We start from the raw sequence: 101,751 nt of genomic DNA, 5'->3' as shown, positions 1-101,751 counted from the left end.
CCCCCCCCCCCCCCCCCCCCCCGATCCGCTCTGGCGCCTTCCCGATTAGCCTCGGCGTGTTATGAGCCTTGTTTTCGGGCATTCTGACGGATACGTTTAGCGAAAAGGAACCCCGTTTGCTGTTTGATGCATGTGGCCGCACGGGTCTTTTTCTCGCCATGACATAAAACGACCCCGATCGTGGTCACGAATTCGACTTTTGTGCACGACGTTGCCTCGCTGGGGGCATATTTGGTTGCTAAGCTGGAAGCAGCTTGCAGTTCATCTGGTAAAACACGGGCTTCTGCCGAGCGGAAGCTCGCGCGGAATGCCTGCGCGCACTCTGAAACGCTCGATTTGTGCACAAAAGTCGAATTCGTGACCAGAAATCGGTCGTTCTTGTGCAGTCTGAGACGAATGAGGGTGGCTGGAGATGCTCGATCATCAGTTTCGCGGCCGTGCATCTCCCTGAGTCTGCCTAAATCGACAGGTTTCTGACCCGTCTGTGGAGATCCTCTTTGCGCATGAGGTATTCGGGCATGCGGCAGCGCCATCGTCTGCCGAGCAGGCGATAGAGCACGGCGCATATACGATCTAGCTCGCTGGTTCTTTTGAACTGGCTGTTGGTAACAACGACCAGGTCGTATCCCGCCGCTTGAAGGAGCGTCCGTCGCTCGGCATCGCGCGCTATCTTCTCGGCACCAACGTGGAACTCATCGCTATCGTACTCGACAGCTACGCATTCGCGTGGCCAGCTGATATCGGCGCGTCGGATGTCTCTGCGCCAAGGGAACTTCGTGGTGGCTGGCACATCGATCGGCGCGTTGAGCTCAAAATCGGCGAGACCGTATCCACCGAGTCGCGTGGGAAGGCCGAGGATCATCGCCAGCTGCGTTTCGCGTGGCGATGCCGAATTCTCCTTAATGTGTCCGAGATTTCGCAGGGCGCGGGAGCGGTGGCGCATCCCGTGCGCCCGATGAAGAAACCGACTGATCTTGTCTGCCGACGTTGCGGGTGCGATGTCGTAGGCCATGGCGTCGGCGCCGATACGTGTGTAAGTTCCGCAAAGCTCGAAGCCGAGGGCGATGCACTCGAAATCGCTTGCGTGGTCGTGCATTTGCAGGAATGCAAGCTCCGGCGAGGAAAGATAGAGCTGACCCTCCAAGTGAATGAACGATCCTCGTGGAAAAGCCGCGCTATGGGTGGCAAATCGGATGCCATCGGCGTTCCGACGTCGTTGAGGTGGGTGGACGGTGAGGCAAAGATCGTCAGAACAAGGTGCGAGGTACGAGCGCGCCAGGGTAAGCTCAGCGTCGCTGGGGCTCTTTGACCCGAGGAGCATGGGTCGCGGGTTCGTGGTCCATAGCGCACAGACGCGCCGCCTGTTTCGGATAGCTTGAATGGCGCTTGGACCTGCGAGGGCGGTAGCCATAGGCGTCTCCTTTCGAACGTTTGCGTGAGGGCGAAGGACGAGGGGGCGCGATTCTAGCAGAGGGGTGTCGCACGGGAGTCTCGCTACTGTCGCAACTTCGTCGTATTTGGTTGACAAAGGCAAGGTGAGGGGCTTGGGGCCGATATCGAGAAAGACGAAAAAACACAAGAATCCTTGCGTTTCAGCTGCATTTCGTTTGAAAAACGAGAGCATTTTCTGCGGCTGTTGGAATTGCGCGGGTTGTTACCATGAATCGGATGTAAGAAGCGCGCCTCATCGCGCGTGCGCTGCCTGATGCGAAAGGAAGCGATGGCCATGGAGAAGCTGCCGCCCATCGAGAAAGTGTACGAAGCCTACAGCGCGCTTGCTGACGAGCGGTTCGATCTGGCTCCCGATCATCTGACGGTGCGGTCGTCGGACGGCTTGAAAGAGTACACCGTCACCTGGGACGATGCCGGGCATTACCGCTCCAACGACAGCGCTACTTACTGGCAGGGCTATGCTGGCTATCCAGTGATCGCTGCGCTGCTCATGCAAGGGCGTCTGCCCCTGGATGAGGAAGTAGTCGGTTGGTTTGCCGGCATCCCATGGAAGCGCCTCAATGGGTCTTGCAAGCGCGATTATGCCGCAGCTGCCTTGGAGGCCTTCGAACTGGCCGGGCTGGATATGAGCCAGCAACTGCGTGCCGAGGAGGCCGCTGACGAGGACATGGCGGCCTTGGCCGCGCTGCCCATTACTGTAGGCCGGCTGCCCCAGCCCGTGCGGAAGCTGGGGTAGGGGATCGGCGGCCGGACGCCGGTCGCTGCGTCCGGATGACGGCCGCTGCGCCGAAGCGTGCTGCCCCCGATGGCTACGGGGCTCGCCGCACCTCGGCGGCCGCGCTTTTGTGGGGTGGGTGGAAGGTGACGCGGGCGGCAGGAGCGCGGGCGAGGCCGTGATATACTGGGCGGTGACCTATCAGCCCCGTACACGACCGAGTTTTTAAGGATTTTCATGACCGACACCACTAAGCCCGTGCGCGTCCGCTTCGCGCCTTCTCCCACCGGCAAGCTGCACATCGGCGGCGCCCGCACTGCCATCTACAACTGGGCCTTCGCCCGCTCGTGCGGCGGTACCTTCGTCCTGCGTATCGAGGATACCGACCCGGAGCGCTCCACCGAGGAGAACACCCAGATCATCTTGCGCGCCCTGCGCTGGATGGGCCTTGATTGGGACGAGGGCCCCGAGGTGGGCGGTCCGTGCGGCCCCTACTTTCAGACCCAACGCACCGGCACCTACGAGGCGGCGCTTCAGAAACTCATCGAAGCGGGGGCGGCCTACCCGTGCTTCTGCTCGAAGGAGACGCTGGATGCCAAGCGCGCCGAGGCCGAGAAGACCCAGGGCGGCTACGCGGGCTACGACCGCACCTGCCGCTCCATCCCGCGCGAGGAGGCCGCCTCGCGCATCGCGGCCGGCGAGCCCCACGTGTGGCGCCTCGCGGTGCCCGAGGGCCACGGCCCCGTGGAGTTCGAGGACGCGGTATACGGGCAGATGAGCTTCCCCATCGACGTGATGGACGACATGATTCTGCGCCGCACCGACGGCACCTTCACCTACAACTTTGCCGTGGTCTGCGACGACGTGAACATGGGCATCACCCATGTCATTCGCGGTGACGACCACCTGTCCAACACGCCGCGCCAGGTGCTCATCTACGAGGCGCTGGGCGCCGAGGTGCCGCTGTTCGCGCACCTGTCCATGATTCTGGGTGCCGACGGCAAGAAGCTCTCCAAACGCCACGGGGCCACCAACGTGGAGGAGTACCGCGACCGCGGCTATCTGCCCGACGCGCTCGTGAACTTCCTCGCGCTGCTGGGCTGGTCGCTCGACGGCGAGACCACCATCATCCCGCCGGCGGAGCTGTGCCGGCGCTTCTCGCTCGACCGCATCACCAAGAAGCACTCCATCTTCGACGAGAAGAAGCTCGACTGGATGGACGGCGTCTACATCCGTGAGATGGGCGCCGCCGCGTGGGTGCAGGCCGCGAAGCCCTGGCTCGCCCAAACCAACATCGACGGCAGCAACGTGGCCGACGGCATCATCGTGGCGCCCACGCCCACTAAGGAAGAGGCCGAGGCCGCCGCGGCGATCACGCGGGTGCCCGGCGAGGGCGTGGATGCCGAGACCTGGGAGGCCTGCCTGGCCGACGTGGACGATGACGCCGAGTTCTACCAGGCCATGTACCCGCTCGTGGCCGAGCGGCTCTCGCGCATGGACGAGATCCCCGCGAAGCTGGCATTCTTGTTCTGGGGCGACTCGGTGGTGCTCGACGAGAAGAGCGTGCAGAAGGTGCTGCTGAAGGAGGGCTCGCGGGCCGATGAGGCGCTTGCCATTTGTCGTGCCATCCTGGCCGACGACGACAATCCCTGGGATGCCGAGGCGCTGCAGGAGCTGTGCCGCGCGGCGGGCGAGGAGGCCGGGCTCAAGCCGAAGCTTTTGTTCCAGCCCCTGCGCGTGGCCATCGCCGGCAACATGGTGTCGCCGCCGCTGTTCGAGGCCATGATGCTGATGGATCCGGCCGATGTGGTGGCGCGCATCGACGGCGTGGTCGCGAAGGTGTTCAACAACTAGAAAGGTCGAGGACCATGGACGAGAATAAGAACGTGAACGGCGAGGGACAGGCTCCCGAGCCTCCTGCGCAGCCCGAGCCCGAGGCGACCGCCCCGGCTGCTCCGGCGTCGGAAGTGCCGGCGCCTGCAGGGGGCGAGGCGCCCGAGGTTGCGGCCGTTGCCCCAGCGGCTCCGACGACTCCGGCCGCCCCGGTGTCGGAGAATCCCTTCGCTGCGCTGAGCGCGACGGCGGCTCCCGCTCCGGCGACTGCGGGCCCCGCCATCCCGGCGCCCGAGGTGACCGCGCCCGCCGCGCCTGCGGCAACGGCCGGTTTCTCCCCGGCGCCTGTGCCCCAGCAGCCGGCTTCGGCGACCCAGCCCTATGCGGTTTACGAGCCGGCCCCGCAGCCCGCGGCGGCCGCTGGGCAGCCGACGTACCAGCAGGCTTCCTATGGCGCCTACGACCAGGTCTACACCTACGGTGCCGCCCAGCCCCAGCAGCCCGTGCCTCCCGTGCCCCCGGTGCCCCCGGCGCCGGTTTACGGCTACGAGCCTCCGGCCTCGGGCGGTCAGAAGCGCCGCTGGCCCTGGTTCCTGCTGGGTTTGGCCGTGGGTCTCGTTATCGGTCTGGGCGGTTGCGTCAGCTGCGTGGGCGTCATGGCCGCGTCCAGCTACGACGATAGCTACGATTACGATCGCAACCGCGACTATGGTTACGACGATTACGACTACGACGACGATTACGACTACAGCTATCCTCCCGAGGACGACTACGATCTGCTGGATGAGGACTCGTCTTTCGAAACCTACACCTACGAAGAGATCGCCGACGCGCTCGAGGGCGCCGGCCTGCCTGCCGGCACGCCCGGCGCCGATGGCACGTGCGCCATGGGGTACTACACCGTGGGACCCGATGCCGATATTCCGGCGGGACTTTACTATCTGGAAGGCTCCAACGACGCTCTGAGCCACTACTACATCTTCGAGTATGACGACAATGGCTCGGACAACTACGAGCTGGACGATGCCGTGCAGTACTTCGGCAACTACTTCGCCGAGTTGGATGACGGCGACCTGATCGCGTACGTGCCCGGCGCTGAGGTGACCATGCGTCCGGCGCCCACCACTTCTATCGAGCCTGCGGTGCCCTACACCAACGGGTGCTACCGCGTGGGCATCGATATTCCCGCCGGCAGCTACACGGTGACGGCGCTGCCCGTCAGCGAGCGCGAGACCACCGAGGAGAGCGCGGCCTTCGTTATGAAGGATCTCGACTTCAACGACGACTCCATCGTGGACACCCAGTACGTCATCGCCGGTGGCAAGCAGGTGGTTACCGTGTCCGATGGTCAGTACCTGGAGCTGTTCGCCGCCCAGGCTACCCCCGTGACCCAGGGCTAGAACGACCTCCGCTTCGCCCGTCCGTAGGGGGCCTTTAGCCCACGCGCAGCTGCGGCCCTCTCCTCATCCGCGGGCATGGCCCTCGCCCTCATCCGTAGGGGCGGGCTTTAGCCCGCCCACTGAAGCGGGAAATCTCATTTGCAACCAGGGGCGACTTCCGTCGCCCCTTGCGTTAGGCTCCCATGACGAAAGGCGCACCATGGCTAAGCAGTTAAGTGATCATCCCACCCTCGACGAGCTGAACGACTTCTTCGGCCACGACCGCTTCGCCGAGCACGTGGGCTGCCGCATTGTGGAAGGTGCGGTGGGTCATGGCGTGGTGGAGCTGGATATCCAGGACCACCACCGCAACGCGCTGGGCAACGTGATGGGCGGCGCGGTGTTCACCCTGGCCGACTTCGCCCTGGCGCTCGCCAGCAACATCGGCCAGCCGCCGAGCGTGTCGGTCAACAGCGCTATCGACTTCATGTCAGCCTCGCGCGGCACGAAGCTCATCGCCACGTGCGATGCCGAGAAGTCAGGACGCCATCTGGGCTTCTACACCACCGAGGTGACCGATGACACCGGTCGCCGCATCGCGCGCGTGACCGCCACGGTCTACCGCGAAGGGGAGTAGCCCCCGTTCTACTCAGCACACGGGAAAGGGCCCCAACCGGGGCCCTTTGTTGTAACGTTTCCTCGGTCGGAATCGCCGGGTATTCTGATTCGCTCAAACAGTCCTCGCTTTGGAGAACAGTCCACAGGACTGTTCTCGTCGCTGCGGAACTCGCTCGGTCAGAACACCCGCCGCTTCCTTTGCGCGCTACCGCCGCCGAATAGTCCCTATTCGAGCCCGCAGGCGGCACGCAGGGCGTCCACCTTGTCGGTGGCCTCCCAGGTGAACTCGGGCAGCTCGCGACCGAAGTGGCCGTAGGCGGCCGTCTTCTGATAGATGGGACGGCGCAGATCCAGCGCGTCGATGATGGCGCCGGGGCGCAGATCGAACACCTCGGCCACGGCGCGCTCGATGTCGGATTCGGGCACGTGCGCGGTGCCGAAGGTCTCCACCATCACGCTCACGGGCTGGGCCACGCCGATGGCGTAGGCGATCTGCACCTCGCAGCGGTCGGCCAGGCCGGCGGCCACCACGTTTTTGGCCACCCAGCGTGCCGCATAGGCGGCCGAGCGGTCCACCTTGGTGCAGTCCTTGCCCGAGAAGGCGCCGCCGCCGTGGCGGCCCATGCCGCCGTAGGTGTCCACGATGATCTTGCGGCCCGTGAGGCCCGCGTCGCCCATGGGGCCGCCGATGACGAAGCGGCCGGTGGGGTTCACGTAGATCTCGCAGTCCGCGGCCAGTTCCACGCCCTCGGCCGCGAACACCGGGCGGATGACCGTCTCCACGATGGCCTCGCGCAGGGCGTCCTGCTCGATGTCCTCCGAATGCTGGGTGGACACGACCACCTTCTCCACCGCGGTGGGCACGCCGTCCACGTAGCGCACCGACACCTGGGTCTTGCCGTCGGGGCGCAGGAAATCCAGCGTGCCGTTCTTGCGCACCTCGGTCAGGCGCTCGGAGAGGCGGTGCGCCAGGTAAATGGGCATGGGCATGAGGGTGCTCGTCTCGTTGCAGGCGTAGCCGAACATCATGCCCTGGTCGCCCGCGCCCACCGTCTCGTAGGGGTCGGCGGCCGCGGCGGCGTCGCGCTGGGCCTCGAAGGATTCGTCCACGCCCTGGGCGATGTCGGCCGACTGCTCGTGGATGGAGCTCATCACGGCGCAGGTGTTGCCGTCGAAGCCGTACTTGGCGCGGTCGTAGCCGATGCCGCACACCACGTCGCGCACGATGGACTGCACGTCCACGTAGGCCTGGGTGCGAATCTCTCCGGTGACGAACACGGTGCCCGTGGTCACCAGCGTCTCACAGGCGCAGCGGAACTTCGTGGGATCGGCCGGCTGCCCGTCGGGGGCGATATAGCCCTCCTCGGCTAGCGCGATCTCCTTGGCCAGAATGGCGTCCAAGATGGCGTCGGAAATCTGGTCGCAGATCTTGTCGGGGTGGCCTTCCGTAACAGATTCGGAGGTGAACAGATAGCTCGAATGGCTCTCGGTCATGAGATTCCTTCCTTATCGCTGTTGGCCGGACCACCTTGGCGGCCGCCCGCGGGCGAGGCGCGTCAGGTTGGTGTCGGGATCGGCGAGCCAACTCTCTACCCCGACTCTGGATAATATGGTGCGCGCCGGTGCCGGTCGGACGGTTTCCGAAGGACTTTGCAGCGTGGTGCGGCGCAATGGCCCATGGTAGCGGGGAAGGGGTGCTGGCGCAACAATATGCACGGTGAAGGATACAGAAACCATACGGAAGGTGCTGTGTCCGCGGGCGGCGCATAACGTCTCGTCGGCGATGCGGTCCACTCTTCTGCGACTCGGCGGGTGTGGCATATGGCCGGGCCGACCAACGGCTCCGCTACGCCTGCGGTGCGTCCTCGCTGCAACGTGCTACACTTATGCGGATATACCAGAGTCGAGGAAAAGAGCTCCCATGCCCACTAACGCCGACTACACGCGCGACTACTTCCAGATCATCGACGAACTGGACGGCGCCATCGAGGGGCGCCGCGCCGCCTTCGCCTACATGATGGACTCCACGGCCATCGTGCACCACGAGGTGGTGGCGTCCAGCTTCGTGCCGCGCCTGTTCAACCAGCGCACCTACGATGTGATGAAGCACACGGCCGAAACCTGCCACGGCATCCTGTGCAAGGTGATCGAGCGGTATCGGGAAGATGCCGCATATCGGAAGAACTTCGACTTCGACGAGCGTTTGGTGGAGCTCATCTGCCTGCCGCGCGACTACGATGCGGTGCTGCCCTTCGCCCGCGTGGACACCTTCCTGAACGAGGACGATTACCGCATCCACTTCTGCGAGTTCAACGGCGACGGCAGCGCGGGCATGAACGAGAACCGCGAGATCACGAACTCCATCAAGGATTCCGAGGCCTTCCGCGCCTTTGCCGAGAATCACCGTCTGCTGGGCTGCGACCTGTTCGATCCCTGGGTGCGCGCCTTCATGGACATCTACGCCACCTATCGCTTCAAGGTGGAGAACCCGCGCGTGGCCATCTGCGACTACCTGGAGAACGGCGTGGTGGATGAGTTCCACATCTTCGCCGAGCGGTTCCGCGCGGCCGGGGTGGACTGTGCCGTGGTCGATGTGCGCGACCTCGTCTTCGACGGCGAGGTGCTGCGCGACGGCGACGGCAAGCCCGTGAACGCCATCTGGCGCCGCTGCGTGACCAACGACGTGCTTCAGTTCTGGGACGAATCGCAGGCGCTCATCGATGCGGTGCGGGCGCGGAAAGTGGCGCTCATCGGGTCGTTCGCCGGTCATATCGTGCACGACAAGCAGCTGTTCGAGGTGCTGTTCAAGCCCGAGACCCAGGCCTTCCTCACCGAGGAGGAGATCGCCTTCGTGGAGGCCGCCGTGCCCATGACGGCGTTTTTGAACGAGGACGAGGTGAATCTGGCCCAGATTCGCGCGAACAAGGACGAGTGGATCATCAAGCCCACCGACCACTACGGCGCCGACAACGTGTACGCCGGATGCGAGCAGTCGCAGGAGGTGTGGGAGCAGCTGATCGACCGCTACGCCAACGAGGGCGCCGGCTATCCTTTCATCGTGCAGCGCTATATTCGTCCCTTCAAGACCGACACGCTGCCGCCCGATGCGGGCATTCTGGATATGCCCGACGGCGCGGTGCGAAGCGAGCCGGTGCCCTACAACAACTTGAACGGCCTGTACCTGTACAACGGCCATTTCCAGGGCGTCTTCAGCCGTCTGGGGCCCTATCCCACCATCTGCAAGCAGAACGGCGGCATGACCGCTGCCACCATCTGGGTTGACTGCGACAACCCCGACGGCGCCCCCGTCGCCTAGCGGCGCGACCGTCTTCCGACCGAAGGAGTCTTTGTGGGATCGAACAGCATTCTCGCCGGCATCGGCGCTACGGTGCTCGCCATCACGCTGCTGGTGTGCGGGTTCGCGGCCTGCTGCCTGCCTGGCACTACCGCCGCCCTGGCCGGGGCTGTGAGCAGCGGGGAGGATTCCCCCTACACCCACGAGCAGCTGGTGGAACTGGCCGACGTTACCCGTGCCTTCACGGTGGACTCGCACCGCGACGCCGAGGCGGCGGCGAAGGAACTGGCCGCCTCGGTGGTGGACGCGGCCCGCGCGGCGAGCGCCGAGGGCGCTCCGAAGGCGGGGGAGTGGTCCGATGCGGCTCGCCGGGCGCTTGACGAGGGCGCCGCCCCGCTTGATGCCATGGAGGCCCTGGCTAAGGTGTCCGACCGCTACGCTCTGGACGGCGCGGCTGTGAGCCATCTGGAGGATTGCAACGCCCTTATCGTGGGCAGCAGCTCGTGGCTGGGCATGATCGGCGTGGCGGCTTTGATCATCGCCGTGCTGCTGGGCGTGCAGCGGCAGTGGGCGGCCCTCGCCTTCATGCTGCGTATGGGGCCGGCGCTTCTGGTGGCGCTGCTCGTGGTGCTGGGCCTGTGGGGACTCGTGGACTTCAACGGCCTGTTCGCCGCCTTCCACTCGCTGTTCTTCGTCGATGGCAGCTGGACGTTCAACTACGACTCGCTGCTCATTTCCATGTACCCCCTCGATTTCTGGATGGGCATGGGCGTGGTGTGGCTGGGTGTTGCCGTGGGCCTGGGGCTGCTGTGCTTCGCCGGCGGCTGCGTGGCCGCGTGGCGCGCCCAAGTGCAGGCCCGCCAGCTGGCCGAGCAAGCCGCCGCAGCCACCGGCAAGAAGGGCAAGAAGGGCAAGAAGAGCGCCCGCAAGTAGCCCCGCCCGGCTTCGCCCCGCCCCACTCCCGTAGGGGCGGCCTTCAGGCCGTCCGCCGTGCGCAGTCCCCGCCCTGCGCGTCCTCGCCCCGTAGGGGCGGCCTGAAGGCCGCCCGCCCCAACTGGCAATCCCGTCGCCGAAAGGAACCCATGGCCCGCGCTCCCAAAGACCACAAGACCAACGCCCTGCGCGAGCTGGACGCCGCCGGCATCGTCCACGAGGCCCTGTTCTTCGACGCCGACCCCGCGATGACCGGCGTGCAGATCGCCCAATCGCAGGGCGAAGACGTGGATGCTGTGTTCAAGACCCTCGTCACCGAGGGCAAATCCGGTGAGCATTACGTATTCCTGGTACCTGTGGCCTGCGAGCTGGACCTGAAGAAGGCCTCCGCGGCGGCGGGGGAGAAGTCGGTGGCCATGGTGCGCGCCCGCGACCTGCTGCCGCTGACCGGCTATGTGCACGGCGGGTGCTCGCCCATCGGCATGAAGAAGCGCTTCGCCACCTTCGTGGACGAGACGGCCCAGCTGTTCGACGAGATTTACTTCTCGGGCGGGAAGGTGGGCTGTCAGGTGCGCATGGCCCCCGACGACCTGGCTCTGCTCGTGCCCTTTGCCTACGCCGACCTCACGGCGTAGGCTTGCGGTATACTGGCGGTCATGTATATCGCCTCTGTCATACTCGATATTCCCACCCAGGCCCTCGACACCCCTTATTCCTATGCCGTGCCCGACGACATGGCGGCGGAAGTGGGCTGCGCGGTGCTGGTGACCCTCGGCGGCCGGAAGGCCGTGGGCTACATCGTGGACATGGAAGAGGCTACGCCGTCGCCCGACGAGGGCACCGATCTGTGGGGCAACCCGCTGACAGCTGCCGAGTTGCGCCAGGTGGAGGCCGTGCTGTCGGCTTCTTTCTTCGACGAGGAGGGCGCGGCCTGCGCCCAGTACATCGCCGACCGCTATGTGGCACCGCTCGCCAGCTGCGTGCGCCTGTTCACGCCGCCCGGCGCCGTGCCGCGCGTGGTGCGCGGCCGCGACGGGCGGTGGCGTTTGGAGGAGCCCAAGATCGGCCAGGTGGACGACCGGTGGGTCACCCGCGGGCCGGCCTTCGACGCCTTCGTTCCGCGGAAGAACGCCGTGAAGCAGCAGCAAGTACTGGAGGCCGTGGCTGTGGGTGACGTGCGCGTGGCCGAGCTGGCGGCCGAGTTCGGGGCTGTGGGCGGCACGCTGAAGGCGCTCGCCGCCAAGGACGCCGTGGTGGTGGAACGCCGCCGCCGTCTGCGCGGCATGGGCGGTCCGCTGCCTGCGAGCCCCGCGCCCGAGGGCGCCGGCTCGGCTTCCGTAGTTGCCACAGCGCCCGCGCCCCGGCTGACGGCCGGGCAGGAGGCGGCCCTGGCGGCCATCGAGGCGGCACGGGCCGCTGCGTGCGGGCGCGTGGTGCTGGTGGACGGGGTGACCGGTTCGGGCAAGACCGAGGTGTACCTGCAGGCCATCGCGCGCACCCTGGCCGAGGGGCGCAACGCCGTGGTGCTGGTGCCCGAGATATCGCTCACGCCCCAAACCGTGGCCCGTTTCCGCGGCCGCTTCGGCGACGCCGTGGCCGTCATGCACTCGCGCATGAGCGCCGGCGAGCGCTACGACCAATGGGACTTCATCGGAAGCGGCGCGGCGCGCGTGGTGGTGGGTGCCCGCAGCGCCCTGTTCACGCCGCTGGCGAACGTGGGGCTCATCGTCATCGACGAGGAGCACGAGGGCTCCTATAAGCAGGACTCGGCCCCGCGCTACCAGGCCCGCGACGTGGCCCGGTGGATGATGGAGCGCACCGGGGGAGCGGTGGTGCTCGGAAGCGCCACCCCCTCCATCGAGGCGCTGTACGCGGCGGCGAAGGACCCGCTGTGGACGCAGGTGGCGCTGCCCGAGCGCGCCAACGGCCGCCCGCGGCCGCCGGTGGAGGTGGTGAACATGGCCGCTGAATTCGCCTCGGGCGCTCGCAGCATGTTCTCGGGGAAGCTGACGCGCGCCCTGGCTGCCGAGCTGTCCGCGGGCCACAAGGCGGTGCTGCTGCTGAACCAGCGCGGCTTTGCCAAGTTCCTGCTGTGTCGCGACTGCGGGTTCGTGCCGGAATGCCCCCACTGCGCCACCAGCCTCACCTACCACGAGCAGGGAGCGAAGCTCGTCTGCCACCACTGCGGCCACACGGTGCCCGCCCCGCCGACCTGCCCGGAATGCGGCAGCCCCTACCTGAAGAAGTTCGGCGCCGGCACCCAGCGCGTGGAGGCCGACCTGCGCGCGCTGATGAACACCATGCCGGGGGTGGGCTCGCGCGTGCCCATCATCCGTATGGACGCCGACACCACCAAGGCGAAGGGCGCCCACCAGGCCCTGCTGGAGCAGTTCGGTGCGGCGGATGCGGCGGTGCTGCTGGGCACCCAGATGATCGCCAAGGGGCTCGATTTCGACGACGTGACGCTGGTGGGGGTCATCAACGCCGACACCCAGCTGCACCTGCCCGACTACCGTGCCGGCGAGCGCACCTTCCAGCTGATCGAGCAGGTGGCGGGGCGCGCGGGGCGCGCCAGCCTGCCTGGCCGCGTGATGGTGCAGACCTACGAGGCCGACAGTCCCGCCATCCGGGCGGCCGCCTCCTACGACCGCGCCGCGTTTCTGCGCACCGAGCTGCCGAAGCGCCAGATGCTGGGCTTCCCGCCCTACGTGCGCATGGCCAACGTGCTGGTCTGGGGCTCCGACGAGCATGAGGTGGCCACCGAGGCCGAGCTTCTGCACGCCCAGCTGACCGAGTTGGTGCGCAACGAGGTGGGCGATGCGCGCTGGACGGTGCTGCCGGCGGTGCCCTGCGTGTTGGGGAAGCTGCGCAACACCTACCGCTACCACATCGTGGTGAAGGCGCCGGCCGACGCTGACATCTCCGCCCCGCTCACGCGCCTGTTCCGCGCCCGCAAGGCGAACGGCCGGGTGAGCGCCGCCGTAGACGTGGATCCGATGGATCTGCTGTGACGATTCGCCTTCCCGCAATCTGCTCGACCAGGTTCCGGAAAACAATCCAGTGGATCGATACCGTTTTTCTCTTGAAGGGGTCGCATATTTGTAGTATTCTTCTCTGCTGTATCTCTGCGCCAGAATTGCATTTTCATGCCCAAAATCAGGCGCGGACGCCAGAGAAAGGACCATCGCGTGGCAGATGCTGCAAAGAAGAATCCTGAGCAAGAGACTGAAGAGATCGTCGAGGAAGAGGTTGTCGAGGACATCGACGACATGGACGACGATGATATGGATAACGCCGAGCCCCCGGTGAACGCCGGCGGCGATACGGCCTCTGACAATCTTACCGAGGACAAAATCGAGGCGGGCATCGACCCTGAAGAGGATCTGCTGGACGGCATTCCCGAGGAGGAGCTGAAGGCCACCGTAGAGGTGGCGGCCCTGCCGAAGGTGACGCCGCGCACCCGCGCCCGCAGCCGCACCAAGCGCGCGGCCGATGGCGGCGTGACCATGCTCACCGGCGACCCGGTGCGCATGTACCTGAAGGAGATCGGCAAGGTGCCGCTGCTCACTGCCGCCGAGGAGATCGACCTGGCCATGAAGATCGAGGCCGGCGTGGCCGCCACCGAGGAACTGGAAAAGGCGGAAGAGGACGGCGTCGAGCTGGACCGCCGCGAGAAGCGCCGCCTGGGCCGCATCGAGCAGGTGGGCCTGGATGCCAAGCAGCAGCTCATCGAGGCCAACCTGCGCCTCGTGGTGTCCATCGCCAAGCGCTACGTGGGTCGCGGCATGCTGTTCCTTGACCTCATCCAAGAGGGCAATCTGGGCCTCATCCGCGCCGTGGAGAAGTTCGACTACACCAAGGGCTTCAAGTTCTCCACCTACGCCACCTGGTGGATCCGCCAGGCCATCACCCGCGCCATCGCCGACCAGGCCCGCACCATCCGCATTCCCGTGCACATGGTGGAGACCATCAACAAGCTCGTGCGCATCCAACGCCAGCTGCTGCAGGAACTCGGCCGCGAGCCAACCCCCGAGGAGATCGGCGAGGAGATGGGCCTCACCGCCGAGCGCGTGCGCGAGATCCAGAAGATCTCCCAGGAACCGGTAAGCCTGGAGACGCCCATCGGCGAGGAGGAGGACTCCCAGCTGGGCGACTTCATCGAGGACGATGCCGCCGTGGTGCCTCCCGACGCCGCCAGCTTCAGCATGCTGCAGGAGCAGCTCGCCAAGGTGCTCGAGGGCCTGGCCGAGCGTGAGCGCAAGGTCATCAGCCTGCGCTTCGGCTTGGAGGACGGTCATCCGCGCACGCTGGAGGAGGTGGGTCGCGAGTTCGGCGTTACCCGCGAGCGCATCCGCCAGATCGAGAGCAAGACGTTGGCCAAGTTGAGGCATCCCAGTCGGTCCAGCAAGCTGAAGGACTATCTGGAAGATTAACGACGCAGTCGCCCGCAGCTTCGGTTGCGGGCGATTTTACGTCTGATTGCAAAAGAAGTACAAGAAATTGGTCACAAATCCGACTTTTGTGCAGCTTTGCAGGTAATTTCGGTCCCAAAGCATTCTTTTCAGGGCTTATTTGCGGCAAAACGGTGCGATTTTGGTCGCGTATTGCCGATTTGCTGCACAAAAGTCGGATTTGTGACCAAAAATGGAACCGAGGAATGAAATCACGGTGATTCTGCCTGTCCGCAAATGCGGGTATGCGGCGGGATCTAGGCGGACAGGGCGCGAGATGGTCGGCGCTCCCGAGTGAAACGTAAGGTGGATGAGCGGCCCATGCAAGTGAAAGACAGCCGGCAACGAGAAGAGTGCGAGTTCTTCGCGACGTGCCCGCCGGGCGTGGAGGGGCTGCTGGCCGACGAGCTGCGCGGCCTGGGCGTGCGGAAGGTGCGCCCGCTGGCCGGGGGCGCGGCATTTTACGGCAAGCCCGCCGCGGGGCTGCGCGTGTGCCTGTGGTCGCGCTTGGCGGGACGGGTGAACGTCGTGGTGGGTCGCGTGGGCGCCCGCGACGCCGAGGCGCTGTACGAGGGGGCGCGGGCGCTGCCCTGGGATGCGGCCATCGACCCGGCAGCGAGCATTGCCGTGCGGGCCAAGGGCATGAACGACAATCTGCGCAACACCCAGTTCACGGCCTTGAAGGTGAAAGATGCCCTGTGCGACGCCCTGGTGGCGGCGCGCGGCGCGCGACCGGATGTAGACGCCCACGAGCCCGACGCGCTGGTAGAGGTGCGCCTGAAGGGCGAGCGGGCCACGGTGTCGCTCGATCTGTCGGGGCGGTCGCTCGCGCGCCGCAGCTATCTGGACGGCGAGGACGGCGCCGACGCGCCGGTGGCCGTGGCCCAGGCGGCGGCCCTGCTGGCGGCCCTGGGTGCCGGCGAGCTGCTGCGGGAGGGGTGGGGTCTGCTCGATCCGGCATGCGACGACGGCATCCTGGTGTGCGAGGCCGCGGGGCTTCTGGTCGATCAGGCGCCGGGGCTCGTGCGCGACCGCTGGGGCTTTGCCGGCTGGGGCCTTGCCGACGAGGCAGCCTGGGACGATATGCTGGCCGAGGCCGACGATCGCCTTGAGGCGGGGCTGGAGCGCATCTTGGGGGCGCAGAAGGCCGCCCGGGCGGGGGCCGATGCGCCCGATCAGCGCTCGGTGCGCATCGTGGGTCTGTCGGAGTCGTCGCCGGCTGTGGCTCGGGCGCGTCGCCATTTGCGTGCGGCCGGCCTGCGGGCCGTTGCCAGCGTGGAGGCGGTCGGCTCCGGGGATGCGGCGGCCGTGGAGGAGCGTCTGGCGGCCGCGGTGGCGCGCGCCGCGGGTGTGATGGCCCCGGCCGGGAATGAGGCGGCTGCCGGCGATGTCGGACGGCCCGCACCGTCGGTGGTGGTGGCCTCGGCCGCGCCTCCCTCGCGCGACGATGACGCCCGGGCCGTGGCCGAGCAGGCGGCTTGCGTGGCGGCCGCCCGTCGGGCACCGGCCGGAGCACGCTCCGGATTCCTCGGTACCGGCGCGCTGGCCGCGCGCTTCGGCGTTGCCCCGGCTCGGCGGCTGACCATGGGGGCGGGGCGCACCGAGGCCGTCCTCGAGGTGTTCGATGCGCCGCCGCGCGAGCCGGCCGTCATCGCCGTGTCCAATCCGGCTGGGGGCACCGAGCTTTCCGTGGAGGTGAACGACGCCGCGGCCGCGCAGTTCGCGAGCCGTCTGCGCAAAGTGGCCCGCGAGCGCCGCAAGTGGGCCGCCCGCGAGGGCGTGCGCTGCTACCGCGTGTACGACGCCGATCTGCCCGAATATGCCTGCGCTATCGACTTGTACGAGGGGGCGGCGGAATCCGACGGTATCCTGTATGCCCATGTGGCGGAGTACGCAGCGCCCAAGTCGGTGGACGATGCCGTGGCCCGCGCCCGATTCGAGGATGTGCTTGCCGTGGTGCCCGCCGTGCTGGGTATCCGACCCGACCACGTGTTCTCGAAGGCCCGTGTGCGCGCCCGCGGCGGCGGCCAGTACCGCGACGCCGGCGGCCGCAGCTACGTGACCCACACCACCGAGGACGGCCTGCTGTGCGAGATCGATCTGGGCGGCTACCTGGACACGGGTATCTTCCTCGATCACCGCATCACGCGCCAGATGCTGGGGAAGATGGCCGCTGGCAAGCGCTTTCTGAACCTGTTCGCCTACACGGGCGTGGCCACGCTGCACGCGGCCGCCGGGGGAGCGGCGTCCACCACCACAGTGGACATGTCGCCGACCTATCTGGAATGGGCCGCCCGCAACTTGGAGGCCAACGGCTTTCCCGTCGTCGCCGACGGTGCGCTCCGGTCGGGGAAGGGCGCTGCCGGCCGGCGTGCCGCCCACGAGCTGGTGCGGGCCGATGCGACCCGCTGGATTCAGCAGGCCCGACGCGACCGTCGCCAGTGGGACCTCATCTTCGTGGACCCGCCCACGTTCTCGAACTCCAAGGCCATGGGGCGGCGCACGTGGGATGTGCAGCGCGACCATGTGGAGCTGCTCATCGGCGTGTCGCGTCTGCTCGCCCGCGACGGTGTGGCGGTGTTCTCGTGCAACCTGCGCACGTTCAAGCCCGATACCGAGGCTTTGGCGCGCGCCGGTGTGGTCATCGAGGACATTACCGCCGACACCATTCCCCACGATTTCGAGCGCAATCCTCGCATCCACCGGTGCTATCGGGTGCGCCGCGATCCGTCGTGGGCGCCGCCGCGATCGGCCGTTCCAGCGCGTTCGCGCCGCGTCGGAGACTAATTTGGCGTTGGGCCAAAAAAGTTCTTGCAAACGCAACGCGCTTCGGTATAATTCTATCTTGCGCTGAGGGCGAGAACGTCGCCCCGCCGATATTCCTCGGTAGCTCAACGGCAGAGCATTCGGCTGTTAACCGAAGGGTTGTAGGTTCGAATCCTACCCGGGGAGCCAGAATTTCAGCAGGTCAGACAGTTTTTTTGTCTGGCCTGTTTTGTTTTATGACGCTGCAAAGTAGCTCCAAATCTGCGAATCATCTGCAAATCACACCGAAAACGTGGTGAATCAGGCTATTTGCGCCTCAATGGGAACAGGCTCGCTATGAGCCGAGTACAACGAGGCAATGACGTTTGCGGCGGCCTCGTCTCGCGCGGGCAATGCGTGGGAATAGGTGTTCAGCGTTAGCGATGCGTTTGCGTGACCCAAACGCGCTTGTACGGTTTTCACGTCGATGCCGGCTCCTAAAAGTTGTGTAGCCATTGTGTGCCGCAGCTCGTGGAGCTTCAACGTTTCAAATCCATTCTTCGTGCGCCATACGCGCCACCATTTTTGAAATCCCGACTTATCAAGGAAGTCTCCCACCGATGAGCAGAAACAGGGCGTCGAATCGTCTTGCGCAACTCCGATAGTTGCCAGTAGTTCCGCTTGGAGTTGCTTCCATGCCGCAAGGTGCATCATAGTGCTTCGATCGACATAGATTGAGCGTATGCCGCTCTGGGTCTTCGGTTGCTTGATCTCGCCGCCATTGCTCATTGCCTGTGCGATGGTGAAGCGCGAGCTTGCGAAATCAAGTTCGCGCCAAGTGGCGGCCATCAGTTCGCCTTGGCGCGCGCCTGTAGCGAGGGCAAGGCGGACGAGCAGGATATAGCTTACGTCGCGTATGCCGCGTAGGAAATCACGGTCTTGTATGTCTGACGGCCTTTGCCGCGATTCCTTATCTGCGAGAGCTTCCAGCGCAGCTTGCTCCGATACGTCGATGCAATGCAGTAAGCGCCCGGCCTCGTCGGCGTCTAATGCGCGCCGCGCCACGGTATCGCGGCGGGGGGCCTCGATCTTATCCAGTGGGTTCCTCATCAGCAAATCGAGGTTCACGGCGGCTTTGAGGCAAGTTTTCAGCAAGGCGTGATAGTGCTGCAGTGTTGAATTAGAGCAGCGATACCCTTGCGCTTCTCGGCGCTTCCGTATCTCGGGAAACAGATTTTTAGTCATTCGGGCATCAAGTTTGCATAGCGGAACATCGCCCAGAATCGAGCAAATTAGATCGAGCATATTCTGATCGTTCGCTAGAGTGGATGCGCCTACACGGCCGGACTCGCGTCGCGAGGTCATGAACTCTTTAGCCCACTGACCGAATGTGATCGTTTGGGAGTCGATGCTCAAACCGCCTCCCAGCTCTGTTCTCAGTTTGTCCAGCGCTCGCGCTGCATCGCGCTTGGTACCATGAATCGTCCGGCTGATGCGACGATAACGGCCAGTTGCAGGGTCTTTCCCGCAAGATAGCTGAATCTCGTAAACGCCACGGCGCTTTTCAATGATCGTGCCGTTGCCTTTAACCTTTGCCATTATCGGCCCCCTTCGTTCCTCGGAAGAGTGCGATTAAGTCGCGTTTCTCATCTTCTGTAAGGTATTCGGTGATGGAGGGTTTGTTCTGGGCCTCTTCCTCTTCGGGGGTGAGGGTCTGCATTGCTTTCCAGAGCTGAAACTCCGTGAAGTTGATTATCTGTGCTTCGATCTCCTTTAGCTCTTCGGTGGAAAGATGTTTGCTACCCCTCTCGCCCCGTTTGGAGAGAATGAACGAGGTGGTACCGTCCTTATAGTCGAGGTCTTCATCAACGTCCCCCATCTTTGTTGTGGCGACTGCAAACAGATAGCCCGAGCGCAGGGCGAGCCTCATAAGAATGCTGTGGACGTCCATGGAGTCTGTATCTGCGGCCTCGTCCCTCTTCCTCTCTTGGGCGAGTTCGTAGTCCGCTGTGGTGGGGTAGTTGTCGTGGCCCAGCAGCCAATCAGCGCGGTAAGGGGGAAACCTCTGTGCTAAGGCCTCGGCTTGATAGGGTTGCAGGTCAGCACGACCCTGAAGGATGAGCGAAATACGCTGTTGCGGTAGCGATGATGATAGGTCTTCTAAGTCCTTTTGCGTCAGTCCAAGCTCTTCCTTCATTTGCGCGAGGTTTCTTGCCTGACGTGGGTTCTTGCTTCGAGTGCGCAATAGTCTCACCTCAAGTACATTCAAATAAATGTTAATAGCGTTTGAAATTACATCACATTGCTTCTAATCTGTAAATACCAGCTTGCAAGCATTCACACCAAAATCCATCGAAAGGAAATTCATGGCATCGAATGGCAATACGCCCTACACCGTCGCAGAAGCAGCACAGGTTCTGGGGCTGTCGGCCCAGACAATCCGCGCTGAAATCCGCGCGGGGAGGCTGGCCGCCGCCCGTGTCGGTCGAAAGTATCTGATTCCTCGCAACACTATCCAGAGGCTTGTCAGTGGCGAAGAGTTCGAAGGGGTGAGTAGCGATGTGGCGTGATGACTCGCCACAGGCGTCCGTTATCCAATGTGGCCGCCGCCGCGCCGAGCTTGATTGCTGCGCCCGCTACTTCGCCGACCTCGAACGCCGAGAGCGGGAAGCTCGCGAGGAGGAGCGACGGGAATGGATTGAGGCGCTGACGCGTGGCTGGCGACGCCCGCTCTGACGGATGGGGGCGGTTGCACCAGCGCGAGTTCGATGCAGTCGCCCCGTCAGTGCCGGCCTCTGCCTGCGTCGCTTACTGCGCCCTCGTGTCGTGCCGTAGCGCCACGACCATGAGGACGCCGCCCCTCGGCACCGCGCTGCTCATGCGGAAGACCGGGCAGACGCGGAGGACTCTTTTCCGAAACCTGGCGGCCCTTGAGGCGGCGGGGTTCATCACCCGGGAGGGCGTCGGCAAGAGGCTGGTGTTCGGGTTCCCACTGATGAACGGTGCCACTGATGGCACCGATTGAGTGCCACCTATGGCACCTAGAACAGAAACTAGAACAGAGTAGGGCCGAGGCCCTGAAGCCTCGGCCCGTGCAGCAAGGAGATTGTACCATGACGAACAACACGGTACCGCCGCCCGCCTTGGAGGGCGGGCGGCTCAGGTGGAACTCGGAGAGGCGGGATGAGCTTCTGTCTTCCCTAGGCGGGCTGCGCCCCTACGCCTCCACGGGGTTCTCATCCCTGGACAGGCTCCTCGGGGGCGGTCTATGCCCGGGGCTGCATGTGCTATCCGCTCTCCCGGGATGCGGGAAGACCACGCTCGCGCTGATGATCGGCGATCACATCGCGAGGTTCGGGGCGGGCAGCACCATGGTCGCCACCCTTGAGATGAGCGCGGCCAGTCTCGTCTGCAAGTCCATCGTAAGGCTCTCTGCTGAGCAGGGGGGGACGCCGCTCACGTTCTCGGAGGTGGCGCGCCTCGCACGCCGACCCGAGGCCGTGGGCACGCCCCGCTTCGAAGAGCTGATGGCGGCGGCGGACGCGTACTTCAGTGAGATCGCGCCCCGCGTCGCCATGGTGGACGCCGCCGTGACCGTTGACACGCTGGCCCACATCTACGACGCGCTTCCCGCCACCGAGAGGAAGCCGTGCCTGATCGTGGACTACGTGCAACTTCTCCGCCGCCCCGACGGGGATGCGGCTGCGACCGACTACGCGGCCCTGACCGCGACGGTAACCGATCTCTGCGCCATCGCGCAGCGCCACTCCGTGCCGATCCTGTGCATCTCTTCGCAGAATCGCGGAGCCAAGCGAGGGGGTGCCTCGCTCGATCTCCTCTCCGGCAGCAGTGCCCTTGAATACGGATCAGTGTCGGCGTCATTCCTCACGGTGGACGGCGAAGACGACTCGGAGAGGCAGAGGAACGCGGAGATGGAGCCGCGCCCGGTATGCCTCCACGTGCTGAAGAACCGATTCGGCCCGTGCGGCCGCATCCCGATGTGGTTCAGCGCCTCCCAGGGCCGGTTCATCGAGCGCGAGGGCTGAGCCGTGGGGCCGCGCCAGAATGCCCCGCCAGCGCTCGCCGTGAACGACAGTTAACCGCCCTGCGGCATCAAAGCCGCAGGGCTTCGAGAAAAGGAGTTATCGTGACCAGAGAAACCGAAGCCATCACAACCGTTCCCGCCATCGCTGTCGAGGCTTTGGCCGAGCGCTACGCGCGCCTCGTCCGCTGCCTCGTCCTCGGCTGGGTCACCTCCCTTCTTGGCCTGGTTGCAGTCGCGGCATGGATGCTGTGACGGCATCTGAGGCCCTTGGCACCGCCCTGGCGGCCCGTGTGGGCCGCCTGTGCGCCGTCGCGAGGGATGCGCGCCAGCCGCCGCTCTATCGGCGGCTGGCGGCCTCGCAGCTCGGCGAGATAGTCGGACGCGTGCTGGCCGATCAGGCACGCCGGGGAGATCGAGCAACACTTGAATTGCTAGGAGAAGGCCAGAAATGACAATCGAATTTGGAAACTGCGCGGAGGTCATGCGCTATCACCTCAACCACAGTTGGGCCGGCATCGATCGCCCCCTGGTCGAGCTATTCAGCATCCAGCGCCGGGAGCAGGCGGCGGCGAACCAGTAATGGCGAACGTGGACATGGGCGAGGCATTGAAGCTGCAAAACGAATACCTGGCCGCCGGGGTGCTACCTGAAATCGCGTTGCTGCTGGCGAAAGCGCGTCTGGGCGATGCGGAGGCTCTGGCCGAGCTGGAAGACCTCGCGGCCTACATCAAGCAATTCGATCATTGAGAGGAGGTGACTGTGAAGCAGAACGAAACAAATTGCGACACTTTAGAAGGCCTGTCTTCCACCGAGTTGATGGCCGTCGCCGTCGCCGTGTCCCCATCGATCACGGCAGCGGCCGAGATGGCCCATTGCTCGCGGGCGACGATTTACAGAGCTTTTTCTTCCGACCCGTTTTTTCCTGCAATGGTACGAGATGCTCGTGAGGCCACGAAAGCCGCTCGCATCGCTCGTGCTGCCGAGATTGTCGATGAGGCGGTTGGCGTGCTGCTCGATGTTCTCCGCAATGGGGAGGCTACGACTGACCAAAGAATACGAGCGGCAGCATCGTTGCTGAGCAAGTTCGGATAGCCGCACGGTGCAACTGCGCATCCCAAATTGCTCCATGAGGCCGTTCGTTGGCGGCTGCTGTGCTAGAATTCCTTCTGCCACAACCGTGAGCAAACGATGCTCGCAACAACCGAATAGCCGAATTGGAGCGCACCTGTCTCTAGGGCTATTCATTGTTGTGAATACTCACGGTTGTGGCGACCGATGATGGGTGCCCTCCATTTTCCCGACATTCGTTTCCGGGTGGCTGCAAAAGTGGATGGCCGTTGAAAGGAAACGACATGAAATTGCTCGGCATGGATGCCCCGATTGTCCTCATTTGGCTGATCGTCGGGATAGTCTTTGGCATTGCTTCGGGTAAGGTGGCTCAGAAAAAGGGCTATTCTTACAGTGCTTTCTGCGCACTTGGATTTTTCCTTGGTGTCATCGGTCTTATTGTCGCCCTGGTAATGCCCGACAAAGCAGTTAAATCCGTCGATATCGCCGACGGCCTTCTGAAATACAAGCGGCTGCTTGACGAGGGCGTTATTTCTCAGAGCGAATTTGATGCCAAGAAGAAAGAGCTGATGGGCGAGGATAGTTAGAATTGCGAGGGGCAGCGAGTTGCTAGGCCCGGGCCTCAAAGCCCGGGCCTTTTCGCGTTTGCGAAATCTGCAAATCGTCTGCAAATGCACATCATTTTAAATTGTTATAGGCATCACTACTTATCGCATAAATTAATGTTGATCTGCATAGATATATCTAGTTATTTCGTAAAACCTTAGCCTGTTAACCGAAGGGTTGTAGGTTCGAATCCTACCCGGGGAGCCAGGAACTTGCAGAACCCGCCTCGGCGGGTTCTTTTTTTCTGTGGCTTGGCCGCTGGTGCTCCGCTCGGGCGGCGAAGGGAACCGCCCCGTTTTCGTTCGGGGCCCATTTGGCCGTTGACCCCTTGTCAGGGGCTCATCTTTGCTATCATTACCTTTCGTGGCGGCATGGGTTTCGCCACAAGTCCGAATAATGCGGGCGTGGTGGAATTGGCAGACGCGCCAGATTTAGGTTCTGGTGGGCAACCCCCGTGAAGGTTCAAGTCCTTTCGCCCGCACCATTCGCTCATCGGGCCGGCTGCGGTCGGCCGCGAGCGGGCCTGCGCTTCCAAGGGCGCGGGCATCGAAAGGAGTGTATCTTGGCAGTCCCCGGTATCCTGAAGAAGTACAACGAGGTCAGCTTGATCAAGCGCATCCTCGTCGGTCTGGTCATCGGCGTCGTTCTCGCCCTTGTCATCCCGGGCAACGACGTCATCACCCTGCTGGGCACCTTGTTCGTGGGCGCTCTGAAGGCCGTTGCCCCCATCCTCGTGTTCTTCCTGGTCATCAGCGCCCTGTGCAACGCCCAGGGAGCCGGCACCATGAAGACCGTCGTCATCCTGTACGTGATCAGTACGCTGGTCGCCGCCATCGTGGCGCTGATCGGCAGCGAGCTGTTCCCCTCCACTCTCACGCTGGACACCTCGTCGATGGTGGAGCAGGCAGCCCCCGAGGGCATCGGAGAGGTGCTCACCACGCTGGTCATGAACGTCGTGGCCAACCCGGTTGACGCCCTCATGAACGCCAATTACGTGGGCATTCTCGCTTGGGCCGTGGTGCTGGGCATCGCCCTGCGCGCCTCCGGCGAGCGCACCAAGGAAGTGTTCAGCAACATCTCCGACGCCGTGTCCGTGGCCGTGCGCTGGGTGATCAACCTGGCCCCCTTCGGCATTCTCGGCCTGGTGTACACCTCGGTGAGCACCTCGGGCATGGACATCTTCGTGGAGTACGGCCACCTCATCTTGGTGCTGGTGGGCTGCATGCTGGTGATCGCCCTGGGCACCAATCCTCTCATCGTGTGGGCGTGCACGCGCAAGAACCCCTATCCGCTGGTGCTGCGCTGCCTGAAGGACTCGGGTCTGACCGCGTTCTTCACCCGCAGCTCGGCGGCTAACATCCCGGTGAACATGGAGCTGTGCCGCAAGCTGGGCCTGAACAAGGACAACTACTCGGTGTCCATTCCGCTGGGCGCCACCATCAACATGGCCGGCGCGGCCGTCACCATCACCGTGATGACCATGGCCGCCTGCCAGACCATCGACCTGGCCGTCGATCCCTTCACCGCCGTCATCCTGTGCGTGCTGGCCGCCGTGTCGGCGTGCGGTGCCTCGGGTGTGGCCGGCGGGTCGCTTTTGCTCATCCCCATGTGCTGCGCGCTGTTCGGCATCAACAACGACATCGCCATGCAGGTGGTGGGCATCGGGTTCATCATCGGTGTGATCCAGGACTCCTGCGAGACGGGCCTGAACTCCTCGTCCGACGTGGTGTTCACGGCCACCGCCGAGTACCGCCAGCTCATCAAGGATGGCAAGGAAGTGCGCCTCGGCCAGGACGCCTTCTCGGCCGACGAGCTGAGCTAAGCCGCGCATTCGCGCTCCGTCTTGTTCTGCCAGGGAGTCCCGCTGAGGGGCTCCCTTTTTTGCGTACCCGGCGGCAGTTGGGGCGGCCGAGTGTCGGAAGGGAGGCGGTGAGGCGTTGGAAGGGGACGGGCAAGGGCTGAAAGGCGGAACGAGACAGCGAGGCAGCGAGGGAGGTGCGCTCTCAATGCGTTTTCGGGAAGAAAAGAGCGCCGCGTTCCGACGTGCTTTTGGAAGGGAAAGGCGAGAGGCGGTTCCGCGGCTAGGCCTTGGTGCCGCCTGGGGCGCTCTTCCGCTCGGTTTTCGGGGTGGCGGTTTCCACCAGGTTGCGAGTGGCCACCAGGCTGATCAGCACCACGCAGGCCAGGGCGCCGAAGGTGAGGCGCATGGCGTTGGCCTGGGCGGCCGATTTCGCCTCCACCAGCTTAACCGCTTGGTCGGCGTCGGCGCCCCACTGGCCGGTCAGCGCCTCGAAGGCGTCGTCGGCCATGAGGGCGGAGGCCTGGTCGGTGGCGGCCGCCACCAGGTCTTGGTGCACCCCGTTCTCGGTGGCCAAGGTGGTGAACCCGCCGGCCATCACCAGCAGCAGACAGGTGCCGGCAAGCGCCGTGCCCAGGGCCAGGCCGATGCTGCGCGCCGCGCCCTGGATGCCGCCGGACTGCTCGGCCTCCTCGCGGCTGACGGAGCAGGCCACGGCGTTGTTGGCCTGGGAATTCACCGCGCCCACGCCGAAACCGCCCAGGGCCATGCCGCAGAACAGGGGCAGGGCCACGCCGTGCTGCTGCACTCCCAGGGCCATAAGCGCGCTGGCCCCCGCCAGGGCGACGAAGCCCGCGCGGATGATGAGGCGCGAGGAGAGGTGCGGGGCCAGCTTCGGCAGGAAGGTGGCCAGAAGGAACATCGGGATACCCGACAAAAGCGATAAGAGGCCGGTCTGCAGGGCCGTGAACCCGGTCACCAGCTGCAGGTAGGGCGTGGCCAGGATGCCCACGGCGCCCATATAGAAGAACGGCACGAACACGGCGGCCAGGCCCGCGCGCACGCCGGGCGAGGTGACGAAGGCCGTGGGAATGAGCGGGTTGCCCCGGCGCTCGGCGCGCCGCTCGGTGGGCACCAGCAGCCCCAGCAGCACCAGCCCCGCCGCGATGGCCGGCAGCGTGGGCGCGATGCCGAACAGAGTGAAGGGGCACAGCTTCTGCGGGGCGATAATGCCCCAGTCGGACAGGTGCGACACCCCCAGCAGCACCAGTCCCAGGCCCAGGGCGGCCACGGCGGTGCCGGCCACGTCGAAGCGGGTGTGCGCGTCGGGCGTGGGCGTGCGCGGCACGAGCCGTGTGCAGCACAGCACCAGCGCGAAGTAGGCGGTCATGATGGCGAAGGTGAGGCGGAAGCCGGCCTGGTCCATCACGGCCCCCAGGGCCAGCGGTGACAGCGTGGAAAGCGCCGCGGCTCCGGCGATGGTGCCGAAGGCGATGGCCCGCTGCCTTCCCTGGTACAGTGCGGCCACCAGGCCCAGCACCGCCGGGGTGACAAGGCAGGCACCCAGGGCCATGACCACGCGCCCGCCCCAGGTGAACACCGCGATGGTGGGGGAGAGCGCGGCGATCAGCTCGCCGGCCAGCGCCATACCCAGGCCGATGCCGAGGGCCCGGCGCAGGCCGATGGTCACGCCGATGAGGCCGCCGGCGATCATGAAGGCGCCGGCGATGAGGGAGAACAGGGCCGTGGCCACCTGGATGTCATCCAGGGTGGCACCGAGGCCGCCCACCAGGCTCGCCGTGGCCAGGTTCATGGCCGCGCCGTCGCTGGAAGTGCCGATTTGCGCCAAGGCCAGCACCGCCAGGGGCACGTAGCTCGCCTTCTCGATTGCGGGGGACTGCCCGATGCCGGGCGCGGCAGCAAGAACCGTAGTCGCCATATCGAACCTCTCAACGCATCCCGGCGGCCGCAGCCGCGTCGATGCTGTCTCGCGAACTTTGCAACTCAACGATTTTCCTCCAACGGCTGCGGCCGCGAGCCCGGTCTTGGGGAATCTCTTCCAACTGTTGCCATCTTGCCACGGTGTTGTCGCCCGGGTGCGGGCGGCCGGGACTACACTGGTTCGGTGAGCAATTCGATGATGGTAGGCGCCGGGAAGGAGAGACCATGAACAGCAGGCAGGGGGCGCTGCTGCGGGCGCTGCTGAACGCCGGCGACTACAAGACCGCCGGCGAGTACGGCCGCGAGCTGGGCTGCTCGGACCGCACGGTGCGCTCCGACGTGAAGGCCCTGAACGCCGCGCTGGCCCGCGAGGGCTTCCATTCCCATGTGGACCGCCAGCGGGGCGCGGGCCTGCGCATCGTGGTGGTGCCCGACGAGGAGAACCGCCTGGTGCGGCTGCTCGGCGAGGCCGAGGCCGAGATGCACCCGCGCTACGAGCGGCTCTGCCAGGAGATGCTGGCCCTCACCTGCCATCCCGGACCCCACACCGCCGATCTGCTGGCACGCCGCATGTTCCGCAACAAGCAGCAGATCCAGGCCGATCTGCACTGGTGGCAGGGGGTGCTGGAGCTCAGCGGGCTCTCGCTGTCCTTGGGACGGTACCTGAAGGTGGAGGGTCCCGAGTGGACCATCCGCGGCTTCGTGATGTCCATGCTGTTCTCGTTCCCGGCCCCTGCCGTGCGCCGCCGCATCCTGCCGTCGCTTGTGGGGTCGCTCGATCCCTACGACCGCCAGTTCCTGGAGCGCTGCATCGCCGAGATGCAGCGCGATCTGGGTTTCGAGTTCTCCAGCAACGCCCAGTGGCAGTTCGGGGTGTACCTGTGCATCATGGTGACGCGCATCCGCCTCGGCCACAGCCTGGCCGCCTGGCGCGATGCCCGCGAGCCGGGCCCGTTTTTCGCCTACCTGCAGAAGCGGCTGGAGCGGCATTTCTCCATGACGGTGAGCGATGCGGAAATGGGGCTTCTGCGCGATATGGCGAACTGCTGCACCTGGCAGTGGAGCCTCGCGGCCATGGAGGCCTACGAGCCCACCGAGCGCGCCCGCGCCCTGGCCGACGCCATCGCATCGGCCCTGGCCGACGCCTTCGGCGCGCCGGTGCCCGACGACATGCGCAAGCCCCTGGCCATCCTCCTGGAAAGCGGCCTGGCCCGTCGGGGCTGCGGGCTGGTGGCGCCCAACCCCAACGAGGAGGCGGTGAAGTACGAGGCCATGGACGGCGCGTGCCTTTTGTCCTCGGTGCTCGCCGAGGTGCCCGCGCTGGTGGAGGCCGACCTGTTCAGCCCCGATTACGCCCGGCTCCTGCTGGTGCTTTTCGACTACCTGGAGCAGGTGGGGGCGCTGCGGTGCTACCGCGTGGGGCTGGTGGTGAACTGCGGCATCGATCTGGCCCTGTGGGGCGCCCACCGCATCGAGAAGCTGTCGAGCCGCCTTCAGGTGACCGACGTGCTGACCGAGAACGAGGTGGCCGCGGCCGCCGCGCGCCCGGGCTCCGCCCTGGCCGAGCGGTTCGACTTCCTCGTGTCCTTCGAGCCGCTGGACGTGAAGTTCCCCAGCGTGACCATCTCGCCGGCTGTGAGCCGGGCCGATATCGACCACATCATCGCCTCGGTGCCGCTGTGGCGGCGCGGCCGCGAGGTGCGCACGGCCTGGGAGCAGGAGGTGCTTCCCGTGGGACCCTCGCCCGAGGGGCTCTTCGCGGCCCTGCACGGGCGCCTGGTCGACGAGGGGCTGGTCGATATGCCCCGCGAGCGTTTCGAGTGGCTTTTGTGGACGCTCTCCATCGTGAAGGACCGCACGCTCGTGCTCGCGTGGTGCGGCCCGGGGGTGCGCCGCACGGGTATCCGCATCTTCCGCCTGGAAGAGGGCGACGGCGCCGAGTGCGGGCGATGCACCATGGCGGCGGTGCTGGTGGTGGCGCCCGCCGACCGCGGCGACCTCACGCCGCTCACCCAGGGCTTCAAGCGCCTGGTGGAAGACTACGCCGACACCTCCGGCGCCGTCAACGACGACGGCTTTTTCGTCTGCTTCCCCGATCCGGAATAGAAAAGGGGAGGCCGCCTTCGCAGCCTCCCCTCGCATGTTCCCGTATCGGGCGCCTCCTACTTCGCGGGGCGCTCGTAGAGAACGTCGCCCTCCTTCACCGTGGCGAGCACCTTGATGTCGCGGATCTCGCGCGGGTCCACGGCTAGCGGGTTGCGGTCGAGCACAGCCAGGTCGGCCAGCTTGCCCACCTCCAGCGTGCCCTTGTCGGCCTCCTCGCCGTACTGGTAGGCGCCGTTGTAGGTGATGGCGCGCAGGGCCTCGTAGGGGGTTATCTTCTGGTCCTCGTCCAGCTGGGCGCCGTCCTTGGTGATGCGGTTCACGGCGCACCAGGCGGCCTCCAGCAGGTTCGGTCGCAGCACCGGGGTGTCGGTGTGCAGCGTGAAGGGCAGGCCCGCCCGCTCGGCGTCGCCGCAGGCGCTCACGCGGCCGCCGCGCACGGGGCCCAGGTTGCGCAGGTGCGCGTCGCCCCAGTACCACACGTGCGACGAGAAGATGGAGGGGATCATGCCGATCTCGGCCATCTTGGCGTACTGGTCGGTGCGGGCGGTCTGGGCATGGATCATCACCGGGCGCAGGGCCGCCTTCTCGGGGTTGTCCGAGGCGTCGCGGGCGGCCTCGTACACGCGCAGCAGCTGGTCGGCCGCGGCGTCGCCGTTGCAGTGGCACAGAAGCTGGTGGTTGGAGTCGATGGCCAGCTTCGCGAAGGCGATGGCGTCCTCGTCGGTCATGGTGCTGTAGGCCACCCAGTCCTTCTCGCCGGCGGGCCCTTCCACGTACGGCTCGGTCATCCAGGCGGTGAGGCCCTGGGGCGAGCCGTCCAGGAACATCTTCAGGCCGCCGAAACGGAAGTGGTTGTGGTAGTCCTGGCTGTCGAACGCGGCGTTGTCGGCCAGGGTGGCCATCACGTCGGTGCCCCACATGGGATAGCTCACGATGTCCATCTTCAGAAGGCCCGCCTTCGCGAGCGACACCAGCACGCCGGCCATGTCGGGAGCGGTGGCGCCGTCCTGGCAGGTGGTCACGCCGTGCTCCAGGTAGATGCGCTGCATGTCGGGCACCATGGCGGCGAAGTCCAGGCCCAGACGCGGCGTGGTCACCGCGTAGAAGGGGTTCATGGCCGCGGGCTCCTCGGCGTAGCCGTCCAAGTCGCCGGTGCCGTTCATGCGCCCGTAGCGGCCGCCCTCGGGGTCGGGGGTGGTCGGCGTGATGCCGGCCAGCTTCAGCAGGCAGTCATTGGCCACGCCCATGTGGTTCGACACGTGGGTGATGAGCACGGGGACGTCCTCGGACACGGCGTTCAGGACGGACTTGTCGGGGTGGCGCTGCTCGATCAGGTTGTTCTGGTCGTAGCCGTTGCCCATGATGACGCCGTCCGGGCCGATGTTGCGCTCGGCGGCGAACGCTTTCAGGGTCTCGGTGATCTCGGCGAAGGAGGTGCACTCGGACAGGTCGGCGTACAGCAGGTACTGCAGGGCACCGGTGAAATGGCTGTGGGGGTCGATGAGGCCGGGCACCACAGCGGCACCTCCCAGATCCACCTCCTCCGCGCCGTCGGCCATCGCGCGGGCCTCCTCGACAGAGCCGATGTAGGCGATGCGGCCGTCGTCGCCGACGAGCAGGGCGTCGGCGGTGTCGATGTCGTCGACCATGGTGACGAAGGTGGCGTTGGTGTAAAGCCGTTTCATGGTCTTCCTTTCAAAAGGGGTTTGATACCGTTTGGAATGGATGCGCGGGCGCGGGCCCGGCATAAGGAAAGGGGGCGGATGCGAATCCCACCCCCTTTCAGAGCGCGACCTTCAGCGGAATCGTCGCAGCGGGGCTGCGGGATGAAGGTGCTGCGGATGCGGAGTTACATCTCGCGGTCGACCACGGGCTCGTAGGGCAGCTCGCCGGCGGTCTCCTCGACGATGCTTTCCTCCTTGCCGTCCTCCTCCTTCTTGAAGATGGTGATCCAGCGGGTGGACAGAAGGCCCAGCAGGATGAGCACGGCGGCCACCACGTAGGAGGTGATCGTCGACTGGATGCGGGCGTCGGAGTTCAGCTGCACCAGCTCGGCGCGCTGCGCGTCGTCCATGGGGATGTCGGCGATGGTCTGCTCGAACTGCGCGTCGCCCATGAGCGAGATGTTGCGCTCGGCCACGGCCTGCTGCACCTCGGGGGTGATGACGGGGCTCTCGGCCATGGCGTTGTCGATGTTGGCGGTGATGCCGAACAGCAGCACGGCGCCGATGGCCGCCACGCCGATGGCCTGGCCGACGTTGCGCATCGTGGTCTGGATGCCGCCGGACTGGGAGGCGTCGCGCTCGTTCACGGCCAGGGCCACGATGTTGTTGGCCTGGGCGGACACGATGCCGGCGCCGGCGCCGGCGATGGCCAGGCCCACCCACATGAGGCCGTTGACCTCAGAGCCGTGCAGCGAGAAGGCCATGGGGATGAAGGCGGCGGCCATCACGATGTAGCCGAGCTGGATGACGTGGCGCGGGTTGGCGTTCGGCATGAACTTCGGGATGCCGAGCGAGAAGATGAAGGTGGGGATGCCCACGGCCAGCGCCATGACGCCCATCAGCACCGGCGACCAGCCGGCCACCAGCTGCAGGTAGGGGGACAGCAGGATGGCCTGCACGCCCATGAAGAAGAAGGTGATGGCGCTCGCCACCAGGCCGGCGCGCACCTGCGGGGTCTTCAGGAACGACTGGGGCAGAAGCGCGATGCCGTTCTTCTGCTCGACGCGCTTCTCCACCGGCACCAGGATGACCAGCAAAATCAGGCCGAGCACGGCCATGGGCAGCGCGGGCGAGATGCCGAAGATGGTGAAGGGGCACTCGGCGAAGGGCTCGATGAGGCCCCAGGCGGAGATGCGGGAGAGGCCCACGAGGAACAGGAACAGGCCCACGGCGGCAATGCCGGTGCCGAGCCCGTCGAACTTCAGCTTCTCAGCGGGCTTCTCGATGGCCGGCAGCTTGAACGACAACAGCAGCACCAGCGCGAAGTACACGGCCAGGGCGCCGAAGGTGATGCGGAAGCCGCCGAACTGCATGACGATGCCCAGGATCAGCGGCAGGAAGGCCGAAAGTCCTGACGCGGCGCCGATGCAGCCGAAGGCCAGCACGCGGTTCTTCCCGTGGTAGATGAAGGGGATAAGGCCCAGCACCGACGGGATCATGAAGCTGGCGCCGAAGCCGACGAGAATGCGGCCGCCCCAGATGAAGATGGTCATATTCGGCGACAGCGCCATGACCAGCTCGCCTGCGGCGCACAGGGCCGCGCCCAGGCGGAAGTTGGTGCGCCACCCGATGATGGTGCCCACCAGGCCGCCGGCCACCATGAAGGCGCCCGCCATCAGCGAGTACACCATGTTGGCCAGCTGGATGTCGGGCGTCGTGGCTCCCAGCACGTCCACCAGCTGCTGATTGGCGAGGCCGAGCGCGCCGTTGTCGCCCGATGTTCCCATCTGCGCCAGAATCAACACGATAATGGGCAGAACCAGGAACTTCTCCACACCCCCCTCGGGATGCGTCGCTTTGCTCTTCGCCATTGTTCCTCCTTAAAGCATTGAGTGAATAGTTCCGCCGAAGAGGGTAGTCTCGCGGGGCTGGCCCGTTGCTCGGCGGCGCTCATTGTAGTGAGATTGAATCCTTTCCGAATGGGAAACGTTTTCCGCAGCAACGGAAACGGTTCATGCGGGAAACAAGAACAGGGGTTCCTATAATGCGATGCGACGAAACCCCGGCGCGATGACGCCGGCTTGAGCGAGTGAGCAAGAAAGAAAGGAACGCTCCCTATGGCAAAGAACAAGGCCCCCAAGTCCTTCAAATCCTATGCGCTGAACAAGTGCCTCATCGGCTACGGCGTGGTGAACGGCATCATCAACGCCTCCATCTTCGCCGGCATGCACGCCGCCACCCCCGATGCCGTGTTCGACATGGCCGCTATCGCCCACGACATCGCCTTCACCGGCCTGCTTCTGGGCATGCTGCTGTTCGCCTGCGTGGTGCCGCTGACCCGCATGGATCTGAAGCACGGCAAGTTCGCCCTGCCGGCCGCGGGCCACGGCACCTTCGCGCTGATGCCGCGCTCCTATGCGGGATCCCTTTTCGTGACCGGATTGGTGGCCATGGTCGCCATGACCGGCCTGGGCGCGCTGGCGGGGCTGTTCGTGCCCGCGGCGGGTCTGTCGGTGGGCGCCATGATGCTGCTGAAGGGCGTGCTGTGCGCCTGCGGCGGCGCGGTGGCTGGCTGGTGCACCCTCAGCTTCGTGGTGCGCTGCCAGCAGCAGGCCGACGAGGTGGCCGACGCCATGGCCGCCCGCAAGGCCTCGGCCGCGGTGTAGACACTCCCTCGCATATCCTCTTTTCAAAGCCGTTCGGGTTTCCGGGCGGCTTCTTTTTTGCTTGGACTGCATTCCGGGCTTTTGGCGAAACCGTTTGGCAACGGAGTTCCTGCCGGTTGGTGGCGAACCGGCTCGAAAGTACCCTGGCTCCCACTCTTCCGTAACGGAATCGCCTTGGTGTCGATAGGGCCGCGGGCGCCTTCCATAATGCCCGTTGAAGCCGCTGTTCGGTTCGCGGACGGCGACAACGGGTAAGGAAAGAAAGGAATTCTTATGGCCAAGACCATGGCGAACCCCGGCGCGGCCGCTCCGGTGCCGGCGCGCCCTGCCAAACCGTTCAACTCCTATCTGCTGAACAAGTGCATCATCGGCTACGGCGTCATCAATGGCATCATCAACGCCGTCATCTTCTACCTTATACATATGGGAGATCCCGCGGCCCGTTTCGGCGAGGCCGACATCTTCCACGACTTCGCCCTGACCGGCGTGCTGCTGGGTATCCTGCTGTTCGTGATCGTCGTGCCGTTGACTCGCATGGATCTGCGCAAGGGCGTGTTCTCGGGACCCCAGGTGGCGAACTTGGGCGGCGCGGCCTCGCTGGTGCCCTCCAGCTACGCGCCCGCCCTGCTGGTGACCACGGTCGTGGCTACGGTGGTGCTCATGGGAACCGGCGCCTTCGCCGCCACCTTGTTGCCGCTGCCGCTGAGCATGACTGGCATGATGCTGCTGAAGGGCGTGGTGTGCGCTGTGGGCGGCGGCGTGGCCGGCTACTTCACCATCTGCTACGTGGTGCGCTCGGGCAAGACCGGGGCGTAAGGGGCGGGGCCTGCGTCATCTCCTGCTTCTCCGGCCGCGCCTGCGGGGAGGAGGTGCCGTGCTCAGACAGTTCTCGCTTGGTGGAACGGCCCCACTGGGCTGTTTCAGTCGCTGCGGAACTCCGCGCGGACCCCCTCCCCACAGGCGCGGCCTGCTTTATCTGGCTCAAGGGAAAGTCGCGCGTTCCGCGATAACCGATTCCCCCTCAGAGGCGCGGGAGTTATCCCGCGTCCCTTTTTTGTGTCCGGGCGCGGGGAGTTGTAGCCAGCCTGTGGAGGTTGTGGCATAATAGCGAACCGTGCGCTTCCGCGGGAGAACCGCCTGGCGGATCGCCGAGGAAGTGTCTGCGCGGGCGCAGGTTCCGCGCCGTGTTAGGAAACGATGGAGGAATTATTCGTGGAAACAAAAGTTGAGGCCCTTGAGGGCAATAAGGCCAAGGTAACGGTCACCATCGATGCCGCCGATATCGATGGCCGCATCAACAAGACCTACAAGGACTTCGCTCGCAAGTACAACTTCCCGGGCTTCCGCAAGGGCAAGGCCCCGCGCCCGGTCATCGATAACGCGCTTGGCGCCGAGGCCGTGTTGGCCACGGTGACCGACGAGGTCATCAACAGCGCCTACCCGGCCGCCATCGAGGCCGAGAAGCTGGCCCCCATGGGCGCTCCGGCCATGGAGGAGAACGAGCTGGTGTGCGCCGGCAAGCCCTACACGGTCACCTTCACTGTGGAGCTGCGCCCCGCCGCCGAGCTTTCCAACTACGACGCCGTGGCCATCGAGATCCCCTTCGCCGACGCCACCGAGGCTGAGATCGAAGACCAGATGAACGCCATGGCCGAGCACTACACCACCTACGAGGACGCCTCGGCGGCCACGAAGATGAAGCCCGAGAACTTCGCCGACCTCACCATCAAGGCCACCGACGCCGACGGCAACGACATTGCCGCCATCACCAGCGAGTCGCGCCTGTACGGCCCGGGCACCGGCATGCTGTCCGAGGCCTTCGACGCCGAGATCATGGGCATGAAGAAGGGCCAGACCAAGGAGTTCACCCTGGAGGTGCCCGCCGACGAGACCGCCGTGCTGCTGGCCGATCAGGCCGGCAAGCCGGTTGCCTTCGAGGTTACCTGCAACGTGGTGAAGAAGAAGGCCGCTCCCGAGATCACCGACGAGTGGGCCAAGGAGACCATGGGCTTCGAATCAGTGGACGACATGCGCGAGCAGATCAAGCAGTCGCTGTCGATGCAGAAGGCCTCTATGATGCCCCGCATCAAGGAGAACGCCATCATGGCCCAGCTGCTGGAGCGCTTCGAGGGCGATGCTCCCGAGGCTCTGGTGAACGAGGCCGAGACCTCGCTGCTGCAGGACTTCTTCACCCAGATGCAGCGCGCCGGCATGACCTTCGACGCCTATCTGGCCAGCCAGGACATCACGGCCGACCAGTTCAAGGCCGACCTGAAGGCCCAGTCCGCCGATCACGTGAAGGAAGAGCTCGCCCTTGAGGCTTGGGCCCGTCACGCTGGCATGGAGGTCACCGACGAGGACATCTCCGCCGAGTTCGCCAAGACCGGTGTGGAGGATCCCGCGGCCCTGGAGCAGGAGTGGCGCGACGCGGGCCGTCTGCACCTCATCCGCACGGGTCTGCTGCGCCAGAAGGCCATCGAGGACCTGATGGAGAACGCGAGCGTGACTGAGGTGGATTTCGCCGCCCAGGCTGCTGCTGAGAAAAAGGCTGCCAAGAAGCCGGCGAAGAAGAAGGCTGCCAAAAAGGCCGACGCCGAGCCCGCGGCCGAGGAAGCCGCCGAGTAGCATCGGGCGCTGAACGAAGTCGTAAAGGGCGGGGGAGACCCCGCCCTTTCTGTTGCGGCTCTCGTGGGGGAAGGTGCGGGATACCTTGATTCGCTCAAACAGTCCTGCTCGCACGAACATGACGTTAAGTCATGTTCGGCTCGTGCGGAACTCGCTCGGTCAAGGCATCCCGCACTCCCGATCCTGGAGGGTCGCTGCTGTGTTCATTTGCGCGTTTCGCTTGCATTGCGAACGGATGTATAGCAATATGGTTCTGAACTATGGACAGGCCGCCTGAGCGCGGCCCTATTTGCGAAAGAGAGGCACCTATGGGCATCGAACGCGTCAGCAACGCCCTCATTCCCTACGTTATCGAGCAGTCGCCCCGCGGCGAGCGCAGCTACGACATCTACAGCCGCCTGTTGAACGACCGCATCATCTTTTTGGGCGAGCAGATCGACGACCACGTGGCCAACTCGGTGGTGGCCCAGCTGCTGCATCTGGAGGCCACCGATCCCGACAAGGACATCTCGCTGTACATCAATTCCCCGGGCGGCTCCGTCACGGCCGGTCTGGGCATTCTGGATACCATGAACTTCATCAAGTGCGACGTGTCCACCATCTGCATCGGCGAGTGCGCCTCCATGGCCGCCGTGCTGCTGTCGTCGGGCACCAAGGGCAAGCGTTTCGTGCTGCCGAACTCCATGGTGCTCATCCACCAGCCTCTGGGCGGCGCCCAGGGCCAGCAGACCGAAATCGCCATCGTGGCCGATTTCATGCTGAAGACCCGCAAGCGCCTGAACAAGATTCTGTCCGAGAACACCGGCCAGTCCATCGAGCGCATCCAGCTGGATACCGAGCGCGACAACTACATGACCGCCGAGGAGGCCAAGGAGTACGGCCTGGTGGACGAGATCATCTACCACCACGGCGCCATGCCCGGCCAGAAGAAGAGCGAATAGGAAACCATGAACCACCGCCATACCGACTACAACCCGCCCGAGGACAACTACTTCTGCGCGTTCTGCGGCAAGACGCCCGACCAGGTGAACGCCATGATCTCCGGTCCGAACGGCATCTACATCTGCGACGAGTGCATCTCGGTGTGCGCCGATGCCATGATGCGCGATCTGGGTTTCTCCATGGCCCAGGAGTTCGAGATGATGGACGACGACGCCCAGCGCGCCGGTCGTTGGGGCAACCCTCCCGAGGCCCAGCTGCAGCGCGATGCGAGCCCCATCGACGATAACGCGCCCAGCCCGGCCGAGGTGCTGGGCGACCTGCCCACGCCCCACGAGCTGTACGCGCGGCTTTCCGAGCACGTGGTGGGGCAGGAGGAGGCCAAGCGCGCCCTGTCCGTGGCCGTGTACAACCATTACAAGCGCATCTCCATGGGGGCCGCGGCCGCCGAGGGCGACGTGGAGCTGGCCAAGAGCAACATCATGCTCATCGGCCCCACGGGCTCGGGCAAGACGCTCCTGGCCCAAACGCTGGCTCGCACGCTGCAGGTGCCCTTCGCCATCGCCGACGCCACCACGCTCACCGAGGCGGGATATGTGGGCGAGGACGTGGAGAACATCCTGCTGAAGCTCATCACCGCCGCCGACTTCGAGGTGCCTCGCGCCGAGATCGGCATCATCTACATCGACGAGATCGACAAGATCGCCCGCAAGGCCGAGAACCTGTCCATCACCCGCGATGTGTCGGGCGAGGGCGTGCAGCAGGCCCTGCTGAAGATCGTGGAGGGCTGCGAGGCCTCTGTGCCGCCCCAGGGCGGCCGCAAGCACCCCCAGCAGGAGCTCATTCCCATCGACACCACGAACATCCTTTTCATTCTGGGCGGCGCCTTCGTGGGTCTGGCCGACATCGTGGCCCAGCGCGTAGGCACCACGTCTCTGGGCTTCGCCAGCGAGCTGGCCGCCTCCAAGAAGGAATCGGAGGCCGAGCTTTTGCACCAGGTGCTGCCCGAAGATCTGAACAAGTACGGCATGATTCCCGAGTTCGTGGGCCGCATCCCGGTCATCACCTCGCTGAACGAGCTGTCCGAGGAAGACCTGGTGCGCATTCTGGTGGAGCCGAAGAACGCGCTGGTGAAGCAGTACACGCGCATGTTCGAGTTCGAGGACGCGCGCCTGGTGTTCGAGGACGCGGCGCTCACGGCCATCGCGCACGAGGCCGTGGAACACGGTACCGGCGCCCGCGGCCTGCGCTCCATTTGCGAGCGCGTGCTGATGGACGTGATGTACGACCTGCCCGAGTTCAACGGTCCCTCGCAGGTGACCGTGCGGGCGAGCGACATCGCCGGCGACACGCGGCCGGCCATCGTTCCGCGCGAGGGCGCCCATGCCCGCGAGGCCCGTTCTGCCTAGATGCGGGCCCGTACTGTGAGATAATCCCCGATAAGGTAACCGAGACGGGCGGCGATTCCGTGCCGCCCGTCTTCATTCGTTCGTTCCAGGGAAAGCGAGGTTGCAGAACCGATGGCAGAGGACAAGAAGAAGGGCACCGATTACGCCGCCATGGAGCGCCCCATCTTCCAGGCGTGGAAGGATGCCGGCTACTTCCAGCGCACGCCGGGCTTCGGCGAGCATGCCGATGAGAGCTACACCATCGTCATCCCGCCGCCGAACATCACCGGCGTGCTGCATATGGGCCATGCCCTGAACGACACCATCCAGGACGCCTGCATCCGCCGCGCCCGTATGCGCGGTTTCCAGACGCGCTGGATCATCGGCACCGACCACGCCGGCATCTCCACCCAGACGAAGGTGGACAAGCGTCTGGCCGAGCAGGGCATTTCCCGACTGGAGATCGGGCGCGAGGCTTTCGTCGAGGAATGCTACAAGTGGCGCGAGGAGTACGGCACCACCATCGTGAACCAGATCAAGGGCATGGGCTGCTCCTGCGACTACGACGACGAGCACTTCACCCTGGAGCCCGCCTACGTGCGCGCCGTGCGGAAGCTGTTCACCGACTGGTACCACGAGGGCATCATCTACCGCGGCAAGCGCATCGTGAACTGGTGTCCCAGCTGCACCACGGCCATCGCCGACGACGAGGCCGAGTATGTGGACGAGCCGGGGCATCTGTGGTACCTGCGCTACCCGCTGACCGAGCCGGTGGACGGTCTGGAGTACCTGGTGGTGGCCACCACGCGCCCCGAGACCATGCTGGGAGATACCGGCGTTGCCGTGAACCCCAAGGACGAGCGCTTCGGGCATCTCGTCGGCAAGACGGTGAAGCTGCCGCTCGTGGACCGCGAGATTCCCATCTTCGCCGACTGGCACGTGGACACCGAGTTCGGCACGGGATGCGTGAAGGTGACCCCCTCCCACGACCCCAACGACTGGGCCATGGGCGAACGCGCCGGCCTTCCCCGCATCAACATCTTCGACGAGACGGCGCATGTGGTGGAAGGTTACGGGAAGTTCTCGGGCATGGACCGCGACGAGGCCCGCGAGGCCGTTGTGGCCGCCTTCGAAGAGCTGGGCCTGCTCGACCACGTGGAGGACCACGACCACTCCGTCATGACCTGCTACCGCTGCCACACCAAGCTGGAGCCCTGGGAGTCCGAGCAGTGGTTCGTGGCCGTGGACGCCCTGAAGGAGGCCGCGGCCCGCGTGGTGGAGGACGGCTCCATCCAGTTCCATCCGGCCCGTTGGCGTCAGGTGTACCTGGACTGGCTCGCCAACCTGAAAGACTGGTGCATCTCCCGCCAGCTGTGGTGGGGCCACCGCATCCCCATGTTCTACTGCGATGCCTGCGGCTGGGAGGACGCCTCGGTGGACGAGCTGGAGGTGTGCCCGCAGTGCGGCGCGCCGGTGCGTCAGGACGACGACGTGCTGGACACCTGGTTTTCCAGCCAGCTGTGGCCCTTTGCCACCATGGGCTGGACGGAAGAGGGTATGGATGCGCCCGAGATGCGCGCCGCCTACCCGACGCAAGTGCTCTCCACGGCCCGCGACATCATGGGCCTGTGGGTCGCTCGCATGGTGATGGCCTCCATGTACTGCTGCGACGACACCATCCCCTTCGAGGATGTCATCATCCATCCCACGGTGATGGCCGCCGATGGCAAGCCCATGTCGAAGAGCCGCGGCAACGGCGTGGACCCGCTGCGCCTCATGGAGGACTACGGCGCCGATGGCATGAGATACGGCCTGCTCATGCAGGTGACCGGTGCTCAGGACATGAAGTTCAACGAGGCCAAGCTGGAAAGCTCCCGCAACTTCGCCAACAAGGTGAAGAATGCGAGCCGCTTTGTGCTGATGAATCTGGACGGTTACGAGCCCGGCGCGCCCGAGCCCGTTACCCCGGCCGACCGTTGGATTTTCTCGCGCTTGGCGAAGATCGTGGCGGCGGTGGATGCTGCCTACGACAACTTCGAGTTCGGCGAGATCACCCGCGAGCTGTACAGCTTCGTGTGGAACGAGTTCTGCGACTGGTACATCGAGTTCTCGAAGGCGCGCTTGGGCGAGGGTGCCGACCCGGCCGATCGGGTTGCCTGCCAACGGAACCTGGTGTTCGTGCTGGGACAGATCCTGCGCCTGCTGCATCCCATCATGCCGTTCATCACCGAGGAGGTGTACGGCGAGCTGCCGCGCGACGCCGATGATGCGCCCATGCTCATTGTGGCCGCGTGGCCCGATGCCGCCCAGCTCGCCCGCTTCGTGGACGAGGATTCCGAGCGCGCCATCGCCATGGTGTGCGAGGTGGTGGGCGCGGTGCGCAGCACGCGTTCGCGTTACGGCATCTCGCCGAAGGTGGCGCTGCCGGTGGCCGTGAAGGTGGCCGACGAGGGCGATGCGGCCCTGCTGCTGGCCCAGGCGCACCTGGTGGCTCAGCTGGCCAACGTGGAGGAGCTCGACGTGGCCGTGGAGGCTTCCAAGCCCGCCGAGAGCGCCGTGGTACTGGGCAGCGGTCTTGAAGTGTACGTGGTGCTGGCGGGCCATGTAGACTTCGACGCCGAGCGCGCCCGTCTCGCCAAGGAGCGCGACGCTCTGGCCAAGGACGCCGCCAAGTTCGAGAAGAAGCTGTCGAACCCGGGCTTTTTGGCGAAGGCCGCGCCCGAGATCGTAGAGAAGGACAAGGCCAAGCTGGCCGATCTCACCGACAAGCTGGCCCGCATCGAGACCCAGCTGTCCGAGTTGGGATAGGGAACCAGTTCTTTTTGAGTTAATGCATGGAAAGGGCCCATAAGGGCCCTTTCTCGCGTTTACGGAAGGGAAGGGCGAGGGATTCCTCCCCCAAAAAAACTCCAGCATCGCCCCGTAGGGGCGGGCTTCAGCCCGCCCGCCCAGCCTGGCGCTCGCAGCGCCCCGTGGGGAAGGGGCTCTGCCTCTTCCGGCGGGGCGGCTGAAGCCGCCCCCTACGAAGACCGGGCTAGATGCGCCCACGACAACCCGCAGCGCCCACGCCCCCGTAGGGGCGGGCTTCAGCCCGCCCGCCCAGCCTGGCGCTCGCAGCGCCCCGTGGGGAAGGGGCTCTGCCTCTTCCGGCGGGGCGGCTGAAGCCGCCCCCTACGAAGACCGGGCTAGATGCGCCCACGACAACCCGCAGCGCCCACGCCCCCGTAGGGGCGGGCTTCAGCCCGCCCGCAACCCGAACCTGCCCCGTCGGCCTTACCGCGTCCGGCGCCGGCGGCGGGCGGCCAGGGCCAGGGCCGCGGCGGCCAGGGCGGCGGCCAGCGCGATGCCGGCGAGGGCGGCCAGGGCGTCGCCGGTCTGGGCGAGCTTGTGGGCGATGGTGGTGCGCCGCTTGTCGCCCTCGTCGCCGGGCAGCACCCCGCCCAGCTTGTCGGTCCCCGGCGGGTAGGCCGGGTCGGAGACGACCTTGCCGCGCCCCTCCTCCCAGCTGTCCCAGCCGCCCGGCGGGTCGAAGGGCGCGCCGGGTTCGGGCGACTCCCCGTCGGGGTCCCACGCGGAGGGCGGCGTGCCGTAGCCGACGGCCACGTTGCCGATGTCGGCGCCCACGGCGGCCTCCGTTACCAGCGCGTCGAAGGCGAGGATCGCCTCCTGCCCGCCGTGGAGGTGGCCGACGGCCACCGCCAGCACGCGGGTCGCCGGGTCGTAGGCCGCGTCGCCCACGGCGGCCTCGGCGCCTCCGGGCAGCGTCAGGCGGATGGTGCCGCTCACGGGCTCGAGCCCCTCCGGCACGTCGTCGCGGATCACGGCGTCCATCCAGCCGGTGCCCGGCGCATTAACGCGCAGCACCACCTCGTAGCGCACGGTGTCGCCCACATGGGTGGTCCCGTCGCCCCGGCTCGTGTTCTCCGCGGTCTTCCCGATGGACACGTCGCCCTCCTCAGGGTCGTTGGGGATGACGGGCGCGGGCTCGGCGGGCGGCGTGCTGGCCACAGGGTTCGTCTCGGGCGGGTCGGCCGGCTTCCCCGGATCGGGGTTCGCGGGCGTTGCCGACGGGTCCTTCGAGGGCACCTTCCCGTGCAGCTGCGCCACGTTGCCCGCGTCCTGGCCGAGCGCCGCCGCTGTCACGGTGGCGTCGAAGGTGAGCACGGCCCGCCCTCCGCCCCACAGGTCGCCGCAGGTGACGGCGATGGTGCGGCTGGCCGCGTCGTAGGCGGAGTCGGGAACCGCGACGGGCTTGCCGTCGTTCACCGACAGGCGCAAGGTGCCCGCCACTGGCTCGATCCCCACGGGCAGGGGATCGCTCACCACGGCGTCTACCAGGCAGCTATTGGCGGCGCCGGCGTTCCAGAGGGTCACGGTGTAGCGCAGCACGTCGCCGAGGCGCGTCACCTTCGCGTCGGGCGCCGTGACGTTCTCCACGGCCTTCTCGATGCGCGGGTCGGGGTCGGCGGGCAGCACCTTGCCGCCGCCGGGCGGCGTTGCCGGCGGGGTGTTGTCGGGATTCACGGGCAGGGGGCGTCCGGGATCGCCGGGGTCGGGCATGGGAACGTCCGGATCGGCCGGGTCGGGGCGCGTCCCCGTCGCCGAGGCCACGTTCGCCAGGTCGGCCGCCCCGGCCCCGGCACCAGCCGCGTCAGCGCGCACCGTGCACTCGAAGGTCGCCACGGCCGCCGATCCTCCCGCCACGTTCCCCGCGGGCACCGTCAGCACGCACCGCCCGTCGGCTCCGGGGGCCGACACCGAGAACTTCCCCACGTCGCCCGCGCCGGCCAGGGGCGCCTTGGTCAGGGCCAGGTCCGCGATGCCCGCCGTCGGGTTGCCCAGCCGCACGCTGCCCTCGTCCAGCTGCAGGCACGCGGGCAGCGGGTCGGTCAGAACCACGTCGGTCCACAGCGACCCCTTGGCCCCGTTCGACGCCGTGACGGTGTAGCGGATGCGGTCGCCGGGCTGGGTGGGCCCGTCAGGGTGCGTCAGGTTCTCGGCCCTCTTGGCCAGCGTCGGCGCGGGCGCCACGCTGGCGTCGGGGTTCACGATCACGTCGTACACCCAGGTGGTGCCCGTGTAAACCCCGTTGGGCTCCTGCCTGAAGGTGAGCTCGCCGCGGCCCACGGCCGTGGGGTCCAGCACCAGCGTGTAGGAGCCGTCGGCGTCGCGCACGGGGTTGCCGTCGGCGTCCCGGACGAAATCGGCGGTGAACACGTTGCCGCTGGCATCGGTCACGCTGATGGGGGCCGTCGACTCGGTCTTCACCGTCAGCACCACGCGGCCCGGGTGCGGGTTGTCGTCACTGGCCGCGCCCCAGGTGGTTGTGATGGTGCCGCGGTAGGTTTTGCCGCCCTCGGGATTGTCCGGGTCGGTAGCCTCGCCCGGTTTCGTCTGCACCTCGGGGGCGGGGAAGTCCGGGTCGGTGCAGTCGGGATCGGGCTCGCCCGTCACGTTCACCGCGGGATCCACGGGCTTCACGCTTACCTCCACCTTGGGAGCGGCATCGGGATCGTCGGCCGGGCTCGCGCTGGCCAGGTAGTTCGCGGGCGCGCCCGCCTTCTGCTGGGCCTCGTCGGGCGGCAGGTAGCGCATCGACACCACGTGGGTGTTCCCGTCGCCCACGGCGGGGAACATGAAGTCGGCATCGGCGGGCGTCAGCTCGAACTCGATGTGGGCGAGGGACCCGCGGCTGTCGGCTGGGTTGGGCACTGCCGTGGCGTTGGCAGCCACGGGCTTGCCGTCGGCGTCCACGCCGGCCGTGTAGCGGATGGGCGTGACGGGCCCCACGGGCTGGCCGTCCACGTACAGCTGGAACGATCCCTGGGGCGCCTTGCACGTGTCGGCTGTGGGGGTGCCGTCGGCGAAGGTGCCCCCGCGCACCTCGGCCACCACCTTCAGCTTGCTGGTGGCGGGGTGCTCCACGGCGCCGGGCTTCTTGTCAGCGTCGGCTTCCTCCACCCATTCAGCTGACAGCAGCGACACCTTCGAGGGGATGGGCGTGATCTCGCACCAGCCGGTGGCGCGGTGGCCCCAGTAGCCGTTGGCGAAATCGGCCAGGGCTGGGTCGGACGAGCCGGAGTATTCCCGCGACACCATGGTGAACTTCATCACACCCACGTCGGTGGGCATGTTCTTGCCGCTGTCCACCTCGTCGCCGAGGGGGCTGCCGCCCCGCTTGTCGTACAGGCGGTAGCGATAGGTCACGTCGTCGGTGTTGGTCAGCCAGCGGTACTCGGCGGGGTTGCCCTGCTCGTCGTAGGACAGCACCTCGGGGGTGCGCAGCGGGTGCTCGGGCGTGATCTCGTAGGTTTTGAAGGGGAGCCCGTCGTAGGGCTTCACCAGGCTGTCCAGGTATTCCTGGGGCAGCTCGAAGTCCTCGTAGCGTTTCAGCTGGTCTACCTGGCCCGGGTTGCGGAACAGGGTGTCGAAGGGGTGGGCCTGGCCGTCCTTGCCGCGGTAGGACAGGTCCACCGACACGGTCTGCTGGGTGGCCGACTTGGGCAGCCACAGGTACAGCTTCCCGTCGATGAGCTGGGTGGGCGCGCCATAGGGGTAGTCCTCGCCGCCCACCTTCAGGTTCCAGTCCTCGATGAGGTTATTGCCCGCCTCGCCGGCCGCCGCCATGTCGGCGGCCAGGTCGATGGTCACCATGAACACCTTGTTGGGATCCTCGGGGTCTGAAGGATCGTAGCCGTCGGCCAAGGCCGCGTTGTTGCCCCAGGCCGTGTCGCCGATGCCCGCGAACGACCCGTTGGTATACACCGATCCGCCCGTGATGATCACGTGGCCGCCGGTGTTGTTGAAGTCGGCGAAGTTTCCAGTGGTCGACGGGTACAGCGTCCCTCCGGTGATGCGGATGATGCCGCCGGTGTTGCTCTGGTTGGAGCAGCTGTTGCCGAAACCAGAGGAGTGCTGGTACCCCGCAGAGCGGATATAGCCTCCGTTGATGGTGATGCTGCCGACGCGGGTGGCCCCGAAGTAGACGAACCATTTGTCGGAATGGACCCCTCCCTGCTGCCGAGAATCGCAGGGAATGTGATCGGGAGGTATTGCGTAATCCCAGGCGGCACCGTGCTTCGCGCCGCATCCCGATCCAATGCCGTTGGTGTGGTAGTTGCCCTGCGCATTGATGGTTCCCGAGTTGAAGGTGAGAACCCCGTCGGTTCCGTTGCCCAGGGTGCCGCCGCCGATGGCCGCGCCCGTTTGCCAGTCTACGTCGCTCGTGGCGCGCTCAGCGTGGGCGGTGATAATGCCGCCGTTGAAGGTCATGGTGCCGCCGGTTTCCTCGTTGCATCCGCCGATGGCGGCCGCCTGAAGGCCGGCCTGAACCTCCAGGGTGCCGGGGTTCGCGCTGTCGAGGGCGGTGTGGGGGTCACCTTGCGTGAGCACCTTGCCGCTTCGCAGGGTGACATCCTGGTTGATGACAGCCCCAATGGGCACAACCTCTTTGCCGCTCTTGTCGACATTGCGTTCCCCGTCGTCGATGGTCAGGCTGCTGCCCTCGCCGCAGCGAATACCCGGCATATGGTGCTCGTTGACATACAGGTAGTTCTTAGTGCCGTCGGCCAAGGTGAGGTGCAGGCTCGTGCGGTTGCGCACGTGCGATCCCTTGAGAGCCCACGATTCCGAGCCCGTATCGGAGATGTTCGTCATGACGTTTACCGGGATGCTGCCGTTCGTCGTGGTGTTGATGTTGACGCCGGCGAGGGTAAGGTCGGCGTGGTTTCCCGGTGCGATCCAAAGACCGGTTTGCGCGGCATTCTTGGAGCCGAACGTGTCCAGATTAGTTCCATCGGCATTTTTGATAGTGAGCGGCTTGCTGGTGAGAACGAATACGATGTCAGCCTTGTGCTTGTCCGAATAGCCCACGAACCCGTAGTTGATGACCGTGCCGTCTTCCCGGGGATATTGGAACACGTCGGGGTAGTACAGGAAGTCGGTGCCATAGGTGCCGCCCTTCACACGCAGGGTGCCGCAGGTGACCCAGCCGTCGCCATCGGGCGCGTGGGCGCTCGCGGGGCTGGCGTTAGGCGCGTTCAGGGATACCAGGCCGGCGGCGGTGGGCTGCGACGCGTCAGCGCGCGCGTCGGAAGCTGCTTGAGGGGCTGCAGTGCGGGTGAGGGGCAATCGGGCTGCGGCTACTGCCGTGGCCACGGCGTCGGCAAGTGCCTCGTCTGAGGCGTCGTCCGCGATAGGAGAGTTGCCTGTGGGGGATGCGCCCGCGGAATCGACGGGCGCGGCACCATTTGAATCGGCAGCGGAAGTGCCGTCGGAGGCGGGGGAGTTTTCAGGAGCGTGAGCGTCGGATGAGCCGATGTCACGAGATTCGGAGTCAGGCTCGGCCGAGGGCGGGTCGTCCGTATCGGGAAACGCGCCGATGCCGTTCGGGCTAGCGGTTGCTAAAACCTCGCTGGGGGGGGGTCTCTCTGCTCTGATCGGCGCCGCCGGCTGCCGCGAATGCTGCTGCGGGCACCATCCCGCAGGCGAGCACGGCCGCAAGGGCGCAGCGCAGAAGCGATCCCCGTCGCTTCGCTCTCATGGAATTCTCCTTCTCTCAGGTGGAGCCGAGGCTCCTAAACGCTCTGAATATACCCGTTCCGGCCCAAACACGCAACCATGAGCGGGCGGCTGAGGGGAAGAACGCACCGGGAAAGGGCAGCTGGTCAAAAAGGGATAGGTTTATATGGAAATTGCGGCGGATTGGATGAATCTTGGTCAAATAAAGGAAGATTTATACTGTTGATTGAGGTTCATGGGTATAAACCATGGGAAATTTGACCAGAAAATGCCAGAGAAGGTCGGTTGGATCCTTTCCGGCGCTGTTTGGGTATAGAAATCCCAAGGTTTTTGACCAGAATGGTGTTGCTGGGGTTCACGGTGATATTAAATCGCAGAGTTTGTGACCATTTGCCGGGCACGTTGCCTGGATAAGCTGGCGGACGTGGTCTGACTTGGCCAGACGGCCGCAGCATCTGTCGCCCCTGCCCTTCGCTGTAACGTCTGCCCCAATTCTCACTCAGCTCCCGCCGCAGCTCCACGGACAAAGCGGCTGCGGCGGGAGCGAAGGCGTTCGCTTCTAGGCGGTGGCGGGAGGTTCGTCCTGGGGGAAGAACACCGCCATATCGGCGTTCTTGCGCTGCTTGCCGATGAGGCTGCCCAGCAGCATGAGCACGCCGGCCACGGCAATACCGATCACAATCTGGTGCAAGTCGGCCACTTTGAATCCAACGGCCATGCAGGCGCAGTAGGCGATAGTGCCGCCGGCCATGGAAAGCAGGGCGCCCAGGGCATTGGCGCGCTTCCAGAACAGGCCGCACACCAGCACGAAGAAGAAGGCCGTCTCCAGGCCGCCGAAGGCGAACATGTTGATCTTCCAGATGACGTCGGGCGGCACGATGGACAGCACGAACACGATGACGCCGATGACCAGCGTGGTGGCTTGGCTCCACACGGCCACCTTGCGGTCTTTGGGCTGCACGCCGTGGGTGGCGCAGGCATGCAGGCACACGTCCTTGATGATGGCCGACGCCGACGAGATGAGCAGCGACGACACCGTGGAAATGGAGGCCGCCACGGGTCCCACGATGGCCACGCCGGCCAGCACGGGCGGCAGCGACTCCACGATGACGCTGGGGATGATGTTGTCGACGCTGCTGCCGTAGGCGGCGATGTCCTCGGTCAGCACGCCGGCCGACAGCACGCCCAGGCTGGTGACGCCGATCATCATGGCACCGATGATCACCGTGCCCCAGATCATGGCCGAATGCAGCGACTTCGTGTTCTTGTAGCCCATGGTGCGCACCACCGACTGCGGCAGCACGAAGGTGAACACGCCCACCAGCAGCCACTGGGTAAGGTACAGCGAGGGAGGCATGGCGCCATCGGAGAAGGGCTCCAACATGGCGGGGTTGGTGGCCGCGATGGATTCCATGATGTTCTCGTAGCCGCCGCCGGCCTCCAGGATGCCCCCGGCCAGCACCACGATGCCCACCAGCATGGCCACGCCGCACAGCGCGTCGGTCACCGCCACGCCGCGGAAGCCGCCGATGGTGGTGAACAGGATGACGGCGATGCCGAACAGCGCCAGGCCGATGGTGTAGGAGTAGCCCGTTACCGCCTCGAACAACTTGGCGCCGCCCACGAACTGCGCCACCATGGTGGCGGCGAAGAACAGCACGATAACCAGGGCCGACAGATTGGCCAGCGCGTTCGACCCGTAGCGGGCGCGCACCACGTCCACCACGGTGATGGCGTTCAGCTTGCGGGCCACCAGTGCCATCTTCTTGCCGAAGATGCCGTACAGAAGCACCAGCGCGGTCACCTGCACCACGGCCATGTACACCCAGCCGAAGCCGATGGACCAGGCCTGGCCCGGGCCGCCCACGAACGAGCTGACCGAGCCGTAGGTGGCGATGGTGGTCATGGCCAGAACGAAGCCGCCCAGGGCGCGGCTGCCGATGAAGTAGCGGTTCGCGAAGGTGCCCCCGGCGGCGCGGCTGCGGGCGCGCACCACGACGGACACGATGAGCGCTACCAGCAGGAACAGCACGAGCGGCGCCAGGGGAGCCAGCGACTCCAGCGCCTCGGGGGAGGTGAGGGTGTCCAGGAAGTCGTTATTCACGGCCGGCCTCCTCTTTGTCGTCGAGGCTGAAGTTCGCGAACACACCGCGGGCCAGCACCACGGCGGCGATCACGGCCACCAGCCACGTGCCCACGGTGCCCCCGATGATCCAGATGGGCGTCGAGAACACCTCGATGCCGGTGTCGGCCAGCCCGATGCCGCCGGCAAACCAGGCGGCCACGATAACGGCCAGGGCCACCACGGTGGCGATGGCCTCCCGGTTGGTCTGCCGCATCTTGGCGGCGTAGGTGGTAAGCTTCCGCTTTGCCATGGCTTCTCCTCACTCTGTTCTGCCTGTGGCCCCGCAGGGCCAAACGTTGCCTGGTGGGCAACAAAAAAGCACCGAGGGCAGTGTACCCTCGGTGCCCGCTGTTCGGGCCTGCGAAGCCCATAGAATCTGGCAATAGGCTAGATAGCGGCGTCCCTGATCACGTCGATGAACTTCTGGCGGTCCCACTGGCCCAGATCGCCCTCGGCGCGGTCGCGCACGCTCACGACGCGCTCTTCCACTTCCTTGTCGCCCAAAACCACCATGTAGGGGATCTTCTGGCTCTGGGCCTTGGCGATCTTCACCTTCATGGGCTCGTTGGCGTCCATCACCTCGACGCGCCCGCCTGCGGCCTTAAGCTCGCCGGCGAACTCGGCGGCCGCCTCCTTGTGGCGGTCGGCGATGGGGATGACGGCCACCTGCACCGGTGCCAGCCACAGCGGCAGCGCGCCGGCGTAGTGCTCGATGAGGATGCCCAGGAAGCGCTCGATGGAGCCGAAGATGGCGCGGTGCAGCATCCAGGGGGTCTCCTCGGTGTTGCCCTCGGTGCGGTAGGTCAGCCCGAAGCGCATGGGCATGTTGAAGTCGATCTGCACCGTGGAGCACTGCCAGGTGCGGCCGATGGCGTCCTTCACCTTGATGTCGATCTTCGGGCCGTAGAAGGCGCCGTCGCCCTCGTTGATGTCGTAGGCCAGGTCGCGGCGTGCGCACGCCTCCTTCAACGACTCGGTGGCGTGCTCCCACATGTCGTCGGTGCCGATGGACTTGTCGGGACGCGTGGAGATCTCGGCCTCGTAGGTGAAGCCGAAAGTGCCCATGATGTAGTCCACTAGCTCCAGGATGGCCACGACCTCGTCGACCACCTGGTCCTTGGTGCAGAAGATGTGCGCGTCGTCCTGGGTGAAGCCGCGGGCGCGCAGAAGCCCGTGCACCACGCCGCTCATCTCGTGGCGGTACACCGTGCCGAACTCGAAGTAGCGCAGCGGCAGGTCGCGGTAGGAGTGCAGCTCGTTCTTGTAGATGATCACGTGCCCCGGGCAGTTCATGGGCTTCACGCCGTACTCGGAGTAGCGCGGATCATCGTCGGTGCCCTCGTTGATCTGGAAGAAGTACATGTTCTCGTGGTAGAAGCCGTAATGTCCCGAGGTCTTCCACACATCGGCGTTGTAGATGTGCGGCGTGATGACCTCCTCGTAGCCGCGCTCGTACAAATCGCGGCGCAGCCACTCCTGCAGGGTGCGGATAACGCGCGCGCCCTTGGGAAGGTACAGCGGCAGGCCCACGCCGGCCATGGGCTCCATCATGTAGATGCCGAGCTCCCGCCCCAGCTTGCGGTGGTCGCGCTTCTCGGCCTCGGCCAGGTTGTGCAGGTGCTCCTCCAGGTCTTTCTTGCTGAAGAAGGCGGTGCCGTAGATGCGGGTGAGCATCTCGTTGTCGGAATCGCCCTTCCAGTAGGCGCCGGCCACCTTGGTCAGCTTGAAGGCGCCGATCTTGGCCGTGTCGGGCACGTGGGGGCCGCGGCACAGGTCGGTGAAGTCGCCCAGCTGGTAGATGGAGATGACCTCGCCCTCGGGCAGCTCGTCGATGAGCTCGAGCTTGAGCGGTTGCGCGGCGAAAATCTCGCGAGCCTCGTCGCGGGTGACCTCGCGGCGGACGATGGGCGCGTCGGATTTGGCGATCTCGGCCATGCGGGCCTCGATGGCGGCGAAGTCGTCCGGGGAGATGGAGACGCCCTCGGGCAGCTCGACATCGTAGTAGAAGCCGTTCTCGACAGCCGGCCCCACGCCGAACTTCACGCCGGGGTACAGCTCGGTGAGAGCGGCGGCCAGAAGGTGGGCGGCCGAGTGGCGCATGAGTTCCAGACCCTCGGGAGATTTGGCCGTGACGATGGCGACGGAGTCTCCGTCGGTCACCGGAGCGTCCAGATCGACGGGCACGTTGTTGACGATGCCGGCCAAGGCCGCGCGTGCCAGCCCCGCGCCGATGGCAGCGGCCGCGTCGGCGACGGTGGCGCCGTTCTCAAGGGCCTTCTTCGATCCGTCGGGCAGTGTGATTTCCATGCTTGTTCCTTTCCGGTGCCGGGTGCAGACAGAGCACCTGCGCCTTTCCGCCCGGGCGTTGACTACCGGGGCGATTGACGTTGCGGTCGGCGACATTGCCGACCCTGCTTATTAAAACAGAGCCGCCGGGGCAGCTCTGTTTCAATCGGGAAACAAAGGGGTGGCGGGGTCGGGCGAAGGAGCCGAGCCCGCAGGAGCGCCCCTATTTCTGAGTGGTGCCGCGCGAGGACGAGCTGCGCCGACGGCTGCCCGACGAGGACGCCGGGGCACCTACGGGGGTGGCGCAGTAGGGGCACACCGTCCAGGAGGGCTCGAGCGCGTGGTTGCATCGCATGCACAGGTTCTTCAACTGGGTGTGGCAGTTCGGGCACAGCACGAAGTCGGCCTCCACGGGGTAACCGCAGGCGGCGCACTCGCCGTACTTCATCAACTGGCGCTGCTTCAGGGCGATTTCCAGCTCCTGCTCGTCGCGGTCCAGCTGCAGCAGCGGGGGACGCAACAGGCAGTAGGCGATCACACCCAGCACGGGCACCAGCGCCACGATGGCCCAGATGTACCAGGCGGTGCCGCGCAGGTAGGCGTCGCGCACCACCCACACGATGGACAGCACGTACAGGATAACCAGAAGAACCAGCACGACGGTGAAGGCAGCTTGCAGCTCGGGCGTCCAAAGCTGGGACAAAAGCTCGCTCATGAATAACCTCTTCTTCGAATCCTCCGGCCGCCTGGGGAAGGCCGCTTTGAAGTGAAACGGCTCACGACAGGGGCCACCACATTAGATGACACGGTTGCATAGTATAGCAAAAAAGAAGGGGCTGCTTCGGCGCCTGCACGAATGCACCGCATCTCCCGCCATCGGCCCGCGAACGCGGCGCTGCGCGGGCCTGCAGCGCCTAGCGGCCGTCGTCGTCAGCGTCGGGCGGCACGGGGCACACGCCGCCGGGGCAGCGCTCGGTAAGATCGAACACGTCCACGTGCCCGGCGCCCGCGGCCCGCAGGCGCTCCTTCAGCTGGCGGTGCAGCGCGCGCTCGTGGCGATGGTGCTCGGCCAGGATGTGGGCGATGGCCCGGGGCTCGTCGCGAATCTCGCGCAGGGCGCGACCCAGATCGGCGTTCACCGAGCGCGCGGTGATCGAGGCCAGAAGCGGCATGATGAACACGGTGATGCCGCCAGCGGCCACCAGCACGCTGGCCGTAGCCTGGTCCATGGCGCCCGCGCTCACGGCCACGGTGGTCACCGCCACGATGATGGGCAGGGCCGTGGTGCAGTAGAAGGCCACGGTCAGCCGCTCGGGCACGGTCATGTCGCGGGAGGTCTTCCCCAGCGACAGCGATACGAAGATGGGCAGCGCGCGCACGAACAGCAGCAGGGCGATGAACATCAGCAGCAGGCCCGGGTTCGCGCCCACCGCCGTCATGTCGATCTTCGCGCCCGACATGACGAAGAACAGCGGGATGAAGAAGCCGTAGGCCATGGCCGAGTGCTTCATCTCCAGGGTGGGGTTGCCCTCGGGGATGAGGTAGCGCATGATGAAGCCGGCGGCGAAGGCCCCCAGCACGATATCCAGATCGAACAGGGCCGATATGGCCGTGAGTCCGATGAGCAGCAGGTTCACCGTGCGCACGAGCATCTGGGCGTTGGTGTTGGCGTTCTCGATGACGAAGCGGTACAGCCAGCTGCCCACGCGCCGGGCGTGCTTCGGCAGCGCAGCGGCCGCGAGGGCGATGACGATGAAGGCCAGAAGGATGAGCATGGTCTCCCACTTCGCCCGCGTGGACAAAAGCAGCGTCATGGCCAGCACCGGCAGAAGCTCGCCCCAGGTGCCGTAGGCCAGGATCTCGCTGCCGATGCGCGTGTCCATAAGGCCGCGCTCCTGCAGGATGGGCAGCAGCGTGCCGAGGGCGGTGGTGGTCAGCGCGATGGCCACGGCCATGCCGTCCACCGAGAACACCGAGAACGAGGGCCACGCCACCACTACCAGAAACGCGATGGCGAAGGTGATAAACCAGGTGGCCGCTCCCCGGCGCCCTTCCGACCCGGTGAGGTTCTTCGGGCTGATCTCGTAGCCGGCCAGAAGGAACAGGAACGCCAGGCCCAAGTCGGACAGAAGCGAGGTGGCGTCGGTCACCTGCACGATGTTCAGCACGTGGGGGCCGACGAGCGCGCCGGCGGCCAGCAGCAGCACCGTTTCCGGCACCGCCTTGTTCGGGATGAGCTTGCAGATGATGGGGCACAGAAACGCGATGAGCGCGATAAATGCGAGGGATACGAGATCGGTGACCATGGTTGTTCTCCTGACGGGTATGCGCCGCTGCGCTGCGCGGGCCGCAGGCGCGTTCCGCCGGGGGGGTGCGAAACGGCCTGGATGCGTGTCTCCTGCCTGGTAGCTATGATACTCCTGCAAGACGTGCCTGCGGCCCCGCACCAGCTATCGATGACGGCACAATTTTGTGTCAAGCGGTCAACAATCGGTGCAAGCGGCGCGTCGCCGACGCGATCGGGGTACAATTTCAGGGAAATGCAGGAGGGGTACCCGTGTGCCCCGCGTACCTTCTAGGAGGTTTTCCATGGCAGAGGTAATCAAGAGCGTCGACGAGTTCCAGACCAAGGTGCTTCAGGCCGAAGGCCCCGTGCTGGTGGACTTCTTCGCCACGTGGTGCGGCCCATGCCGCATGGTGGCCCCGGTGATCGACGAGATCGCCGCCGAGAAGGCCGGCCAGGTGGGCGTCTACAAGGTGGACATCGACCAGAGCCCCGACTTGGCCTTCAAGTACCAGGTGTCCAGCGTGCCCACCCTCATCGTGTTCGAGAACGGCCAGGTGAAAAACGAGCGCCTCGGTGCCCAGCCCAAGCAGAACATCCTGGCGATGCTGTAAGCTTCTCCCAGCTCGGGAGAGTTCCCGTTCGCAGCCGACTTCGCGCTGATCCCGCTGCGAACGCGGCTGCAGAAGCAGAGAAGATGACGCACATCGGTCGGTATCATCCCCGCATCGCTGCTGCTGAAATGGAATCTGCTTCTTAAGGGCCGCGTTCTTTGCGGGGCGCTCAGACGTCTGCGGACGGAAACTCTCCCGGGCTTCGGGTGTTTTTTCCGGAGGGAATCTGGAGGCGCCAATGGAGGCGGAGATGCAAGGATGAAAGCAGAGGGACGGTTGCGAGGCTGTCCGTAGGGGCGGGATTTATCCCGCCCTTTTTCTGGAAGGAGGCGCTATGGCGCAGCAAGCAGAGACGGCTGGCCGCGAGGTTTTGGATGTGGCCATCATCGGGGCGGGGCCGGCGGGGCTCACAGCGGCGCTGTACGCCGCGCGGGCGGGGCTTTCCTGCGCCATGTTCGAGATGCTCTCGCCCGGCGGCCAGTGCGCCCAGACCGAGCACTTGGAGAACTATCCCGGCTACACGCGGTCTACCAGCGGATTCGAGCTTTCCATGGACATGTACGACCAGGCTTCGTCCTTCGGCGCGGGCACCATTTCCGAGGAGGTGACGGCGGTGGACTTCACCGCCGAGCCGAACCGGCTGACCACGCCCTTCGGTACCTACTTCGCGAAGACCGTCATCGTGGCCACCGGCGCGAAGGCCGCCCAGCTGGGGCTGCCCCGGGAAGAGGAGCTGCGCGGCCGCGGCGTGTCCTACTGCGCCACCTGCGACGGCAACTTCTTCCGCGATAAGGACGTCGTCGTGGTCGGCGGTGGCAATACTGCCGTAGCCGATGTTATCTATCTGGCGCGCATCTGCCGCAAGGTGTACCTGGTGCACCGCCGCGACAAGCTGCGGGCCACGGCCATCTACCACCAGCGTCTGGCCGAGCTGTCCAACGTGGAGATGTGCTGGGACAGCGTGGCCGAGGAGTTCCTCATCGAAGACGAGGCGCGTCCGCGTGTGCGCGGCCTGCGCATCCGCAACACGAAGACCGACGAGGTGCGCGATCTGCCCGTATCGGCGGTGTTCATTGCCGTGGGCATGCGCCCCAACACCGAGTTTCTGGGCGGGGCGTTGGAATTGGATGCGGGCGGCTACATCGTCGCGGACGGCACGGGCCGCACCGCTACCGCCGACGTGTTCGCGGCGGGGGACGTGCGCACCAAGGAGCTGCGCCAGGTGGTAACCGCCGTGGCCGACGGCGCCAACTGCGCCGAATCGGCCGCCGACTTCCTGGACGCCTAAGAGCCTCGCTCTGTTTCAGGCCTCGACGGCAGCCGCCGGGGCCCTTCTTGTGCCGCGCCCGTGGGTGTTGGCGCTACCGACGCCGACGCCTGCGCACCTTTCTGCTAGAATACGGAAGTTGCGCGCAGGCGCTTTTGAACCGAACCGTTTCACGCAGAAGGACGCACCCATGCAGGAAACTGATATGAAGGACAAGCTTGTCAAGATCATCGAGGCCTACGACGAGCTGCAGGCGAAGATGGGCGACCCGGCGGTGCTGGCCGACCAGAAGGAGTACAACCGCCTGGCCAAGGAGTACGCCTCCCAGGGCCCGCTCGCGAAGAAGGCCGCCGAGTACGTGGCGGCCATGGACGACTTGGAGGCGGCCAAGGAGATGCTCTCCGATGCCGACATGAAGGAGTTCGCCCAGGAGGAGATTGCCGGCATCGAGGCGAAGCTTCCCCAGCTGGAAGAGGACATCAAGTTCATGCTCATCCCGGCCGACCCGGCCGACGAGAAGGACATCATCGTGGAGATCCGCGCGGCGGCCGGCGGCGACGAGGCCGCCATCTTCGCCGGCGATCTGTACAAGATGTACGAGCGCTTCGCCGCGGCCCAGGGCTGGAAGACCGAGACCATGGACGCCTCGCCCTCCGAGGCCGGCGGCTTCAAGGAAGTGCAGTTCAAGGTGAAGGGCGATCATGTGTACTCGGTCATGAAGTTCGAGTCCGGCGTGCACCGCGTCCAGCGCGTTCCCAAGACGGAGAGCCAGGGCCGCATCCACACCTCCACGGCCACGGTGGCCGTGCTGCCCGAGGCCGACGAGGTGGAAGTGGAGATCAACGAGAACGACCTGCGCATCGACGTGTACCGCGCCGGGGGACCTGGCGGCCAGTGCGTGAACACCACCGACTCGGCCGTGCGCATCACGCATCTGCCGTCCGGCTTGGTGGTGCAGTCGCAGGACCAGAAGTCGCAGCTGCAGAACAAGATCGCGGCCATGGCCGTGCTGCGCGCCCGCCTGTACGAGAAGATGCTCGCCGAGCAGCAGGCCGCAGAGGGCGCCGAGCGTCTGGCCCAGATCGGCTCGGGCGACCGCTCCGAGAAGATCCGCACCTACAACGGCCCGCAGGACCGCGTGACCGATCACCGCATCGGGTTCAACTCCACCTACAACGGTGTGCTTCTGGGCGACAACCTGGGCGATGTGATCACGGCCCTCCAGGCGGCCGACCGCGCCCAGAAGCTGGAAGCGGCTGTTTAGTCGTTCATTCGGCCTTGTGGGGCGAACGAACGAGTCGGCTGCGGCCCTTACGAACTTGACGGCTCGGCTGGTCGGTAGAGGCGCCGTGCTCAGACAGTCCTCGCTCGGCGGAACAGTCCACTGGACTGTTCCGTTCGCTGCGGAACTCCGCGCGGACCTCCACCGACCATCCGAGCCTGACTCTCCCATGGTTGGGGAAGGTGTGGAACGGTGACGAACGAAACGTGGACCATTAAATCTGCTCTTGAGTGGACTGAGGGGTATCTGGCTGAGAAGGGGGATGAGAACCCGCGGCTGTCGGCTCAGTGGTTGTTGTCCGAGGCGACGGGGCTCTCGCGCATGCACCTGTTCGTCAACTACGATCGACCGCTCTCGGAGGAGGAGCGCGCCTTGCTGCGCGATTACGTGCGACGGCGCGGGGCGGGGGAGCCTTTGCAGTACATCACCGGGGAAGTGACCTTCCGGCACATTAATGTGAAGGTGCGCCCCGGTGTGCTCATTCCGCGGCCCGAGACCGAGGTGCTCGTGAGCGAGGTGCTGGCGGCGCTGCCGGCGCCGACGGGTCGGGAGGTGGCGTGGAACGCCGAGGCCGCCGCCCAGGAGCGCGAGGCCGTGGCCGCCGTGAAGAAGGCCCTGGAGGAGGCGGGGGAGGCGCTGGCGGAAAACCAAAGGAGCGCCGATGAGGTTCACTCGTCGGACGATCCCGTAGGGGGCGACTTCAGTCGCCCCTCCTCAAGTGAGTCGCCCTCGCCAGACGAGGGCGGACTGAAGTCCGCCCCTACGGAAGAAACTGCACCGCGGGAAGGTGCGACACCGCGGGAAGGTGCCGAACTGCAAGGCAAAAGCCTGCTTGTGGCCGACCTGTGCACGGGTACGGGCTGCATCGCCTGTTCGCTGGCCTACGAGCACGGCGACGTGCGCGTGATCGCCACCGACATCGCGCCTGAGGCCGTGACCCTGGCCAAGGAGAACATCGAGGCCCTGGGGCTTTCCGACCGCGTGGCGGTGTTGGAGTGCAGCTTGGGCGTGGGCATCGGGGCCAAGCGCATGGGCACCTTCGACGCGGTGGTTTCCAATCCACCCTACGTGCCCACCGCCGTGCTGGCGGACATTCCCCGCGAGGTGGCCGACTTCGAGCCTACGCTCGCCTTAGATGGCGGCGCCGACGGGCTTGATCTGTTCCGTCCCCTGGCCGCATGGGCGGCCCGTGCCTTGAAGCCGGGGGGCGTGCTCGCCTGCGAGCTGCACGAGGGGCACATGGAAGCTGCCCGCGCTGTGGCCGAGCAGGCCGGCTTCGCCGACGTGCGCATCGTGGACGACCTGGCGGGCCGACCTCGTGTGCTGGTGGCGTATTTGCGCTAGCGGCCGCCCGTTGCCTTTCGGGGCCATTCCTGAAAAAAGGCGACGTCCCCCCCTGGAAGGTGGGCGTACGGTGCGCGGAGGAGATTGCCGCGCTACAATGACGGCAGAGCTGAGGTAGCGGCCGTTGCCGAGAAAGGAGAGCGGCTCATGGCGCTGGAGAATCTGAAGGAGACGCTGGATGCGGCGCAGCGCGTTATGGAGGAGCGCCTCGCGGGTTTCGCGCCCGAGGTGGGACTCATTCTGGGTTCGGGGCTCGGTCCGCTTGCCGAGCGTATCGCCGACCCGGTCTTCACCCCCTTCGGCGAGGTGCCCGGCATGGGCGTGTCCACCGCGAACGGCCACGTGGGGCGCTTCGTGGCCGGCATGCTCGGCGGTAAGCGGGTGCTCGCCATGCAAGGGCGTCTGCACGGCTACGAGGGATACACGGCCCAAGAGGTGGCCTTCCCCGTGTGGCTCATGGAGCGCCTTGGCGCGCGCACGCTCATCACCACCAACGCTGCCGGCGCCATCAACGAGTCGTACCGGGTGGGCGAGTTCTGCATCATGGCCGACCAGCTGAACTTCACCGGGCGCAATCCCGTTACGGGCACCGAGCCCGATGCCATGGCGCCGCGGTTCTTCAGCATGATGGACGCCTACGACCCTGCTTTGCGCGTTCTGGCGCACCGAGTGGCCGATAAGCTGTCCGTGCCGGTACAGGAAGGCGTGTACCTGGGGCTTTTGGGCCCTTCCTTCGAGACGCCGGCCGAGATTCGGATGTTTCGCGCCTGGGGCGCCGATTCCGTGGCCATGTCGGTGTGCGAGGAGGTCATCGCCGCACGGCACGTGGGCATGCGCGTGCTTGGCATCTCGCTTCTGAGCAACATGGCTTGCGGCGTTGAGGGCGCAAGCCCCTCCGATGAGGAGGTACACGAGGTGGCCGCGACGCGCGAGGACGATTTCTGCCGCCTCATCGAGGGCATCCTGAGCGCCATGGAGGAACGCTGACGGCGTTCGAGGAGGTGCGTCGGGGGAGGGCTCGGACAAGCAGGGCGGGCTGAAGCCCGCCCCTACGGGTGTTGGCCGTCCCGCGGGGAGAGGCGGGGTCCCACAGGGGCGGGGTCCCTCCGTAGGGGGCGGCTTCAGCCGTCCCGCGGGGAGAGGCGGGGTCCCACCGGGGCGGGGTCCCTCCGTCGGGGGCGGCTTCAGCCGTCCCGCGGGGAGAGGCGGGGGCCCACAGGGGCGGGGTCCCTCCGTAGGGGGCGGCGTCAGCCGTCCCGCGGGGAGAGGCGGGGTCCCACAGGGGCGGGGTCCCTCCGTAGGGGGCGGCTTCAGCCGTCCCGCGGGGAGAGGCTGGGAGAAGATTGCGGCGTCGAAGCTGGTCGGTTAGCGAGAAAGGAGCGGGGCGTGAACATCGATTCCCTTACCCTGTTCGTGGAGATGTACCGCAAAGGATCGATCGCCAAGGCGGCTGAGGCTTGCTTCATGACGCCCCAGGGCGCCAATCGGGCTCTGCGGGGATTCGAGACCGAGCTGGGCTGCGATCTGTTCGTGCGTACGTCGACGGGGCTGAAGCCGACGGAGAACGGCGACCGCTTCTACGCCTTCGCGGCGAGCACCTCCCGGTCGTGGGCCGAGCTGAAGGAGGTGGTGCGGCTCTCCGGACTGTCGGATGCGAAGTGGCTGCACCTCGGATTCGAGCCCGACCTGCTCGGCGTGATGCTGCCTGTGCTGGAGGCCTTCCGCAGAAGCTATCCCGCGATCGAGCTGCACTGCTCGGACGTGTCCGAGCAGGGGCTGATCGACGGCCTGCGCACCGGCGCCCTCGATTTCGGCTTCGCCGTTCTGCCCGTTGCCGAGGAGGATATGGAGACGGTGTTTCTCGGCTCCGAGCAGCTCTATGTGCTGATGAGCGAGGAGCATCCCGCCGCGGGTTTATCGTCGCTGCCCTTCACGCACTTCGACGGTGAGCCGTTGGTGTTGGTCGATCGCGGGTTCAAGACGCGCCGTGCCTTCGACGCGTTTTGCGAGCAGGCTTCCGTCTCCCCGCTGATGTCCGTGTCGTCGAACGACAAGTCGTTCACGTACGACCTCGTGCGCCGCGGCCAGGCCTCGACGATCGTCGCCGAGCACGAGCGCATGCGGCTCGAGGTGCCGGGCATCGCGGCGGTGCCTTTGGAGGAAGGCCGGTGGGACTACGGCATCTGCTTCTCGCGCGACCGGGGGATTTCAGCGGTTCCGGGCGAGGCGCCGACGACGAATCTGGAGCGGTTCCTGGCGTTTGTGCAGGCGGAGAGGCGATAGGACCCATGAAAGAAGCCCCCAGCCAAGCGGGGAGGATCCTTGGCTGGGGGCTGGCGGGCGCGGCCCGATGATGTTGCGGCGGCCTACAGCGAGGCGAGGTGCTTGCCCAGGCGGTAGCCGAAGGTGAGGCTGCGGCCCATGTTCACGCCGGGCATGACGGTGACGTACGAGTTCGCGAACATGCCGCCGGCCATGGTGCCGTTGCAGTAGAGGCCCTCGACGATCTCGTCGTTCTCGTTGAGCACGTGCATGTCGCTATCGGTGCGGATGCCGCCCATGGTCACGAGCAGCATGGAGGTATGCTCGTCGCAGTAGAACGGCGGTGTCTTCACGGGGTGCAGCTGGTCGGCGGGCTTGTAGAAGTCCTCGTCGTAACCGGCCTCGCACAGGGCGTTGTAGCGTTCCACGGTGGCCTTCAGCGTATCGGCCGGCATGCCGAAGTCGGCCGCCAACTCGTCGAGGGTGTCGTAGCCCTTGCCCTCGGGGCACATCACCATGGCCAGCTCCTCGCCTGTGGACACGTGACCGCCGACGCGCCCGGCGATCTCGGGCATGTGGTAGGGCCACTCGGAGTCGTAGATGTTGAAGCTGTGGCCGCCGTAGCGCACCTGCTGGATGCCGCGCTGGCCGAAACCGCCCTGCTCGCAACCGTAGCGCTCGCCCTTATCGGTCACGCCGAGGCACCACTTCGACCCGTTCAGCGAGAAGATGGCCTCCTTGGCACAGTCGAAGATCTCCAGCTTCGCCGGGTCGTTCGCGTAGGCGTCGCGCACCTCGTCGGGGCCCACCTTCGCGGAGGGGCCGCCCATGGCGTTCGAGAAAACCATGGGCGCCAGCGGTGCGGTGTGCTCCAGGGCGCCGCCGGCCTGCAGAATGAGCGCGTGGCCGTCTCCCGTGTTGCCGGGGCTGACGTTCAGGATGGCCTCGTCAGCTCCCATGGGGCACCAGGCTTCCAGCATCTCGGGATTGCCCGCGAAGTCGCCCGTTGCCATGACCACGCCCTTGGCGCCGGTGAAGCGGTGGTAGGCTCCGTCTTCGTCCTGGGCCACCACGCCGGTGACGCGATCGCCTTGCTTGTCGAGGCTCACGGCGCACATCTTGTAGCGCACGTCGAGGCCCTTGGGGGCGTAGGCGGCCTCCATGATGGGGAGGAAGTCGATGATGGGATGGGTGTCGGTGCGGGGGCCGTTCTCCCCGCCGAGGAACATGTGCTCGCCGTCGTACTCGTCGCGCGGGTCGCCGGCAGCGATGACGGGGGTCAGTCCGCCGTCGCGGGCGATGTCGCAGGCCCAGTCGAGGGCCACGCCCGACTCCTTCACGTAGATGCTCCACAAGTTCTCGTCCAGACTGTAGCCGCTGACGGCGTACAGATCGCGCAGCACCTCGCCGGGGTCGGGGTTGACGCCCAGCTCGCGGCACAGCTTGCTGTTGAAGCCGAACATGGAGCCGCCTTGGCCCGCGGGGCGCTCGCCCTTGGCGATCATGATCACCTTCAGCCCCTCGTCGATGGCGCTGCAGGCCACTGAGAAGCCGGAGATGCCGGCGCCCACCACGATGACATCGGCCTCGGAGGTGTCGGCGATGGCGCTCTCGTCGATGGGCTCGGGGGTCGTCTCCCACGAGTGTCCGCTGGTAGCGGCGAGTTTTCCGTCGCCACCGGGGGCACCGGTCTCGGGCGACGACGGTTGCGGCGCACATCCCGCGATGCCGATGGTCGCCGCGCCAAGGACGCCCAGGGCGCCCCCGGCGATGAACGAGCGCCTGCTGATGTCGTTTTGCATGAACCCTCCCTTTCCGCCGCCTGCGCGGCTTTCTTTTTGGCGGCCGATTCGGGAGTTGCCGCCGATTTCCTGACGGCAATAGATTAGGAAGGGCGGAAGGGGGAGGGAAGCAACGGGGTGTTTCGCGATGAAACAGTTCGTTTCGTCCTGTGGCCGGGCCGTTAGTCCTGCTTCAGGGCGATGGTGCGGATGTCGCAGGGCACGTCGGCGCCGGCGTACAGGATGTTCTCGGCCACCAGATCGGCTCCGATGGCGGCGTAGCCCTCGGCGGCCGTGCGGTTGCCGGCGATCTCCTCGTCGGTCAGCGCGCGGCGCACCTTCGCGGGCACGCCCACCACCAGCGACCCTTCCGGCACCTGCATGCCCTCGGTCACCAAGGCGCCTGCGGCCACCAGCGAGTTCGCGCCGATGTTCGCCCCGTTCATCACCACCGCTCCCATGCCTACCAGCACGTTGTCGCCCAAGGTGCAGCCGTGCACCACGGCCCCGTGCCCGATGGTCACGCCGCGGCCCACGATGCAGTCCTGGTCGTAATCCAGGTGCAGGCAGCTGTTCTCCTGCACGTTGGAGCCCTCGCCGATATAGATGCGGCTGCCGTAGTCGCCGCGCAGGGTGGCGTTGAACAGGATGGTGGCGTTCTCGGCCACCTCCACGTCGCCCACGAGGGTGGCGTTCGGCGCGATGCGGGATGCGGGGTGCAGTTTTACGTTGCGGTAGGTCATGACGTCTCCTTGCGATGGGTTTCAGTTGCTTTCCCACACATTACCGCTCTTGGAAAACGAAGAAAACACCCAAACCCCTGGAACCGTTGCGAGGGAATTCGTGAATTGCTTTGGAAACGACGGGTAGCGTAGTTTCGGACTACGCTACCCGTCGTTTTGAAAGCATATTTCTGGATAATGGCGACAGAAGACTACGCTAACCGTCGTTTTGAAAGCAATTCGCCTCGTATGCACGACTTTTGCATCGCGGAGGTCGTGCATACGATTTCCTATGCGGCGTGCACCTCGAATACCTGGGCGGCCGCGGTGGTGATGTCGGCGAACTCCCAGCCCTTTCCCGTGCGCGTGGCGCTCATGGGGTCGTGCAACACGATGCGGCTGTCGCGGTCGATGTCGTCCAGCACCACCACGCTGGAAGTGGGCGAGAAGGTGCCGGGCTGGGTGACCACCAGCACGGGCACGTTGGACACGATGGCGTGCCGCAGGGCGTGCTCGTCGGCGGCGATGGCCACCAGGTTCAGGCCGAAGTCGGGCGCGGCCCGGGTGAGGAAGGCGGTCACGGTGTCGGTGCCGGAGGCGGTCAGGTCGTGGTCGGTGGCCCACTGGGCGAAGTCCACGGGCGTGCGCGCCGTGTCGCCGGTGACGGCCACGTAAGCCATGGCCAGGGCCGTGGGCGCCGCGCCGGCTCCGCCCAGGGTGTCCTGGCCGTAGGGGGTGGCGGCCCAGGCGGCGTCGCTTTGATAGAGGGAGGGAATCTCGCCGGCCCTCCACTTCTCGGCCGGTGTGCTCTCAAGTTCGCCCACCTCCACCGCGGCGTAGGGGGAATCGGCGTTGGCCGTGGGCGGCGTGAGGCAGAAGTAGGCCAGCAGCACCGCCAGGGAGATGGCCACCATCGCGATGACGGCCGCCAGCGCCAGCTGCAGCCCGCGGCGCTCGCGTACCAGCGAGGCCAGGCCGCGGGCGCGCAGGTCGCGCAGGTCGGCCCGGTCGGTCACGTAACGGCAGAACGACCCCAGCGAGGGCGGCGCCACCGGGTAGGCTCCGCGCCGGGCGCGGCTCGCGAGCACCGGGTCGGCCTGGAAGGCGCCGGCGCAGGCGAGCGGGGGCCGGCTGGTGGCCGGCTGCACGCGGCGCACGAGGGCCTGGGCGTTGTCGCGGGCGACGGTGGGGGCCGCGGCCGATACGGGCGTGCCCGCCGCGGTCGTGCACGGGGTGAGGGTCGCCGGGGAGGGCTGGCCAGCGCCCGGCGCGGGATCGCCGCCCGCCCGGCGCGCGGGCTTGCGGGCCGCGGGGAGGTTTGCCGCTGCGGCGGCAGTTGCGCCCGCGGGCGCGGCGGCGGTGTCGGTGCCGCCCGCGGCCTCGGCTGGCGAGGCCGTCCCGCCGATCTTGCCCCGCGCCGTTTGGATGAGGGCGCGGGCCTTGGCGGCCACGTGGGCGGACGGGCCGGTGGAAGGCAGCTTGCGGCGGTGTACTTTCACGGTGGTCGCGCCCATGGTCACATCCTCTCTCGCGCGCCAGGGTATACCCGATCCATAATAGAAAAGGGGCGCTGTCCTGCCGTGACAGGTCGTCAACCGTCACGGAGGAGTAGCGCATTTGTCACGGGCCGTGCCGTTTCGTTGGCGTTCCGTATACAAAAAAGATGACCGTTTTACCTTGCAATGGCGTTGAAGAGGCGTATACTGCGCAGCCAAGTTCATAGCGCAAATGCGTTGACGAGGACCAGTAGGGGCCAAGCCGCCTTGCAGCAAGCCTGCGGAATCTGCGAGCAGGCAGGCGGCCGTTCCGAACAAGCCCTCCGAGCAGTTTGGTGAGAACGACGTCCGCGCTGCCGGCTTACCGCCGGGTGCGGGCGCGCTAGTAGCACCGGACCGGCGACACCGTCATATGTCGAGGCTTTCCCGCGCCAGGCGTGCCCTGGCGTACTTCCAGCCATTCCCGGACCCGGTGCGAGAGCAGCGGGTTTTTTGTTTGCCGGGGTATTCCCGGCCGAGGGAAAGGAGAGCTGGTGGATCTGCGAAGCGACCAGATCAAGCGCGGCACGGCGCGGGCGCCCCACCGCAGTCTGCTGAAGGCCGACGGCATCACCGACGAGGAGATGGATCGTCCCTTCATCGCGGTATTCAACGCCCGCAACGACATCATCCCGGGGCACACGAACCTCGACAAGATCGCCGAGGCCGTGAAGGCCGGCATCTACCTGGCCGGCGGCGTGCCCTTCGAGATATCCACGATCGGCGTGTGCGACGGCATCGCCATGAACCACGAGGGCATGCACTACTCGCTTGTGTCCCGCGAGGTGATCGCCGACTCGCTGGAGTGCGCCGTGGCCGGCCACGCCTTCGATGGGCTTGTGTGCATTCCCAACTGCGACAAGATCGTGCCCGGCATGATTCTGGGGGCGCTGCGGCTGAATCTTCCCACAGTGTTCGTGTCGGGCGGCCCCATGCTCCCCGGCGCCCAGCCCGGCGGCACCGGTCCCTCCACCGATCTGAACACGCTCTTCGACGGGGCGGGGAAGGTGGCTGCCGGAACTATGACTGAGGAGGAGCTGGCCTTCTACGAGAACACGGCGTGCCCCACCTGCGGCAGCTGCTCGGGCATGTTCACGGCGAACTCCATGAACTGCCTGTGCGAGGCGCTCGGCATCGCGCTGCCCGGCAACGGCACGGTGCCGGCTGTGTACTCCGAGCGGATACGCCTCGCCAAGCGCGCGGGCATGAAGGTGATGGAACTTTTGCGCGACGGCGTGTGCCTGGGCGACATCCTGAACGCGGCGGCGGTGCACAACGCCATGGAGTGCGACATGGCCTTCGGCGGTTCCACCAACACCGTGCTGCACCTGACGGCCATCGCGCAGGCCGCCGGCTGCCCCATTACCATGGACACGTGGGATGCGGCCAGCGCCCGCACGCCGCATCTGGTGAAGCTCGCACCCGCCGGCCCCCGCCCGCTCATCGATCTGTACCACGCCGGCGGGGTGCCGGCGGTGATGGGCGAGCTCGGGCGGCTGGGGCTGCTGGACGAGACCGCCCTCACCTGCATGGGACCTTTGCCCGACTATCTGGCCAGCTGCCCGCCCGCCGACGGCGAGGTGTGCCGCACGGGCGACGACCCGTTCTCGTCCGCCGGGGCGCTGCGCGTGCTGCACGGCAACATCGCACCCGACGGGGCCATCGTGAAGAAGGCGGCCGTGAGCCCCGCCATGATGCGGCACACGGGGCCGGCCCGCGTGTTCGACTCCGAGGAGGCGGCCTGCGCGGCCATCAACGGGGGTGCCATAGCAGCGGGCGACGTGGTGGTCATCCGCTACGAGGGGCCGCGGGGCGGCCCCGGTATGCGCGAGATGCTCACGCCCACCTCGGCCATCTGCGGCAGGGGGCTTTCCGACAGCGTGGCTCTCATCACCGACGGCCGCTTCTCCGGCGCCACCAAGGGCCCGGCGGTGGGGCATGTGAGTCCCGAGGCCGCGGCTGGCGGCCCCATCGCGCTCATCTGCGAGGGCGATACCATTACCGTCGACATCGAGGGCGGCGTGCTGACGCTGCACGTGCCCGACGACGAGCTGGAGCGCCGCCGTGCGCGCTGGGCCGCGCCGGCGCCCAAGCACCATCACGGCGTGCTGGCCAAGTACGCGAAGCTAGTCTCATCGGCCGACAAGGGGGCGATCATCCTGTGAGCGAGCAGAGGGAAACCATCGAGTACGGCACCGTGGCGGCGCCGCGTCGCACGGCCGCGGCGCAGGGCGCGCCGCGGGGCGCGGGGTCGGCCACGGCCAAGCAGGGGCGCACCATGCTGGGCGCCGAGGCCGTCATTGCCAGCTTGGAGGCCGAGGGGGTCGACACCGTGTTCGGCTACCCGGGCGGTCAGGCCATCAAGCTATACGACGCGCTGTACGATTCCGACCAGATCACCCACATCCTGGCCCGCCACGAGCAGGGGGCGGTGCACATGGCCGACGGCTATGCGCGGGCCACGGGGCGCCCCGGCGTGGTGATGGTCACCTCGGGGCCCGGCGCCACTAACACCGTGACCGGTATCGCCACGGCCTACATGGACTCGGTGCCTCTGGTGATCATCACCGGCCAGGTGGGCCGCGGTGTTATCGGCACCGACTCGTTCCAGGAGTCCGACATCGTGGGCATCACCATGCCCGTGGTGAAGCACTCCTATCTGCTGCAGTCCACCGACGAGCTGACGGCCACCATGCGCGAGGCCTTCCACATCGCCGTCACCGGGCGTCCCGGCCCCGTGCTCATCGACGTTCCCAGCGATTTGGCGGGGGAGTCCATGGTGTTCGCGTACCCCGACGAGGTGCACCTGCCCTCCTACAAGCCCACCTACCGCGGCAACGCCAAGCAGATACGGGCGGCCTGCCGTCTGCTGGAGGAGGCCGAGCAGCCGCTGCTGTACGTGGGCGGCGGCGTTATCAGCTCCGAGGCCACCGACGAGCTGGTGGCGCTCATGGACCGTATGCAGGTGCCGGCGGTGGTCACCCTTATGGGCAAGGGCGGCGTGCCCGCCAGCCATCCGCTGAACCTGGGGCCGGTGGGCATGCACGGAGCGAAGTACTCGAACATGGCCATGACCGAGGCCGATCTCATCATCGCGGCGGGCGCCCGCTTTTCCGATCGCGTAACCGGGCGCTTGTCGGAGTTCGCCCCCAACGCGAAGATCGTGCATATCGATATCGACCCGGCCGAGATCGGCAAGATCCGCGATGCCAACGTGCCCATTGTGGGCGATTTGAAGGGCGTGCTCGCGGGCATGCTGGCCACGCTGGACAAGGACGGGGCCGCACCTCGCGACGACCAATGGGTGGCCGACATCGCCGCCTGGCGCGCGCGTTACCCGTTCTACCATCCCAACATGGCCGTGAGCGAGACCGTCGACGAGATCGTGCCCGAGCTGGTCATCGCCGAGCTGGGCCGTCAGCTGGATCCGGCGTCGTCGGTGGTGACCACCGAGGTGGGCCAGCACCAGATGTGGGCTCACCAGTTCCTGCCCCGCGAAGCGCCCCGCACGTTCCTGTCGTCGGGCGGCCTCGGCACCATGGGCTTCGGCTTCCCCGCTGCCATCGGTGCGGCGGTGGCCCGGCCCGATGCCACGGTGGTGTGCATCGCCGGCGATGGCTCGTTCCAGATGAACTCCCAGGAAATGGCCACGGCCGCCATCAACCACATTCCGGTGAAGGTGATGATCATGGACAACCGCTGCCTCGGCATGGTGCACCAGTGGCAGAAGCTGTTCTACGACAAGCGCTACTCCGAGACGCTGCTGGACGCGGTGCCCGATTTCGTGAAGCTGGCCGACGCCTACGGTTGGGAGGGGGAACGCGTGGACGATCCCGCCGAGGTGGCTGCCGCCATCGGGCGCATGCTGGCCGCGAAGGGCCCCTATCTGCTGGATGTGGCCATCTCGCGCGAGCAGAGCGTGTACCCCATGGTGGCGCCGGGCGCGGCCCTCAACAACATCATGGGCGCCATCGACGTGGCCGTGGGCGCCGTGCGCACCGATGTGCCCGCCGCTCCCGGCAGCCCGCGGACGCTCGCAGGTGCCGCATCGGCCGCCACGTCGCCCTGCGCCAAGATCGATGCGCAGTTCGGCGGCCGTTGGGAAGTGGACCCGCAGGACACCGGCGCGCGCCTGGGCCAGGACGGCTCCACGGTGGACGTGGCGCCCGAGGATTGGAAGACCCTCTTCCGCGCCGACGGTGGGGGAAAGGAGGCGCGGCGATGAAGCACGTTCTGTCCGTTCTGGTGGAGAACCGCCCCGGCGTGCTGTCCCGGGTGACAGGTCTCATCTCCCGACGCGGGTTCAATATCGAGTCGCTGTCGGTGGGTCCCACCGAAGATCCCACCATGTCGCGGGTGACTGCCATCGTGCTCGCCGATGACGTGGCCTTCGAGCAGATTACCAAGCAGCTGCACAAGCTCATCTCCGTCCACAAGATCACCGACCTCACCGACGAAGGCGCCATCCAGCGCGAGCTGGTGCTGTTCAAGGTGAACGCGGCTGCCGAGCGGAGAAGCGAGATCATCGAGATCGCGAATATCTTCCGCGCGAAGATCGTGGATGTGGGCAAGAGCTCGCTCACCATCGAGGCCACCGGCGACGACGCGAAGCTCAAGGGTTTGGAGGACCTACTGCGGGCCTACGGCATCAAGGAGACCGTTCGCACCGGCAAGGTGGCCCTCTCCCGCAGCTCACGAGATTAGCCCGTGTCATCCTGAGCGGAGCGTGCAGCGCGAAGTCGAAGGATCTTTATTGGAAGGGTAACAAAGCGATGGGGACACGGGGCGTGCCAACCGAGCGAGTTCCGCAGCGACTGGAGCAGTCCGGTGGACTGTTCCACAAAGCGAGGACTGTCTGAGCGAATTGGCATGCCGCGTGGCCCGACTGCTCGCTTGTTAGATAACGTATCGGCTTGTTAACTCAGAAAAGAAAGGAAACCCATGGCCGTCACCATCTACTACGAAGAGGACTGCAACCCCGAGATCATCAAGGACAAGAAGATCGCCGTTATCGGCTACGGCAGTCAGGGCCATGCCCATGCGCTGAACCTGAAGGATTCCGGCTGCGACGTGCGCGTGGGCCTGCGCGAGGGCTCCTCGTCGTGGCAGGCCGCCGAAGAGGCGGGCCTTAAGGTGTGCGATATGGCCACCGCCGCCGAGGAGGCCGACCTCATTATGATCCTCGTGCCCGATGAGTTGCAGCCCGCGGTGTACGAGGAGCACATCGCGCCGCACCTGAAGCCGGGCGACACCCTGGCCTTCGCCCATGGCTTCAACGTGCACTACGGGTATATTACCCCGCCTGCGGACGTGGACGTCATCATGTGCGCCCCCAAGGGCCCCGGCCACATCGTGCGCCGCCAGTACACCGAGGGCTCCGGCGTGCCCGATCTCATCTGCGTGGCCCAGGACGCCACGGGCGGCGCGTGGGACACGGCGCTTTCCTACGCCTGGGGCGTGGGCGGCGCGCGCTCGGGCGTCATCAAGTGCACCTTCGCCCAGGAGACCGAGGAGGATCTGTTCGGCGAGCAGGCCGTGCTGTGCGGCGGTTTGGTGGAACTGGTGAAGGCCGGCTTCGAGACCTTGGTGGAGGCGGGCTATCCGCCCGAGCTCGCCTACTTCGAGTGCTACCACGAGATGAAGATGATCGTGGACCTCATGTACGAGAGCGGCATCCACTTCATGAACTACTCCATCTCCAACACGGCCGAGTACGGCGAGTACTACGCGGGCCCGAAGGTCATCAACGAGCAGAGCCGCGAGGCCATGCGCGAGATTCTGGCCCGCATCCAGGACGGCACCTTCGCCCGCGAGTTCGTCGAGGACTGCGAGAACGGCCATGCATGGCTGCTGGAGCAGCGCGAAGCCATCAACAGCCACGAGATCGAAAAGACCGGCGAGCGCATCCGCTCCATGTTCTCCTGGGCTTCGTAATTCCGTTCGCTCCGATGGAGGCTGGCTGGCTTCTTTCAGACACCCTCTGTTTTTCGATCCAGATCCCGTAGGGGCGGCCTTCAGGCCGCCTCTCCTGTCCCATAAGTTCCTGACCAGCCGAAACGCTCCCTGTCACGCAAACACGTGACAGGGAATTTTCTCGTTTGCGTGACAAAATCACGGGTCTGCGTGATAGGCAGAGAGCTTAGAAGGGGGCATAGTGGGCACCATCGAAACGCAAGCAACCGTGAAGCGCGGCGCGAAGCAACCGACCGCCTTCGGAAGCAAGAAGGAGAACCTGCTATGAAGATCCTCGGACTGGGCGTTCCCGAGCTCGTTATCATCCTCATCGTCGTGCTGCTCATCTTCGGGCCGAAGAACCTGCCCAAGTTGGGCGCCTCCCTCGGCAAGACCGTGAAAAGCCTGCGCGAGGGCATGGCCTTCGACAAGAAGGACGACGAGGAAGAGGTCGTGGAAGTGGTCGAGGAGGAGCCCGAGCCGGCTCCGGCCAAGACCACCGCGGTGAAGAAGGTCGTCAAGAAGAAGGCCGAATAACATTCGTGAACCGTCCCCGTCGCCTTTCGGGCGCGGGGTTCGTTCAAACCCTCCCTCCCAAACGAAGCGGCACAGGCCCCAAGGTCCGTGCCGCTTCGTTTCTCTTTTGGGGTACAATACTCCGTCGGACATAACTGACGACAAGAGGGGAGGGCCCATGGCTCATTCGGCACCGCCGCGCGTGTACCAGGCACGGTGCGCCATTATCGGCTTCGGCTGCAACCAGGCCTTCCTCTTCACCATGCTGTACCTGGGATCGTACAACGAAGGACCCGAGCGCGGCTTTCTCGTCGATCGCGCCGATCTGCTGTGCGTGCTGATGTCCATGGCCGTTACGTTCGCCCTCATGATGCGACCTGGTCCCCGAGCCCGTCTCATGGTGGCGGCCGAGCGGCTTGCGGTGTGCTTCGCCGCCCCGCTGACGTTGGCCCTGTTCGCTCTGGTGGCGGTGCAGGCGCTGCATCCGAATGTGCCCTGGCTCGCCCTCGCCGTGGCCGAGGGGGTGGTGGCCGGTGTGCCGCTCGCGCTTCTGCTGTGCCTGTGGGGCCGCGTGCTGGGGCAGGCTCCCATCGACCAGTCGGTGCCCGAGGTGTTCATCGGCAGCGCCCTGGGCGCCGCCGTGTGCTTCTTCGTCGTGGCGGTGCCCATCCAGGGCGTGTACGTGGTGCTGTACGCGCTGCCCCTGGTAAGCGGTTGGGCGCTGCGCAGCCTGGGCGCTGTCACCCCGCAGAGCGCCGACGACCCCGCCGCTCCTTCGCCTTCGCCGGCAACGGAGGCGGCGCCGTCGGACGAGGCCGTCAAGCTGTCGGGGCGCATCGTGGCGGGCACGGCTGTGTACGGCATGGCCACCGGCGCCGTGGAGGCCCTGGCCGCGAGCGCCGCGTTCTCGGCCTACGCGTCGCTTTCCGTCACCTTCCTCCTGTTCGTGCTCTACTGCATCGCCGCCCTGCAGTTGTACGGCGGCCGTCCGCTGTCGTCGGGGGTGCGCGCCGTGCTGCCCGCCGGCCCCGATCAGGAGGTGGGGCCGCTCGGAGGCGCCTACCGCCTGGCCGTGCTGCTGATGGGCGGCGGCTTCGTGGCCGTGCCGCTGCTCGCGAGCGTGGGGGTGTCGGGGGTGGCCGTGGTGCTGGCGGGCTATCTCGGCATCTTCACCGTGCTGGTGTCGCTCTTCCTCATCATGGGCCGCATCACGGGCCGCGGTGCGGTGCGCTCCTTCGCGCGCGGCTTCTCGGCCCTGTTCGCCGGCGAGATCGCCGGCATGCTGGCGGGCGGGGTGGTCTCGGGACTGCCCGGCACGTTCGATGCCGCCGCGGCGCTTGTGGCCTTCGCCGGAGTGGCGGCGCTGTACGCCTACCTGTTCCTGTTCACCGAGCGCGATATGGCGGCCCTCTCGGTGGTGGTGGCCCAAAGCGATCGCTTCCAGGAGGCCTGCGAGCGCATCGCGACCCGGGCGAAGCTGTCGAAGCGCGAGGCGGAGATTCTGCCGCTCGCCCTGCGCGGCCGCACGGCCGAGCGCATCGCCGGCGAGTTCTTCATCTCGAAGAACACCGTGGACACCCATCTGCGCCGCATCTACGGGAAGTGCGGCGTGCACACCCGCCAGGAGCTCATCGATCTGGGCGAGCGCGAGGAGCGCGAGCTATAGCGCCGTGGGCGGTCAGTCAACATACTCGTTCAGCGAATTTGTCGCCGCAGGCCACGTGCGCGGGTGCGCCGACGCGGCGAGGGAAGGCGGCGACGCCATGGAAGTGATGCTCTACTCCGACGGAAGCTCCCGCGGCAACCCGGGTCCGGGCGGCTACGGCACCATCCTGCGCTACCGTGCGCCCTCGGGGGCGGTGCACGAGAAGGAGTTCTCGGCCGGCTTCTCGTGCACTACCAACAACCGCATGGAGCTGCTCGGCTGCATCGTGGGCCTGGAGGCTCTGCGCCGTCCCTGCGACGTGACGGTGTACTCCGACTCCCAGTACCTGGTGAACGCCTTCAACCAGAACTGGGTGGCCGGTTGGCTGCGCCGCGGTTGGAAGAACGCCCAGAAGCAGCCCGTGAAGAACGTCGACCTGTGGCAGCGCCTGCTGGCGGCGAAGGAGCCCCACCGGGTGACGTTCGTGTGGGTGAAGGGCCATGCGGGCCATCCCGAGAACGAGCGCTGCGACGCGCTGGCCACCGCCGCTGCCGACAACCCCGCCTGCCACCAGCCAGATACCGGATTTAAAGAATAGGCAAAAGATAGAGGGTGCACCGAAAGTCAGCGAGGTTTCAGCAGGTGCCTGGTCCCGTCAAGGCGAGCGAAGCTTAAAGATCGGCGCAATAGCCGCGGGTTTGGATGTGGCGCGGGCTTTCCGGGAACAGGTGCGCGTACACGGCCATGAAGTAGCTGTCGGTCATGGACGCCATGTAGTCCACTACGATTTGGTTGGGCTCGCCGGCCAGGTAGGCCTCGGGCGTGATGGAACGTGACGTGTCGCACAGGCGCTTCACGTGGTGGCGGATGAGCGGCGAGTCCTCGCGTCCGGCCGCCAGGTCGGCCAGAAGGCGCGCGTACATCTCCTCGAACATCTCCTCCACCAGGTTCTCGGTCTCGTCGACCATGCCCTCCTTCAAGTAGATGACCTCGTAGTTCTGCCGCTTGGCCCGCTTCAAGTCGGCGAACACCTCCTCGCTCATGGCGATGTGGTCGCGCCCGTAGGAGTTGTTCACGATGTCCACGGTGAGGTTGTTGATGATCTTCGCGTTGGCGGTGCCGATCACGTCGGAGTCGAACACCGACAGCGAGTCGATCACCCCCATGGCCAGGGCGTCTTGGCGGTCCTTCCCGATGTAGGCGATCATGTCGGCCACGCGCACCACGCAGCCCTCCAGCGTGGAGGGGCGCAGGCTCTTGATGGTCTGCTCGTCGGCGTTGCAGGTCTCGGCCAGCTCGTCCAGTTCGTCGAAGGAAGCGCAGGTGCCGCGCACGAGTCGCTGTTGGGCGAACTCGCCGTTGTGGCACAGCACGCCGTCCAACGTCTGCAGCGAGATGTTGCGGCGGTACAGCTGGTCCAGCACGCGCACCGAGTGCACGTTGTGGTTGAAGAAGCGGCCCGTGCGGGCGTGGTAGCATGCCGATAGGAAGCGCTCGCCGGCGTGCCCGAAAGGGGTGTGGCCCACGTCGTGGCCGAGCGCGATGGCCTCGATGAGGTCGCAGTTCAGCCCGAGCAGACTCCCGATGCCCCGGGCCACGCGGCTGACCAGCTGCACGTGTAGCCCGCGCCGGCTTATCTCGTCGTTTTCCGCGAAGGAGAACACCTGGGTCTTGTCGGCATAGCGGTTGTAGGCGGGAATGTTCAGCACCTTCTCGATGTCGCGCACGAAGGCGGGGCGGGCCAGGGTGGCCGCATCGTGGGGAAGGTCCTCGCGGCGCAGTACGTCCGCGTCGTCGGTGCGCCACTTCGACAGGGCGCCCGCCGCGCGGTCCTCGCGGATGGCGGCCTCCACCAGGGGGTCCAAGGTGAGATAGGGGGGCGTGGCAGATGGCATGGTCGCTCGCTTTCTCGCTTATCGTCGTTCGCGGCCTATTGTAGTGTCTGAAACATTTGTTTGCAGGCGAGGTGCTATACTTCACAGGAAAAGGGAACCGGCTGACAAGGGCGAAAGGAGCGCGGCGCGTGGCGGGCATCAGCGACGAGGACATTCAGAAGGTGCGCGACGCCAGCGACGTCGTGGCCGTCATCGGCGAACGGGTGCCCGTGAAGCAGAAGGGTCGCGACTTCTGGTGCTGCTGTCCCTTGCACCAGGAGAAGACGCCCTCCTTCAAGATCGACCCTTCCACCCAGCTGTGGCACTGCTTCGGCTGCGGCGAGGGGGGAGATGTGTTCTCCTTCGTGATGAAGACCGAGGACCTCACCTTTCCCGAGGCGGTGCGCCGTTTGGCCGAGCGCGCCCATATCGACATCGTGGAAGAGGGGGGCCGGGGTATTCCGGCCAGCCGCAAGGCGCGTCTGAAAGAGGTCTGCGCTCGCACGGCGGAGTTCTACCATACCCAGCTGATGCGCGGCCGCGGCCCCGAGGCCGATGCGGCCCGGTCCTATCTGGCCGGCCGCGGGTTCGGGGGCGACGTGCCCAACACGTGGAACCTGGGTTTCGCGCCCGGCCGCGGGGCGCTCGTGCGGCACCTGTCGCAGCTGGGGTTCTCCACCGCCGACATGATCGATGCCAACGTGGCCCTGGCCGGGCGCGGCGGCCCGGTGCGCGATCGGTTCTACAACCGGGTGATGTTTCCCATCTTCGACGTGTCGGGCGACTGCATCGCCTTCGGAGGGCGGGTCATCGGCACGGGCGAGCCGAAGTACCTGAACTCCCAGGAAACGCCCTTGTTCCACAAGTCGCAGGTGCTCTACGGGCTCGACCATGCGAAGGCCGCCATGGCCTCGTCGGGCGTGGCTATCGTGGTGGAGGGCTATACCGACGTCATCGCGCTGCACGAGGCCGGCATCAAGAACGTGGTGGCCACACTGGGCACGGCGCTCACGCTGCGCCATATTCGCGTGCTGTCGCGCCACGCGTCGAAGCGCATCGTGTACCTGTTCGACGGCGACGCCGCCGGCCAGCGCGCCGCCGACCGGGCGCTCGCCTTCATCGACAAGTCGATGACCCCCGAGGCCGGCCGCTCCCAGGTGGACCTGGTGGCCGTCACGCTGCCCGACAACCTGGATCCGGCCGAGTTCGTGGCCGCCCGGGGGGCCGATGCGCTGCGCGCGCTGGTGGACGATGCGAAGCCCCTTCTGGAATACGGCATCGAGCGGCGCCTGGCGAACCACGACCTGCAGGCCGCCGAGGGCCGTGCCCGCGCGTTGGAGGACTGCCTGGGCGTGCTCGCGCCCATCAAGGAGTCTATTCTGGCGAAGGACTACGCGGTGCGCCTGGCGGGCCGGCTGCGCCTGCGCGAGAACGACGTGCTGGAGGCCCTGGCCGCGAAGGAACCCCCGCGCTTCCAATCGCGCGACGACGAGGACGCCCCGCTTGCGGCTGCCCCGCCCCGGCCCGTGCGCACCTTGTCGCGCGCCGAGCGCAACCGCCTGCGCTTCGAGCGGGAGTTTCTGGGCTTGGTGGCTCAGAACCCGTCGGTGGGCTTGGCCCATGCCGATGCCCTGGCGCAGATTCAGTGGCACGAGGACGTGCACCGGCTGCTGGCCGACAGCATTTTGGCCACGTTGGCCGAGAACCCGGCTGCCGCCGGCGTCGACATCGTCACGCGGGCGGCCCTCGTCACGCCCCATGCGGCCCGCGTGCTCACCGGCAGCTTGGGGCGCGAGGGCGCCTCAGCCGAGGAGACGGGGGCCTATCTGGCCGAGGAGCTGGCCTTGGGCGACGCCGAGGACGCCATCGGCGCCTTGCGGGCGCAGCTGGCGGCCGGCGTGACATCCGAGGAGGCCGAGCTGCTGCACACCGCCATCGCCACCTTGCAGATGGACGTGGCCGCCCGCCGCGTGGCCCACCGCGCCATGCCGCATTCGTAGATTTCGCGCCGCATCTGGACAGCGCGGGTCGTTGGGGTCACAATGAATTAGTTATACGCAACTTCATGCCATTCCGCCGCGCATTGCGGAATTCCATACAAGAGAAAAGGAGCCTCGGTGCTGCCCATCGTCATCGCCCCCGACCCGCTGCTCGCCACCGTGTGCGAGCCGTGCGACCCCACCGACAAGTCCCTGCGCCGCCTGTCGAAGCAGATGGCCCACGCCATGTACAAGAACTACGGCTGCGGCATCGCCGCCCCCCAAGTGGGCGTTACCAAGCGCCTCGTCGTCATCGATGTGGATTGGGACGGCGAGAAGGGCGAGAAGAACCCCATCGTGCTGGTGAACCCCGAGATCATGGAGCTTTCCGGCGAGCCGGAGGAAGGCGGCGAGGGGTGCCTGTCGTGCCCCGGCGTCACCATTCCCGTAAAGCGCCAGCCCTGGGCCCGCGTGCAGTACTACGACCTGGACGGCGAGCTGTGGGAGATCGAGGGCGACGGGCTTCTGGGCCGCTGCCTGCAGCACGAGATCGATCACCTGAACGGGAAGACCCTGTTCGAGAGCTGCGATCCGGTCACGCGCATCGAGGCCCTGCGCGCCTACGACGAGGCCAAGGCCGCGGGCGCCCGTCCCGGCGACACCGATATCGAGGTGAAGTAACGTGCGCGTGGTGTTCATGGGCACCCCGGCTTTCGCCGCATCCATCCTGGAGCAGCTGATTCCCCAGCATGAGGTGGTGGCCGTGTACACGCGGCCCGACGCCGTGCGCGGCCGCGGCAAGCAGCTGGTGCCCTCGCCGGTGAAGCAGGTGGCCGAGGCCGCGGGCATCCCGGTGCGCACCCCGCGCACCTTGCGCGACGCCGAGGAGCAGGCGGCCCTGGCGGCGCTGGCCCCCGACGTCGTCTGCGTGGCGGCCTACGGGGCGCTTCTGCCCCCCGAGGTGCTGGACATTCCCGTGCACGGGTGCCTGAACGTGCACGGCTCGCTTCTGCCCCGTTGGCGCGGCGCGGCTCCCATCGAGCGCGCCATTCTGGCGGGGGATGCGGAAGTGGGCGTGTGCATTATGGCCATGGAGGAGGGGCTCGATACGGGCGACTTCTGCGTGTGCCGCTCCATTCCCGCCGAGGGTGCCACGGCGGCGAGCTTGACCGCCGATCTGGCCGATTTGGGAGCGAGCGCCCTGCTGGTGGCGCTGAACCAGGTGGAGGCGGGGCATGTGAACTGGGTGGCGCAGAACGCCGACGAGGTTACCTACGCCGAGAAAATCGCCAAGGGCGAGCTCGATCTGGAGCCCGCCGTTTCCGCCGCGGTGAACGATCGGCGGGTGCGTGCCTCCGGGGCTGCCCATCCGTCGCGCTGCCTCATCGCCGACCGCGCCGTCACGGTGCTGGCTGCCCGGCCGGCCCTCGATGGCCCCGCCCTTGCGCCCGGAGCAGCGGCGCTTGTAGCCAAGCGACTGTACCTGGGGTGCGCTGAGGGCGTGCTGGAAGTAATCGAAGTGAAGCCCGATGGCAAGCGCGCCATGGAGGCAAAGGCCTTCGCAGCCGGAGTTCCCGCGCTGCGAGGCGAGGAAGGAACTTGGTCCCGTGCATAACGATCACCGATCTCACAATCAGCGTCGTTCCTACGACCGCGCATCCCAGGGCGATCGCAACGCCCAGGGCGGTGCGCGTCAGAACCGTGGCCCCCGTACCGGCGGCGCGCGGGGCGACCGCGATTTCCGCGGTCCCCGCAAGGACGATCGCGGCCCGCGCAAGGGCGGCTTTTCCGGCGGCCCGCATCGCGATGGCAGGCCCGGTGCGGACCGCGGTTCCCGCAGAGATTTCGCACCGCGCGATGACCGTCCCCGCGACGATCGTCCCCAACACCCTCGCGACGATCGCCGCTACGACCAGCGCGACGACCGCGCCCGCAGCCCGCGCGACGACCGCAGCCCTCGCTTCGGCGGCGGCCCGCGCCGCGACAGCCGCGAGGCCTCCCATCCCCGCGAGATCTTCGTCGACGGCAAGCTGATGGCTGCTCCCGACCAGGATGCCCCCCGCGGCCCGCGATCCGACGACCGCGGTCCGCGCGGCGGGGCGCGCGGCCCGAAGGCCCATCGGGCCACCACGGCTCGCGAGCTGGCCTTGGCAGCCATTCACCAGCTGCGCCAGCGCGACGCCTTCGCCCAGGACGTCATCGCCAAGACCATCGACACCTCGCGCATCTCGCGGGAGGACCGCGCCTTCGCCACGCGCCTGGTGCTGGGCGTGGCCAGTACCCGCGGCACGCTGGAGGACATCGTCAGCAGCTGCATGGACTCGCCCGACGACGCCGCCCCCGCGGTGCGCGACGCGCTGTGCCTGTCGGCCTATGAGATCATCTTTCTGCAGAAGAGCCCGCATGCGGCCGTCGATCAAGGCGTTGAGCTGGTGAAATCGGTGGCTCCCCGCGCCGGCGGCCTGGCCAACGCGGTGCTGCGGCGGGTGGTGCGCGCCAAGGAGAGCTTCCCCTTCGGCGACCCCCGCACCGACATCGCCGCCTACGCGCGCCTGCACGGCTTCCCCGTGTGGCTGGCCCAGCGCCTGCTGGCCGAGATGGGTCCCCAGGGTGCCCACAGCTTCATGGTGGCTTCCAACGAGCCCGCGCCGGTGTACATCGCCGTGAACGCCGTGAAGGCCTCCGACGACGAGGTGGTGTCGGTGCTGGCCGACGCTCATGGCGAGCCCGAGCCGGTGACGGTGGCGGGTCGCACGGTGCCGGGTTGCTACCGCATCGTGTCGGGCGTGCCGCTGAACGATGGTCGCGTGCGTCGCATGTTCAGCCAGGGTCTGCTGCTGGTGTCGGATGCCACGTCGCAAGTTGTGGCATCGCTTGTGGTGGGCCAGGAGGCTCCGCAGTCGTTTCTGGAGATCGGCGCCGGGCGTGCCACCAAGACCATCCTGGATCAGAGTTGCGCCTATCGCCGCTTCGGCGCGCAGATTCCCGACTATGTCACCGTGGACGTGCATGCCTTCAAGACGAAGCTGCTGCAGGAACGGGTTCAGCAGTACGGCATTGAGGTGGCCGAGCCGCTGATCGGCGACGCCACCGACTTGACCGAGCTGGTGGGCGATCGCACCTTCGACCGTGTGTTCGTCGATTCGCCGTGCACGGGATTGGGCACCTTGCGCCGTCACGCCGATATCCGTTGGCGCCTGCGGCCCGAGACCATCGAGGAATCGGCGGCCCTCGACGCGCGCCTGCTCGCGAGCGCCGCGCCGCACGTGGCCCCGGGCGGCATCCTGGCCTATGCCACCTGCACCATCACCCACGAGGAGAACGCCGATGCGGTGGCCGCCTTCTTGGATACCGAGGCCGGCGCCGCCTTCGAGGTGGTTCCCTGCGATGCGTCGTCGGACGGGCGGTCGCCCTTCTTCTCGGTCGCCCTGGAACCCGGCGGCCCCGATGCCCATTTCCTGGCCCTTTTGCGCCGAAAGTTCTAGGGCGGAAGGAGTCCTCGCGCAGCCAGCAGCGCCCCGCAGCCAGCTTTGACTGCGGGGCGCCGTTTTCGTTTCCCCGGCTTTCCGCTCGCGGCTATTCGGCAGAGGCGATAGCGGGTTGGCGGCAAAAACTATGGGCGCGTTGCCGATAATTTTACGGATCGGAAATGTTGACTGCCGCGGTGTCAGTAAAATAACAGGCTACACGGAAACCCAACGAGATCGAAAAGGAGGTCGCAGGTCGTGGAGCCGAATATCAAAGAGGTGGCGGGGCGCATCCGCGCTCTGCGCGAGGACATGGATCTCACCCTGCAGGAGATGGCCGAGGCCACGGGCCGTACCACCGCCGAGTACGCCGCCCAGGAAAGCGGGGAAGAGGATCTGTCGTTCACCTTCCTGTACAAATGCGCCGAGAAGTTCGGCGTGGACGTCATCGAACTTTTGACCGGCGAGAACCCGCATCTGACGGGCTACTCGCTCACCCGCGCCGGCGGCGGGCTGTCCATCAAGCGCCGCGCGGGCTTCGAGTACCTGCACAAGGCGCCGCACTTCCGCCACAAGCTGGCCGAGCCCTTCGTGGTGACGGCCCCCTATCTGGAGGAGGAGCAAGGCGTGCCGGTGCACCTGTCGCGCCACGAGGGCCAGGAGCTCGACTTCATCATCTCCGGCCAGATGCGCTTCGCCTACGAGGACCACGAGGAGATTCTGAACCCGGGCGACGTGGTCATGTACGACTCCGGCCGCGGCCACGGCATGGTGGCCACAGGAGGGGAGCCCTGCGTGTTCCTCGCCATCGTGATGAAGCCCGAGGGGGAGAAGATTATCTAGGCGACCTCGGCACCTCGCGTCCTGCCGGGGCGCGAGTGCCGGAGCCGCCTCATTTCCGATCATCTTCCCACCTGCGACTTCATAACGAGGAACCCTTATGCGACATATCAACGAGCGTTACGTTACCGAGGCCTACGACGAGGGCGGCCTGCTCACCCAGTTCGACGTGAATGTGCCGGACGACTTCAACTTCGCCTACGACGTGGTGGACGACATCGCCCTGGCCGATCCCGAGCGCCGCGCCATGGTGTGGTGCAACCCGGAGGGGGAGGAGCACGTCTTCACCTTCGCCGACATGAAGAAGTGGTCCGACAAGACGGCCAACTTCCTCGCCGACTGTGGCATCGGCCGCGGCGACTTCGTCATGGTCATCCTGCGGCGCCACTACCAGTTCTGGTTCACCATGCTGGCCCTGCAGAAGCTCGGCGCTGTGGCGGTGCCGGCCACCTTCATGCTGAAGGAGCACGACCTGACCTATCGCCTGCGCGGCGCCGACATCAAGGCCGTGGTGTGCACGAGCGTCGGCGACATCGCCGACACCGTGGACGCGGTCGTAGCCGAGTGCCCCAGCGTGCAATCGCTCATCCTGGTGAACCCCGCCGGCGCGGGCCTCACGCCCCAAGATGCCGACGGCACCTGGCTCATCGGCGCGGGCGAGCTGGCCGGCCCTGTGCTCTCGGGCCCCGAGGGCATCTGCGCCGCGCCCGCCGAGCGTGCCGGCTGGCATGACTTCAACACCGAGGTGCGCGCCGCCTCCGACGATTTCGAGCGCCGCGAGACCGCCGCGGCCGACCCCATGCTCATGTACTTCTCCAGCGGCACCACGGGCAACCCCAAGATGGTGCTGCACGATGCGGGCTACGCGCTCGCGCACCTCATCACGGCGAAGCACTGGCACAACGTGAACCCCGAGGGGCTGCACTTCACCATCGCCGACACCGGTTGGGGCAAGGCCGTATGGGGCAAGTTCTTCGGGCAGTGGCTCATGGAGGCCGCCGTGCTCACCTACGACTTCGACCGCTACGATCCCGCCGACATCTTGGCGCTTCTGGGGAAGTACGGCGTGACCACGCTGTGCTGCCCGCCCACCATGTATCGCCTCATGACCGAGGTGGACGTGGACGCCTTCGACCTGTCCAGCTTGGAGTACTGCACCACCGCCGGCGAGGCGCTGAACCCCGACTTGTTCGACTTCTGGCGCGAGCACACCGGCCTTACCATCTACGAGGGCTTCGGCCAGACCGAGACACCCCTCACGGTGGCGAACCTCACGAATTCCACGCCGCGCCCCGGCTCCATGGGCAAGCCCGTGCCCCTGTACAAGATGGCCATCCTGCGCGGCGACGGCACCGAGTGCGACACCGGCGAGACCGGCGAGATCTGCATCGGCATTAACCCGCATCCGGCCGGCATCATGATGGAGTACTACCGCAACCCCGAGAAGACCGCCGAGGCCATGTACGACGGCTGGTATCACACCGGCGACACCGCCTGGCGCGACGAGGAGGGCAACTACTGGTACGTGGGCCGCAACGACGACGTCATCAAGTCGAGCGGCTACCGCATCGGCCCCTTCGAGATAGAATCGGTGATGCTGGAGCACGACGCGGTGCGCGAGGTGGCCGTCACCGGCGTGCCCGACCCGGTGCGCGGCTTCGCCGTGAAGGCCACGGTAGTGCTCGCCGACGGATGGCAGGGCTCCGACGCTCTCACCGAGGAACTGCAGAAGTGGGTGAAGCGCCAGACCGCTCCCTACAAGTACCCGCGCGTCATCGAGTACGTGGACGATCTGCCCCGCACCGTGAACGGGAAGATCCGCCGCGCGGCCATCCGCGAGGCCGACAAGGCCCAGCATGAGGCGCCGAAGACCCCCGAGGGGCTGATCTAGGGTGGCCGACCGATCGGGCGCGGTGCCCTTCGCACTCGCGCCGGTCAACGTCATCGTGGGCCACTACGGGGTGGGGAAGACCAACTTCGCCCTGAACCTGGCGTTAGATGCCGCCGCTGCCGGCTTGCAGGTGACCCTCGCCGATATGGATGTGGTGAACCCGTACTTCCGCTCCAGCGAGTACGCGGCACTGTTGGAAGACGCCGGGGTGCGCCTCATTGCCCCGGTGTTCGCCGGTGTCGGCACCAGCCTGGATGTGCCCTCGCTCACCGGCGCGGTGGTGCCCGCCATCCAGGCAGCCTACGACCGCCGCGCCGCGGACGCGACCTCGCGCCAGGTGGTTATCATCGACGCGGGCGGCGACGACGTGGGCGCCACGGCCCTCGCGCGCTTCGCGGCGGCCATTCGCCAGGGTCCCCATGAGGTGATCTACGTGGTGAACGCCTTCCGCAACCTCACCCAGGACGCAGGCGCCGCGGTGGAGGTGCTGCGCGAGATCGAGGCGAAAAGCGGCCTTTCCGCCACGGCGGTGGCCGGCAACTCGCACCTGCAGGACGACACCACCTTGGGACACATCGTGGAATCTGTTCCCTTTGCTCGGGAAACCGCTGCCCGAGCGGGGCTGCCGTTGCGGTGCATTACGGTGCCAATGTCGGCCATTCAGCGGGAAAACGCCGGGTCGGCCGCCTTGGCCGATATTCCGGAAAGCTATCCTGTACGGGTGCTTGTTTCACTGCCCTGGTCCTCCGGGGACAGATAGACGCCAAGCGAGAGAGGGCGCTGCGAGGGCGGCGCCGCGAGGAGATACGAGCGCGAGAGAAGGTAGATATGGCACGAATCACCGTTGACGATTTCTTCTGCAAGGGCTGCGGCCTGTGCGTGGACGTCTGCCCGGTTTCCATTCTGGAGCTGGACCCCGACGTCATCACGGCCAAGGGGTACCATCCGGCCCATTGCATCGACCAGGAGAAGTGCACGGGCTGCGCCACGTGCGCCCTCATGTGCCCCGATGTGGCCATCACGGTAGAAAGGTAGTTCCATGGCTCAGAAAGTACTGATGAAGGGCAACGAGGCCATGGCCGAGGCGGCCCTGCGCGCCGGTTGCCGCTTCTTCTTCGGGTATCCCATCACCCCGCAGACCGAGGTGGCGGCCTATATGTCGAAGATGATGCCGAAGGTGGGGGGCACCTACCTGCAGGCCGAGTCCGAGGTGGCGGCCATCAACATGGTGTACGGCGCCGCTGCGGCCGGCGCCCGCGTGATGACGTCCTCGTCGTCGCCGGGCATCTCGCTGAAGAGCGAGGGCATCTCCTACATGGCCGGCGCCGATCTGCCGGGCGTCATCATCAACGTGCAGCGCGGCGGCCCGGGCCTCGGTTCCATCCAGCCCTCCCAGGCCGACTACTGGCAGGCCACCAAGGCTACCGGTCACGGCGACTTCCACATCGTGGTATACGCCCCCTCCACCGTGCAGGAGATGGCCGACTACGCTTTTGCGGCCTTCGACACCGCCGACAAGTACCGCGTGCCCGTGATGATCATGGCCGACGGCCTTCTGGGCCAGATGATGGAGCCGGTGGTGCTGCCCGAGCCCAAGGCCGAGGGCGATCTGCCCGAGAAGCCCTGGGCCACCGTCGGCCACGGCATGAAGCGTCCCCATAACGTGGTGAACTCGCTGTACCTGACCGCCGAGGACCTGGACGAGCTGAACCGCGAGCGTTACGAGCGCTACGCGGTCATCAAGGAGAACGAGCAGCGATCGGAGCTGTACCTCACCGAAGACGCCGACATCGTGCTGGTGGCCTTCGGCGCCTCGGCCCGCATTGCGCGCTCGGCGGTGAACGCCGCTCGCGAGCAGGGCATCAAAGCGGGGCTTCTGCGCCCCATCACGCTGTGGCCATTCCCTGAGCGCGCCGTGGAGGACCTGGTGCCCCGCACCAAGGCCTTCCTGTCTGTGGAGATGAACATGGGCCAGATGGTGGAGGACGTGCGCCTGGCCGTGGCCGGTCGCGTGCCGGTGGAGTTCTACGGTCGCGCCGGCGGCGTTATCCCCACCCCCGACGAGGTGCTTTCCGCCATCGTCGCGCTGAACGAGAAAGTAGGTGAGTAGCATGACCGAGGCTGAGAACAAGGACATGAAGGTTGTTTACCAGCGTCCCCACTCGCTGCTCCCCGTGGTCACGAACTTCTGCCCCGGCTGCCCTCACGGCATCGTGGAGCGCCTGATCTGCGAGACCATGGACGAGCTTGGCATCGAGGGCGAGACCATCGGCGTGGCACCGGTGGGCTGCGCGGTTATCTCCTACGACTTCTTCGGCTGCGACATGATCGAGGCCGCCCACGGTCGGGCGCCGGCGGTGGCCACGGCCGTGAAGCGCGTGCTGCCCGACAAAGTGGTGTTCTCCTACCAGGGCGACGGCGACTTGGCCTCCATCGGCATGGCCGAGACCATCCACGCAGCCACGCGCGGCGAGAATATCACGGTCATCTTCATCAACAACGCCATCTACGGTATGACCGGCGGCCAGATGGCTCCCACGTCGCTGCCGAACCAGGTTACCCAGACGAGTCCCTACGGCCGCGATGTGGCCACGGCGGGCAACCCCATCCGCGTGAGCGAGCTTCTGAACTCGCTGGACGGCCCGGCCTACATCGAGCGCGTGACGGTGGATTCGCCCAAGAACGTGCGCAAGGCCAAGCGCGCCATCAAGAAAGCCTTCCAGAACCAGATCGACGGCGTGGGCTACTCGTTTGTGGAAGTGGTGTCCACCTGTCCTACCAACTGGGGCATGACGCCGCAGGACGCCTTCGCATGGATGCGCGAGAACATGCTGCCCTATTATCCGCTGGGCGTGGTGCGCGACGTGGTGGCCGACGGCTATGCCAACGCCGCCGAGGCCGCCAGTGCCCGCAACGCGGCATGTCCCATCGCCCACCCCGAGGCCCATGCGGAAGGAGGCAACTAATGAGCCAGGATCTGAAATGCGTGGTGGCCGGCTTCGGCGGCCAGGGATCGCTGTTCGCTGGCAAGGTGATCGCCACGGCCGGCCTCATGGAGGACCGTGAGGTGTCGTGGATGCCCTCCTACGGCCCCGAGATGCGCGGCGGCACGGCCAACTGCTCGGTCACGCTGTCGGATGCGCCCATCGGCAGCCCGCTGGTGCTCGATCCCAATGCGCTCATCGCGCTGAACCAGCCCTCCTTCGACAAGTTCCTCGACACGGTGGTCGACGGCGGCGTGGTGGTGGTGGACACCGCCATGGTACCGAACGTGACCGAGCGCGCGGGCGTGCAGGTGGTGGGCATTCCCGCCACGAAGATGTGCGAGGAGGCGGGGCTGAAGGGCCTCGGCAACATCGTGCTCATCGGCAAGCTGTGGGCTGCCACCCAGTTCTGCACTCGCGCGTCGCTGGATGCGGCCATCGAGCACGTGGTTCCCGCCAACAAGCCCGAGAAGCTGGAGCAGAACCGCAAGGCTATCGAGATCGGCATCAACGCCTAATTCTTCGGTCGCAGTGCGGCAGGCGCGAGACGGAGCGGGCGTCCCCGCGCGCAGGTTGCGCAGCGAACGGAACAGGACTAAATGTCCTGTTCCGCCGAGCGAGCCATTGCTTGAGCACGGGGATGTCCGCCCCGTCTCGGGCCGGACAAGATAGAAGGACTGACATGGAAGAAGAGAACCTGAAAGACTTGGGTGAGCGCCTGCAGGGCCTGCGCGAGGCGTGCGATGTGTCGCGCCACACCATGGCCGAGGAGCTCGGCGTGGACATCGAGACCTACCGCGCCTGGGAGGAGACCGGGGTGGACATTCCCATCTCGGCTATTTACCACATGGCCCGCAAGTTCAACGTCGATCTTACCGAGATCCTCACGGGCACCGCACCCAAGCTGGACACCTACCACTTGGTGCGCCACGGCGAGACCGAGGAGGTGGAGCGCTTCCCGGGCTACCACTACGAGGACATGGCCAGTCGCTATGCCCGCAAGATCATGCAGCCGCTGCTGGTGGTCCTGGATCCGTGCGATGCGCCGGCAGAGCTGGTGTGCCACGACGGCCAGGAGTTCAACTACGTGCTGGAAGGCTCGCTCATCCTCACCTTCGGCGACCGCGACATCCAGCTGAACGCCGGCGACAGCATCTACTTCAACCCCACCTACCCCCACGGCCAGCGCTGCAACGGCACCGAGCCCTGCAAGTTCATCACCATCATCGCGGAGTAACTTGTTCCGTTCGCCCTGGCGGGACGAACGGACACGCTGATGCTGCGGTTCCGACAGGCACCTGGCCTTGCCCCTTGTTTCGGGCTCGGCGCGTACCGAAGTACGCTTGGCCCGAAGGCGGGGCAATTCCAGGCACCTGTCGAAACCTCGCTGACCTTGCCAACGAAGTAAGTCCGAGGAGTTTTTAATGGATCACGTTCTAAAGAAATATTGTCCCCGTATCGAGTTCGACTCCTACGAGGACTTCGCCGAGAACTTCACCATCGAGGTTCCCGAGGCCTTCAACTTCGGCTTCGACGTCGTGGACGAATGGGCCGCCGTGGAGCCCGACAAGCGTGCGCTTCTGTGGTGCAACGACGCCGGCGAGGAGCGCACCTTCACCTTCACCGACATCAAGCGCCTGTCCAACCAGGCCGCCAACGCCTTCGCCGAGGTGGGTATCGGCAAGGGCGACGTGGTGATGTGCATTCTGCGCCGCCGCTGGGAGTACTGGATCTGCGCCGTAGCCCTGTGCAAGCTGGGCGCCACCATCATCCCGGCCACGCTGCAGCTCACCCGCAAGGACGTGGTATACCGCGCCAACAGCGCCGATGTGCGCGCCATCGTGGCCGTGAACGACGACTACGTGTGCACCCAGGTGGAAGAGGCCATGCCCGACTGCCCCACGGTGCGCGAGAAGTTCATTGTGGACGGCAGCCGCGAGGGCTGGGTCGACTTCGACGATCTCATCGCCGGCTTCCCTGATACCTTCGAGCGGCCTCAGGGCGAGGCAGGTGTCACGTCGAAGGACATCATGCTCATGTACTTCACGAGCGGCACCACCGGCAACCCCAAGGCCGTGGAGCACAACTTCGCGCACCCGCTCGGTCACATCATCACGGCGAAGTACTGGCAGCAGGTGCAGGAGGACAAGCTGCACATGTCGGTGACCGACTCGGGCTGGGCCAAGTTCGGCTGGGGCAAGATCTACGGCCAGTGGATCGCCGGCGCCACCATCTTCGCCTACGACATGGACTCCTTCGTGCCGACGAACCTGCTGCAGAAGATCCAGGACTATAAGCTCACCACGTTCTGCGCGCCGCCCACCATGTACCGCTTCATGCTGCAGGAGGACGTGGCCGCCTACGATCTGTCCAGCGTCGAGAACTTCGCCACGGCCGGCGAGCCTTTGAACGCCGAGGTGACCATCCAGTGGGAGCGCCTTACCGGCAAGAAGATCCGCGAGGGCTTCGGCCAGACCGAGGGCCCGGTGCTTCTGGCCACCTTCCCATGGGTAGAGCCGCGCCCCGGCTCCATGGGCAAGCCCTCGCCGCTGCTCAACGTGAAGCTGCTCGACGAGGACGGCCGCGAGGTGGAGGACGGCGAGGAGGGCGCCATCTGCGTCACGGGCCTTAAGGAGGCCTACCCGCCGGGCCTGTTCGTGGGTTACTACGGCAACGAGGAGAAGACGGCCGAGGCCGTGGGCGGGGAGTACTACAACCTGCACGACATGGCCTGGCGCGACTCGGACGGCTACTGCTTCTTCGTGGGCCGCAACGACGACGTCATCAAGTGCTCGGGCTACCGCATCGGGCCCTTCGAGGTGGAAAGCGCGCTCGTGGAGCATCCGGCGGTGGTGGAGTGCGCCGTCACGGCGGCGCCCGACCCCATCCGCGGCAAGGTGGTGAAGGCCACCGTCGTGCTCGCCCGCGGCTACGAGGGCACCGACGCGCTCACCCGCGAGCTACAGGAGCACGTGAAGAAGACCACGGCGCCCTACAAGTACCCGCGCATCATCGAGTACACCGACGAGCTGCCCAAGACCATCGGCGGCAAGATCAAGCGAAAGCTCATCCGCCAGACCGACGGCATCCAGGACTAACGCCGGCGGCGGAGCGAAACGGAACGAGGAAGGCGAGGCGGCTTTATAGCTGCCTCGCTTCGCGTTTTCGGGTGGATGCGACGCTTCCGCTGCCGTCTGCCTCCTTAGCGGCCTCGGGGTATAGATATTTTGTTACGAGATCGTTAGAATACCGATAGTCCTGCGTTTCCGCGAGGGCGTGCCCTCGAGCTTCCCACCTGGGGAGGGGTGGAAGCGGCGGATGCGCAGGGTGTCCAGGAAAGGAACGAGGAAAGGAAAGAAGGAGGTACTGGACGATGAGTGAAGAGACCAAAGTCGCGACCGAGGAAACCGCTGGGGCGGCCACCACGAGCGCTGCGGACTCCACGACCGAAGCTACTCCCAAAAAGAAAGGTAAGAAGAAGTGGCCCATCGTCGTGGGCGTCGTGGCGGCCGTGGTCATCGTGGCCGGCGCGGGCTTCTGGGTGTGGCACGAGCAGCCGAGCTTCTGCAACGCCATCTGCCACACGCCGATGGATCCGTACAACGCCACCTACGACCAGGAGCTGCACCAGACGGGCGTCGATAAGTGGGGCAACGAGGCCAGCACCGACGCCATGCTGTGCGTGACGCACAAGGCCACTGGCGCCACCTGCATGTCCTGCCATGTGCCGCAGATCAGCGAGCAGGTTACCGAGGGCATGAACTGGGTGACGGGCAACTACGTGGCTCCCCTGGAGGAGCGCAGCCTGGAGGAGCTCGTCGAGGCGCGCGGCATCGCTTCCGAGGAGTTCTGCCTGAACAGCGGCTGCCACGTGAATGACGACGGCTCCGTGATGACCCGCGACGATCTGGCCCAGATCACCGCGGACAAGAAGCGCAACCCGCACATCGGCCAGCATGGCGAGGTCGAGTGCAGCGAGTGCCACAAGGGCCATCGCGCGTCGGTGATGTACTGCTCCAACTGCCACAACGACGCCGAGCTGCCCGAGGGCTGGATTACCGCCGCCGAGGACAAGAAGCTGCAGAAGGCCTTCGAGTCCGGCGAGGCTGCCGCCTAGGCATCGCGTCCTATATGAGGTTCACAGGAAAAGCCGTCCTTCGGGATGGCTTTTTCTTGTGAATGGAGGCAATCCGTAACCTTTCTTCTCGTGCGCGCGTGGCTGAGTTGGGGTATCATCGGTGCGAAGCGAAATCGCAGGGGCCGTCGCACCGTGTGGGGCGCGACGGCCCCTGCGATGGGGTCAGCTGGGGAGGGCGGATCTGCTCGCTTCGCACGAAGGGGGCGCTCGTGCGCCCCGAGGATCCCCAACTGGAAGGATGAGAGTATGTCCGAAGAAGAGAAGAGCGTCGCCGAGGACGTGGTGGTCGAGGAAACGGCCGCGCCTCAGAAGAAGCGCAAGAAGTGGCCCATCGTCGTGGGCGTCGTGGCGGCCGTGGTCATCGTGGCCGGCGCGGGCTTCTGGGTGTGGCACGAGCAGCCCAGCTTCTGCAACGCCATCTGCCACACGCCGATGGACGCCTACCTGCCCACCTATGAGGCTGAGCTCGACCAGGCCTGCATCGACAAGTGGGGCAACGAGGTGACGAACTCCCGCGCGATGATGGCTCCGCTGCATCGCGCCGAGGCTGACAACGCCACCTGCCTGTCCTGCCATGTGCCCACGCTCAGCGAGCAGATATCCGAGGGTATCAACTGGGTCAGCGGCAACTACGAGGTGCTGCATACCCAGGCCGGTCTGGCTGTGCCCACCGAGCGCACCCTGGAGGATCTGGTGGCGGCCCGCGGTCTGGAGCCCGATCAGTTCTGCCTGAACGAGTCGTGCCACAACATGACCCGCGAGGATCTGGCCAACGCCACCTCCGACATGAAGCGCAACCCGCATATCGGCCAGCATGGCGAAGTGGCCTGCGGCGAGTGCCACAAGGCCCACCGCGCGTCGGTGATGTACTGCTCCAACTGCCACAACGACGCCGAGGTGCCCGACGGCTGGATCACTGCCGCCGAGGACAAGAAGCTCGTCAAGCAGCTGGAGGAGGGCAAGTAATCGTTCTTGCATCCGCTCTGCCGAGCCGTCCTTCGGGGCGGCTCTTTTGTTTTCAGAGCGGCGCGCATTCGGTTACGGTTGCGCATCTTCTGGGTTTTTTCCGTTGGGAATCCGTTGGTTTCGCCCACCATGGAGCAAGGCAAGCGCGCGACAGTCGGGCCGCCGCGCGGCACCGATACCGAAAAGGAGCCAATCATGGAACTGGAGAAGTCCCAAACCTGGAAGAACCTGGAAGACGCCCTCAGCCAAGAGGCCGTGGCCTATTGCGAGTACACCTTCTACGCCCAGCAGGCCGCAAAGGACGGCTACACGCAAATCTCGGAGATATTCAACGAGACGGCCGGCAACGAGCTGCACCACGCCAAGCTGCACTTCAAGAAGCTGCACGACGGCGGCGTGCCGCACACGCTGGACAACCTGAAGGCCGCCCGTGGCGACGAGGACGCCGAGGTGAAGGTGTATCTGGGTTATGCAAAGACTGCCCGCGAGGAGGGCTTTGCCGATCTGGCCGACTTCTTCGAGGGCCTGGCTGCCATCGAGAAGAGCCACGAGGACCGCTTCGATCTGCTCATCGAGCGCATCAACAACGACGAGGTGTTCCGCCGCAAGGAGGTGAAGGTGTGGGTGTGCACTGTGTGCGGTCACATCGAGATCGGCACCGAGCCTCCCGAGAAGTGTCCTGTATGCGAGCATCCGCGCGGCCACTTCAAGATCAAGGCTGAGAACTACTAAGTTCTGATATCCCCGTGTCATCCTGAGCAGGCGAAGGGAGCCGAAGGATCTCCGCAACCCGAGGGATCCTTCTACTTCGCCTTGCAGCTCGTCGCCCGTCGGGGCCACGGGGTACTTTGATTCGCTCAAACAGTCCTCGCTTTGGAGAACAGGACATTAAGTCCTGTTCTCGTCGCTGCGGAACTCGCTCGGTCAAGGCACCCCGCGACCCCTCTACGCCTAACCATGCTTCCGAACAATTGCAGGCACCTGTCGGAGCCTCGCTGACTTCCTTGGGCGAACCTACGGCCATCCTTTTCTCGCCTTTTTTGAAAAAATCTAACACAATGCTTGCGCATCATCATTTCAGGGTGTATGGTGCAACCGTCCTTTAAATGCGGTACAGAGAGGCCGACAAGGTACACCCCGTGCGCGGGGGCGCGACTGGCAAGCGTCGCGAACATAAGCGCACTTCGTGAGCCTCGTCGCCAGACGGGCTTTTTTATTGCCCGCGGCGGCAACGTGAACGCGGAAAACTCGGACGCGCTCGCGGGTTTCGTCTGTACGCACTGATCCTGCGAAGGGAGTGTGTATGAACGACGCAAGCTTGGTCAAGTCCGTCTGCATGGATGCAGACGAGATCGAGCGGTCGGTGACGCGCATCGCGCACCAGATCCTCGAGGCCAACAAGGGTGCGGCGAACCTGGCGCTCGTGGGCATTGTGACCCGCGGCGATCTTCTCGCGAAGATGCTCGCCCACAAGATTCAGGAAATCGAGGGGGTGGAAGTTCCCCTCGGCAAGCTGGACATCAGCTTCTACCGCGACGATTTCGCGACCCATTTCGCCCCCGAGGTCCATTCCACCGACATTTCCTTCGACATCGACGGCAAGACCGTTGTGCTGGTGGACGACGTGCTGTACACCGGCCGTACCATCCGCGCGGCGCTGGACGCCCTCATGGATATCGGCCGCCCGGCTGCCGTGGAGCTGGCGGTGCTGGTGGACCGCGGCCATCGCGAGCTGCCCATCCGCGCCGACTTCGTGGGCAAGAACGTGCCCTCGTCCTCCGATGAGAACGTGCGCCTGTTCCTGGAAGAGGTGGACGGCATCTCGGCCGTGGAGATTCTGGAAATCGAGCCGGGCAAGCGAGCCGGCTCGGCCCCCATCAAGACCAACGGAGGTGAGTAGGGCCATGGCCTTCAACCACAAGCACCTTATCGACATCACCGAGTACTCGGCTGACGACATCATGACCATTCTGGAGACGGCCAAGAACTTCAAGCAGGTGAACGAGCGCCGCATCAAGAAGGTGCCCACGCTCAAGGGCTTCACCGTGGTGAACATGTTCAACGAGCCCTCCACCCGCACCCGCTCCTCCTTCGAGATTGCCGAGAAGCGCCTGTCGGCCGACTCACTGAACTTCGGCGGCTCCTCCACGGCCACCGTGAAGGGCGAGAGCCTGGTGGACACCGTGAAGACGCTGTGCTCCTACAAGATCGACTGCATCGTGGTGCGCGACCGCTGGGCCGGCGTGCCCCGCAAGATCGCGGACGTCTCCGGCGTGTCGGTCATCGACGCCGGCGACGGCAAGCACCAGCATCCCACCCAGGCGCTGCTGGATCTGTACTCCATCTGGGAGGAGAAGGGCTCCTTCGATAACCTGCACGTGGGCGTGGTGGGCGACATCGCGCACTCCCGCGTGTGCGGCTCGCTTATTCCCGCGCTGAAGATCATGGGCTGCGAGGTGACGGTCATCGCACCCCCCACGCTGCTGCCCGCCCGCCCCGACATCCTGGGCGCCGACCATGTGACGAGCAACCTGGACGAGGCCCTGCCCGAGCTGGACGTGGTGTACATGCTGCGCATCCAGCGCGAGCGCTTCGAGGGCGCGCCCTACCCGAACCTGCGCGAGTACAACCTGCTCTACGGCCTCACTGAGGAGCGCGACCGTCTCATGAAGCCCGACGCCTGCGTGTGCCACCCCGGCCCCATCAACCGCGGCGTTGAGCTGGACAGCTTCATGGCCGACCATCCCAAGCGCTCCATCATCCTCGACCAAGTCTACGCCGGCGTCCTCGTGCGCATGGCCGCCCTGTACCTGCTCCTAGGAGGTAGCAACGATGGCATTGATGCTTAAGAACGCTCGTCTGATCGACCCGCAGATCGGCCTGGACGAGGTGGCCGACATTCTCATCCGCGACGGCAAGATCGTGGAGGTGGGCCACAACCTGACCATGGAGAAGGGCGTCGAGCGCGACCTCTCCGGCAAGATCGTCACCCCCGGGCTTGTGGACATGCACGTGCACTTCCGCGACCCGGGCCAGGAGCAGAAGGAGGACATCGCCTCCGGAACACGTGCTGCGGCCCACGGCGGCTTCACGGCCGTGTGCACCATGCCGAACACGAGCCCGGTGGTGGACGACGCCGTGGCCGTGGAGTACGTGAAGGCCCGCGCCGCCGCAGTGGGGAAGTGCCGCGTCATCCCGTCAGGCGCCTGCTCGAAGGATTTGAAAGGCGAGGTGCTCTCAGACATGGGCGACATGTACGCCCACGGTGCGCCCGTGTTCACCGACGACGGCCACGGCATCCAGGACGCCGGCATGATGCGCCGCGTCATGGACTACGCCCGCCAGTTCGACACCGTCATCATGGCCCACTGCCAGGACGACTCGCTCGTGGCCGACGGCCAGGTGAACGAGGGCGTGGCGAGCACGCGCCTGGGCATGGTGGGCTGGCCGGCCGAGGGCGAGGAGCTTGAGATCGCCCGCGACATCGCGCTCTGCCGCCTGACGGGCTGCCCGCTGCACATCCAGCACATCACCACCAAGCGCGGCCTCGATCTGGTGGCCGCCGCCAAGGCCGAGGGGCTGCCCGTGACCTGCGAGGTGACCCCGCACCATATGTTCCTCACCGAGGACGACATCACCGCCGAGTACCAGACCTCGCTCAAGGTGAACCCGCCGCTGCGCACCGCCGAGGACGCCGCCGCCCTCATCGAGGGCCTCGCGAATGGCGTGATCGACGCCATCGTCACCGACCACGCGCCCCACACCGACTGGGAGAAGGACCGCGAGTTCGAGCTGGCTCCCTTCGGCATGACCGGCCTTGAGACCTCGCTCTCACTCGTGCTCACGCACCTCGTGCGCGCCGGCGTAATCGACTACGGCCGCATGGTTCAGGCCATGGCCGTCGCCCCCCGCGCCATTCTGCGCCAGGAGCCGGTGAAGATCGAGGCGGGCAGTGTGGCCGACCTCACGGTCATCGATCCCGAGGCCGCCTGGACGGTCGCCGTGGAGGACTTCTGCTCCAAGGCCAACAACTCCGGCTTCATCGGGGCCGAGCTCGTGGGCCGTGCCACCGACGTCTACGTCGGCGGCTACGCCACCATGGAAGACGGCGCTATCGTCGAGTAGCGCCGACAGCGAGCACAGAGCCGCAGTTCGCAGGGGCCGTCTCCGGACGGCCCCTTTTAGTTCGCGCGCTCGGGGCTGCGCCATTCGGCCGTCGTCTGCGACCGCTTGTTTTTGTGCAGATGCATACTCTGGAGGGTACTCTATGCTCAATTTTGACCTTTAACGGACGGTACTGAGAGACCGGCAAGGTGCGATGAGCGAACTTTATCTTGTGCGCGTGCGAGCGCTCCCGTCCAAGGCGGGGGCGCTTTTTTCATGGGCGCGCAGGCGAGGGCGAGCAGGTCGCGGAAAGGACGGAACCCTTGAGCAAGATTGCGGAAAAGCTGCGGGTGGCCACGGCGAAGCCGGCGGGTGCGCCAGCGCTGCTCGTGCTGGAGGACGGCGCGGTGTTCGCCGGCACCTCCTGCGGCGCGCCCGGCGAGGCGTTCGGGGAGGTCTGCTTCAACACCTCCCTGGAAGGCTACCTGGAAATCGTCACCGACCCTTCCTACGCGGGGCAGATCGTGGCGCTGACCTACCCGCAGGTGGGCAACTACGGGGTGAACGCCGACGACGCCCAGGCGGAGAAGCCGGCCCTGCGGGCGCTCGTGGTGCGCGATATGTGTCCCACACCCTCCAGCTGGCGCAGCCAGGAGAGCCTCGGCGACTACCTTGGGCGCGAGGGGGTCGTGGCCATCGAGGGCGTGGACACCCGGGCGCTCGTGCGCCACATCCGCGATGCCGGCGCCCAGCGGGCCGTCGTCTCCACCACGGATGCGGATGCTGCGTCGCTGCTCGAGAAGGTGCGCAAAAGCCCGACGCTCGTGGGCGAGAACCAGGTCGTTGGCGTTTCCTGCGGCGGCAGCTATTCCTACGGCGTCGCGGACCTGCCCGCTTCCCACGACTTCGCCCTGGCCGCGCCGGCCGACCCCCGCTTCAAGGTGGTCGTCTACCACTGCGGCGTGAAGCGCTCCATCTTAGACGGCCTGGTGCGGTCGGGCTGCGCGGTAACGCTCGTGCCCTGGGACACTCCGGCCGATGAGGTGCTGACCCTGAGCCCCGACGGCGTGTTCTTCTCCAACGGCCCGGGCGACCCCGACGCCGTGGACGCCACGAGCCGCGCGGCCGCCGCGCTACTGGGCCGCGTGCCGCTATTCGGCATCTGCCTAGGGCACCAGATGATGGCCAAGGCCGCAGGAGCAAAGATCGACAAGCTGAAGTTCGGTCACCACGGCGGCAACCACCCGGTGCAGAACCTGCTCACCGGGCGCGTGGAGGTCACGGCCCAGAACCACGGCTTCTGCCCCCGCTTTCAGAGTCTGGGAGCGCTGGTGCCCGAGCTTTCCGGCGGGGCGACCGAGCACGTGGACGACCTGCGCGAGTGGGGCCGGCGCAGCATTGCCCCCGTCGTGGCCAACGAGCGCTTCGGGCGCATCCGGCTTACCCACGTGAACCTCGACGACGGCACCGCCGAGGGCTTCGCCTTCCTGGACGTGCCGGCCTTCAGCGTGCAGTACCACCCGGAGGCGGCCCCCGGCCCCACCGACGCCCACTACCTGTTCGGTGCCTTCGCGCGCCTCATGGAGGGCCGTGGGGACTACCTGGATATCGACATCGCAACCGACCGCCTGTCCGGTTGGAAGTTCGGAAGCACCACGGAAGAGGAGGTGGCGTAAATGCCCAAGCGCACCGACATCAAGAGCATTCTCGTTATCGGGAGCGGCCCCATCGTCATCGGCCAGGCGTGCGAGTTCGACTACTCCGGCGCCCAGGCCTGTAAGGTGCTGCGCGAGGAGGGCTACCGGGTCATTCTCGTGAACTCGAACCCGGCCACCATCATGACCGACCCGGAGCTGGCCGATGCCACCTACGTGGAGCCCATCACGCCGGAGTTCGTGGAGAAGGTGATCGCCCGGGAGCGCCCGGACGCGTGCCTGCCCACCCTCGGCGGTCAGACCGGCCTGAACACGGCGGTGGAGTTGGCCAAATCCGGCGTGCTCGAGCGCTATGGCGTGGAGCTCATCGGCTGCGACGTGGACGTCATCGAGCGCGGCGAGGACCGCAAGATGTTCAACGAGTGCATGGCCGACCTCGGCATCGAGGTCTCGCGGGCCGGCTACGCCTACTCCGCGGAAGACGCCCTGCGCATCGCGGACGAGCTGGGGTACCCCGTGGTGCTGCGCCCGTCGTTCACCATGGGTGGCGCCGGCGGCGGCATTGCGCGCGATAAGGACGAGCTCGTTCGCATCGTGTCCCAGGGGCTTGAACTCTCGCCGGCCGGCGAGGTGCTCGTGGAGGAGTCCATCGAGGGGTGGAAGGAATACGAGATGGAGGTGATGCGCGATGCGGCCGGCAACGGCATCATCGTGTGCTCCATCGAGAATGTGGACCCCATGGGCGTGCATACCGGCGACTCCATCACCGTGGCTCCGGCCCAGACGCTCACCGATCTTGAGTACCAGCGCATGCGCGCCGCGTCGCTCGCGGTGCTCGAGCGGGTGGGCGTGGCCACGGGCGGCTCCAACGTGCAGTTCGCCGTGCACCCCGAGACGGGCCGCATGGTCATCATCGAGATGAACCCCCGCGTGTCGCGTTCTTCGGCGCTGGCCTCGAAGGCCACGGGTTTTCCCATCGCGAAGGCGGCGGCGCGCCTGGCTGTGGGCTACGCGTTGGACGAGATCATGAACGATATGACGGGCACGACCCCCGCTTGCTTCGAGCCCGCCATCGACTACTGCGTGGTGAAGGCGCCGCGCTTCGCCTTCGAGAAATTCCAGGGTACCGACGACACGCTGACCACCCGTATGAAGGCCGTCGGCGAGGTCATGGCGGTGGGCCGCACCTTCGAGGAGGCCTTGGGCAAGGCCCTGCGCTCCCTGGAGTGCGGCCGGACCGGTTTCGGGGCCGATGGGTGCGGGGAGGAGTCGGCGCTTTCCGACGATGAGCTGCTCGCTGCGCTCGCGCGTCCCACGGCTGAGCGCATCTTCCTGGTCGCCGAGGCCCTGCGTCGCGGTATGACTGCCGACGAGCTCTCCCGGCGCACGGCCATCGACCCGTTCTTCTGCCACCGCATGGCCGATATGATTGCCGTGCAGGAGGCCCTGCGCACCATGAAGCTGGAGGACTTGGACGCCGAGGCCTTCCTCGTCGCGAAGCGCTACGGCATCTCCGATGCCCAGATCGCCGTGCTTGTGGGCTCGGACGAACGCACGGTGCGGGCCTGCCGCAAGATCCTCGGCGTGCGCCCCGCCTTCAAGACCGTGGACACCTGCGCGGCGGAGTTCCCCACCAAGACCGCCTACCACTACAAGACCTACGACGCCGATGAGTCCGAGGTGGCGCCGAAGGAGCGCCCGCGCGCCCTCATCCTGGGTGCCGGCCCCAACCGCATCGGCCAGGGCATCGAGTTCGACTACTGCTGCGTGCATGCGAGTTACGCACTGGCCGAGGCGGGCTTCGAGACCATCATGGTGAACTGCAATCCCGAGACGGTGTCCACTGACTACGACACCTCCGACATGCTGTTCTTCGAGCCGCTCACCTACGAGGACGTCATGGACGTCGTCGACGCGGTGGAGCCGGACGGCGTGGTGGTCACCCTCGGCGGCCAGACGCCGCTGAAGCTGGCCCGCGCTCTGGAAGAGGCCGGGGTGCCCATCATGGGCACGAGCCCGGACGCCATCGATCTGGCCGAGGACCGCGACCGGTTCGCCGCGCTGCTCGATTCCCTCGACATTGCCTACCCGCGCTCGGCCATGGCCGCAGGGCTCGATGAGGCCCGCGCCGCCGCCCGCGAGATCGGCTATCCCTTGCTCGTGCGCCCCAGCTACGTGCTTGGTGGCCGCGGCATGGGCATCGTCTACGATGACGTGGGTCTGGCCCGCTACGTGGCCGAGGCGGCCTTGGTCTCGCCGGACCACCCAGTCTATCTGGACAAGTTCCTGGAAGGGGCCGTGGAATGCGACCTGGATGCGCTTTGCGATGGCGAGGACGTGTACGTCGGCGGCATCCTGGAGCACATCGAGATGGCCGGCATCCACTCGGGCGACTCGGCCTGCTGCCTTCCGCCCTTCTCGCTGTCGGCGAAGGTGCAGGACGAGATGGCCGACATCGCCCGACGCATCGCGCTGGCGTTGGGTGTGTGCGGCCTCGTGAACATCCAGTTCGCCGTGAAGGACGGGGTCGTCTACGTCATCGAGGCCAACCCGCGGGCCAGCCGCACAGTGCCCTTCATCTCGAAGGCCACGGGCGTGCCCTTGGCGAAGCTCTCCAGCCGCATCATGGCGGGGGAGAAGCTGGCCGCGCTGGATCTTCCCGAGCACTTCGCGAAGCCGGGCCGCTACTTCGTGAAGGAGGCCGTGATGCCCTTCGGCCGTTTCCCCGGCGCCGATGCGCTGCTGGGACCCGAGATGCGCTCCACCGGCGAGGTCATGGGCATCGCCAACAGCTTCCCGGCGGCCTACATGAAGACCCAGATGGCCATCGACTACGCCGAACCCGCGGGAGGTACGGCCTTCATCTCCGTGAACGACCAGGACAAGCGCGCCGTGGCCTTCATCGCCAGAGAGCTTACGCGCCTCGGGTTCTCATTGTTGGCCACCGAGGGCACCGCCGCCGTGCTGCGCGCTTCCGGCGTGCCCTGCGAGACGACGGGCAAGATCCACGAGGGCAAAAGCTCGGTGGTCGACGCCATAGCGACGGGCGAGATCTCGCTCATGATCAACACGCCGCTCGGCGTGGCCACCCGCGATGACGGCTACGAGCTGCGTCGCGCCGCCGTGCGCCACGGCATCACCTACGCCACCACCCTGGCCGCCGCCCAGGCCCTCATCGCCGGCATGCAAGCCGCCCGCTCCGGCGAACTGGACGTAGTGCCCCTGCAGGAGCTGTAGAAAGCCACCCCGTGTTGTCTTGCGTCTAGGATGACACGGGACGATTTCCCTGTTCTTCACTTTTCTCAAGAAGATGTGCCCGCCAATCGTCACGCCAGTCATGGCCATTTGGCGCGATGGAACATGAAGGAGATTGGCGTACCAGATGCGAAGCGTTGGCTATGCTCAGTAAGATCTGACGCTTACTTTGAATGCTACTCTGGGCGTTGATTGTGTCCATGCATACACTCCTAAGGTTTCTGTCTATTGTAGCGCTGCAGATCCAGGCGTGTATGAACTATGCGTTAGAATGTCAGGCAACGTGTGATTTCCGCCGACGCGACAGGAGAGCCTATGACGCTTTGCAACGAGACAGCGCCCATTCTGGTGAACGAGGAAGCGGGGTGCAACATCTGGCTCATGACCGTGCGGGCCCCCGAGATTGCCGCCGCGGCCCGTCCCGGTCAGTTTGTGCACCTCAAGGTTCCCGGCATGGACGACCACATTCTCCGCCGCCCCTTCGGTGTGTATGCCCATGATGCAGAAGCCGGCACCGTGGACATGATGTATCAGGTGCTCGGCTACGGCACCGAGCATATGACTTCCCTTGGCGTCAACGATGCCGTGGAGCTCATTGGCCCCATCGGGCGGGGGTGGGAGGTGCCCGAGGGATGCAAGCGCGCCCTCATCGTGGCCGGTGGCGTGGGAAGCGCGCCTCTGTATCCGCTTGCCGAAGAGCTGAAGGCCGCTGGCGTGGAGGTGACGGCCGTGCTCGGCGCCTCTACCATCGACGCGCTGGTGGCCCGCGAGCGCTATGGAGCGGCGCTGGGCTGCGAGCCGGTCTGCTCCACCGACGACGGCAGCTTCGGGCATGCGGGCTTCTGCACGCCGCTCGTGGAGGAGGCCCTGGCCTCCGCGGCCGCCGAGGGAGCGCCCTACGACTACGTGGCCTGCTGCGGCCCGGAGCCCCTCATGCGCATTGTGGCGGGCATGGCGGATGCGGCCGGCGTGTTCTGCGAGATATCCATGGAGCGTCGCATGGCGTGCGGCGTGGGCGCGTGTCTGTCCTGCGTGGTGGATACGGTGGGCGGCAAACGCCGCGCCTGCGTGGACGGCCCGGTGTTCCCGGCGAGCGAGGTGGTGTGGTAATGCAGCGCGTACCGAATGCAACCAACGTGAATCTGGCCGTGAACCTGGGCGGCCTTGCCATGAAGAACCCCGTCACCGTGGCCTCGGGCACCTTCGGCGCGGGGCGGGAGTACCACGACTTCGTGGACGTGGCCGCCCTCGGCGCCGTCACCACCAAGGGCGTGTCCCTGAACGGCTGGGAGGGCAACGCGAGCCCCCGCATCGCCGAGACGGCCTCGGGCATGCTGAACTCCATCGGGCTTCAGAACCCCGGCGTGGCGCACTTGAAGGAGTGCGAGCTGCCGTGGCTTTCCTCCATCGGCGCCACTACCATCGTGAACGTGTCGGGCCACTCCTTCGACGAGTACGTATCGGTCATCGAGGCTCTGGAAGAGGCGCCGGTGGACGCCTACGAGGTGAATATCTCGTGCCCTAACGTGGATGCCGGCGGCATGACCATGGGCTGCCATGTTCCCAGCGTGGAGAAGGTGGTAGGCCTGTGCCGCGCGGCCACCAAGCGGCCGCTCATCGTGAAGCTCACGCCCAACGTCACCGACGTGACCGAGATCGCCCGCGCGGCCGAGGCGGCCGGTGCCGACGCCATCTCGCTCATCAACACGCTTTTGGGTATGGCCGTGGACGCGCGCACCCGCACGCCGAAGCTCGCTCGCGTGGTGGGCGGCTTCTCGGGTCCGGCGGTGAAGCCCGTGGCCTTGCGCATGGTGTGGCAGGTGGCGAACGCCGTCGCGGTGCCGGTGCTCGGCATGGGCGGCATCTCCACCGGCGAGGATGCCGTGGAGTTCATGCTGGCCGGCGCCACCGCGGTGGCCGTGGGCACGGCAAACTTCGTGAACCCGACGGCCACGGTCGATGTCATCGACGGCATTGCCGCCTACTGCGAGGAGCAGGGCGTGGCCGACGTGAACGAGCTGATTGGAGCCTTGAAATGCTAACGTCCTTCGATAACATCCCCGCCGCCGACCGCGTCATCGTGGCGCTCGACTGCGACGCCTGGGAGGCCATTGCGCTCGCCGACAAGCTGGAGGGCCATGCGAAGTGGTTGAAGATCGGCATGACGCTGTACTACGCCGAGGGTCCGGCCATCGT

General features: G+C 66.2%; 80 protein-coding genes and 2 tRNA genes (1 of these 82 only partly in view). 64 read left to right on the top strand and 18 right to left on the bottom strand.

Annotated features, from left to right (window positions below):
• Positions 1–457: 457 nt before the first annotated feature.
• Entirely contained in the window at positions 458–1,144 is a 687-nt protein-coding gene (locus VIN30_RS06195; protein WP_338210101.1) for a hypothetical protein, read from the bottom strand.
• A gap of 582 nt (positions 1,145–1,726) precedes the next feature.
• Between VIN30_RS06195 and VIN30_RS06190 the strand changes: the two genes are divergently transcribed.
• The 4 genes from VIN30_RS06190 to VIN30_RS06175 all read left to right on the top strand — a co-directional run bounded on the left by VIN30_RS06190 (position 1,727) and on the right by VIN30_RS06175 (position 6,016).
• Positions 1,727–2,188, top strand: a complete 462-nt coding sequence (locus tag VIN30_RS06190; RefSeq protein WP_326424217.1) for a hypothetical protein — start codon at positions 1,727–1,729, stop codon at positions 2,186–2,188.
• Positions 2,189–2,404: 216 nt separating this feature from the next.
• Positions 2,405–4,021 carry a glutamate--tRNA ligase gene (gene gltX, locus VIN30_RS06185; protein ID WP_338210099.1) on the top strand — a complete coding sequence of 539 codons (1,617 nt, stop codon included), beginning with the start codon at positions 2,405–2,407 and terminating at the stop codon, positions 4,019–4,021.
• Positions 4,022–4,035: 14 nt separating this feature from the next.
• Complete coding sequence (locus tag VIN30_RS06180; RefSeq protein ID WP_338210097.1) at positions 4,036–5,400, top strand: hypothetical protein; 1,365 nt, start codon at positions 4,036–4,038, stop codon at positions 5,398–5,400.
• A gap of 199 nt (positions 5,401–5,599) precedes the next feature.
• On the top strand, positions 5,600–6,016 hold the full coding sequence (locus VIN30_RS06175) for a PaaI family thioesterase (RefSeq protein WP_326424220.1): 417 nt from the start codon (positions 5,600–5,602) through the stop codon (positions 6,014–6,016).
• A 206-nt stretch (positions 6,017–6,222) separates the two neighbouring features.
• Here VIN30_RS06175 and metK read toward each other — a convergent pair whose 3' ends face one another.
• Entirely contained in the window at positions 6,223–7,491 is a 1,269-nt protein-coding gene (gene metK / locus VIN30_RS06170; protein ID WP_338210094.1) for a methionine adenosyltransferase, read from the bottom strand.
• A gap of 427 nt (positions 7,492–7,918) precedes the next feature.
• Here metK and VIN30_RS06165 point away from each other — a divergent pair, with 427 nt between their 5' ends.
• The 7 genes from VIN30_RS06165 to VIN30_RS06135 all read left to right on the top strand — a co-directional run bounded on the left by VIN30_RS06165 (position 7,919) and on the right by VIN30_RS06135 (position 17,631).
• The gene (locus VIN30_RS06165; protein WP_338210092.1) at positions 7,919–9,313 is read left to right on the top strand and encodes a circularly permuted type 2 ATP-grasp protein; all 1,395 of its coding nucleotides are present in this window, start codon (positions 7,919–7,921) and stop codon (positions 9,311–9,313) included.
• Between the two features lie 33 nt (positions 9,314–9,346).
• Complete coding sequence (locus VIN30_RS06160; protein WP_338210090.1) at positions 9,347–10,225, top strand: lipoprotein intramolecular transacylase Lit; 879 nt, start codon at positions 9,347–9,349, stop codon at positions 10,223–10,225.
• A gap of 149 nt (positions 10,226–10,374) precedes the next feature.
• Positions 10,375–10,860 carry a Cys-tRNA(Pro) deacylase gene (gene ybaK / locus VIN30_RS06155; protein ID WP_338210088.1) on the top strand — a complete coding sequence of 162 codons (486 nt, stop codon included), beginning with the start codon at positions 10,375–10,377 and terminating at the stop codon, positions 10,858–10,860.
• A gap of 21 nt (positions 10,861–10,881) precedes the next feature.
• Positions 10,882–13,236 carry a replication restart helicase PriA gene (gene priA, locus VIN30_RS06150; RefSeq protein ID WP_338210087.1) on the top strand — a complete coding sequence of 785 codons (2,355 nt, stop codon included), beginning with the start codon at positions 10,882–10,884 and terminating at the stop codon, positions 13,234–13,236.
• Positions 13,237–13,413: 177 nt separating this feature from the next.
• Positions 13,414–14,658, top strand: a complete 1,245-nt coding sequence (gene rpoD / locus VIN30_RS06145) for an RNA polymerase sigma factor RpoD (RefSeq protein ID WP_394355774.1) — start codon at positions 13,414–13,416, stop codon at positions 14,656–14,658.
• Positions 14,659–14,997: 339 nt separating this feature from the next.
• Positions 14,998–17,463: a bifunctional 23S rRNA (guanine(2069)-N(7))-methyltransferase RlmK/23S rRNA (guanine(2445)-N(2))-methyltransferase RlmL gene (gene rlmKL, locus VIN30_RS06140; RefSeq protein WP_338210085.1), complete on the top strand. Its 2,466-nt coding sequence runs from the start codon at positions 14,998–15,000 to the stop codon at positions 17,461–17,463.
• 93 nt (positions 17,464–17,556) lie between these two features.
• Positions 17,557–17,631 (top strand) — tRNA-Asn (locus VIN30_RS06135).
• Positions 17,632–17,742: 111 nt separating this feature from the next.
• Here the strand turns inward: VIN30_RS06135 and VIN30_RS06130 are convergent.
• Together VIN30_RS06130 and VIN30_RS06125 are read right to left on the bottom strand one after the other, a co-directional pair.
• Positions 17,743–19,020 (bottom strand): tyrosine-type recombinase/integrase, encoded by a 1,278-nt coding sequence (locus VIN30_RS06130; protein ID WP_338210083.1) that lies wholly within the window; start codon positions 19,018–19,020, stop codon positions 17,743–17,745.
• Entirely contained in the window at positions 19,007–19,618 is a 612-nt protein-coding gene (locus VIN30_RS06125; protein WP_338210081.1) for a hypothetical protein, read from the bottom strand. The genes VIN30_RS06130 and VIN30_RS06125 overlap by 14 nt, the downstream gene beginning before the upstream one ends.
• Before the next feature lie 169 nt (positions 19,619–19,787).
• On the opposite strand from VIN30_RS06125, the gene VIN30_RS06120 reads away from it, so the two are divergent.
• The 9 genes from VIN30_RS06120 (at position 19,788) to sstT (ending at position 24,962) form a co-directional block, all read left to right on the top strand.
• Positions 19,788–19,991 (top strand): helix-turn-helix domain-containing protein, encoded by a 204-nt coding sequence (locus VIN30_RS06120; protein ID WP_338210079.1) that lies wholly within the window; start codon positions 19,788–19,790, stop codon positions 19,989–19,991.
• Between the two features lie 543 nt (positions 19,992–20,534).
• Complete coding sequence (locus tag VIN30_RS06115; protein ID WP_338210077.1) at positions 20,535–21,467, top strand: DnaB-like helicase C-terminal domain-containing protein; 933 nt, start codon at positions 20,535–20,537, stop codon at positions 21,465–21,467.
• Positions 21,468–21,568: 101 nt separating this feature from the next.
• Entirely contained in the window at positions 21,569–21,718 is a 150-nt protein-coding gene (locus VIN30_RS06110; protein ID WP_338210074.1) for a hypothetical protein, read from the top strand.
• Positions 21,719–21,914: 196 nt separating this feature from the next.
• Complete coding sequence (locus VIN30_RS06105) at positions 21,915–22,046, top strand: hypothetical protein (protein WP_338210073.1); 132 nt, start codon at positions 21,915–21,917, stop codon at positions 22,044–22,046.
• On the top strand, positions 22,046–22,213 hold the full coding sequence (locus VIN30_RS06100; protein ID WP_338210070.1) for a hypothetical protein: 168 nt from the start codon (positions 22,046–22,048) through the stop codon (positions 22,211–22,213). Before VIN30_RS06105 ends, VIN30_RS06100 begins: the two co-directional genes overlap by 1 nt.
• Before the next feature lie 12 nt (positions 22,214–22,225).
• Positions 22,226–22,558, top strand: coding sequence for a hypothetical protein (locus VIN30_RS06095; protein ID WP_338210068.1), 333 nt, complete (start codon positions 22,226–22,228; stop codon positions 22,556–22,558).
• 260 nt (positions 22,559–22,818) lie between these two features.
• Positions 22,819–23,121 (top strand): SHOCT domain-containing protein, encoded by a 303-nt coding sequence (locus tag VIN30_RS06090; RefSeq protein ID WP_338210066.1) that lies wholly within the window; start codon positions 22,819–22,821, stop codon positions 23,119–23,121.
• Positions 23,122–23,538: 417 nt separating this feature from the next.
• Positions 23,539–23,624: transfer RNA gene (locus VIN30_RS06085), tRNA-Leu, on the top strand.
• A gap of 78 nt (positions 23,625–23,702) precedes the next feature.
• Entirely contained in the window at positions 23,703–24,962 is a 1,260-nt protein-coding gene (gene sstT / locus VIN30_RS06080) for a serine/threonine transporter SstT (protein WP_338210064.1), read from the top strand.
• A gap of 259 nt (positions 24,963–25,221) precedes the next feature.
• Here sstT and VIN30_RS06075 read toward each other — a convergent pair whose 3' ends face one another.
• The gene (locus VIN30_RS06075; protein ID WP_338210062.1) at positions 25,222–26,877 is read right to left on the bottom strand and encodes an MFS transporter; all 1,656 of its coding nucleotides are present in this window, start codon (positions 26,875–26,877) and stop codon (positions 25,222–25,224) included.
• A 227-nt stretch (positions 26,878–27,104) separates the two neighbouring features.
• On the opposite strand from VIN30_RS06075, the gene VIN30_RS06070 reads away from it, so the two are divergent.
• Positions 27,105–28,985, top strand: coding sequence for a BglG family transcription antiterminator (locus VIN30_RS06070; RefSeq protein ID WP_338210060.1), 1,881 nt, complete (start codon positions 27,105–27,107; stop codon positions 28,983–28,985).
• 56 nt (positions 28,986–29,041) lie between these two features.
• Here the strand turns inward: VIN30_RS06070 and VIN30_RS06065 are convergent, their stop codons facing one another.
• Positions 29,042–30,670, bottom strand: coding sequence for an amidohydrolase (locus tag VIN30_RS06065; protein WP_338210058.1), 1,629 nt, complete (start codon positions 30,668–30,670; stop codon positions 29,042–29,044).
• A gap of 164 nt (positions 30,671–30,834) precedes the next feature.
• Positions 30,835–32,520: an MFS transporter gene (locus VIN30_RS06060; RefSeq protein WP_338210056.1), complete on the bottom strand. Its 1,686-nt coding sequence runs from the start codon at positions 32,518–32,520 to the stop codon at positions 30,835–30,837.
• A gap of 246 nt (positions 32,521–32,766) precedes the next feature.
• Between VIN30_RS06060 and VIN30_RS06055 the strand changes: the two genes are divergently transcribed.
• The 6 genes from VIN30_RS06055 to VIN30_RS06030 all read left to right on the top strand — a co-directional run bounded on the left by VIN30_RS06055 (position 32,767) and on the right by VIN30_RS06030 (position 41,075).
• Positions 32,767–33,315 carry a hypothetical protein gene (locus tag VIN30_RS06055; protein WP_338210055.1) on the top strand — a complete coding sequence of 183 codons (549 nt, stop codon included), beginning with the start codon at positions 32,767–32,769 and terminating at the stop codon, positions 33,313–33,315.
• A gap of 273 nt (positions 33,316–33,588) precedes the next feature.
• A complete protein-coding gene (locus tag VIN30_RS06050; RefSeq protein WP_326424238.1) occupies positions 33,589–34,131 on the top strand; it encodes a hypothetical protein in 543 nt (180 codons plus the stop codon).
• Positions 34,132–34,527: 396 nt separating this feature from the next.
• Positions 34,528–35,940 carry a trigger factor gene (tig, locus tag VIN30_RS06045; RefSeq protein WP_326424239.1) on the top strand — a complete coding sequence of 471 codons (1,413 nt, stop codon included), beginning with the start codon at positions 34,528–34,530 and terminating at the stop codon, positions 35,938–35,940.
• A gap of 308 nt (positions 35,941–36,248) precedes the next feature.
• Positions 36,249–36,881 carry an ATP-dependent Clp endopeptidase proteolytic subunit ClpP gene (gene clpP, locus VIN30_RS06040; RefSeq protein ID WP_326424240.1) on the top strand — a complete coding sequence of 211 codons (633 nt, stop codon included), beginning with the start codon at positions 36,249–36,251 and terminating at the stop codon, positions 36,879–36,881.
• A gap of 6 nt (positions 36,882–36,887) precedes the next feature.
• Positions 36,888–38,288 (top strand): ATP-dependent Clp protease ATP-binding subunit ClpX, encoded by a 1,401-nt coding sequence (clpX, locus tag VIN30_RS06035; protein ID WP_326424241.1) that lies wholly within the window; start codon positions 36,888–36,890, stop codon positions 38,286–38,288.
• A 111-nt stretch (positions 38,289–38,399) separates the two neighbouring features.
• A complete protein-coding gene (locus VIN30_RS06030; RefSeq protein WP_326424242.1) occupies positions 38,400–41,075 on the top strand; it encodes a valine--tRNA ligase in 2,676 nt (891 codons plus the stop codon).
• A gap of 465 nt (positions 41,076–41,540) precedes the next feature.
• Here the strand turns inward: VIN30_RS06030 and VIN30_RS06025 are convergent, their stop codons facing one another.
• The 6 genes from VIN30_RS06025 to VIN30_RS06000 all read right to left on the bottom strand — a co-directional run bounded on the left by VIN30_RS06025 (position 41,541) and on the right by VIN30_RS06000 (position 53,504).
• Entirely contained in the window at positions 41,541–46,424 is a 4,884-nt protein-coding gene (locus VIN30_RS06025; RefSeq protein WP_338210051.1) for a hypothetical protein, read from the bottom strand.
• A 922-nt stretch (positions 46,425–47,346) separates the two neighbouring features.
• A complete protein-coding gene (gene panF / locus VIN30_RS06020; RefSeq protein WP_326426715.1) occupies positions 47,347–48,891 on the bottom strand; it encodes a sodium/pantothenate symporter in 1,545 nt (514 codons plus the stop codon).
• The gene (locus tag VIN30_RS06015) at positions 48,884–49,162 is read right to left on the bottom strand and encodes a DUF997 family protein (RefSeq protein WP_326426713.1); all 279 of its coding nucleotides are present in this window, start codon (positions 49,160–49,162) and stop codon (positions 48,884–48,886) included. The genes panF and VIN30_RS06015 overlap by 8 nt, the downstream gene beginning before the upstream one ends.
• Positions 49,163–49,299: 137 nt before the next feature.
• Entirely contained in the window at positions 49,300–51,219 is a 1,920-nt protein-coding gene (gene thrS / locus VIN30_RS06010; RefSeq protein ID WP_326426711.1) for a threonine--tRNA ligase, read from the bottom strand.
• Positions 51,220–51,421: 202 nt separating this feature from the next.
• Positions 51,422–51,913 carry a zinc ribbon domain-containing protein gene (locus VIN30_RS06005; RefSeq protein ID WP_326426709.1) on the bottom strand — a complete coding sequence of 164 codons (492 nt, stop codon included), beginning with the start codon at positions 51,911–51,913 and terminating at the stop codon, positions 51,422–51,424.
• A gap of 199 nt (positions 51,914–52,112) precedes the next feature.
• Complete coding sequence (locus tag VIN30_RS06000) at positions 52,113–53,504, bottom strand: cation:proton antiporter (protein WP_326426707.1); 1,392 nt, start codon at positions 53,502–53,504, stop codon at positions 52,113–52,115.
• Between the two features lie 283 nt (positions 53,505–53,787).
• Here VIN30_RS06000 and trxA point away from each other — a divergent pair, with 283 nt between their 5' ends.
• The 6 genes from trxA to VIN30_RS05970 all read left to right on the top strand — a co-directional run bounded on the left by trxA (position 53,788) and on the right by VIN30_RS05970 (position 60,272).
• Positions 53,788–54,096: a thioredoxin gene (trxA, locus tag VIN30_RS05995; protein WP_326426705.1), complete on the top strand. Its 309-nt coding sequence runs from the start codon at positions 53,788–53,790 to the stop codon at positions 54,094–54,096.
• Between the two features lie 334 nt (positions 54,097–54,430).
• The gene (gene trxB, locus VIN30_RS05990; RefSeq protein WP_326426702.1) at positions 54,431–55,384 is read left to right on the top strand and encodes a thioredoxin-disulfide reductase; all 954 of its coding nucleotides are present in this window, start codon (positions 54,431–54,433) and stop codon (positions 55,382–55,384) included.
• A gap of 169 nt (positions 55,385–55,553) precedes the next feature.
• Positions 55,554–56,627, top strand: a complete 1,074-nt coding sequence (gene prfA / locus VIN30_RS05985; RefSeq protein ID WP_326426700.1) for a peptide chain release factor 1 — start codon at positions 55,554–55,556, stop codon at positions 56,625–56,627.
• Positions 56,628–56,837: 210 nt separating this feature from the next.
• Positions 56,838–57,989 (top strand): N5-glutamine methyltransferase family protein, encoded by a 1,152-nt coding sequence (locus tag VIN30_RS05980; RefSeq protein WP_326426697.1) that lies wholly within the window; start codon positions 56,838–56,840, stop codon positions 57,987–57,989.
• 147 nt (positions 57,990–58,136) lie between these two features.
• Positions 58,137–58,976 (top strand): purine-nucleoside phosphorylase, encoded by an 840-nt coding sequence (locus VIN30_RS05975; RefSeq protein WP_326426695.1) that lies wholly within the window; start codon positions 58,137–58,139, stop codon positions 58,974–58,976.
• Between the two features lie 399 nt (positions 58,977–59,375).
• Positions 59,376–60,272 carry a LysR family transcriptional regulator gene (locus tag VIN30_RS05970; protein ID WP_326426694.1) on the top strand — a complete coding sequence of 299 codons (897 nt, stop codon included), beginning with the start codon at positions 59,376–59,378 and terminating at the stop codon, positions 60,270–60,272.
• A gap of 83 nt (positions 60,273–60,355) precedes the next feature.
• Here VIN30_RS05970 and VIN30_RS05965 read toward each other — a convergent pair whose 3' ends face one another.
• The 3 genes from VIN30_RS05965 to VIN30_RS05955 form a co-directional block, all read right to left on the bottom strand.
• The gene (locus VIN30_RS05965; protein WP_326426691.1) at positions 60,356–62,053 is read right to left on the bottom strand and encodes an FAD-dependent oxidoreductase; all 1,698 of its coding nucleotides are present in this window, start codon (positions 62,051–62,053) and stop codon (positions 60,356–60,358) included.
• A 161-nt stretch (positions 62,054–62,214) separates the two neighbouring features.
• Entirely contained in the window at positions 62,215–62,775 is a 561-nt protein-coding gene (locus tag VIN30_RS05960; RefSeq protein WP_326426689.1) for a gamma carbonic anhydrase family protein, read from the bottom strand.
• Positions 62,776–63,044: 269 nt separating this feature from the next.
• Positions 63,045–64,268 (bottom strand): cysteine peptidase family C39 domain-containing protein, encoded by a 1,224-nt coding sequence (locus tag VIN30_RS05955; RefSeq protein WP_338210043.1) that lies wholly within the window; start codon positions 64,266–64,268, stop codon positions 63,045–63,047.
• A gap of 515 nt (positions 64,269–64,783) precedes the next feature.
• On the opposite strand from VIN30_RS05955, the gene ilvD reads away from it, so the two are divergent.
• From ilvD to rnhA, 7 genes are all read left to right on the top strand, one after another.
• Entirely contained in the window at positions 64,784–66,454 is a 1,671-nt protein-coding gene (ilvD, locus tag VIN30_RS05950) for a dihydroxy-acid dehydratase (RefSeq protein WP_326424558.1), read from the top strand.
• A 32-nt stretch (positions 66,455–66,486) separates the two neighbouring features.
• Positions 66,487–68,514 carry a biosynthetic-type acetolactate synthase large subunit gene (ilvB, locus tag VIN30_RS05945; RefSeq protein ID WP_326424676.1) on the top strand — a complete coding sequence of 676 codons (2,028 nt, stop codon included), beginning with the start codon at positions 66,487–66,489 and terminating at the stop codon, positions 68,512–68,514.
• Positions 68,511–68,993, top strand: a complete 483-nt coding sequence (gene ilvN, locus VIN30_RS05940; RefSeq protein ID WP_326424559.1) for an acetolactate synthase small subunit — start codon at positions 68,511–68,513, stop codon at positions 68,991–68,993. Before ilvB ends, ilvN begins: the two co-directional genes overlap by 4 nt.
• 237 nt (positions 68,994–69,230) lie before the next feature.
• Positions 69,231–70,223, top strand: a complete 993-nt coding sequence (gene ilvC / locus VIN30_RS05935; RefSeq protein WP_326424560.1) for a ketol-acid reductoisomerase — start codon at positions 69,231–69,233, stop codon at positions 70,221–70,223.
• Positions 70,224–70,526: 303 nt separating this feature from the next.
• Positions 70,527–70,778, top strand: a complete 252-nt coding sequence (gene tatA / locus VIN30_RS05930) for a twin-arginine translocase TatA/TatE family subunit (protein WP_326424561.1) — start codon at positions 70,527–70,529, stop codon at positions 70,776–70,778.
• Positions 70,779–70,935: 157 nt separating this feature from the next.
• Entirely contained in the window at positions 70,936–72,423 is a 1,488-nt protein-coding gene (locus tag VIN30_RS05925) for a helix-turn-helix transcriptional regulator (protein ID WP_326424562.1), read from the top strand.
• Between the two features lie 97 nt (positions 72,424–72,520).
• Positions 72,521–73,000 (top strand): ribonuclease HI, encoded by a 480-nt coding sequence (rnhA, locus tag VIN30_RS05920; RefSeq protein WP_326424563.1) that lies wholly within the window; start codon positions 72,521–72,523, stop codon positions 72,998–73,000.
• A 73-nt stretch (positions 73,001–73,073) separates the two neighbouring features.
• Here the strand turns inward: rnhA and VIN30_RS05915 are convergent, their stop codons facing one another.
• Positions 73,074–74,297 (bottom strand): deoxyguanosinetriphosphate triphosphohydrolase family protein, encoded by a 1,224-nt coding sequence (locus tag VIN30_RS05915; protein ID WP_326424564.1) that lies wholly within the window; start codon positions 74,295–74,297, stop codon positions 73,074–73,076.
• A gap of 128 nt (positions 74,298–74,425) precedes the next feature.
• Between VIN30_RS05915 and dnaG the strand changes: the two genes are divergently transcribed.
• The 21 genes from dnaG to carB all read left to right on the top strand — a co-directional run bounded on the left by dnaG (position 74,426) and on the right by carB (position 99,537).
• Complete coding sequence (gene dnaG / locus VIN30_RS05910) at positions 74,426–76,276, top strand: DNA primase (RefSeq protein ID WP_326424565.1); 1,851 nt, start codon at positions 74,426–74,428, stop codon at positions 76,274–76,276.
• A gap of 117 nt (positions 76,277–76,393) precedes the next feature.
• Complete coding sequence (gene def / locus VIN30_RS05905) at positions 76,394–76,936, top strand: peptide deformylase (protein ID WP_326424566.1); 543 nt, start codon at positions 76,394–76,396, stop codon at positions 76,934–76,936.
• 1 nt (position 76,937) lies between these two features.
• Positions 76,938–77,870: a methionyl-tRNA formyltransferase gene (fmt, locus tag VIN30_RS05900; RefSeq protein ID WP_326424567.1), complete on the top strand. Its 933-nt coding sequence runs from the start codon at positions 76,938–76,940 to the stop codon at positions 77,868–77,870.
• Positions 77,863–79,740: an RsmB/NOP family class I SAM-dependent RNA methyltransferase gene (locus tag VIN30_RS05895; protein ID WP_326424568.1), complete on the top strand. Its 1,878-nt coding sequence runs from the start codon at positions 77,863–77,865 to the stop codon at positions 79,738–79,740. The genes fmt and VIN30_RS05895 overlap by 8 nt, the downstream gene beginning before the upstream one ends.
• 240 nt (positions 79,741–79,980) lie before the next feature.
• The gene (locus VIN30_RS05890) at positions 79,981–80,565 is read left to right on the top strand and encodes a helix-turn-helix domain-containing protein (RefSeq protein ID WP_326424569.1); all 585 of its coding nucleotides are present in this window, start codon (positions 79,981–79,983) and stop codon (positions 80,563–80,565) included.
• A gap of 97 nt (positions 80,566–80,662) precedes the next feature.
• Positions 80,663–82,453, top strand: coding sequence for an AMP-binding protein (locus VIN30_RS05885; protein ID WP_338210035.1), 1,791 nt, complete (start codon positions 80,663–80,665; stop codon positions 82,451–82,453).
• 1 nt (position 82,454) lies between these two features.
• Positions 82,455–83,213: a nucleotide-binding protein gene (locus VIN30_RS05880; RefSeq protein ID WP_338210033.1), complete on the top strand. Its 759-nt coding sequence runs from the start codon at positions 82,455–82,457 to the stop codon at positions 83,211–83,213.
• A gap of 68 nt (positions 83,214–83,281) precedes the next feature.
• Complete coding sequence (locus VIN30_RS05875; RefSeq protein WP_338210031.1) at positions 83,282–83,488, top strand: indolepyruvate ferredoxin oxidoreductase subunit alpha; 207 nt, start codon at positions 83,282–83,284, stop codon at positions 83,486–83,488.
• A 4-nt stretch (positions 83,489–83,492) separates the two neighbouring features.
• The gene (locus VIN30_RS05870) at positions 83,493–84,563 is read left to right on the top strand and encodes a 3-methyl-2-oxobutanoate dehydrogenase subunit VorB (protein WP_338210029.1); all 1,071 of its coding nucleotides are present in this window, start codon (positions 83,493–83,495) and stop codon (positions 84,561–84,563) included.
• Position 84,564: 1 nt separating this feature from the next.
• The gene (locus tag VIN30_RS05865) at positions 84,565–85,419 is read left to right on the top strand and encodes a thiamine pyrophosphate-dependent enzyme (protein WP_326424574.1); all 855 of its coding nucleotides are present in this window, start codon (positions 84,565–84,567) and stop codon (positions 85,417–85,419) included.
• Entirely contained in the window at positions 85,419–85,955 is a 537-nt protein-coding gene (locus VIN30_RS05860) for a 2-oxoacid:acceptor oxidoreductase family protein (RefSeq protein ID WP_326424575.1), read from the top strand. The genes VIN30_RS05865 and VIN30_RS05860 overlap by 1 nt, the downstream gene beginning before the upstream one ends.
• A gap of 164 nt (positions 85,956–86,119) precedes the next feature.
• A complete protein-coding gene (locus tag VIN30_RS05855) occupies positions 86,120–86,674 on the top strand; it encodes a helix-turn-helix domain-containing protein (protein WP_326424576.1) in 555 nt (184 codons plus the stop codon).
• Between the two features lie 187 nt (positions 86,675–86,861).
• Entirely contained in the window at positions 86,862–88,535 is a 1,674-nt protein-coding gene (locus tag VIN30_RS05850; RefSeq protein WP_326424577.1) for an AMP-binding protein, read from the top strand.
• A gap of 275 nt (positions 88,536–88,810) precedes the next feature.
• Positions 88,811–89,554, top strand: coding sequence for a cytochrome c-type protein Cgr1 (gene cgr1, locus VIN30_RS05845; protein ID WP_326424578.1), 744 nt, complete (start codon positions 88,811–88,813; stop codon positions 89,552–89,554).
• Positions 89,555–89,821: 267 nt separating this feature from the next.
• Positions 89,822–90,541, top strand: coding sequence for a cytochrome c-type protein Cgr1 (cgr1, locus tag VIN30_RS05840; RefSeq protein ID WP_338210026.1), 720 nt, complete (start codon positions 89,822–89,824; stop codon positions 90,539–90,541).
• 195 nt (positions 90,542–90,736) lie between these two features.
• On the top strand, positions 90,737–91,273 hold the full coding sequence (locus tag VIN30_RS05835; protein WP_326424580.1) for a rubrerythrin family protein: 537 nt from the start codon (positions 90,737–90,739) through the stop codon (positions 91,271–91,273).
• A gap of 571 nt (positions 91,274–91,844) precedes the next feature.
• Positions 91,845–92,441: a bifunctional pyr operon transcriptional regulator/uracil phosphoribosyltransferase PyrR gene (gene pyrR, locus VIN30_RS05830; protein WP_326424581.1), complete on the top strand. Its 597-nt coding sequence runs from the start codon at positions 91,845–91,847 to the stop codon at positions 92,439–92,441.
• 4 nt (positions 92,442–92,445) lie between these two features.
• Complete coding sequence (locus tag VIN30_RS05825; protein ID WP_326424582.1) at positions 92,446–93,390, top strand: aspartate carbamoyltransferase catalytic subunit; 945 nt, start codon at positions 92,446–92,448, stop codon at positions 93,388–93,390.
• Positions 93,374–94,666: a dihydroorotase gene (locus tag VIN30_RS05820; protein ID WP_326424583.1), complete on the top strand. Its 1,293-nt coding sequence runs from the start codon at positions 93,374–93,376 to the stop codon at positions 94,664–94,666. Before VIN30_RS05825 ends, VIN30_RS05820 begins: the two co-directional genes overlap by 17 nt.
• 302 nt (positions 94,667–94,968) lie before the next feature.
• Positions 94,969–96,321, top strand: a complete 1,353-nt coding sequence (gene carA / locus VIN30_RS05815) for a glutamine-hydrolyzing carbamoyl-phosphate synthase small subunit (RefSeq protein ID WP_338210022.1) — start codon at positions 94,969–94,971, stop codon at positions 96,319–96,321.
• Complete coding sequence (gene carB, locus VIN30_RS05810) at positions 96,322–99,537, top strand: carbamoyl-phosphate synthase large subunit (protein WP_338210020.1); 3,216 nt, start codon at positions 96,322–96,324, stop codon at positions 99,535–99,537.
• A 25-nt stretch (positions 99,538–99,562) separates the two neighbouring features.
• Here the strand turns inward: carB and VIN30_RS05805 are convergent, their stop codons facing one another.
• Positions 99,563–99,757 (bottom strand): hypothetical protein, encoded by a 195-nt coding sequence (locus VIN30_RS05805; protein WP_338210018.1) that lies wholly within the window; start codon positions 99,755–99,757, stop codon positions 99,563–99,565.
• Between the two features lie 113 nt (positions 99,758–99,870).
• Here VIN30_RS05805 and VIN30_RS05800 point away from each other — a divergent pair, with 113 nt between their 5' ends.
• The 3 genes in view from VIN30_RS05800 to pyrF are tightly spaced (each overlapping or abutting the next) and all read left to right on the top strand, a layout consistent with a single transcriptional unit that may run on beyond the window.
• Positions 99,871–100,665: a dihydroorotate dehydrogenase electron transfer subunit gene (locus tag VIN30_RS05800; protein WP_338210016.1), complete on the top strand. Its 795-nt coding sequence runs from the start codon at positions 99,871–99,873 to the stop codon at positions 100,663–100,665.
• The gene (locus tag VIN30_RS05795) at positions 100,665–101,597 is read left to right on the top strand and encodes a dihydroorotate dehydrogenase (protein WP_338210015.1); all 933 of its coding nucleotides are present in this window, start codon (positions 100,665–100,667) and stop codon (positions 101,595–101,597) included. Before VIN30_RS05800 ends, VIN30_RS05795 begins: the two co-directional genes overlap by 1 nt.
• Positions 101,591–101,751, top strand: partial view of an orotidine-5'-phosphate decarboxylase gene (pyrF, locus tag VIN30_RS05790; protein ID WP_338210014.1) — the 5' portion only. The gene runs 580 nt beyond the window's last position; the window shows 161 of its 741 coding nt (coding positions 1–161); the start codon lies at positions 101,591–101,593; the stop codon falls past the right edge of the window. The genes VIN30_RS05795 and pyrF overlap by 7 nt, the downstream gene beginning before the upstream one ends.

This window comes from Adlercreutzia wanghongyangiae (assembly GCF_035989245.1).
GTDB lineage: Bacteria > Actinomycetota > Coriobacteriia > Coriobacteriales > Eggerthellaceae > Adlercreutzia > Adlercreutzia wanghongyangiae.
This window is presented reverse-complemented; position numbering and strand designations above follow the sequence as displayed.

Bases quoted from the DNA above. Each gene is read 5' to 3' on its own strand.
- pyrR (WP_326424581.1), top strand. From the start codon at position 91,845: ATGAACGACGCAAGCTTGGTCAAGTCCGTCTGCATGGATGCAGACGAG.
- VIN30_RS06050 (WP_326424238.1), top strand. From the start codon at position 33,589: ATGGCCAAGACCATGGCGAACCCCGGCGCGGCCGCTCCGGTGCCGGCG.
- VIN30_RS06120 (WP_338210079.1), top strand. From the start codon at position 19,788: ATGGCATCGAATGGCAATACGCCCTACACCGTCGCAGAAGCAGCACAG.
- VIN30_RS05960 (WP_326426689.1), bottom strand. From the start codon at position 62,775: ATGACCTACCGCAACGTAAAACTGCACCCCGCATCCCGCATCGCGCCG.
- VIN30_RS06060 (WP_338210056.1), bottom strand. From the start codon at position 32,520: ATGGCGAAGAGCAAAGCGACGCATCCCGAGGGGGGTGTGGAGAAGTTC.
- VIN30_RS06190 (WP_326424217.1), top strand. From the start codon at position 1,727: ATGGAGAAGCTGCCGCCCATCGAGAAAGTGTACGAAGCCTACAGCGCG.
- VIN30_RS06070 (WP_338210060.1), top strand. From the start codon at position 27,105: ATGAACAGCAGGCAGGGGGCGCTGCTGCGGGCGCTGCTGAACGCCGGC.
- VIN30_RS05795 (WP_338210015.1), top strand. From the start codon at position 100,665: ATGCAGCGCGTACCGAATGCAACCAACGTGAATCTGGCCGTGAACCTG.
- VIN30_RS06030 (WP_326424242.1), top strand. From the start codon at position 38,400: ATGGCAGAGGACAAGAAGAAGGGCACCGATTACGCCGCCATGGAGCGC.
- cgr1 (WP_338210026.1), top strand. From the start codon at position 89,822: ATGTCCGAAGAAGAGAAGAGCGTCGCCGAGGACGTGGTGGTCGAGGAA.
- VIN30_RS05875 (WP_338210031.1), top strand. From the start codon at position 83,282: ATGGCACGAATCACCGTTGACGATTTCTTCTGCAAGGGCTGCGGCCTG.
- VIN30_RS05860 (WP_326424575.1), top strand. From the start codon at position 85,419: ATGAGCCAGGATCTGAAATGCGTGGTGGCCGGCTTCGGCGGCCAGGGA.
- VIN30_RS05915 (WP_326424564.1), bottom strand. From the start codon at position 74,297: ATGCCATCTGCCACGCCCCCCTATCTCACCTTGGACCCCCTGGTGGAG.
- VIN30_RS05805 (WP_338210018.1), bottom strand. From the start codon at position 99,757: ATGGACACAATCAACGCCCAGAGTAGCATTCAAAGTAAGCGTCAGATC.
- VIN30_RS06125 (WP_338210081.1), bottom strand. From the start codon at position 19,618: ATGAAGGAAGAGCTTGGACTGACGCAAAAGGACTTAGAAGACCTATCA.
- VIN30_RS06105 (WP_338210073.1), top strand. From the start codon at position 21,915: ATGACAATCGAATTTGGAAACTGCGCGGAGGTCATGCGCTATCACCTC.
- rnhA (WP_326424563.1), top strand. From the start codon at position 72,521: ATGGAAGTGATGCTCTACTCCGACGGAAGCTCCCGCGGCAACCCGGGT.
- priA (WP_338210087.1), top strand. From the start codon at position 10,882: ATGTATATCGCCTCTGTCATACTCGATATTCCCACCCAGGCCCTCGAC.
- VIN30_RS05855 (WP_326424576.1), top strand. From the start codon at position 86,120: ATGGAAGAAGAGAACCTGAAAGACTTGGGTGAGCGCCTGCAGGGCCTG.
- VIN30_RS05965 (WP_326426691.1), bottom strand. From the start codon at position 62,053: ATGCAAAACGACATCAGCAGGCGCTCGTTCATCGCCGGGGGCGCCCTG.
- VIN30_RS06000 (WP_326426707.1), bottom strand. From the start codon at position 53,504: ATGGTCACCGATCTCGTATCCCTCGCATTTATCGCGCTCATCGCGTTT.
- VIN30_RS05835 (WP_326424580.1), top strand. From the start codon at position 90,737: ATGGAACTGGAGAAGTCCCAAACCTGGAAGAACCTGGAAGACGCCCTC.
- VIN30_RS06180 (WP_338210097.1), top strand. From the start codon at position 4,036: ATGGACGAGAATAAGAACGTGAACGGCGAGGGACAGGCTCCCGAGCCT.
- VIN30_RS05800 (WP_338210016.1), top strand. From the start codon at position 99,871: ATGACGCTTTGCAACGAGACAGCGCCCATTCTGGTGAACGAGGAAGCG.
- VIN30_RS06175 (WP_326424220.1), top strand. From the start codon at position 5,600: ATGGCTAAGCAGTTAAGTGATCATCCCACCCTCGACGAGCTGAACGAC.
- VIN30_RS06100 (WP_338210070.1), top strand. From the start codon at position 22,046: ATGGCGAACGTGGACATGGGCGAGGCATTGAAGCTGCAAAACGAATAC.
- VIN30_RS05850 (WP_326424577.1), top strand. From the start codon at position 86,862: ATGGATCACGTTCTAAAGAAATATTGTCCCCGTATCGAGTTCGACTCC.
- thrS (WP_326426711.1), bottom strand. From the start codon at position 51,219: ATGGAAATCACACTGCCCGACGGATCGAAGAAGGCCCTTGAGAACGGC.
- VIN30_RS06015 (WP_326426713.1), bottom strand. From the start codon at position 49,162: ATGGCAAAGCGGAAGCTTACCACCTACGCCGCCAAGATGCGGCAGACC.
- clpX (WP_326424241.1), top strand. From the start codon at position 36,888: ATGAACCACCGCCATACCGACTACAACCCGCCCGAGGACAACTACTTC.
- ilvC (WP_326424560.1), top strand. From the start codon at position 69,231: ATGGCCGTCACCATCTACTACGAAGAGGACTGCAACCCCGAGATCATC.
- trxB (WP_326426702.1), top strand. From the start codon at position 54,431: ATGGCGCAGCAAGCAGAGACGGCTGGCCGCGAGGTTTTGGATGTGGCC.
- clpP (WP_326424240.1), top strand. From the start codon at position 36,249: ATGGGCATCGAACGCGTCAGCAACGCCCTCATTCCCTACGTTATCGAG.
- ybaK (WP_338210088.1), top strand. From the start codon at position 10,375: ATGGCCCGCGCTCCCAAAGACCACAAGACCAACGCCCTGCGCGAGCTG.
- VIN30_RS06005 (WP_326426709.1), bottom strand. From the start codon at position 51,913: ATGAGCGAGCTTTTGTCCCAGCTTTGGACGCCCGAGCTGCAAGCTGCC.
- metK (WP_338210094.1), bottom strand. From the start codon at position 7,491: ATGACCGAGAGCCATTCGAGCTATCTGTTCACCTCCGAATCTGTTACG.
- VIN30_RS05825 (WP_326424582.1), top strand. From the start codon at position 92,446: ATGGCCTTCAACCACAAGCACCTTATCGACATCACCGAGTACTCGGCT.
- gltX (WP_338210099.1), top strand. From the start codon at position 2,405: ATGACCGACACCACTAAGCCCGTGCGCGTCCGCTTCGCGCCTTCTCCC.
- VIN30_RS05925 (WP_326424562.1), top strand. From the start codon at position 70,936: ATGGCTCATTCGGCACCGCCGCGCGTGTACCAGGCACGGTGCGCCATT.
- VIN30_RS06055 (WP_338210055.1), top strand. From the start codon at position 32,767: ATGGCAAAGAACAAGGCCCCCAAGTCCTTCAAATCCTATGCGCTGAAC.
- VIN30_RS06075 (WP_338210062.1), bottom strand. From the start codon at position 26,877: ATGGCGACTACGGTTCTTGCTGCCGCGCCCGGCATCGGGCAGTCCCCC.
- VIN30_RS06115 (WP_338210077.1), top strand. From the start codon at position 20,535: ATGACGAACAACACGGTACCGCCGCCCGCCTTGGAGGGCGGGCGGCTC.
- VIN30_RS05955 (WP_338210043.1), bottom strand. From the start codon at position 64,268: ATGGGCGCGACCACCGTGAAAGTACACCGCCGCAAGCTGCCTTCCACC.
- VIN30_RS06065 (WP_338210058.1), bottom strand. From the start codon at position 30,670: ATGAAACGGCTTTACACCAACGCCACCTTCGTCACCATGGTCGACGAC.
- cgr1 (WP_326424578.1), top strand. From the start codon at position 88,811: ATGAGTGAAGAGACCAAAGTCGCGACCGAGGAAACCGCTGGGGCGGCC.
- VIN30_RS05820 (WP_326424583.1), top strand. From the start codon at position 93,374: ATGGCATTGATGCTTAAGAACGCTCGTCTGATCGACCCGCAGATCGGC.
- VIN30_RS06165 (WP_338210092.1), top strand. From the start codon at position 7,919: ATGCCCACTAACGCCGACTACACGCGCGACTACTTCCAGATCATCGAC.
- VIN30_RS05865 (WP_326424574.1), top strand. From the start codon at position 84,565: ATGACCGAGGCTGAGAACAAGGACATGAAGGTTGTTTACCAGCGTCCC.
- ilvN (WP_326424559.1), top strand. From the start codon at position 68,511: ATGAAGCACGTTCTGTCCGTTCTGGTGGAGAACCGCCCCGGCGTGCTG.
- VIN30_RS05870 (WP_338210029.1), top strand. From the start codon at position 83,493: ATGGCTCAGAAAGTACTGATGAAGGGCAACGAGGCCATGGCCGAGGCG.
- VIN30_RS06130 (WP_338210083.1), bottom strand. From the start codon at position 19,020: ATGGCAAAGGTTAAAGGCAACGGCACGATCATTGAAAAGCGCCGTGGC.
- tatA (WP_326424561.1), top strand. From the start codon at position 70,527: ATGAAGATCCTCGGACTGGGCGTTCCCGAGCTCGTTATCATCCTCATC.
- carB (WP_338210020.1), top strand. From the start codon at position 96,322: ATGCCCAAGCGCACCGACATCAAGAGCATTCTCGTTATCGGGAGCGGC.
- VIN30_RS05975 (WP_326426695.1), top strand. From the start codon at position 58,137: ATGGCGCTGGAGAATCTGAAGGAGACGCTGGATGCGGCGCAGCGCGTT.
- rlmKL (WP_338210085.1), top strand. From the start codon at position 14,998: ATGCAAGTGAAAGACAGCCGGCAACGAGAAGAGTGCGAGTTCTTCGCG.
- prfA (WP_326426700.1), top strand. From the start codon at position 55,554: ATGCAGGAAACTGATATGAAGGACAAGCTTGTCAAGATCATCGAGGCC.
- VIN30_RS05885 (WP_338210035.1), top strand. From the start codon at position 80,663: ATGCGACATATCAACGAGCGTTACGTTACCGAGGCCTACGACGAGGGC.
- VIN30_RS06090 (WP_338210066.1), top strand. From the start codon at position 22,819: ATGAAATTGCTCGGCATGGATGCCCCGATTGTCCTCATTTGGCTGATC.
- trxA (WP_326426705.1), top strand. From the start codon at position 53,788: ATGGCAGAGGTAATCAAGAGCGTCGACGAGTTCCAGACCAAGGTGCTT.